The sequence below is a fragment of the Halopseudomonas oceani genome (genome assembly GCF_002903165.1).
Lineage (GTDB): Bacteria > Pseudomonadota > Gammaproteobacteria > Pseudomonadales > Pseudomonadaceae > Halopseudomonas > Halopseudomonas oceani.
On sequence record NZ_PPSK01000018.1, the window covers coordinates 1 to 89,084 of the forward strand.

78 protein-coding genes are annotated in these 89,084 nt (G+C 62.0%); 45 read left to right on the top strand and 33 right to left on the bottom strand.

What is annotated here, in order from left to right; translation table 11 throughout:
• Nucleotides 1-39 precede the first annotated feature (39 nt).
• Nucleotides 40-1,065 carry an alpha/beta fold hydrolase gene (locus C1949_RS15425; protein WP_104739366.1) on the bottom strand — a complete coding sequence of 342 codons (1,026 nt, stop codon included), beginning with the start codon at nt 1,063-1,065 and terminating at the stop codon, nt 40-42.
• 148 nt (nt 1,066-1,213) lie between these two features.
• Here C1949_RS15425 and glnT point away from each other — a divergent pair, with 148 nt between their 5' ends.
• From glnT to C1949_RS15440, 3 genes are all read left to right on the top strand, one after another.
• Nucleotides 1,214-2,575, top strand: coding sequence for a type III glutamate--ammonia ligase (gene glnT, locus C1949_RS15430; RefSeq protein WP_104739367.1), 1,362 nt, complete (start codon nt 1,214-1,216; stop codon nt 2,573-2,575).
• A 93-nt stretch (nt 2,576-2,668) separates the two neighbouring features.
• Nucleotides 2,669-3,763: a putative urea ABC transporter substrate-binding protein gene (locus tag C1949_RS15435; protein ID WP_104739368.1), complete on the top strand. Its 1,095-nt coding sequence runs from the start codon at nt 2,669-2,671 to the stop codon at nt 3,761-3,763.
• A 50-nt stretch (nt 3,764-3,813) separates the two neighbouring features.
• Nucleotides 3,814-4,425 carry a TetR family transcriptional regulator gene (locus tag C1949_RS15440; protein ID WP_104739369.1) on the top strand — a complete coding sequence of 204 codons (612 nt, stop codon included), beginning with the start codon at nt 3,814-3,816 and terminating at the stop codon, nt 4,423-4,425.
• A 42-nt stretch (nt 4,426-4,467) separates the two neighbouring features.
• Here C1949_RS15440 and C1949_RS15445 read toward each other — a convergent pair whose 3' ends face one another.
• A complete protein-coding gene (locus C1949_RS15445) occupies nt 4,468-6,432 on the bottom strand; it encodes an alkyl/aryl-sulfatase (protein WP_104739370.1) in 1,965 nt (654 codons plus the stop codon).
• Nucleotides 6,433-6,721: 289 nt separating this feature from the next.
• Here C1949_RS15445 and C1949_RS15450 point away from each other — a divergent pair, with 289 nt between their 5' ends.
• Together C1949_RS15450 and C1949_RS15455 are read left to right on the top strand one after the other, a co-directional pair.
• Entirely contained in the window at nt 6,722-7,819 is a 1,098-nt protein-coding gene (locus tag C1949_RS15450; protein WP_104739437.1) for a carboxynorspermidine decarboxylase, read from the top strand.
• A 47-nt stretch (nt 7,820-7,866) separates the two neighbouring features.
• Nucleotides 7,867-9,105, top strand: coding sequence for a saccharopine dehydrogenase family protein (locus tag C1949_RS15455; RefSeq protein WP_104739371.1), 1,239 nt, complete (start codon nt 7,867-7,869; stop codon nt 9,103-9,105).
• A 47-nt stretch (nt 9,106-9,152) separates the two neighbouring features.
• Here C1949_RS15455 and C1949_RS15460 read toward each other — a convergent pair whose 3' ends face one another.
• Nucleotides 9,153-10,841: a VOC family protein gene (locus C1949_RS15460; RefSeq protein WP_104739372.1), complete on the bottom strand. Its 1,689-nt coding sequence runs from the start codon at nt 10,839-10,841 to the stop codon at nt 9,153-9,155.
• A gap of 231 nt (nt 10,842-11,072) precedes the next feature.
• Here C1949_RS15460 and C1949_RS15465 point away from each other — a divergent pair, with 231 nt between their 5' ends.
• The 4 genes from C1949_RS15465 to recD all read left to right on the top strand — a co-directional run bounded on the left by C1949_RS15465 (nt 11,073) and on the right by recD (nt 21,926).
• Complete coding sequence (locus tag C1949_RS15465; protein WP_104739373.1) at nt 11,073-12,422, top strand: glutamine synthetase family protein; 1,350 nt, start codon at nt 11,073-11,075, stop codon at nt 12,420-12,422.
• A gap of 336 nt (nt 12,423-12,758) precedes the next feature.
• On the top strand, nt 12,759-16,241 hold the full coding sequence (gene recC / locus C1949_RS15470) for an exodeoxyribonuclease V subunit gamma (protein ID WP_104739374.1): 3,483 nt from the start codon (nt 12,759-12,761) through the stop codon (nt 16,239-16,241).
• Nucleotides 16,238-19,873 (top strand): exodeoxyribonuclease V subunit beta, encoded by a 3,636-nt coding sequence (recB, locus tag C1949_RS15475; RefSeq protein ID WP_104739375.1) that lies wholly within the window; start codon nt 16,238-16,240, stop codon nt 19,871-19,873. Before recC ends, recB begins: the two co-directional genes overlap by 4 nt.
• Nucleotides 19,863-21,926 (top strand): exodeoxyribonuclease V subunit alpha, encoded by a 2,064-nt coding sequence (recD, locus tag C1949_RS15480; protein WP_104739376.1) that lies wholly within the window; start codon nt 19,863-19,865, stop codon nt 21,924-21,926. Before recB ends, recD begins: the two co-directional genes overlap by 11 nt.
• Here the strand turns inward: recD and C1949_RS15485 are convergent, their stop codons facing one another.
• Together C1949_RS15485 and C1949_RS15490 are read right to left on the bottom strand one after the other, a co-directional pair.
• On the bottom strand, nt 21,927-22,517 hold the full coding sequence (locus C1949_RS15485) for an NADPH-dependent FMN reductase (RefSeq protein WP_104739377.1): 591 nt from the start codon (nt 22,515-22,517) through the stop codon (nt 21,927-21,929).
• Complete coding sequence (locus C1949_RS15490) at nt 22,514-23,368, bottom strand: sterol desaturase family protein (protein ID WP_104739378.1); 855 nt, start codon at nt 23,366-23,368, stop codon at nt 22,514-22,516. Before C1949_RS15490 ends, C1949_RS15485 begins: the two co-directional genes overlap by 4 nt.
• 69 nt (nt 23,369-23,437) lie before the next feature.
• On the opposite strand from C1949_RS15490, the gene C1949_RS15495 reads away from it, so the two are divergent.
• Entirely contained in the window at nt 23,438-24,421 is a 984-nt protein-coding gene (locus C1949_RS15495; RefSeq protein WP_104739379.1) for an AraC family transcriptional regulator ligand-binding domain-containing protein, read from the top strand.
• Here C1949_RS15495 and C1949_RS15500 read toward each other — a convergent pair.
• The gene (locus tag C1949_RS15500; protein WP_104739380.1) at nt 24,385-25,056 is read right to left on the bottom strand and encodes a gamma-glutamyl-gamma-aminobutyrate hydrolase family protein; all 672 of its coding nucleotides are present in this window, start codon (nt 25,054-25,056) and stop codon (nt 24,385-24,387) included. The two genes, C1949_RS15495 and C1949_RS15500, sit on opposite strands and share 37 nt — an antisense overlap.
• Complete coding sequence (locus C1949_RS15505) at nt 25,053-26,060, bottom strand: amidoligase family protein (RefSeq protein WP_104739381.1); 1,008 nt, start codon at nt 26,058-26,060, stop codon at nt 25,053-25,055. Before C1949_RS15505 ends, C1949_RS15500 begins: the two co-directional genes overlap by 4 nt.
• A 105-nt stretch (nt 26,061-26,165) precedes the next feature.
• Between C1949_RS15505 and C1949_RS15510 the strand changes: the two genes are divergently transcribed.
• From C1949_RS15510 to C1949_RS15550, 9 genes are all read left to right on the top strand, one after another.
• Nucleotides 26,166-26,360 carry a hypothetical protein gene (locus C1949_RS15510; RefSeq protein WP_088277286.1) on the top strand — a complete coding sequence of 65 codons (195 nt, stop codon included), beginning with the start codon at nt 26,166-26,168 and terminating at the stop codon, nt 26,358-26,360.
• Nucleotide 26,361: 1 nt separating this feature from the next.
• On the top strand, nt 26,362-27,039 hold the full coding sequence (locus C1949_RS15515) for a TetR family transcriptional regulator (protein WP_104739382.1): 678 nt from the start codon (nt 26,362-26,364) through the stop codon (nt 27,037-27,039).
• Nucleotides 27,040-27,283: 244 nt separating this feature from the next.
• Entirely contained in the window at nt 27,284-28,951 is a 1,668-nt protein-coding gene (locus tag C1949_RS15520) for a BCCT family transporter (protein WP_104739383.1), read from the top strand.
• 173 nt (nt 28,952-29,124) lie between these two features.
• Entirely contained in the window at nt 29,125-29,763 is a 639-nt protein-coding gene (locus C1949_RS15525; protein WP_211287180.1) for a TetR family transcriptional regulator C-terminal domain-containing protein, read from the top strand.
• A gap of 109 nt (nt 29,764-29,872) precedes the next feature.
• Nucleotides 29,873-30,808 (top strand): PDR/VanB family oxidoreductase, encoded by a 936-nt coding sequence (locus C1949_RS15530; RefSeq protein WP_104739385.1) that lies wholly within the window; start codon nt 29,873-29,875, stop codon nt 30,806-30,808.
• Nucleotides 30,809-30,833: 25 nt separating this feature from the next.
• Entirely contained in the window at nt 30,834-31,307 is a 474-nt protein-coding gene (locus C1949_RS15535) for a RidA family protein (protein ID WP_104739386.1), read from the top strand.
• Nucleotides 31,307-32,155 (top strand): creatininase family protein, encoded by an 849-nt coding sequence (locus C1949_RS15540; RefSeq protein ID WP_104739387.1) that lies wholly within the window; start codon nt 31,307-31,309, stop codon nt 32,153-32,155. The genes C1949_RS15535 and C1949_RS15540 overlap by 1 nt, the downstream gene beginning before the upstream one ends.
• A gap of 42 nt (nt 32,156-32,197) precedes the next feature.
• Nucleotides 32,198-33,199, top strand: coding sequence for an ABC transporter substrate-binding protein (locus C1949_RS15545; RefSeq protein WP_104739388.1), 1,002 nt, complete (start codon nt 32,198-32,200; stop codon nt 33,197-33,199).
• Nucleotides 33,200-33,257: 58 nt separating this feature from the next.
• Nucleotides 33,258-34,607, top strand: coding sequence for an FAD-binding oxidoreductase (locus C1949_RS15550; protein ID WP_104739389.1), 1,350 nt, complete (start codon nt 33,258-33,260; stop codon nt 34,605-34,607).
• Nucleotide 34,608: 1 nt separating this feature from the next.
• Here C1949_RS15550 and C1949_RS15555 read toward each other — a convergent pair whose 3' ends face one another.
• From C1949_RS15555 to C1949_RS15565, 3 genes are all read right to left on the bottom strand, one after another.
• Nucleotides 34,609-35,346, bottom strand: coding sequence for a 3'-5' exonuclease (locus C1949_RS15555; protein ID WP_104739390.1), 738 nt, complete (start codon nt 35,344-35,346; stop codon nt 34,609-34,611).
• Nucleotides 35,343-37,256 carry a DUF294 nucleotidyltransferase-like domain-containing protein gene (locus tag C1949_RS15560; RefSeq protein ID WP_104739391.1) on the bottom strand — a complete coding sequence of 638 codons (1,914 nt, stop codon included), beginning with the start codon at nt 37,254-37,256 and terminating at the stop codon, nt 35,343-35,345. Before C1949_RS15560 ends, C1949_RS15555 begins: the two co-directional genes overlap by 4 nt.
• A 64-nt stretch (nt 37,257-37,320) precedes the next feature.
• The gene (locus tag C1949_RS15565) at nt 37,321-38,253 is read right to left on the bottom strand and encodes a LysR family transcriptional regulator (RefSeq protein ID WP_104739392.1); all 933 of its coding nucleotides are present in this window, start codon (nt 38,251-38,253) and stop codon (nt 37,321-37,323) included.
• Between the two features lie 86 nt (nt 38,254-38,339).
• Between C1949_RS15565 and C1949_RS15570 the strand changes: the two genes are divergently transcribed.
• Genes C1949_RS15570 through C1949_RS15585 form a run of 4 tightly spaced genes read left to right on the top strand, consistent with a single transcriptional unit; the run spans nt 38,340 to nt 40,719 of the window.
• Nucleotides 38,340-38,795 carry a DoxX family protein gene (locus C1949_RS15570; protein ID WP_104739393.1) on the top strand — a complete coding sequence of 152 codons (456 nt, stop codon included), beginning with the start codon at nt 38,340-38,342 and terminating at the stop codon, nt 38,793-38,795.
• A 25-nt stretch (nt 38,796-38,820) separates the two neighbouring features.
• Nucleotides 38,821-39,630 carry a DODA-type extradiol aromatic ring-opening family dioxygenase gene (locus C1949_RS15575; RefSeq protein ID WP_104739394.1) on the top strand — a complete coding sequence of 270 codons (810 nt, stop codon included), beginning with the start codon at nt 38,821-38,823 and terminating at the stop codon, nt 39,628-39,630.
• A gap of 47 nt (nt 39,631-39,677) precedes the next feature.
• Nucleotides 39,678-40,439 carry an SIR2 family NAD-dependent protein deacylase gene (locus tag C1949_RS15580; protein WP_104739395.1) on the top strand — a complete coding sequence of 254 codons (762 nt, stop codon included), beginning with the start codon at nt 39,678-39,680 and terminating at the stop codon, nt 40,437-40,439.
• 13 nt (nt 40,440-40,452) lie between these two features.
• Nucleotides 40,453-40,719: a DksA/TraR family C4-type zinc finger protein gene (locus C1949_RS15585; RefSeq protein ID WP_104739396.1), complete on the top strand. Its 267-nt coding sequence runs from the start codon at nt 40,453-40,455 to the stop codon at nt 40,717-40,719.
• 42 nt (nt 40,720-40,761) lie between these two features.
• On the opposite strand, the gene C1949_RS15590 is transcribed toward C1949_RS15585, so the two are convergent.
• Together C1949_RS15590 and C1949_RS15595 are read right to left on the bottom strand one after the other, a co-directional pair.
• Nucleotides 40,762-41,652 (bottom strand): cache domain-containing protein, encoded by an 891-nt coding sequence (locus C1949_RS15590; RefSeq protein ID WP_104739397.1) that lies wholly within the window; start codon nt 41,650-41,652, stop codon nt 40,762-40,764.
• Between the two features lie 254 nt (nt 41,653-41,906).
• Nucleotides 41,907-42,701 carry an AraC family transcriptional regulator gene (locus C1949_RS15595; protein WP_104739398.1) on the bottom strand — a complete coding sequence of 265 codons (795 nt, stop codon included), beginning with the start codon at nt 42,699-42,701 and terminating at the stop codon, nt 41,907-41,909.
• 94 nt (nt 42,702-42,795) lie between these two features.
• Between C1949_RS15595 and C1949_RS15600 the strand changes: the two genes are divergently transcribed.
• A complete protein-coding gene (locus tag C1949_RS15600) occupies nt 42,796-43,782 on the top strand; it encodes a bile acid:sodium symporter family protein (RefSeq protein ID WP_104739399.1) in 987 nt (328 codons plus the stop codon).
• 9 nt (nt 43,783-43,791) lie between these two features.
• Here C1949_RS15600 and C1949_RS15605 read toward each other — a convergent pair whose 3' ends face one another.
• Nucleotides 43,792-44,277: an Lrp/AsnC family transcriptional regulator gene (locus tag C1949_RS15605; protein WP_104739400.1), complete on the bottom strand. Its 486-nt coding sequence runs from the start codon at nt 44,275-44,277 to the stop codon at nt 43,792-43,794.
• A gap of 141 nt (nt 44,278-44,418) precedes the next feature.
• Between C1949_RS15605 and C1949_RS15610 the strand changes: the two genes are divergently transcribed.
• From C1949_RS15610 to C1949_RS15625, 4 genes are all read left to right on the top strand, one after another.
• On the top strand, nt 44,419-45,030 hold the full coding sequence (locus C1949_RS15610; protein ID WP_104739401.1) for a LysE family translocator: 612 nt from the start codon (nt 44,419-44,421) through the stop codon (nt 45,028-45,030).
• Between the two features lie 128 nt (nt 45,031-45,158).
• A complete protein-coding gene (gene yghU, locus C1949_RS15615; RefSeq protein ID WP_104739402.1) occupies nt 45,159-46,004 on the top strand; it encodes a glutathione-dependent disulfide-bond oxidoreductase in 846 nt (281 codons plus the stop codon).
• Nucleotides 46,005-46,177: 173 nt separating this feature from the next.
• Nucleotides 46,178-47,083 (top strand): GTP cyclohydrolase FolE2, encoded by a 906-nt coding sequence (gene folE2, locus C1949_RS15620; protein WP_104739403.1) that lies wholly within the window; start codon nt 46,178-46,180, stop codon nt 47,081-47,083.
• Complete coding sequence (locus C1949_RS15625; RefSeq protein ID WP_104739404.1) at nt 47,080-47,721, top strand: DUF1826 domain-containing protein; 642 nt, start codon at nt 47,080-47,082, stop codon at nt 47,719-47,721. Before folE2 ends, C1949_RS15625 begins: the two co-directional genes overlap by 4 nt.
• A 56-nt stretch (nt 47,722-47,777) precedes the next feature.
• Here the strand turns inward: C1949_RS15625 and C1949_RS15630 are convergent, their stop codons facing one another.
• The 7 genes from C1949_RS15630 to ccoG all read right to left on the bottom strand — a co-directional run bounded on the left by C1949_RS15630 (nt 47,778) and on the right by ccoG (nt 56,336).
• Nucleotides 47,778-49,898 carry a TonB-dependent copper receptor gene (locus tag C1949_RS15630; protein WP_104739405.1) on the bottom strand — a complete coding sequence of 707 codons (2,121 nt, stop codon included), beginning with the start codon at nt 49,896-49,898 and terminating at the stop codon, nt 47,778-47,780.
• Nucleotides 49,899-49,997: 99 nt separating this feature from the next.
• The gene (locus C1949_RS15635; RefSeq protein WP_170063094.1) at nt 49,998-50,405 is read right to left on the bottom strand and encodes a DUF2946 domain-containing protein; all 408 of its coding nucleotides are present in this window, start codon (nt 50,403-50,405) and stop codon (nt 49,998-50,000) included.
• Nucleotides 50,406-50,470: 65 nt separating this feature from the next.
• Nucleotides 50,471-50,617 carry a hypothetical protein gene (locus tag C1949_RS19465; protein WP_170063095.1) on the bottom strand — a complete coding sequence of 49 codons (147 nt, stop codon included), beginning with the start codon at nt 50,615-50,617 and terminating at the stop codon, nt 50,471-50,473.
• 4 nt (nt 50,618-50,621) lie between these two features.
• Nucleotides 50,622-52,067 carry a cytochrome-c oxidase, cbb3-type subunit I gene (ccoN, locus tag C1949_RS15640; RefSeq protein WP_104739438.1) on the bottom strand — a complete coding sequence of 482 codons (1,446 nt, stop codon included), beginning with the start codon at nt 52,065-52,067 and terminating at the stop codon, nt 50,622-50,624.
• Between the two features lie 127 nt (nt 52,068-52,194).
• Nucleotides 52,195-53,367, bottom strand: a complete 1,173-nt coding sequence (ubiM, locus tag C1949_RS15645; RefSeq protein WP_104739407.1) for a 5-demethoxyubiquinol-8 5-hydroxylase UbiM — start codon at nt 53,365-53,367, stop codon at nt 52,195-52,197.
• Nucleotides 53,368-53,480: 113 nt separating this feature from the next.
• Complete coding sequence (gene mapR, locus C1949_RS15650) at nt 53,481-54,890, bottom strand: GntR family transcriptional regulator MpaR (protein WP_104739408.1); 1,410 nt, start codon at nt 54,888-54,890, stop codon at nt 53,481-53,483.
• A gap of 63 nt (nt 54,891-54,953) precedes the next feature.
• Nucleotides 54,954-56,336 carry a cytochrome c oxidase accessory protein CcoG gene (ccoG, locus tag C1949_RS15655; RefSeq protein WP_104739409.1) on the bottom strand — a complete coding sequence of 461 codons (1,383 nt, stop codon included), beginning with the start codon at nt 56,334-56,336 and terminating at the stop codon, nt 54,954-54,956.
• Between the two features lie 289 nt (nt 56,337-56,625).
• On the opposite strand from ccoG, the gene C1949_RS15660 reads away from it, so the two are divergent.
• The 5 genes from C1949_RS15660 to C1949_RS15680 are packed head-to-tail and all read left to right on the top strand — an operon-like array spanning nt 56,626 to nt 60,170.
• Nucleotides 56,626-58,296 carry a nitrite/sulfite reductase gene (locus C1949_RS15660; RefSeq protein WP_104739410.1) on the top strand — a complete coding sequence of 557 codons (1,671 nt, stop codon included), beginning with the start codon at nt 56,626-56,628 and terminating at the stop codon, nt 58,294-58,296.
• Entirely contained in the window at nt 58,293-58,811 is a 519-nt protein-coding gene (locus tag C1949_RS15665) for a DUF934 domain-containing protein (protein WP_104739411.1), read from the top strand. Before C1949_RS15660 ends, C1949_RS15665 begins: the two co-directional genes overlap by 4 nt.
• A complete protein-coding gene (locus C1949_RS15670; RefSeq protein WP_104739412.1) occupies nt 58,805-59,155 on the top strand; it encodes a CidA/LrgA family protein in 351 nt (116 codons plus the stop codon). The genes C1949_RS15665 and C1949_RS15670 overlap by 7 nt, the downstream gene beginning before the upstream one ends.
• A complete protein-coding gene (locus C1949_RS15675) occupies nt 59,148-59,870 on the top strand; it encodes an LrgB family protein (protein ID WP_104739413.1) in 723 nt (240 codons plus the stop codon). Before C1949_RS15670 ends, C1949_RS15675 begins: the two co-directional genes overlap by 8 nt.
• A gap of 51 nt (nt 59,871-59,921) precedes the next feature.
• On the top strand, nt 59,922-60,170 hold the full coding sequence (locus tag C1949_RS15680) for an HP1242/YdcH family protein (protein ID WP_104739414.1): 249 nt from the start codon (nt 59,922-59,924) through the stop codon (nt 60,168-60,170).
• Nucleotides 60,171-60,197: 27 nt separating this feature from the next.
• Here the strand turns inward: C1949_RS15680 and C1949_RS15685 are convergent, their stop codons facing one another.
• The gene (locus C1949_RS15685) at nt 60,198-60,926 is read right to left on the bottom strand and encodes a pirin family protein (protein WP_104739415.1); all 729 of its coding nucleotides are present in this window, start codon (nt 60,924-60,926) and stop codon (nt 60,198-60,200) included.
• 101 nt (nt 60,927-61,027) lie between these two features.
• Here C1949_RS15685 and C1949_RS15690 point away from each other — a divergent pair, with 101 nt between their 5' ends.
• Together C1949_RS15690 and C1949_RS15695 are read left to right on the top strand one after the other, a co-directional pair.
• Nucleotides 61,028-61,927, top strand: a complete 900-nt coding sequence (locus C1949_RS15690; RefSeq protein ID WP_104739416.1) for a LysR family transcriptional regulator — start codon at nt 61,028-61,030, stop codon at nt 61,925-61,927.
• Nucleotides 61,928-62,088: 161 nt separating this feature from the next.
• Nucleotides 62,089-62,727, top strand: a complete 639-nt coding sequence (locus C1949_RS15695) for an isochorismatase family protein (RefSeq protein WP_104739417.1) — start codon at nt 62,089-62,091, stop codon at nt 62,725-62,727.
• Here C1949_RS15695 and trhP read toward each other — a convergent pair.
• Together trhP and C1949_RS15705 are read right to left on the bottom strand one after the other, a co-directional pair.
• Entirely contained in the window at nt 62,724-64,007 is a 1,284-nt protein-coding gene (trhP, locus tag C1949_RS15700; protein ID WP_104739418.1) for a prephenate-dependent tRNA uridine(34) hydroxylase TrhP, read from the bottom strand. The genes C1949_RS15695 and trhP overlap by 4 nt on opposite strands.
• Nucleotides 64,008-64,154: 147 nt before the next feature.
• On the bottom strand, nt 64,155-64,607 hold the full coding sequence (locus C1949_RS15705; protein ID WP_104739419.1) for a hypothetical protein: 453 nt from the start codon (nt 64,605-64,607) through the stop codon (nt 64,155-64,157).
• A 183-nt stretch (nt 64,608-64,790) separates the two neighbouring features.
• Between C1949_RS15705 and C1949_RS15710 the strand changes: the two genes are divergently transcribed.
• Nucleotides 64,791-65,654 carry a LysR family transcriptional regulator gene (locus C1949_RS15710; protein ID WP_104739420.1) on the top strand — a complete coding sequence of 288 codons (864 nt, stop codon included), beginning with the start codon at nt 64,791-64,793 and terminating at the stop codon, nt 65,652-65,654.
• 1 nt (nt 65,655) lies between these two features.
• Here C1949_RS15710 and C1949_RS15715 read toward each other — a convergent pair whose 3' ends face one another.
• Nucleotides 65,656-66,798: an HPP family protein gene (locus C1949_RS15715; RefSeq protein ID WP_104739421.1), complete on the bottom strand. Its 1,143-nt coding sequence runs from the start codon at nt 66,796-66,798 to the stop codon at nt 65,656-65,658.
• A 175-nt stretch (nt 66,799-66,973) separates the two neighbouring features.
• Complete coding sequence (locus tag C1949_RS15720) at nt 66,974-67,603, bottom strand: TetR/AcrR family transcriptional regulator (protein ID WP_104739422.1); 630 nt, start codon at nt 67,601-67,603, stop codon at nt 66,974-66,976.
• 192 nt (nt 67,604-67,795) lie between these two features.
• Here C1949_RS15720 and C1949_RS15725 point away from each other — a divergent pair, with 192 nt between their 5' ends.
• Nucleotides 67,796-68,230, top strand: a complete 435-nt coding sequence (locus C1949_RS15725) for a nuclear transport factor 2 family protein (protein WP_104739423.1) — start codon at nt 67,796-67,798, stop codon at nt 68,228-68,230.
• A gap of 26 nt (nt 68,231-68,256) precedes the next feature.
• On the opposite strand, the gene C1949_RS15730 is transcribed toward C1949_RS15725, so the two are convergent.
• The 6 genes from C1949_RS15730 to C1949_RS15755 form a co-directional block, all read right to left on the bottom strand.
• Nucleotides 68,257-70,113 (bottom strand): Lnb N-terminal periplasmic domain-containing protein, encoded by a 1,857-nt coding sequence (locus C1949_RS15730; RefSeq protein ID WP_104739424.1) that lies wholly within the window; start codon nt 70,111-70,113, stop codon nt 68,257-68,259.
• An 89-nt stretch (nt 70,114-70,202) separates the two neighbouring features.
• The gene (locus C1949_RS15735) at nt 70,203-70,691 is read right to left on the bottom strand and encodes a DUF3015 domain-containing protein (protein ID WP_104739425.1); all 489 of its coding nucleotides are present in this window, start codon (nt 70,689-70,691) and stop codon (nt 70,203-70,205) included.
• Nucleotides 70,692-70,936: 245 nt separating this feature from the next.
• Nucleotides 70,937-72,484: an ArnT family glycosyltransferase gene (locus C1949_RS15740; protein WP_104739426.1), complete on the bottom strand. Its 1,548-nt coding sequence runs from the start codon at nt 72,482-72,484 to the stop codon at nt 70,937-70,939.
• 1 nt (nt 72,485) lies between these two features.
• Nucleotides 72,486-73,226 (bottom strand): glycosyltransferase family 2 protein, encoded by a 741-nt coding sequence (locus tag C1949_RS15745; RefSeq protein WP_104739439.1) that lies wholly within the window; start codon nt 73,224-73,226, stop codon nt 72,486-72,488.
• A 27-nt stretch (nt 73,227-73,253) separates the two neighbouring features.
• A complete protein-coding gene (locus tag C1949_RS15750; protein ID WP_104739427.1) occupies nt 73,254-73,988 on the bottom strand; it encodes a TVP38/TMEM64 family protein in 735 nt (244 codons plus the stop codon).
• Between the two features lie 4 nt (nt 73,989-73,992).
• A complete protein-coding gene (locus tag C1949_RS15755; protein ID WP_104739428.1) occupies nt 73,993-74,982 on the bottom strand; it encodes an NAD-dependent epimerase in 990 nt (329 codons plus the stop codon).
• A 284-nt stretch (nt 74,983-75,266) separates the two neighbouring features.
• Between C1949_RS15755 and C1949_RS15760 the strand changes: the two genes are divergently transcribed.
• The 8 genes from C1949_RS15760 (at nt 75,267) to C1949_RS15795 (ending at nt 87,919) form a co-directional block, all read left to right on the top strand.
• Nucleotides 75,267-75,761 carry a hypothetical protein gene (locus C1949_RS15760; RefSeq protein WP_104739429.1) on the top strand — a complete coding sequence of 165 codons (495 nt, stop codon included), beginning with the start codon at nt 75,267-75,269 and terminating at the stop codon, nt 75,759-75,761.
• Between the two features lie 8 nt (nt 75,762-75,769).
• Nucleotides 75,770-76,396, top strand: coding sequence for a response regulator (locus C1949_RS15765; RefSeq protein WP_211287182.1), 627 nt, complete (start codon nt 75,770-75,772; stop codon nt 76,394-76,396).
• Nucleotides 76,397-76,539: 143 nt separating this feature from the next.
• Entirely contained in the window at nt 76,540-78,324 is a 1,785-nt protein-coding gene (locus C1949_RS15770) for an ATP-binding response regulator (RefSeq protein WP_170063096.1), read from the top strand.
• A gap of 311 nt (nt 78,325-78,635) precedes the next feature.
• Entirely contained in the window at nt 78,636-80,618 is a 1,983-nt protein-coding gene (locus C1949_RS15775) for a type I restriction-modification system subunit M (protein WP_104739431.1), read from the top strand.
• A complete protein-coding gene (locus C1949_RS15780) occupies nt 80,615-82,066 on the top strand; it encodes a restriction endonuclease subunit S domain-containing protein (protein WP_211287184.1) in 1,452 nt (483 codons plus the stop codon). Before C1949_RS15775 ends, C1949_RS15780 begins: the two co-directional genes overlap by 4 nt.
• A gap of 23 nt (nt 82,067-82,089) precedes the next feature.
• On the top strand, nt 82,090-83,751 hold the full coding sequence (locus tag C1949_RS15785; protein ID WP_104739432.1) for a DUF262 domain-containing protein: 1,662 nt from the start codon (nt 82,090-82,092) through the stop codon (nt 83,749-83,751).
• Between the two features lie 35 nt (nt 83,752-83,786).
• Entirely contained in the window at nt 83,787-86,981 is a 3,195-nt protein-coding gene (locus tag C1949_RS15790) for a type I restriction endonuclease subunit R (protein WP_104739433.1), read from the top strand.
• Between the two features lie 26 nt (nt 86,982-87,007).
• Nucleotides 87,008-87,919 (top strand): restriction endonuclease, encoded by a 912-nt coding sequence (locus C1949_RS15795; protein WP_104739434.1) that lies wholly within the window; start codon nt 87,008-87,010, stop codon nt 87,917-87,919.
• Between the two features lie 57 nt (nt 87,920-87,976).
• Here the strand turns inward: C1949_RS15795 and C1949_RS15800 are convergent, their stop codons facing one another.
• Both C1949_RS15800 and C1949_RS15805 read right to left on the bottom strand, forming a co-directional pair.
• Nucleotides 87,977-88,795 carry a hypothetical protein gene (locus tag C1949_RS15800; protein ID WP_104739435.1) on the bottom strand — a complete coding sequence of 273 codons (819 nt, stop codon included), beginning with the start codon at nt 88,793-88,795 and terminating at the stop codon, nt 87,977-87,979.
• Nucleotides 88,796-88,837: 42 nt separating this feature from the next.
• Complete coding sequence (locus C1949_RS15805) at nt 88,838-89,062, bottom strand: helix-turn-helix transcriptional regulator (RefSeq protein ID WP_104739436.1); 225 nt, start codon at nt 89,060-89,062, stop codon at nt 88,838-88,840.
• Between the last annotated feature and the right edge of the window lie 22 nt (nt 89,063-89,084).

Genomic DNA, 89,084 nt, shown 5'->3' on the forward strand with positions numbered 1-89,084 from the left:
AGCTGTCGATGTACGGGGGATACACGCCGATGTTTCTACTTAATGATCACTAAGTAATACCCTTAGTACACCGAGAATACTTCTTGTATCTGGCGGATTGCGCCCAGGTGCTCCTGCACAATGCCCCCAGTCGGACTCAAGCGGCCGAAAAAATGCGTTTGGTACTTGCTGTGCTTCGCTTAAGGCGTCTTCGCTGGTGAAGTAGAGATCGGTGCTGCCTGGCATGATCAGGCAACTCGCTTGAATCCCCTTTAGCGCGGCGTCGAAATCGTTGTTCCAGACTGGGTTGGCGCTGATGTCTCCCTGTTGCCATGTGTGCAACACGGCAAGCAGATTGTTGGCGTCTTGCTTGAGGTGGTCCTCTTCCCAGTACCGTAACAGCGACTCTATCGAGTCGAAGCCCAGTTCTTTATATCGCTCTTCGCGAAAGAACGCCTGGCTGTAGGCCCAGCCGGCGTAAACTCGGCCAAAGGCCTTCAGGCCGGCCTTTGGCGGGGATTGGTAACGCCCTCCATCCCAGTCTTTGTCACATGTCAGTGCTGCCTTGACCCCCTCAAGAAACACCTGGTTGTGTGGCCAGCAACGGGCGGTCGCACAAATACTGGCCACGCGCTTTACCTGGTCCGGGTACAGGCAGCCCCACTGCAGAGCCTGCATGCCGCCCATTGACCAGCCGGCGACGAGTGCGACTTCAGCGCCTGCAAAGTGCTCCTCAACCAGTCTGTGCTGCAAAACGACGTTGTCGTACAGGCTGACCTTGGGGAAATTAGGACCGCGTTGACTGTGGTGTGCGTTGGAAGGCGAGCTGGATTGGCCGTTGCCAAGCAGATTTGGAATCAGAATGCAGTAGCGTTCCGGGTCTAAGGGGCTGCCTGCACCAATCAGGGGCAGATTTCCTTCGTGTGTTCCGCCGTAGTACGTCGGCAGGATGATCAGGTTGTCACACGCAGCGTTGAGCTGGCCTATCTGTAGATAACGTAAACGGGCATCGCGCAGTACCGTTCCGCTCTGGAGCGGCCAGTCTCCGGCATGGAATTCGTCTTCAACTGCTTGATATTCGTACATATGCGGCCTCTTGGTTGGCGCCATTGAATTGATCGCCAGCGACTCGGATTCTGTCTGCCAATTAAATATGCATGCTGGCATGTATGTTGAATGAAAGATTCGTACCAAGCGCCGCAGCGGTTGCGGACAGAATCAGCGGAGTATCAACATGAGTCAGCATGTGAGCAGTGAACAATTGAAAGAGTCCCTTGCAGAGAAGGGCGTGAAGTACGCTCTGAGTGGCTACGTCGATCTGCACGGGGTGATCAAGGGCAAGTTTGTTCCGCTCAATCATCTGGGGCGGATGATGAAAGGGTCGGAGCTCTACACTGGCGCTGCGCTGGACGGTGTTCCACAGGACATCAGCGATAATGAAGTCGCGACCATGCCTGATCCTGCGACTGCCACCATCTGTCCGTGGAATCCTGAACTGGCTTGGTTCGCCAGTGACCTGTATCTGGACGGCGCGCCGTTTGAGGCCTGCTCGCGCAATATCCTTAAGCGTCAGGTCGCGCAGGCGGCGGACATGGGACTGACCTTCAACCTGGGTATCGAGACCGAGTTTTTCCTGTTTCGCGATTCCGAGGACGGCGGCTTCGAACCTATCAGCGCCCGCGACACGCTGGCCAAACCCTGCTACGACCCCCGCGGCCTGATGGACAACATGCCCATCGTCGGTGAGCTGGTCGAAGCCATGAATGCCATGGGCTGGGATGTTTACTCCTTTGACCATGAAGATGCCAACGGCCAGTTTGAAACCGACTTTACCTATACCGATGCCCTCGGCATGGCTGACCGCTTGGTGTTCTTCCGTCTGATGGCGAACGAGATTGCGCGCAAGCATGGCGGCTTTGCCAGCTTTATGCCCAAGCCCTCGGCTAATCGCACTGGCAGCGGCGCGCACTACAACATGTCGCTGGCGGATCGTGAAACCGGGCGCAATCTGTTTGATGCGGCGAATGGTGAAGACTCCTACGGCTGCGGCGTGACTCAGATGGCGTATCACTTTATTGCCGGTGTGATGAAGCACGCCAAGGCGATCAGCGCGGTGATTGCGCCGACGGTCAACAGCTACAAGCGTCTGGTGCGCAAGGGCAGCATGTCTGGCTCTACCTGGGCGCCAGTATTCGTTTGCTACGGCAACAACAACCGCACCAACATGCTGCGTATCCCGTCGCAGGGTGGCCGGGTCGAGTGTCGTGCGGCCGATATTGCCTGCAATCCCTATCTCGGCGCCGCGATGATGCTGGCTGCTGGCCTGGAAGGTATCCGCGAGGGTATGGATCCGGGTACGCCGCATCGGGAGAACATGTACAACTACACCGATCAGCAGGTGCGAGAGATGGACATTGAGCTGTTGCCGCAAAACCTCGGCGAGGCTGTCGATGCCTTCGAAGCAGACCCGCTGTCGCGCGCGGTATTCGGCGATGCGATGTTCGACAGCTTTGTCAGCTTCAAGCGTCAGGAGTGGACCGAGTATCACACCCACGTCTCCGATTGGGAGCTACAGCGCTACCTGAAGTTCTTTTAAGTCGGTTCCGCGCCGGTGACGGCGCGGTTCTTGCTGCGGAGTTACTGCCAAGCCTTCACATCATTGCCAACTAGAACCATATGGAGTTGAACCATGAAAAAGTCCGTTCCATTTGCACGACGTTTCAAGCAGGTTGTTTCAGGCGCCGTGATTGCACTGGCGGCATCGGTTGCCGTCGTACCAGCCGCTCAGGCAGAGGAAAAGGACAGCTTCAAGCTGGCCTGGAGCATCTACGCTGGCTGGATTCCGTGGAAGTACATCGATGAGTCAGGGTTGATGAAAAAGTGGGCCGATAAATACGGCATCAGTGTCGAGATCGTGCAGATCAACGACTATATCGAGTCGATCAACCAGTACAGTGCTGGTCAGTTTGATGGTGTGGTAGCAACCAGTATGGATGCGCTGTCCATTCCCTCGGCGGGCGGTGTGGATACCACTGCGTTGATCGTCGGTGATTACTCCAACGGCAACGATGGCATCGTCATGAAGGACAGCACCAGTGTGGCGGATCTGAAGGGCCAGCAGGTCAATCTGGTTGAGCTTTCGGTATCCCACTATTTGCTCGCCCGAGCGCTGGATTCGGTTGGTCTGAGCGAGAGTGACGTTACCGTAGTCAATACCAGCGACGCGGACATGGTGGCCGCCTACAACACGGATGACGTGCGCAATGTGGTGACCTGGAACCCGTTGCTGGACGAAATCCTCAGCCAGCCGGGTGCCAATCGCGTATTTGATTCCAGCCAGATTCCGGGCCATATCAAGGACCTGACCATCGTCAACACCGAAACCCTGCGCGACAACCCCGCACTCGGCAAGGCGCTGGTTGGGGCCTGGTTTGAGCTGATGGCCGAGATGGGTACCGATAGTGAAGCCGGGCAGAAGGCACGTGCCTTCCTTGGCGAAGCGTCGGCGACCGATCAGGCTGGTTACGAGGCACAGTTGGCCGGTATGAAGATGTTCTGGCAACCGGCGGATGCGCTGACCTTTATTGCCAGCGACGAAGCCTATGACGCCATGGACAGTGTCCGCGATTTCTCGTTCGAGAAGGGGCTGCTGGGCGAAGGGGCTGACTCTGCGGATTTCGTCGGGATCGAGATGCCCAATGGCAAGACACTCGGCGATACCGCTAACATCAAGCTGCGGTTTGATACCGAGTACATGCAGATGGCGGCCGACGGCGCCCTCTGAGGAGTCTGACTGCTGCGGGAGCCTGCTCCCGCAGCACTTCTGGAACACCCATGCGCAGAACCAAAGAAGACGCGGAAAAAACCCGTTTAAAAATCATCGAAGCGGCACTGACGTTATTCAGCCGCAACGGATACTCCAACACCACGCTGGCGATGATCGGCAGCGAAGCCGGCTTCAGTCGTGGCCCGATCTACTGGCATTTCAAGAACAAGGATGACCTGTTCGAGGCAGTACTGGCCTACTCGCAGGAGCCACTGGAGAAGCTGGTGGCGCAGGCGCGCAGCGGTGGCCTGTCTCCGTTGGAGCGAATCGGCGGATTTGTCCGCAGTTGGTTTGTGCTACTGGTCGAGGACGCCTGGTTTCGCCAATCCTTCGAAATCCTGCTGAATAAAACGGAGCTGACCGAGGCGATGCAGAGCACGCTTGAGCGTGAGCGGCGACTGACCCAAAGCATGATAGAAACACTGGCGTCGCTGGCCTGCTCCGCGCAGGAGCAAGGGCAGATTCCACAGGGGCAATCGGCCGGACAGCTTGCCTTGATGATCTATACCCAGTTGATGGGCGTGACCCAAACCTGGCTGTTTGCGCCGGGTTTGTTTGACCTGAATGAGCAGCGGGGATTTTTTGCTGAGCGTTTGCTGCGTTCGCTGCAGCAGCCGTAAAAAAAGAGCCCCGTTCGTCAAGGTACGAACGGGGCTAAAAGGTCAGTTACTGACCGGAGTCACGATCGGGAAGTCACCGGAAGGCACTTCCAGCATTTGCAGCAGACCGAAGAAGGCATTCGGCTCACCGCTGATCCTGATTTGCCCAGCCTTGACCGCTTCCGGGAAGGTGGTGCGGCGCAGCAGGATCTGGTCCAGCGTATCGCGGGTCATGCTGACCGTTGCCTGCGCGTTGTCATCCTGAGTATCGGCGCGATAGGTCAGCGTCGAATGCTCCAAGTTTAGACGGTAGTTCTCGTTGGTGTCTGTCAGCTGCCAGTTGATTACCAGGTGTTTGCCCTCGGCCTTGGCTGCATCCAGGCGAACGCCCATCAGGTCGAAGAACATCCCGGTATCCAGTGCTTGCAGCACGTCCGGCGACAATGAGCCGACGGTCGGTGGCAGGGTGCCGTTACGCAGTTCCTGAGCGCCCATCAGGTAAGCTCCGCGCCAAGTGCCGGCTTCTGCTTGATAACCGAGTTGCTCTAGCGCATCTGCACCCAGTTCACGCGCGGCCTGGTTGCTTGGGTCAGCAAAGACGACCTGATTCATGACGCTGGCGACCCAGCGATACTCGCCGTTGTCGTAATCCTTGCGTGCCTGCTCGATCACTTTGTCGGCGCCGCCCATGTATTCAATGGTCTTCGCCGCGTTCTGCACCGGTGGCAGCGGGTTAAGGTTGGCTGGGTTAGCGTCGTACCAGCCCATGTAGCGCTGGTAGATGGCTTTGGCGTTGTGGCGCAGGGTGCCGTAGTAACCGCGTGCGTACCATTGCTGGTCAAGGCTGGCTGGCAGTTTCAGCTGTTCGGCGATATCGCCCGGCAGGTAGCCCTTGTTGATCATGCGCACAGACTGGTCATGCAGATACTTGTACATATCGCGCTGCACCGACAGGAAGCGCTTGGCATCCTCCTGGCTCCAGATTGGCCAGTGATGCTGACCAACGACGATATCGGCGCGGTCACCGAAACGCTCCAGCGCCAGGTCGATGTAGTGCGCCCATGCGCTGGCGTCACGCACCGCTGCGCCGCGAATGGTATAGACGTTATGCATGTGCTGGCTGGTGATCTCCGCGGTATCCAGTACCTTGAACGCGGGGAAGTACATCATCATTTCCGACTCGGCCTCGGTACCGTGAGCCATCAGAAACTCGATATCCACGCCGTCAATGGTCAGGGTGCTGTTGTCCGGCACGGTATCAGTCGGTGCAATCAGCGTGCGCTCGCCTTTGGACAGCGCCTTGCCCAGACCGGTGTCGACGTGACCACGTTCGCCCGGTGGCAGCATGGCGCCGAACTGGTAGATGGCCCGGCGGCTCATCGCCGGCCCGGCGATTACGTTCTCGGAGACCGCGTGTTCCATGAAGCCGACTGGCGCATAGATACGCGTCTTGCCAGAGGCGACATCCTCATTGCTGGTGACCCCCTTTACGCCGCCCCAGTGGTCGACGTGGTTGTGGGTGTAGAGCACCGCAACAACCGGCTTTTGCGGACGGTTCTGGTAGTACAGCTCCAGGCCGGCCTTGGCGGTGGAGGGAGACAGTAGCGGATCAATGATGATCAGGCCGGTGTCACCTTCAATGATCGTCATGTTGGCCAGATCCATGCCGCGGATCTGGTACATGCCGTCGGTCACCTTGAACAGGCCGTGAATCGCGTTTAGTCGTGCCTGGCGCCAAAGGCTGGGGTTGACGGTATCGGGTGCGGTCTCGTTGTTCAGGAACGCATATTCGCTCATGTCCCAGGCAACCGAACCGTCGTCGTTGGTGACCTTGCCGTCGGGTAATTGGGCAACAAAGCCGCGCTGGGCATCAGCAAAGGCCTGCTGGTCGGCAAAGGGAAGTTGCTCCAGGACCGCGTGATTACTGGCAGCGGTTAGCTCGGTGGCTGGGTTTGGGGTAGCACCGACAGCCAGGCTGATACTGGCGGCCACGGCGCCGAGGCCGAGGATGACATTGCGTGAACGCATGGGGTGTCTCCGTGTGTCGTCGCCGTGCATGCGGCGGAATTGTTCTTGATAGCCGGCGAAGCCAGCATTGAGACACTATAGGAGGGACTGGCGATATATGGCCAATGCATTTTTATTTTAAAATCTATGCGTTATCTGCATTTCTTGTTGTATTGAAGTGAAACTGCAGCAATCGGGGGCTAGGCTTAGTGGGGCGATTTTTCCTATCGACCGCTGGCGCGTTAATTTATAATTTTGCGCTTTCGCTTGCCCGGTTACCGGGCGCTGTTAGCTGGAGGGTATGAACGAATTGATCAAGACGCCGTACTATCTCATCGACAAGAGCAAGCTCGAACGCAATATGGAGAAGATCGCCTACGTGCGTGAGCACTCCGGAGCCAAGGCGCTGCTCGCACTCAAATGCTTTGCTACCTGGTCCGTGTTCGACTTTATGAGTCAGTACATGGATGGCACTACCTCCTCCTCCCTGAACGAAGTCAAGCTGGGGAAGCTCAAGTTCCCGGGGGAGACACATGCCTACAGCGTGGCCTATGCCGATGACGAGATCGACGAAGTCTTGGCCCATTCGGACAAGATCATCTTCAACTCCATCAGTCAGCTGAACCGTTTCAGTGACGCCTCGACCGACAAGGTACGCGGCCTGCGCCTGAACCCCGGAGTCAGTAGCTCAGACTTTCTGATCGCTGATCCTGCCCGTCCGTTCAGCCGTCTGGGCGAGTGGGACGCAGCCAAGATCGAGGCGGTGTTGCCTTTGATCTCCGGCTTTATGATTCACAACAACTGCGAGAACAGCGAATTCGACCTGTTTGACCAGATGCTCGGACAGATCGAAGAACGCTTCGGCCACCTGCTTGCGCAGGTGAGTTGGGTCAGTCTGGGCGGCGGTATTCACTTCACCGGCGAAGACTATCCGCTGGATCGTTTCTGCGCCCGCCTCAAGGCGTTCTCCGAGCGCTACGGGGTTCAGGTTTACCTGGAGCCCGGCGAGGCCGCGATTACCCTGAGCACTTCCCTCGAAGTGACAGTGCTCGACACCCTCTACAACGGCAAGCAGTTGGCCGTGGTCGACAGCTCGATCGAAGCGCACATGCTCGATCTGCTGATCTACCGTCAGGAGGCCAAGATGGAGCCCTGCGCTGGCCCGCATCAATACATGGTATGCGGCAAGTCTTGCCTGGCCGGCGACATCTTCGGCGAATTCAATTTTGACAGCGAGCTGAAGATTGGCGATCGCCTGTCCTTTATTGATGCGGCTGGTTACACCATGGTCAAGAAGAACTGGTTCAACGGCGTCAATATGCCCGCCATTGCGATCAGGGAGCTTGATGGTTCGGTGAAACTGGTGCGCGAGTTCGGATTCCAGGATTACCTGGACAGCCTCTCCTGAGGCATAACCTACCCAGCCTTTCCAAGGAGGCGTTTCGAGGAAGAGAAATGAAGAAAAACGTTCTGATTATTGGTGCCGGTGGTGTGGCCCAGGTGGTCGCACACAAATGCGCCCAGCACAATGACGTGCTGGGTAACGTCCATATCGCGTCGCGTACCGCTGAGAAGTGTCAGGCCATCGTCGACAGCGTGAAGGAAAAGGGCAGCCTCAAGGTTGCCGGTGAATTGCAAGCCCATGCCCTGAATGCCCTCGATATCGAGGCCACCAAGGCGTTGATTGACAAGACACAGTCGCAACTGGTGATCAATGTCGGATCGGCTTTCATCAATATGTCGGTACTGCAGGCCTGCATCGAGACCGGTGCTGCCTACCTGGATACCGCCATTCACGAAGAGCCGGACAAGATCTGTGAGACGCCGCCGTGGTACGCCAACTACGAGTGGAAGCGCAAGGAACTGTGCGCTGAGAAGGGCATTACTGCGGTGCTGGGCGTGGGGTTTGATCCGGGCGTGGTCAACGCTTACGCTGCTGTTGCGGTGAACGAGTACTTCGATAGCGTCGAGGAAATCGACATTATCGATATCAACGCCGGCAGCCACGGCAAGTACTTCGCAACCAACTTCGACCCGGAAATCAACTTCCGCGAGTTCACCGGGCAAGTGTGGTCCTGGCAGAACAGCCAGTGGACCAGCAACAAGATGTTCGAGGTCAAGCGTACCGATGATCTGCCGGTAGTGGGCTCGCAAACCAGCTATATGACTGGCCACGATGAAGTGCATTCGCTGTCGCAGAATCTGGGTGTGCCAAACGTGCGGTTCTGGATGGGCTTTGGCGAGCACTACATCAACGTGTTCACCGTGCTGAAGAACCTCGGCCTGCTGTCTGAGCAGCCGGTGACCACTGCTGAAGGCCTGGAAGTGATTCCGCTGAAAGTGGTCAAGGCCGTGCTGCCCGATCCGTCGTCACTGGCCCCCGACTATACTGGCAAGACCTGCATCGGTGATGTGGTCAAAGGCAAGAAGGATGGCAAGGACAAGGAAGTGTTCATCTACAACGTAGCGGATCACGCCGAAGCCTATGCTGAAGTCGGCAGTCAGGGGATTTCCTACACTGCCGGTGTACCGCCGGTTGCCGCTGCCATCCTGATCGCGCAGGGCACGTGGGATGCGGGCAAGATGGTTAACGTCGAAGAACTGGATCCCAAGCCGTTCATCAACCTGCTGAACGAAATGGGCCTGCCCACCCGCATTAAGGATGAGCAGGGCGATCGCGCACTGAGCTTCTGAGTCGGTGAGCTAGAAGAAAAGGCCAGCTGAAAAGCTGGCCTTTTTCGTCACGGCGCTGTTTGTCCCCAAGGCGCGAGCAGCACCTCCAGCACGGTGCCGTCGGCATCGCGGGCGTAGCCGACCAGCTCGTCGTTGCGGCTTGGGTCTTCGGTTACCTGCTGATCAACGCGCTGACCGGCGTCGCCGATAGTCTCCAGAAAACCCTCGGGCGACAGGCTGCCGATTTCGAGTTTCACCGGGTTGTTGGTGTAGTTGCGCGGCGTGCCGTTGGTCCAGTTCATCAGCACCAGTGCCGAGCCACCGTAGCCCTGCAGAATGTACTCGTTGTACTGGCCGGCAATTGGCAGGAACAGCGATACCTTGAAGCCCAATGTGTCTGCATAGAATGCCTTGGCGGAAGCCAGATCGCTGACGCCGATACCAAAGGCGCCAAACCAGGATTCGGTAGCGCTGTCGTCGCCGACGATCTCGATCAGGTTGTTGTCCAGATCACGGCCAAAACCGACTACCGCATTACCCAGCGCAGGTCCCTGATCTACCGGCTCAACCAGAATCACGCCGCCGGCATCGCGGATTGACTGGGCAAAGGCGTTCGGGTCTCGGGCGTAGAACACCAGTTTGCCTGGGTTGCGGCTGTAGTTGCGGGCCTCGCCGTCGGTAAAGCCCATCAGCACAATCTGCGAACCCTTGTTGTCGGCAGAGCGCAACACCACCTCGTCGCGGTTGTCGCGGGTGCGGCGTGTCACCTGCTGCATGCCCAGCGCCTCTTGGTAGAAGCTGACGGAGGCTTCCAGGTCTGCAACGCCGATGGCGGCGCCGGCCAGATAGGGGCGAATCGAGCGGCGAAGCTCAAGCATAGTGCCGTCGGCATCGGCCGCGTAGCCGACCAGTGCGCCGTTGAGGTCAGCATCGGTGCTGGGGGCAGGCGCCTGGTTTATCGGCAGGTTGGCTTTTTCAATGTCGTCGGCGAGCAGAGCGGGATCGGCGCTGGCTAGCTCGAGCTTGATCGGGTTGTCCTGGTAGTCGTAGGGCGCGCCGTTGGTCCAGTGCATCAGCACCAGCGCAGAGCTGCCGGGCACGGGTGAGGTCAGAATATATTCGTCATATTGACCGGGAATGGAAAGAAACTGGTCCTGTTCGAAGCCGAAGGTGTTGGCGTAGAAGTCGCGGGCCGCTTCCAGGTCAGAGACACCGATGCCGACGGCGCTGAGGTACGAGTGGGTGGCGTCGCTGGCACCGACGATTTCGATCAGGTTGTTGTCCTGGTCTCGCCCGAAACCAACGATTACACCGCCGACACTCGGCTGCGGAGCCGGCGGTACAACAATGCGCCCGCCTGCGGTGGCAAAGGCCGTAGCAAAAGTTGCTGGGTCCTTGACGTAGAACGCCAGCTTGCCCGGGTTTTGCTGCACGTTGCGGCCGACGCCGTCAGTGAACTCCATCAGTACGACCAGCGCGCCGCGCTTGTCGGCAGGCTCCATGACGACTTCGATGCGGTTGTCACGCGTCAGGCGCTCACGCTCGGTCATGCCCAACCCGTCTCGATAAAGAGCGACAGCGGCGTCGAGATCGGAAACGCCGAGGCCGACGGCCTGCAGATAGGCGGGAGTTGCTCGGGAGGCCGCGGGCCCTGCAGGCGGCGTCTCGTCACTGCTTCCGCCGCCGCCGGACAGGCAGCCGCTGACAAAGGCTAGAAACGCACAGATAGCTAAGGCGCGGAGATGCTGTTGGAACATGCCGAGCTCCTTCATTGTTGTTGTTTGGTCGGCTGAGTCAGGTTTTGTAAGTCGGCGCAGTGCGCGAGACGGCGTGACTGGTCGGCAGTCACAATAATGAATGAACGTTCGTTCTGTTTCAAGGGGTATTCACCAGCGCCATGCCTCTTCATCCGCTTCGCCTCGTTTTGCCGCGGATGGGGTATGATCCGGGCACGCCCTATTGGCCAGAGTAAACACAGGTAGCGCTCCATGAATGCCCCCGTATCCCTTGGTTCCCTTGCCGAACGCCTTGCCGGTGTTGGCGATGTCGAGTGTGTCACCCCGGACTTGAACGGTATTCCCCGTGGCAAGGTAATGACCGGCGAAGGCTTTCTTGCGGATCGTCGGCTGCAGCTGGCGCGTGGGGTGCTGCTGCAGTGCGTGATGGGTGGCTACCCGGAGGCGCAGTATTACGGCAGCGACGATGGCGATCTGGTGTTGCGCCCGCTGCTGGATCAGGTGCACGTGCTGCCGTGGATTGAGCGCCCTCGTGCAATGGCCATCTGTGAAGCCGTGGAGCTGGACGGCCAGCTGTCCGGCTTGTCGACTCGAGCGCTGCTGAGCCGTGTAGTCGAACGTTACGCCGAGCGCGGTTGGGCGCCGGTGGTAGCGACCGAGCTGGAGTTCTTTCTGTTCGAGCCCAATCGTGACGACACCCAGCCGTTCCAGCCGCCGGTGGGACTGGATGGCCGCCGCGAAGCCGGTTACGGCGCGTTCAGTGTCAGCACCAGCAGCGGCCTCAAGCCGTTCTTCGACGAGCTGGCCGACACCATGGCCGCGCTGGGCATTCCTCGCGATACCTTTATGCACGAGATGGGCGTCAGCCAGTACGAGATCAATTTTGTCCATGGTGATCCGCTGCTGATTGCCGACCAGACCTTCCTGTTCAAGCACGCGCTGCATGAAGTCGCGCTCAAGCACGGGCTGATTGCCGTGTGCATGGCCAAGCCGCTGGCGCGCGTGCCCGGCTGCTCGATGCACATCCACCAGAGCGTGGTGGAGCAGGGGAGCAGCAACAATATCTTTACCGATGCAGACACCGGCGAGGCCACGGCGCATTTCGGGCACTTCATTGGTGGCCTGCAGCAGTGCATGGGCGAGCTGACGTTGCTGATGGCGCCCTACATCAACTCCTACCAGCGTTTCTGCCACGCGTACGCATCGCCAAACAACCTGTGCTGGTCGCACGACAACCGCTCCGCCGGCCTGCGTATTCCGGCCAGCGGCCCGGAAGCGCGCCGTGTCGAAAACCGCCTGCCCGGCGCCGATGCCAACCCCTACCTGAGTGTGGCAGCCTCACTGGCTGCGGGCCTGTATGGCATCGACAACCAGTGCGAGCCATCTGCTCCGGCCCAAGGCGAGTTCGAGGCACCGGACGAGCTGACCCTGCCCGGCACGTTGCACGACGCCATCCTGCGGCTGGATCGCAGCACGCTGGCGCGTGAGCTGTTCGGCGCCGAGTTTGTTGACGGCTTCCTCGCCAGCAAGCGCATGGAGCTGCAGAGCTTTATGGATGAAATTACGCCGTGGGAGAGGCGCTTTCTCGGCAGCCAGGTTTAGGCGAGCAGCTGCGACCGCGCCTGTCGCAGCGCGGTGATAGACTGCGGTCTGTTAAGGGTCTGTTGCTGTTTCGTTCCCCCGTCTGCCGGAGGCTGTTTTTCGGCCAGGCAAGGCGGAAAGAGCGCAGTGTGGTCGCTCCACATAAGCGACTGACAACGCAGCATGGCCGAAAAATAGCCCCGGCCCTGCGGGTTGCGCCTGTAAAGCCGCCACTCGGCGTCGCTCGGCGCTTACGTGGAATGACCACGCTACGCTTCTCGCTCCTTGATTGACAGCTTTACAGGCTGCAACAGGCGGGGGAACGAAACAGCAACAGACCCTATTCAAGGAGCTTCCATGCAGGACGCCAACGGCCTCGCCCCCGGTTTGATGATCATCCACGGCAACCGCCTGGAGACCCTGCGTGAGCTGGCGGTGGACTGGATGCGGGCGCACCCGCTGGCGCCGCTGGAAAACGAAGTCATCCTGGTGCAGAGCAACGGCATTGCCCAGTGGCTGCAGATGGCGCTGGCTGCCGACCCTGCTCAGGGCGGCTGCGGCATCGCGGCGGCGCTGGATGTGCAGCTGCCGGCGCGGTTTCTATGGGACAGCTACCGCGGCGTTTTGGGGCGCGACAGCGTGCCCGAGCAATCGCCGCTCGACAAGCAGCCGCTGACCTGGCGGCTGATGCGGCTGCTGCCTGCATTGCAGGATCAGCCCGATTTCGCCCCGCTTAAACGCTTTCTCGCCGATGACCACGATTGCCGCAAGCGTTACCAACTGGCGGTGCGGCTGGCCGACCTGTTCGACCAGTATCAGGTTTACCGCGCCGACTGGCTGAATGACTGGGCCGCCGGGCGCGACCATATCGGCCTGGCGCGCGCTGGCGCGCGGCCGCTGGATGATGAGGAACGCTGGCAGCCGGCGCTCTGGCGTGCGGTGCTGGCCGACGTGGGTGCCGAACGTCTGAGCGACAGCCGGGCGGGCATCCATCCGCGTTTTGTCCAGCACCTGCTCGACTGTGACAGCCGGCCAGCCAGCCTGCCGCGCCGGGTTATCGTATTTGGTATCTCGTCGCTGCCGGCGCAGACGCTGGAGGCGCTGGCGGTGATCGGCCGCTTCTCGCAGGTGCTGCTTTGCGTGCTCAACCCCTGTGAGTATCACTGGGGCGATATCGTTGCCGATCAGGACCTGCTGCGCCACGAGTACCGCCGTCAGCAGCGGCGGCCGGGTACGCCTTTGCAACTGGACGAGAACACCTTGCACCAGCACGCCCATCCGCTGCTGGCCGCCTGGGGCAAGCAGGGCCGTGACTACATCAACCTGCTCGACCAGCACGACGAGCGCGCCAGTTACGAAGCGCGCTTCGCCAATATTGCCGGTGGCCGGGTTGACCTGTTTGAAGCACCCGCCGGCAACACGCTGCTGCAGCAACTGCAGCAGGACATCCTGCAGCTGCGGCCGCTGGCCGAGTCGCGCGACTTGTGGCCGGCGGTCGACACTGCACAGGATCAGTCCATCCGCTTTCATCTGGCGCACAGCCCGCAGCGCGAAGTCGAAGTGCTGCACGATCAGCTGCTGGCCGCCTTTGCTGCCGACCCGGACCTCAAACCACGCGACATCATCGTCATGGTGCCGGACGTTAACCTCTACGCACCGCATATTCAGGCGGTGTTTGGTCAGCACAGTGGCGACGACCCGCGGGCGATTCCCTTTACCCTGGCCGATCAGGGCCAGCGCGGCCAGGAGCCGCTGCTGATTGCACTGGAGCACCTGCTGCGTTTGCCTGACAGCCGGCTGCCGGTCAGTGAGGTGCTGGACCTGCTCGATGTGCCAGCGTTGCGCAGTCGCTTTGGTCTGAGTGAGGCCGACCTGCCGACCCTGCAACGCTGGATCGAGGGCGCAGGCATCCGCTGGGGGCTGGATCAGCAGCGCCGCGCCGCTCTGGGTTTGCCAGACGGGTTGGAAGCCAACAGCTGGCGTTTCGGCCTGCGCCGGATGCTGCTGGGTTACGCCAGCGGCGGTGCCGAGGCCTGGCAGCAGATCGAACCCTATGACGAGATTGGCGGGCTGGACGCGGCGCTGATCGGCCCGCTCAGCGGCCTGCTGGATGCGCTGGACCGCCACGAAACGCAGCTGGCCAGTGCGACCGTGCCGAGTGAATGGGGCGAACGCCTGCGTCAGCTGCTGGATGACTTCTTTATCGCCGAGAGTGATCGGGATCAACTGCTGCTGGCGCAGCTGCACGAGGGGCTGGCCGACTGGCTGGAGCTGTGTGACGGCGTCGCGCTGGACGTGGCGCTGCCGCTCAACGTGGTGGCCGAGGCCTGGCTCGATGGTGTCGGCCAGAGCCAGCTCAGTCAGCGTTTTCTCGCCGGGGCGGTCAACGTCTGCACGCTGATGCCGATGCGCGCCATTCCGTTCAAGCGCATCTGCCTGCTGGGCATGAACGACGGCGACTACCCGCGCGCGCAGCCACCGCTGGACTTCGACCTGATGGGCCGTGATTACCGGCCGGGCGACCGCTCGCGCCGCGAGGACGACCGTTATCTGCTGCTTGAGGCGCTGCTGTCGGCGCGCGACGCCCTGCATATCAGCTGGGTCGGGCGCAGTATCCGCAATAACAGCGAACGGCCGCCGTCGGTATTGATCGGGCAGCTGCGCGATCATCTGGCTGCTGGTTGGCGCGCGGCGGACGACTCTGATCTGTTGCACGCGCTGACCGTCGAGCATCCGTTGCAGCCGTTCAGTCGCGCCTATTTCAGCGCCGATTCCGCGCTGTTCAGTTACGCCAGCGAGTGGCGTCAGCTGCACGACCGGCGTGCCAGCGATGATGCAGACCAGCCGCTGGCGCCGGTCACGCTGGAAGCGCCCATCGAGCTGCTGGCGCTGCAGCGCTTTCTGCGTAACCCGGTTGAGCACTTTTTTGCCGCCCGGCTGAAGGTCTGGCTGCAGGAGCAGCACAGCACCAGCGAAGACGACGAACCCTTTGCACTCGACGGTCTGCAACGACACCAGCTCAGCCAGTGGCTGCTGGAACAGGTGCAGCAGGCCGATTTGCAGGATGACTGGCAGGCCCTGCTGCTTGAGCAGGCCAGCCGCCTGCAGCAGCGCGGCAGCCTGCCGCTGGCCGGGTTCGGTCAGCTGACCCTGGCGCAACTGGTTGCGCCCCTGGGCGGACAGCTTGAGCGCTTCCGTGAGCAACTGCTGTTGTGGGATCAGCCGCTGGAAAATCCGTTGCTGTTGCAGGCGGTGGCGAGCACAGCGAACGCCACTATCGAAGTGGTCAGCTGGCTTGCCGGCGTGCGCTGTTGTGCTCCGTTGGACGGCCTGATGCGGGTCCAGCTGGTCACCGGCAGCCTGCTCGGTAAAAAGGGCGCGTTGCGCTGGCGCAAGTTGCTGGGCGAGTTGTGCCAGCACGTGCTGGCTGCGGCCTCTGGTCACCGGCTCACGACCTGTCTGATCGGCGCTGATGCCAGCATTCAGCTGCTGCCGCTGGAGCAGGAACGCGCCGCCAGTATCGTGCGCGATTGGTTGCTGGGGTATCTGCACGGCCTGAGCCGACCGTTGCCGGTCGCCGTGGAAACCGCCTTCGCCTGGCTGACCGAGGGCAAGGACGAAAAGCGCCTCGGTGCCGCACGGCTCTGCTACGAGGGCAACGACTTCAGTCGCGGCGAGGTCGACGGCAGCCCGGCGCTGCAACGCAGCTATCCCGACTTTGCCAGCCTGCAGGCGAACGACGAGTTTATCGGTTGGGCACAGTCCCTCTATCAACCGCTGGCGCAGGCGATTGAGGATGAATGGTTGATGATTACCCCGGCCGGGGAGGACCAAGCATGAGCAACCAACGCCCCCTGGCCCTGCGTTGCCCGCTGCGTGGCAGCCGCCTGATTGAAGCCAGTGCCGGTACCGGCAAGACCTTCACCATCTCGGCGCTTTACCTGCGGCTGGTACTGGGGCATGGCGATGGCGACAGTGCCTTCAGCCGTGAACTGCTGCCGCCGGATGTGCTGGTGGTGACCTTTACCGAGGCCGCGACCCAGGAACTGCGTGACCGCATTCGCGCACGGCTGGTAGAGGGCGCGCAGGCGTTCCGTGTTGAACTGACTGAACCGGACCCGATTCTCGCTGGCCTGCTGGCGGATATCCCTGAAGCCGAGCACGCCAGCGCCGCGCGCAAGCTGGATATTGCCGCCCAGTGGATGGATCAGGCCGCGGTATCGACCATTCACAGCTGGTGTCAGCGCATGCTGCGCGAGCACGCCTTCGACAGCGGCAGCCTGTTTACCCAGACACTGGAAACCGACCAACGCGACCTGCTGGCCGAGGTCGCGCGTGATTACTGGCGGTTGCATTGCTATCACCTGCACGGCAGTGCGTTGGCCTGGGTGCAGTCCGGTTGGGGCCAGCCGGACGCGTTGCTGGCACAGGCGCGCCGGTTGTTCGATCCGACAGCCGCTGCGCCTGCTACCGAACTGCAGGCGTTGCTGGAGCAGGTACTCAACCAGCGTGATGCCGAACTGGCCGCGCTCAAGGTGCCCTGTGTGCAGTGGGCCGATGAGCTGGAAGCGTTGCTGGATCAGGCGGTCGAGCAGGGCGTGGTCGACAAGCGCAAGATTCAGAAGCGCTACTACGCGCCCTGGTTTGAGACCCTGCGCCAATGGGCGCTGACGCCGGAACAGATAAAGCTTGAACTGCCGCCGGCAGCCTGGGCCCGGCTCAGCGAAGACGGCCTCGGCGAAGCCTGGAAGAAGGGCGCCGTGCCCGATCACCCGGCGCTGCGCGGCTTGCCGCAACTGCGCGAGGCGCTGGCTGCGCTGCCGAATCCGGACAGCGATGCGCTGCGTCATGCGGCGGACTGGATGTCGGTGCGCTTTGAGGCGGAAAAGCGCCGCCGTGCGCAGATGGGCTTCGACGACATGCTGACCCGGCTCGACGCCGCGCTGCAGGGCCCCAATGGCGACCGGCTGGCCGAGGTTATCCGTCAGCAGTTTCCGGTCGCGCTGATCGACGAGTTTCAGGATACCGACCCGCTGCAGTACCGCATCTTCGATCGCATCTACCGGGTAGCGGAAAACGATCAGGACTGTGCGCTGTTGCTGATTGGCGACCCCAAGCAGGCGATCTACGCCTTCCGCGGGGCGGATATCCACACCTATCTTCGGGCCCGTGGTGACACCGCCGGGCGGCACGAGAATCTGGATACCAACTTCCGCTCCAGCCAGGCGATGGTCACGGCGGTCAATCGGGTCTTCGAGCACGCCGAGCAGAACTTCGCCGCTGGCGCCTTTCTGTTTCGCAAGGGTGATGACAACCCCATGCCGTTTCTGCCGGTGCAGGCGCGCGGGCGAAAGGAGGTCTGGCGTTGCAACGGTGTGCCCGCGCCGGCCTTGACCGCCTGGTTGCTGGAATCGGAAGAGCCATTGACTGGCGATGTCTACCGACGGGAGATGGCCGAGCGCTGTGCCAGCGAGATGACCGCGCTGCTGCAGGCCGGCCAGCAGGGCAGCGCCGGGTTTGCCCGCAGCGACCAGCCGCTTGCGCCGGTGCGTCCGGCAGACATGGCGGTGCTGGTGCGCACCGGTCGCGAGGCGCAGCTGATTCGTGATGCGCTGGCTGCCCGCGGCGTGCGCAGTGTGTATCTGTCCGACAAGGACTCGGTGCTGGCAACCCAACAGGCGCAGGATGTGCTGCGCTGGTTGCGCGCCTGTGCCGAGCCCGGCAACGACCGCCTGCTGCGTGCGGCGCTGGCCAGCCACAGCCTGCACCTCAACTGGCAGGCGCTGGATCAGTTGAATCAGGACGAGCGCCTGTGGGAGCTGCGGGTCGACCAGTTCCGTGATTACCGGCGTATCTGGCAGCGCCAGGGTGTGCTGCCGATGCTGCACCGTCTGCTGCACGACTTTGAACTGCCGGCACGGCTGCAACAGCAGGACGATGGCGAGCGCGCGCTGACCAATCTGCTGCATCTGGCCGAGCTGTTGCAGCGCGCCGCCCGTGAGCTGGATGGCGAGCAGGCGCTGATTCGCCACCTGGCAGAGCTGATTCGGCAGGCGGACGAGGGGGCTGCGGATGAGCAGGTACTGCGGCTGGAAAGCGACGCCGAACTGGTCAAGGTGGTGACCATCCATAAGTCCAAGGGCCTTGAGTACCCGCTGGTGTTCCTGCCCTTTATCTGCCTGAGCCGCCCGGTGCGGGCGGACCAGCCGCTGCGCCTGAGTGACGGCTGGGTATTGAAGCCAACCACCGATCAGGTGGCCGAGGCTGACCGCGAGCGGCTCGGTGAAGATCTGCGCTTGCTCTATGTGGCGCTGACCCGCGCGCAGCATGCCTGCTGGCTGGGCATGGCGGACCTCAAGAGCGGCAACAACAAGCAGTCGGTGCTGCACCGCAGTGCGATTGCCTGGCTGCTGGGCGGTGGCGCGGCGCTGGAATCATCTATTCAACTGAAAGACTGGCTGACCCGCTGGCAGCCGGACGGCGAGGTAATCGCGTTGCAGGGCGCGCCGGAGCCGCGTGATGATCGACTGCCACTGCTGGATGATGGCCCGGCATTGGTCGATGCCCGTAGCCCGGCGCACGGTCGCTTCGATTCTTGGTGGATCGGTTCCTACAGTGCGCTGGCGCTCAGCGGCGAGAGTGCCGACAGCGCGCTGGCCGAGTGGATTGCCGACGACGAGCGCCAGAGCCGCTTTGTGCCGCTGCGTCGTGGCGAGCAGCCGAGCATTCACCGCTTTCCGCGTGGCCCGCAGCCAGGCACCTTTTTGCACGGTCTGCTGGAGCTGGCGGCGCAGGAAGGCTTCTCGGCGTTGCAGGATACCGAGCGTTGCCGACGCTGGCTGGCGCCGCGCTGTCAGCGCCGTGGCTGGGGTGAGTGGAGTGATTGCCTGAGCGACTGGCTGGGGCAATTGCTGCAGCGCCCGGGGCTGGTGCCGGGTACCGAGCTGGCGCTGGGTGAGCTGCCGCCGTCGCGTTACCAGAGCGAAATGGCCTTTATGTTTGCCGCCAGCAAGGTCGACGTGCAGCAGATCGATCGGCTGGTCACGGCGATGACGCTGGACGGGCAGCCGCGTCCGGCGCTGCAGCGTGACCGCCTGAACGGCCTGTTCAAGGGCTATATCGACCTGGTGCTGGAGCACGAGGGGCGCTATTACGTGCTCGACTACAAGTCCAACTGGCTGGGTGCAACGGCGGCCGATTACAGCGAGGCGGCCATGAGCCGTGCGCTGCTGGAGCACCGTTACGACCTACAATACGTCTTCTACCTGCTGGCGCTGCACCGCCAGTTGCAGGCGCGTTTGCCTGATTACGATTACGACCGCCACATTGGCGGTGCGCTCTACTGGTTTGTCCGCGGCGTCGACGCAGAGAACGGCGGCATCTGCCATCAGCGCCCGCCGCGTGAGCTGATTGAAACGCTGGACCGCCTGTTCGCCGGCCAGCCGGTTGAGGAGATTGACCATGCAGGGTGATCAACTGGATCTGCTCGGCAGTCTCGACCGCTCCGCCGTGCAGCTGGATAGCGCAACCGCGCTGCTGCAATTGCTGGATGACTGGCTAGCCAACGGTTGGCTGCGGGCGCTGGACCGGGCCTTCGCCGGGTTTCTGCTGGAGCAGGCGCCGGAAACCAGCCCGGCAGTGCTGCTGGCGGCGGCGCTGGTCAGCCACCAGTTGGGCCATGGGCATGTTTGCCTCGATCTGGCGGCTACGCTGGCCGAGCCGGATTTTGCCCTGTCGCTGCCGCCGGAAGGGGAGAGCCTAATCGATACGCCGCTGCCGTCGGCGGTACTGGCGGGCGTTACGCTGGACAGCTGGCGTGCGGCGTTGCAGGCCAGCCGAGTGGTAGACAGCCAGCAACCGGAGCAGGGCAGTTGCCCGCTGGTACTGGTCGGCCAGCGTCTGTATCTGCGCCGCTACTGGCAGCACGAGCGGCACGTTGTTTCGACCCTGCATCAGCGCCTGCAGCACCCACTGCAGGTTGCCGGGGATCTGCCTGAGCGGCTGGATACCCTGTTTGCCGGCAGTCAGCAGAACCCGGACTGGCAGCGCATTGCCTGCGCACTGGCGGCGCGCGGGCGTTTCAGCATCATTACCGGCGGCCCCGGTACCGGCAAGACCACCACGGTGGTGCGGCTGCTGGCGTTGCTGCAGACGCCGGCAGTGGAAGCGGGCAAGCCGCTGCGTATCCGCCTGGCCGCACCGACCGGCAAGGCCGCCGCGCGGCTGACCGAGTCGATCGGGCGGCAGGTCGGCGCGCTGCCGGTTGATGACGCGGTGCGCGATGCCATCCCGACCGAGGTCAGCACGTTGCATCGCCTGCTCGGCAGCCTGCCGGACAGCCGCCACTTCCGCCATCACGCCGGTAACCCGCTGGCGCTGGATGTGCTGGTGGTGGACGAGGCCTCGATGATCGATCTGGAAATGATGGCCAACGTGCTGGACGCTCTGCCGCCGCAGGCGCGACTGGTATTGCTCGGTGACAAGGATCAGCTCGCCTCGGTGGAAGCCGGCGCGGTGCTGGGCGACCTGTGCAGACGCGCCGACGCCGGTTGCTACTCAGCGGCCACGCTCGAATGGCTGCAGCAGGTCAGCGGTCAGTCGCTGGCCGAAAGCGGTTTGCAGCCCGGTGACGAGACGACCCATCTGCTGGAGCAGCAGACCGCCATGTTGCGCCATTCCCACCGCTTTGGTGCTGACAGCGGCATCGGTGAGCTGGCCCGCGCGGTTAATCGCTGCGACGCCACCGCCGCGCGTGATCTGCTGCAGCGGGGGCAGTTCGCCGATATTCACAGCCGGCGCCTGCCAGACCTGCGCGACCCCGGGTTTGCCGCGCTGGTGCTGGGCAGCGAGGGTGGCCTGCCGGGCTATGGCGCCTATCTGAGCACGCTGCAGGCGCAGCGCCCGGGCGCGGATGCGATGGCCGATGATCCCTGCTGGCAGGCCTGGGCGGGCGATGTGCTGCGCGCCTTCGACCGTTTCCAGCTGCTGTGTGCGGTGCGCCGCGGCGACTGGGGCGTCGAAGGCATCAACCAGCGGGTGGCGGATCTGCTGAGCCGTCGCGGCCTGCTGCACGCCGACAAGCTCTGGTACGAGGGGCGCCCGGTGCTGGTCACTCGCAACGACTACAGTCTGGGCTTGATGAACGGCGACATTGGCATTGCCCTGCGCATCCGCGAACCGGCGCTGCACGCCGGTCAGCCGGAGACCGAGGCGCTGCGCGTCGCCTTCCCGCGCAACGATGGCAAGGGCGGCATTCGCTTCGTGTTGCCCAGCCGTCTGCCGGAGGTGGAAACGGTGTTTGCCATGACCGTGCACAAGTCGCAGGGCTCGGAGTTCGAGCACGCCGTGCTGGTGCTGCCGGAGGCGCGCAACCCGGTACTGACTAAGGAGCTGGTCTACACCGCGATTACCCGCGCGAGCAAACACTTCAGCCTGCTGGAAAGCCGTCCCGGCGTGTTTGAGCCAGCGGTGCAGACGCCGGTGCGGCGGATCAGTGGGCTGGACCTGGGCGCGACCGCCAACTGATCACATCCCGTTCATCCAGTCCGCTGGCGGGCTGCGGTGGCGCTCGTGCAGCGGGGCCATCGCTTCGGTGTAATCGAGCAGCAGTCCCATGGCCCAGTCGGCGCGAGCGCGGATACGCTGGTCGTCTTCGCTGGCGGGCTCGTCGGGGTTCATGACCTGTTCGACGTTGCGCACGATCAGGTGCTCGGGCAGGTAGCAAAGGCGGCAGTTCTTGTAGCTGGAAGCGCGCAGCTCGGCCAGCGGGTAGCTGCCGCCCTGTCCGCCTGACACACCCACCAGCAGCGCCGGCTTGTGTGCCAGCTCGGCGCGGCCGGCATACATGAACAGGTTCTTCAGCGCCGGACTGGCCATGCCGTGCCATTCCGGGCTGATGACGACCAAGGCGTCGGCGCTGCGCAGGATCGCAGAAATCTCCGGCCAAACGCCGTTGTTGTCAGCCTCGGGCCACAGCGGCAGCGGTTGTCGGGCGAGTTCTATTACGCTGGTTCTGCAGTTCCTGCCTTGCAGGTTGGTGGCCAGCCAGTTGGCGACCTTGGCGCTCTGGCTGTTCTGCTGGCTGGAGCCGGCGATCAGGGCAATATGACGACTCATTTGGCGACCTCGGGGTTGAACTCGGGGGTGGGTTTGGCTTTTGGTTTGCGCACCAGCGGCCAGAACAGCTCCTGAGTCCAGCTGACCGGCCCGAGGTTCTCGATGCCGTACTTGGGCGGACGGCGGCGGGTGATCTTGGCGGTGCCGAACAGAATGTCCCAGAAGAACAGCAGGTTGCCGAAGTTGCCCTTGTAGTTGGTGACGCCGTCCTCTGCGCTCAGGCCATGGTGAGCCGAGTGGGTAGACGGGGTGGAGATGGTGCGCTCGACTACCCACATGACCGGCTTGAGCCACTTGATCTGATACAGCTTGGCGTCCCACGGCACACTGCTGTGAGCGCCATAGATGACGCACATCTTCAGGATCAGATAAACGAAGTAGACGTGTGCCAGGCCCAGATAGATGAGGATGCCGGAGAACCAGATACCGGGCATCAGCAGGTAGTAGAAGCTGTTGTTGCGGTAGACGATGCGGATGCTCATGTACTGGGCGGAGTGATGGGCCCGATGCAGGTCGTAGAGGAACGGCACTTTATGTGCCAGACGATGCCACCAGTACTGGGTCATATCGTCAAACAACAGGAACAGGGTAAAGCCAGCCAGCCATGGCAACTGACTAAGGGCGCCCTGCCACTCGGGCGCCAGCTGCTGCATCAGGGCGCCACTGGCGAAGGTGATGAAGGGCACGGTAACCCCGAGTAACAGGGTCGAGCCGATGATCTCGATCAGCGCGTCACGGCGCTGACCAGCCGGCTGGAAGAAGCGGCCGACGATGAGCTCAAGCAGGATGAAGGAGAAAAAGATCCCGGCGACGATAACGGCGGGGTTCAGGCTTGTTGTGATTGTTTCCATGCTAACCTCTGCGGGCGTTTTGTTAACTCGACTGCCTGGCAATCAAAAGCCATATTGGATTTTCCCGACATGCGCGCAGAGGACAAAAACAGAGTTGAATCGGCCAAGGTGTCTATTCAGCGCTTCCATCACGGCCCGCTTGGCAAGGTGCTGCAACGCTTCCTGCACGAGCGTGGCGACCGCGAAGATTTCGATCTGGTGGCGCTGGAGCAGCTCTGGCACAGGGCTGCAGAGCACGATCCGGCAATTGGTCTGCATCTGTTCTCGTTGTTCACACCGCAGGACTGGCATGTGCTGGCCTGCCTCGGCCTCTATGCCGATACCCCGCAGCAGTCGCTGGATTGTTGGGTCCGTTATCAGTCGCTGGCTTCTTCCATGGATTCCGTCAGGCGGGTACAGGACGACGGTATGACCGGTGTCAGTATTCGGGTTCACGCGGCTGCCGGGCTGGAGCGGTATCTGGTTGAGCACTACATGAACATGGCGGTAACCCAGATGAGTGCCGCGGCGCGGACAGTGCTGATGCCTGCGCGGGTGTGTCTGCGTCACCGGAAACCGGACTATTACGAGGCCTACCGGCCGGTGCTGGGCGAGTGCGTGGAGTTTGCCGCTGCCGAGAATCAGTTGTGGTTTAGCGATGCGGACATGCAGCGCGCCCATCCCGGTGCCAACCGGGCGATGTTTGAGCTGGTGTGTTGTGAGCTGGACCGACGTCTGGCGCAGCAGCAACGGTTTGGCGGCACCGCCGGACAGGTCTCGGCGCAGGTCCGTCGTGGTCTGCTGGACGGGGTGCAGGTCTCGCTGGAGGATGTCGCATCCGCCTTGCACCTGACCACCCGGACGCTGCGCCGGCGCCTGCAGGATCAGGGCCTGAACTACCGCCACCTGCTGGATCTGGTACGCGCCGAACTCGATCAGTATCTGGCCCTGCAGGGGCTGACCCGGGCGCAGATTGCGGAGCGTCTGGGCTATGGCGACACCGCCGCCTACCTACATGCGCGCAAGCGCTGGCAGCCTCAGAGTGTCTCGCCGGCGGCCGATACCAGCGCCTGAAACAGGCGGCGTTGACGCGGCAGGAACAGCAGAAATTCCGGGTGCCATTGCACACCAATAACAAAGCGCCTCCCAGGTGCCTCCACGGCCTGCGGGATCTGGTCGAGATCTCTGGCGCTGATGACCAGACCGTCACCCACCCGATTGATCGCTTGGTTGTGCAGGCTGTTGATGCGTGCGCGCTGGCGGCCGAGCAGGCGCGCCAGGTGGCTGTCTGGCTCGACGCAGAGGGTTTTCAGTGGCAGTACGGTGCGGCGCTGGGAGGTCAGTTTGCGGCGTGATCTGAGGTCCTGAAACAGGTTGCCGCCGCAGCGTACGTTGAGTAGCTGTGCGCCGCGGCAGATGCCCAGCAGCGGCAGCTCCTGACTCAGCGCATGGTCGATGACCGCTGACTCGAGGCGGTCGCGGGCGCTGTCATAGCGTGGCTTGACCTCGGGCTCGGCGGCGTAGAGTACCGGGTCCACATCGTGTCCGCCGGTAATGACCACACCCTGATAGCGGTGGTTGCGTTCCTCATCGCCCGGCTTGAGTTGCAGCGGGATGCCGCCATAGTGGCGCACAGCGCTGGCGACCAGAAAGCGCGGTCCGGCGGCGCCGTGGGTTGGCCCGGTGATGGCAATCACGGGCTTTGTCATGCGGTGTCCTTTGGCAGCCAGTCACGTGCCAGCTCCTTTGGCCAGCTTTCCAGCAGGCGCCCCAGGCCCTGTTGTTGCCACTTTTGGTAGGCCTCGCAGCAGCCTTGCAGCCGTTCGTGATCTGAGGCCAGTTTCTCCACCTCCAGCCAGTCGTTCCAGGCCTCGGTCATATCCCAGTCAGGCTCGTCGATACGGCAGTCAGGCAGGCGGTAGTGAAAGGTCGGTCGAGCCTTAATCAGCGGGTCCTGGGTACAGGCGAGCACCCGTTCCTCGTCCAAGTGGCGAAACAGCGGCAGCATATCCAGCGCACGGTTACGGGTCGGGTTGTGCAACAGGTAGTCATCTATCAGCTGCGCCTGGTCGGGCCAGTATCCGGGGTCGGTGACCAGCCTGACGTAGTCGGCGGGGAACGGGTCGACGTAGGTTGTGATACGGCGAGCCAGGTTGACCTCGGCACGCTGGTTCATCCAGTCGTAGAGGCACAGAAAGGCTTTCAGGTAAGCGCACAGGGTGCTGCTGTCGGCGTCTGGGATCTCCGGGTTGAACTGCATGCCGAAAGCGTTGGTCAGGCGGTCGCTGGTACCCTTGGCACCGGCCTGGCGCAGCTGCCTGATCAGCTCGTTGATTTCGTCCAGGCGATCAAGCGGCAACGGTGGGCTCACCAGTTCGACCGGCACCAGCGATTCTGCCATCCAGATGAGAGCGTCCTCGGCCGACCCCATCAGCTCGGCCGAGCGCGGATCCTCCGGGCGGGGCGTGCGGCCGATCTTCTTGACCAGTTGAGAGTCCAGTTCGACAATCCAGTCACCGGCCGGATCCCCCGTCAGGCGTCGCTCGCAGCGTCCCGGTTGTTCGATCTGATAGCCACCGTGGGTGGCAACCAGTGCACTCAGTTGGTCCAGATCGATGCCGTTCATTTCCAGCTCGACACCGACTCGGCGTTGAGGGCCCTGCGCCGTCAGCTGACGGGGAGGCATCGCCAGCTTGCGGTTGCGTTCATCCATGGTGTGTTCCTTTTGCGCGGTTCAGCACTGTAACGCGGCGTTTGCGCTGAACTGGTGTAGTATCCTCGTCTTTGGTTCTCTTGTTCCCACTCACACAGGTATGACATGAGCAAGCTTTCCGAGTTTCGCGCCGCCGAACGTCAATTGGCTGCCCAATTGGCACAGTTGGAAAAAATGAAGCAGGATTCCGGGTTGCAGCAGGAGCTGGCCTTTAACGATGCCCTGCGGGCGCTCATGGATGAGTATGGACTGTCTAATCGTCAGGTGCTTGCGATCTTGAGGTCTGCACCGGGCAATTGAGGTGGTGGCCTCCGCAGAGCTGAAGAAAAACGCCGACCCGCCAGGTAAGCGTGCGTTGCTGGAGGCTGCCGAGCGCCTCGCCGCCAGCAGCCGCTGCGTTACCAGCCTGGGGCTGCGTGAGCTGGCGCGCGAGGCGGGTCTCAACCCCAACACTTTCTACCGTCACTTCCGCGATATGGAAGACCTCGGCCTGCAGTTGCTGAGGCAGTCCAAGCGCGAGTTGCGCATGGCGTTGCGGGCATTGCGTCGGCAGGCGGCGGCCGAGGTTGAGCAAGGCGTTGGCGAGCCCGGCGTAAGCAAAGGACGAGCAGTCTGCCGGCAGACACTGCGGCTGTATTTCGACTACGTGCATGAGCACCGCAATCGGGTGCTGATTGCCCTTCGCGAGCTGCATGGCCCTTCGGCCCTGCTGCGTGAGGAGCTGCAGCGGCAGATGGACGAGTTTGCCGACGATATGGCCGAGGATATCCGCGAGCTGCAGCTGATTCCCGAGCGGGTTAGCGCCGCACAGGTGCGGCGGGTTGCCGGTATGGTTAACCGCAATATGTTGTTCCAGTCGCTTGACTATCTGGGCGAGCCTGCGCGGCGCAGCGACATTCTGGCGCTGGCAGAAGAGCAGGTGATGATGCTGTTCCGCGGGGCTGTTTCCCTGCTTGATCAGGGCGAGTTGCGGCCCTGATTCTGTCTTTCATTGTTCCTCCGATTTCACTAATGCGGGTCAAATCGCTATCATTGGTTTGTTTTTCTTCGGAAAACGCTTCGCATTGACTCGGCCGCCAGGGCGGAATGGATGTTATTGCTGCGCACGCTGTGTGCACCTCGTTGCCCTTCTGGGCTGTCAATTGTTGCCGCTGTGCTGCTGATGCAGTGCGGCTGGTACGTCCTCGGGCATTTGCCCGCACTGAAGCATCGGAGCATATTAAATGGCAAAAGAACCATTGAGTGAGCAGGACCCCGCGGCCGATCCTATCGGCCATGACGGCATCCCGGCACCGACCGGCGACGCCAACCTGATCGATACTGATTACGTTATCGGGCAGGACAACATTTCCGGCAGTTTTGTTTTTAGCCTAGATATCCACGGCAAGGTGTTCACCATTTCGGCACTGGCTGTTGTGCTGTTCGTGGTGCTGACCCTCGCGCTACAGGCTGAAGTTGCACCGCTTTTTGCTGCGTTGCGTGACTGGCTGACTAGTAACCTGGCATGGTTTTTCCTTGGTGCCGCGAATATTTTTGTGATCCTGTGCCTGGGCTTGATTGTTTCGCCTCTGGGCAAGGTGCGTATCGGCGGAATGGATGCCAAGCCGGACTATGGCTACCTCGGCTGGTTCTCCATGCTGTTCGCAGCGGGGATGGGTATTGGTCTGATGTTCTATGGCGTATCCGAGCCGATGTCGCACTTCTCCTCGTCGCTTGGTGGTGTGACGGTCGGTGACGATGGCTTGCGTACCGACTGGGCACCGCTCGGCGCTGCTGCCGGCGATGCCGAAGCCGCTGCTCGTCTGGGCATGGCGGCGACGATCTTCCACTGGGGCCTGCACCCTTGGGCTATCTATGCTGTCGTAGCACTGGCACTGGCGTTGTTCTCCTTCAACAAGGGGCTGCCGCTGACCATTCGCTCGATTTTCTACCCGATTCTCGGTGAGCGGGTCTGGGGCTGGCCGGGGCATGTGATCGATACCCTGGCGGTATTCGCCACGCTGTTCGGTTTGGCGACGTCATTGGGCTTCGGCGCCGAGCAGGCGACTGCCGGTTTGCATTACCTGTTTGATATCGGCACCGGCAATGTCACCAAGGTGTTGCTGATCACCGGGATCACCGGTCTGGCGCTGCTCTCGGTGGTTGCTGGCCTGGACAAGGGGGTCAAGCGACTGTCCGAGATCAACATGGTGCTCGCCATTGTTCTGCTGCTGTTCGTTATCATTGTCGGGCCGACCCTGGCGATTACGACGGGCTTCTTTGACAACCTGCTGGCCTATGTCACCAATCTGCCGGCGCTCTCCAACCCGGTAGGCCGTGAAGACGCCAACTTTACCCAGGGCTGGACTGCCTTCTACTGGGCGTGGTGGATCAGCTGGTCGCCCTTTGTCGGCATGTTCATCGCCCGGGTCAGCCGTGGCCGCACCGTGCGTGAGTTCCTGATTGCCGTACTGCTGGTGCCGTCACTGGTATCGGTACTTTGGATGACTGCCTTTGGCGGCACTGCCATTGGCCAGTTTGTCACCGACGGTTTCACCGGTGTGCAGGATGCGGCGCTGGAACTCAAGCTGTTCGTCATGCTCGGTGAGCTGCCGTTGACCGCGATTACTTCGTTTGTCGGTATCGTGCTGGTGATCGTGTTCTTCGTAACCTCCTCCGACTCCGGCTCACTGGTGATCGACACCATCACCGCCGGTGGTAAGGTCAACGCGCCCGTGCCGCAGCGGGTGTTCTGGGTGATCGGTGAAGGGGTGGTTGCGATTGCGCTGTTGTTGGGCGGCGGTCTGGCGGCATTGCAGGCGATGGCCGTTTCAACCGGGTTGCCGTTTACCATCGTGCTGCTGGTTGGCTGTATCGCCATCATCAAGGGATTGATGAGCGAGCCTCGCTAGATACGGCTGCGTAGTAAAAGGGTCGCACCGCTTCGGCGTGCGGCCCTTTTTTGTTTCCGGTTATGCTCCGGTTGCTGGCAGGGTAGGATAGGCGCCTGCCTGCGTCCTTGAGGGCTCTACCTGGCCTGACAATGGTGCAAAGGGTATCGGTAATTCACTTAAATGGTGCAACTGTGGCAAAAGTAGACATGCGGACGGAGCGCTCCAAGCAGAGCCGGCAGGAAATCATGCGCAAGATTCTGGATGCGGCCATTGCCGAGTTCAGCCAGCACGGTTTCCAGGGGGCGTCGACCCAGGCGATCGCCGAACGGGCGCAGCTCAAAAAGTCGCAGCTGCACTATTACATCGAAGACAAGGAAGCGCTTTACGCGCAGGTGCTGGGCATGGTGCTGGACAGCTGGCGCAGTTTCTTCGTCTTCGACAGCGACGCCAAGCAGTCACCGCGCGAGGCGCTGAGCGAGTTCGTCCGGGTCAAGCTGGACTACGCGCTGGAGAATCCGGAGCTGTCGCGCATCTTTACCATGGAGGTGCTCAGTGGCGGAGCGCGGCTGGAGAACTACTGGCCGGGCGCAATGGAGGCGACCCATGCCAAGGTCGCCAAGATCAACAGTTGGGTAGCCGAGGGGGCGTTACGTCCGCTCGACGGTCGGCTGTTGATAATGCATATCTGGGCGCTGACGCAGTATTACTCTGACTACACCCTGCAGGCCGAAATGCTGCTGGAGTCGCCGTTGACGGCACCCGATGTGCGACAAAAAATCGAGCAGGAATTGATCCAGTTTGTCCTCTCTGGCGCCGGTCTGCGCGCCTGATTATCTCCGTTCACGCACCCTGATCTGCTGCTGAATTGGTGCCACAGCGTTCTGCTGGCATGTGTTATGCATTTAGTTTGACCAAGTGTACAGTCTATTTGGTCAATATATGTTTTCAGCCGAATTCAACCCGCTGCGCATTGCCGCCTCCGACATGCTTACGCCGGATGTCATGCGTCTGCGCCTGCAGCATCCACAAGGTGACCAGCTGCCGCCGTTCGAGGCGGGAGCCCACGTCCAGATTCAAATCAACGAGCAGTATTGCCGAGCCTACTCGCTGTGCAGCAACCCGGGTGATTTGAGCCACTACGACATTGCGGTCAAGCGCGAGATGCTGGGTCGCGGTGGTTCGCAGGCATTGCATGCGCTGGCTCGCCCCGGGGGAGAACTGGCTGTCAGCGCGCCGTGCAATCTGTTTGCGCTGGCGCCGCAGGCCGAGCATCACCTGCTGGTGGGAGGGGGCGTTGGCCTGACTCCGCTGATGGCGATGGCATACCGGCTCGCAGGGCAGGGGCTGCCGTTCAGCTTTGTGGTTGCTGTTGCCAGCTCAGGCGGCTCGCCCTTTGCTGCGCAGCTGGCGGGTTCCGGCTGGCCTGTTGAGCTGGTGCACAACCCGCGTGAAACGCTGGACATTTCTCGCACGCTTGCTGCGCTACCCGCCAACACTCACGTCTACTGTTGCGGCCCGCAAGGGCTGATGGAGCGGGTGCGCACGCAGTGTGCCGGTTTGCCCGCTGACCAGTGGCATGAAGAAGCCTTTGCGGGCAGCGAGACCACTGTGCGATCGGGCTTTCAGCTGCACCTGAGCAATAGCGGAGTAGACATCGAAGTGCCAGCCGGCAGTTCCATGCTAGCGGCCCTGCGCCAGGCCGGTGTTGCCCCTGAAACCAACTGTGAGCAGGGCATCTGCGGCAGCTGTGTGGTGGCCTGGTGCGACGGTGAGCCGGTACACGGCGACCAGTGCCTGGATGATGAGGATCGCAGTGAATACATCGCGATCTGCTGCGGCAGTTGTCGCTCACCGCGCCTGACGCTGGCGCTTTAAACCTTTGCTGCTTCAGGAGTGAATGATGAGTAACGATGTAACCAATGGCGCGCCGCTGGCGCGATACGCCGCCGCCAAGCGGGTGGGCGACTTCGTCTTTCTGTCAGGTGTGATTGCGGTAGACCCTGCCCGCCGACTGATTGTGCGCGGCTTCGAAGACATTCCGAACGATATTGCCGATAGCCTCGGCCGGACTGGCGAGTTCTCCAGTGATATCAAGCAGGGGCCGATCCTGGCGCAGAGCTGGTATGTGCTGGATGCCATCCGCCAAATCATTGAGCGCGAGGGTGGCCAGATGAGCGATGTGTTCAAGCTGGTGCAGTACTTCCGCAACCTGGACCATTTTCCGGCGTACAGCAGCGTGCGCCGGCGTTTCTTTCCCGGTGAGCCGCCGGTCTCTACGGTCGTCGAGGTCAGCGCGATGCTGCCGACCGACGACGTCCTGATCGAAGTGGAAGCCACCGCCTACCTGCCGCTGGGCGGCACCAAGGAGTCATGATGCTGCACGGATATACCCCCGCTGAACGCTTTCTGCCGTACCTGAGCTGGACCGATATCGACGCGCTGTCGGACAAGGCCAATACCGTCATTGTGTTGCCGGTTGGTGCTATCGAGCAGCATGGTCCGCATATGCCCTGCGCGGTGGATTCGATTGTCGCTGCCGGTGTTGTAGGCAAGGCGTTGGAACGTTTGCCTGCCGAGATTCCTGCCTTCGCGCTGCCTGCCATTACCTACGGCAAGTCTGACGAGCATCTGCATTTTCCCGGCACCATGACGCTGACCGGTGAGCTGTTGCTGCGCACCATTCAGGAAATCGGTGAGTCGGTTTACCGCGCCGGGTTTCGCAAGCTGATCATGGTTAACGCCCACGGTGGTCAGCCTCAGCCGCTGGAGATGGCGGCCCGTGAGCTGCGCTTGCGTCACGGCGATTTCATGGTGATCCCGCGCTCCGCCTGGAGTGTGACATTCGATAGCAGCTTCATGCCCGAGCAGGAGCGCCAGTTGGGCATGCATGCCGGTCACGGTGAGACCGCATTGCTCATGCAGCTGGCGCCCGAGACCCTGCGGATGGAACGTGCTGAAGCGAATTACCCGCCGCCATTTCCTTGCCCGACGTTGTCCAGTAGCCGCCCCGCAGCAGCCTGGACCGCACGCGATTTCGGGCCATCAGGCGTTATAGGTGATCCCACCGGGGCGACGCCGGAGCAGGGCGCGCAGCTGCTGGAGCAATTGAGCAGCCAATGGGCACAGGCGATCACCGAGGTTCATCAGGCGCGCTGGGTTGAGCGCGAGGTAAGCACCTGGGGCCGCAGTCAGTACAGCGGCCACATCGAGTCACGTAACTGAGTTTCGTCAGGTTCATATCGTTCAAGCGACAGGAGATGAGTCATGCAAGCAGCAGCAAACACGCGGCACCGGGTAAAACGGATGGCATCACTGACAGCGCTGCTGGCCGCAGCTGGCTGTGCCAGTGTGCAGGCGGCGACGCCGTTTACCTTCATCACCAACTGGTATGCCCAGGCGGAGCACGGCGGCTTCTATCAAGCCCTGGCCGATGGCCTGTATGCGGAAAAGGGGCTGGATGTCACCATCCGCATGGGTGGTCCGCAGGTCAATTCGGCACAGTTGCTTGCGGCCGGCCAGGCCCAGTGCATCATCAAGGATGACATTGGTACTGTGATGGCGCGGCAACAAGGTATTCCGCTAACCATGGTCGGCAGCAGCTTTCAGTATGATCCGACCGTGATCATTACGCACAAGGATGTGAATTCGCTGGCCGAGCTGGAAGGTCGCAAGGTGCTGATCTCGTCCAGCGCGCATTCATCTTGGTGGCCGTGGGCCAAGCGGCAGTTCGGTTTCACCGACGCGATGAGCCGTCCCTACACCTTCAACGTGCAACCCTTCATCGCCGACAACTCGCTGGCGCAGCAGGGTTATATGAGTTCTGAGCCCTTTGCCCTGCAGCGCGAGGGTATCGAGTTCAACGTATTTTCGCTCGGTCAGCAGGGGTATCCGCCCTATGGCAACTCGATTGCCTGCAGCGACGAGCTGATCAAGCAGCATCCGGAGCAGGTGCAGGCGTTTCTGGACGCGTCGCGTGAGGGCTGGAAGCGTTATATCACCGACCCGGATGCAGGCAATGCACGGATCCAGCAAGAAAACACCGATATGAGCAGTGAGCAGTTGGCCTTTGCACTGGAGCGCCTGCGTAGCAGCGGCATGGTGGCTGGCGGTGATGCGGCAACGCAGGGCATCGGCGTGATCACTGACGCGCGCATGCAGGTGACCTGGAACATGCTGGTGGAAAACCAGTTGGTCGATACCGACATGGTTTCGCTGCAAGACGTTTATACCACCGAGTTCGTCAATCAGAACCCGGTCATGCCCTAACCCAGACAGCGCGCATGCGCACTCCGGTGCGCGCGGGTCCAACAGGACGGATAACGAAATGGTTTCTACCGAAGCGCTGAACGCATTGCAGCAACAGCTCCCTGAGCTGGATTGGATCACCTCCAAGGTGCATATCAAGCGGTTGTCGCGAGACTTCTACTGGTTCAGCCCGATGCTGGTACCACAATTGGCGGACAAGTTGGCAGACCTGGTGGTAAAGCCTCGCAATGAGGCAGAGTTGGCGACGCTGGTAAGTCGTTGTGTCGAGTTCGGAATTCCCATGACGGTACGTGGTGGCGGCACCGGCAACTACGGGCAGGCGGTGCCGCTGGAAGGCGGGGTAGTGATCGACATGACTGCCTGCGCCGAATTGCAGTGGCTGGGCGATGGGCTGGTGCAGGTACAGGCCGGGATGAAAATTGCTGAGCTTGAACAGCGGGTTCGTGAGCGACGGTGGGAGCTGCGTTGTATGCCATCGACCTATCGGGCGGCGAGTATCGGTGGCCTGTTTGCCGGTGGCTTTGGTGGTATCGGCTCGATCAACTATGGGCCGATCTCGACCCCTGGCACCGTGCAGGCGATTCGTATCCTGACCATTGAAGCGACGCCGCGGGTGCTTGAGTTACGTGGCGATGAGCTGCTCACCTATCACCATACCTACGGCACCAACGGCATTTTGCTGGATCTGGAGTTGGCGCTGGCGCCGGCGCGGGATTGGGACGAGTACCTGTTCGACTTCACCAGCATCGAGGCGGCCTACGGTTTCTGTCGCACCCTGCTGGACGCGGCCGGTATCGAGAAGCGTGAGCTGTCGCTGTATGACAGCCAAGCTGCGTCCTACTTCCGCGATATTCCGTTTAGCCAGCCGGCCGGGCATTTTTTGGTGATGGCATTGGTGGCGCCGCACAGCCGCCAACCGCTGACACAGTTGCTGGCCCAGCACGGCGGTGCGCAGCTGTGGACGCAGACCTTTGCCGACGCGCAGGCGAGCGGGTTGACGCTGATGGAGCACTGCTGGAATCACGCGACGCTGCAGGCGCTTAAGCACGATAAGGGCTTTACCAATCTGCAAACCAACTACGCGGCGGATCGGGTGCTGGAGCAATTGGCGGAGCTCAAGGCTGTGGTGGGTGACGAGGTGCTAACGCACCTGGAGTTCATCCGTCTGGGCAATTTGCAGCCGTTGATCACCGGGTTGCCGCTGGTGCGCTATAGCTCGGATGCGCGTCTGGATGAGATCATGGCGCTGCACGAATCGCTCGGCATCAAGATCAACAACAGCCATACCTTCATGCTCGAAGATGGCAAGCACGGCGGCTCATTGAGTCCGGCGATTCTCGCCAGCAAGGCGGCCAATGATCCGCACTCGTTGCTCAACCCTGGCAAGATCCGCTCGCTGCAGGGCTGATTCAGTACCAGAGTTCGCGTAGCGGCGTGTCAGGTTGATAGTGGGTCAGCACTTGCGCCTGCAGCAACTCGGCGGTGGCGACCGCATCGGTCAGTGCATGGTGGGCGTGGTAGTGCGGCAGGCCATAACGCTGGCGGCTGTCGGCCAGCCGGATTGATTCGATCTTGCGGCCGAACAGCCGCGCCAGCCAGCTGGGTTGAGCGCTGCCGCGGTGCATCCGGGCTTCGAGCTGCATGGTATCGATGACCGGGAAAAACAGCGGCTCACCGAGATACTGGCGTGCGGCGCGGTCAAGAAAGGCGCGTTCCAGCGCCCGGTAATGCACCACCATGACGCGGCCAGCCATGGCCTTGAGCAGCAGGTTCAGGGTGCTGGCCGGGTCGGACGCCCGGCGGATATCCGAGTGAGTGATGCGATGGTAGGTAATCGATTCCTCACTCAATGGAATGTCTGGCTTGACCACCCGATAGAATGCCTCGCGGCAGCGGATACGTTGCAGGTTGAAGGGAATCAGTCCGATGCTGACGATGGCATCGCGGCGGGCATCCAGGCCGGTTGTTTCGATATCCAGCGCTGCCAGCGGTACTTGTTCCAGCGGCGTCTCGCCAGTGGGGCAGCCGGCATGGTAGTAGGCCTGCAAACCCGGTTGGCTGCTGCGTTCGGCCAGTCTAGCCAATTCGCTGGGCCAGTCAGGTGCGCTTGTTTCGATGCTGTTGCCGGCGGGGTTGAAACGAATCATAGGGTACGGGTTACCGGCAGGTGCGGGTAGCGGAAACGCAGGAACTTCTGGGCGTTGCTGAGAACCTGAAACGCTTCCTTGAGATTGTGCCGTTCCGCGGTCGGCACCTTTTCCGGCTCGATTTCGTTGTCCGGTTCGATGCCGTCTTCGATATCCAGCGCCTGATGGCGGATACGCACCAGCGAGAGAAATTCCAGTGCATAGCGCAGGCGCTCCAGCGATTCTGGCGGCATCAGCTTGGTGGCCGCGATGGCGTCGAGACGCTCAAACGAGTTCTGCGCCCGCGAGCCGCAGGCCAGCGCATGTACGCGGATCAGATCGGTCAGCGGCGCGGTACCTCGGCGCTTGAGGTTGATCACGTTCTTCTGGCGGCCGTCCTTTTCCATCACGAAGGTACGGAAAATTCCGAGCGGAGGCGTGCGGTTCAGGGCGTTGCGCGCCAGCGCTGCGAGGAACGGCTCGTTGCAGCTGGCGCGTTCGGCCAGCAGTTCCTGCAGCTCTTCCACCAGGGCCGACTCGCCATAGACCGAATCCAGATCGAAGAAGATGCAGCTGTTGAGCAATGATTCGGCTTTCGGTCGCTCGATCCAGTCGATGAAATACTTGCGCCAGACTGATAGCGGTTGCCGCCATTTCGGGTTGGTCGCCATGATTCCGCCCTTGCAGTAGCTATAGCCGCAGGCGGCCAGGCCGTCGCTGACAAAGGTCGCGAGCTTGAGGAAATAGTCGTCGTGCAGGGCCGGGTCGAAGCTGTCATCAAGCACCAGGGCGTTGTCCTGATCGGTAACAGCCAGCTGTTCGTCGCGTGCCATCGAGCCCAGGGCCATGAAGGCGTAGGGCACCGGCGGCGGGCCGAGTTCGTCTTCGGCCAGCTCCAGCAGGCGCTGGCTGAAACCGCGACCAATCCCCGACATGGCACTGCCGATCATGTGAGCACTGGCCTCATCTCGGGCCATGCGGACGAAGGTGGCGCGCACATCCGGCAGCAGCGACTGCAGCTCCTCGACCGATTGCTTGTTATAGATGGCGCTGACCAGATAGAGGCTGCTCTGTGACTCGTACTTGATGATGTCGCTCAGGTTGATCAGGCCGATCGGACGGCGGCGCTTGACCACCGGTAGGTGGTGAATGTTGTTGCGCAGCATGCTGAGCATGGCCTCGAACACAGTGTCGTCACCTTGCACGGTAATCGGGTTGGGGGACATGACTTCACTGATCGGCGTGTCCAGCGCCAACCCTTCAGCCAGCACGCGGGTGCGGAAGTCGCGGTCAGTGATGATGCCGACCATCACCCCATGCTGGGCGTCGGCCACCGGCACCCGATCCGGATTCGGCCAGTGGCTGTGGGGGTCAACCACCACCAGCGACGAGACACTCTGGCTGGTCATGATCTGCGCGGCTTCCTGCACACTGGTGGTTAGCGGTGCGGTTACCGGCAGGCGGGAAATCAGTTTGCGCACCTTGATTTTCATCAGTTCGCTGGCGCGGCCGTTTTCGACTGCGGCCTTGAGTCGTGACTGACCCTCGGCCTCAACAAAGTCGGCAAAGTGCTCGTGCTGTTCACAGAGCTGATCGAACAATGTGCCCGGGATGTAGTAAATCAACGTGTCTTCGATGGCGCGGGCGGGAAAGCGTACCCGGTTGCGCCGCAGCAGGCCGAAGTGGCCGAAGATGTCACCTTCGCCCAGCCGGTTGTAGAGATCGCCGCTGCGCCGAAAAATATCGACTGCGCCACTGCGAATGTAGTGCAGCTCGTGGATTTCCTGATTGAACGTCAGGATGTCGGTGCCCGCTTTGAAGTAGGCAATGTCGACCTGCCGGGCGATGTCGTCCAGCAGCTCCTCGGGCAGTTCGTCGAACGGCGGGAAGCGACTCAGGTGGTCACGAATCTCGATCAGCTCAATCTGCATGTGGCGTCCGGTTCGGGTGTTGGGAGTCCAGCTCTTGCCAGTGTAATGGCTATGACGCCAGCGGTCAGGTCGGTTGCTGCAGGGTTGCCAATTCTTTGCGCAAAAACTCGCGGAACAGCCGGACTCGGGCGGGCGCCTGAGCGCCGCTGAGAGTGATTGCGTAAAGGGTGCCGGTTGCCACCTGCCAGTCGGCAAGAACCGGCACCAGTTCGCCGCGTGCCAGACTCTGGCGGGCAATCAGGTCCGGTAGCGGGCCGATACCGACACCGTTGCAGAGCAGTTGTTGGCCACTGGCGTAGTCGCTGGTGCGCATGACCGGCTTGAGGGTCAGGCTGGTTTCCTTTCCGCGGCCGTCATTGAGCTTCAGGGTGGCGGCACCGACCATATCACGGCACGCGAGTAGCTGGTGATCGACCAGTTGGGCCGGCTGGCAGGGCGGTTCGCGCCCGACCAGATAGTCCGGTGAGCAATACAGCACGATGCGAAAGTTCACCAGTGCCGAGGCGCGGTAGCTCATGTCCGGCAGGTTACCGGGCGTGGCGCGCAGTGCCAGATCAATACGGTGGGCGCTGAGGTCGAGAGGGGTGTCAGTCAGCAGCAGCTCGATGTCGATCTGTGGATGCTGCGCGCGGAACCGTGTCAGCAACGGCGGTAGGACGCCGACGCCCAGGTCCAGTGGTGCGGTCAGCCGCAGATGGCCTGCTGGCACGTCCTGCGCGGCGCGGGCGCTGGCACTGGCGTCGGCCAGCAAGGTCAGGGCGTCGCGGGCTTTCAGATAGAACGCAGTGCCTTCCTCGGTCGCCGATACCGAACGCGGCGTGCGCGCCAGCAGGGCAACGCCCAGCCGTTGCTCCAGCCGCGACAGGCGACGACTGATGCTGCCCTTGGTTTCACCGCGCTCGCGGGCGGCGGCCGATAGTGTGCCGAACTCGATGACGGCGCAGAAGGCGTAAAGGTCTTCCAGTGAGCCGCCAAGGGTTTCCGATTCGTTAACCATGGGTTCCTTATTTGCAGTCTTATGTAAATTTGGAAACCAACATACTCTGCTCTCCATCAACTCAACGCAACATCTGGAGACGCATCATGAGCAACCAAAACACTGTTACCCCTGGCCTTGCCATCTTCGAGCGTCTGGCCCCGCTGGGCTATCCGCTGATTCGTATTACCGCCGGCCTGATGCTGATGCCGCACGGCGCGCAGAAACTGTTTGGCTGGTTTGGCGGCTACGGTCTGGAAGCAACCGGCCAGTTCTTTGAAGGTTCGCTGGGCATGTCCCCCGGGATCCTGTTTGCGCTGCTGGCCGGTCTGGTCGAGTTCTTTGGTGGTTTGGCACTGGTTCTTGGCCTGCTGACCCGTCCGGCGGCGCTGGCGGTCACCTTCATGCTCGGTGTAGCGCTGACTGTGCACACGGCCAATGGCTTCTTCTGGACCAATGGCGGCGTCGAATACCCGCTGCTGTGGGCGCTGACTGCCTTCGGTATCTTTCTGCGCGGTGGTGATCGCTTCTCGCTGGATGCCCGCTTGGGTCTGCGTATCTGATCATTGACTGAATGGAGGACGAATAATGTCTGCTAATCGACTGCCGACGGTCTTTCTTCCCCATGGCGCCGGCCCCTGCTTCTTCATGGAGTGGGAGCCGGCCGACACCTGGCAGGGCATGGAGGCCTGGTTGCGCAATCTGTTGCCGAGCCTGAATGTGGCCCCCCGCGCCCTGCTTGTGATCTCCGCCCATTGGGAGGAACCGGTCTTTACCCTGAATACCCAGGCCGCGCCCGGCCTGTTGTTTGACTACTACGGCTTTCCGCCGCACACCTACCAGCTGACGTGGCCCGCGCCGGGCGCGCCGGAGCTGGCTGGCGAGGTTGCTGAACTGCTGGGCAAAGCGGGTTTTGATACCGCGTTCAACCACCATCGCGGGTTTGATCATGGGGTCTTTATCCCGCTCAAGCTGGTGCGGCCCGAGGCGGACATTCCGGTGCTGCAGTTGTCACTGCGGGCCGATATGGATCCGCAGGCCCATCTGGAGTTGGGCCGCGTGCTGGCTCCGCTGCGTGAGGAGGGCGTACTTATCATCGGCAGCGGCATGAGCTTTCACAATATTCCGCTGATGCGCGCCAACCTGGCGACGCCGGCGCCGGCCATCGGCGCCTTTGATCGCTGGTTGCAGAAAGCAATTGTGCTGCCGCAGGCCGAGCGCGATGCGGCGCTGGCTGACTGGCAGCAGGTGCCGGGCGCATTGCTGGCGCATCCCGATGCCGAACATCTGCTGCCGCTGCATGTGGTGGCAGGCGCTGCTGCTGACAGCCCCGGTCGCACTGACTTTCATCAGGTTGCGATGGGCGTACCGCTGGCCGGCTTTGTATTTGCCGACTGAGCCCGCCCTGATGCACGATGAGAGAAACGGGTTGTGGAGGCGCGGTAATGGCGTTTGATCAGGGCTTGCTGGCGCGGGTGCGTGATGCGCAGCATGTGGTGGTGTTCACCGGTGCCGGGGTATCAGCGGAGAGTGGAATCGCCACCTTCCGCGATGCGCTGAGCGGGCTCTGGTCGCGGTTTGATCCCATGCGCCTGGCAACGCCCGAGGCCTTCGAGGATGACCCGGAGCTGGTCTGGGGCTGGTACGAGTGGCGGCGCATGCAGGTGCTGAGCACCCAGCCCAACCCGGGCCATCTGGCGATTGCCGAGCTGGCAAAGCGGGTGCCGAAGCTGACGCTGGTCACCCAAAATGTGGACGACCTGCACGAGCGCGCCGGCAGTACCGACGTACTCCATCTGCACGGCAGCCTGCATCAACCGCGGTGTAGCCAGTGCGCGGCGCCATTCAGCATGCCGCCCGAACCACCGGTAGAACCCGCCGCAGGGCGGCGTCTTGCGCCGCCGTGTTGCGAGCGCTGCGGCGGCGAAGTGCGGCCAGGCGTCGTCTGGTTTGGCGAGAGCCTGCCGGTCGATGCGCTGGAGGCCGCGTTTGCAGCCGCTGCCGAGTGTGATCTGCTGCTCTCGGTTGGCACCTCCGGCGTGGTCTATCCCGCGGCACAGGTGCCTGAGATCGCGTTGCGTGCCGGGGCGGCGGTGGTCCACGTCAACCCGCAGCCGCAGGCGTTGGGTGGTCGGCATGAATGGCTGTTGGCTGGCGCGGCAGGCGAAGTGCTGCCATCGTTGTTGCAAGCGGCTTTCGACGAGTAAAGCGGGAGGCATCATGGCCAGTGGTTGGGCTCAGGACGGAGCGGTACAGGAGCAGATCGACGCAACACTCGACTCCGCTGTCGAGCGGGCCCGGCAGGATTTGCCCAAGGGCGAAAGCCTGAGTCACTGTGAACACTGTGGGGAGCCGATTGCCGAGCGTCGTCGTCAGGCGTTGCCGGGTGTGCGCCTGTGTCTGGCCTGCCAGGCAGAGCAGGAGAAAGACGCCCGGTTTGACTCCGGCTATAACCGCAGCGCCAGTAAGGACAGTCAGCTGCGCTAGCTGCAAGCAGGCTGATGGCGGACGCCACCAGCCTGTTCAGGCTTACTCGGTTACCGGCTCCTGGTAGTAACCCACCGCAACCAGATAGTTGCCGACCTTGCGAATCAGGGTCTTCTTCTCTTCCGGCCGCTCGGTTACCGGGTTGGGCCAGGTGTAGGTGACGCTGTCTTCACCGGCCTCTACCGCATCCAGAATCTGTTGACCGACGCGCAGGCCATCGCGGTTTTTCAGATCCGGGAAATGAATGTTGAGCAAACGCCGGCTGTAGCCGTGCGCGACCATGCTCATGCTGTCCATATCGACCACGAATACATACAGGTCGTCCCGGTTGAACTCGGGGTCCAGTCGGTTGATTCGGGCGATGGTAGCCTCTGCATCGTCTTCGATCGCGGCAGCCGCGTCATCCAGCAGTGCCTTCGCCGCGGTTTCGCTGGAGCGTGGCAGGTAGTAACCGACGGCGAAGGTCTTGCCGTCGACCTTCTGATAGAACACGTGCTTGCGTTCCACCTTGCCGTCGTTCCAGTTCATCCAGCGGTATTCGGCGCTCGAAACCGTGTCTGATTCCGGCGCCTGCAGAGCCGAGTTGAAGGCTTCCTTCAGTTCCGGGTCCAGCAGCGGCGTAATATCACGACCGATCAGGGCCGCCGATGGGCCGCCACTGGCCAGCATGTAACCGTTCTCGTCGACGACGTAGACGTACTGGTCGCCATCAACGAATTCCCCTTGGCGGCTGAAGCGGGCAAAGGCCGCATTGCCTTCCTCGCGGTAGGCGTTAACTGCTTTGTGCAGCAGCTGGGCGGCGCTGGCAGCCTGTTGCTCATAACCAGGCTCAGCGGCGGGCTGTGGCGGGGTGGGTGATGTGGCGTGTCCGGTATTGGCGAACAGCGCTGCCATGGTCAGAGCAGCAATCATGACCGGATTCTTGAAGTTCATAAGCATTCCTCTGCGGGATGTTGTTTTCGCTTGGACGTGGTCGTCCCTCCTTAGCTTAGGAGGATACTGGCTGCTGTCTAGCGTGTTGGTATTGTCCGGGATCAACGCGGTGCCAATGGACTGGGACAGATCTTACGCTGATTCCCGGTGGCGCGCTCTAAACGGGCCGTTGGCGGCGCAGGATACGCGCTCAGTGAGCGCGGTATTCAGGACGCTGATAGTCTTAATCAGGTTGGCAGCGCCCGCCCTGATCCTTACTGACGACTGGCAAACTGGCTGGGTGTCATGCCGATCTGCGTGCGAAAGGCGGCGATAAAAGCTGAGGTGGAGTCGTAGCCACAGGCCAGTGCAATGTCGGTCACCCGCTCACCGCGTTCCAGCATCGGCAAGGCGCTGAGCAGTCTCAGGCGCTGGCGCCAAGCTCGGAAACTCAGGCCGGTATTGCGCTGGAAGAGGCGGGTCAGGGTCTTCTCGGAACAGCCGAGTTGTCCGCTCCAGTCGCCCAGCGTCAGGTTCAGCTCCGGGTTATCGAACAGTGCCTGACAGACCTGCTGCAGCCGCGCATCGTTCGGCCAGGGCAGATACAGGCCGGTATCGCGGGCGGCGGTCAACTGGTCGAGCAATACCGCGACCAGTCGCCCGTCAGCACCGCTCTCGTCGTACTCGACCGGAATGCGACCGAACTGGTTGATCAGCTCGCGGGTCAGCGGGTTGATCTCCAGCACCGCGCATTGACCTGCCTGCCACGGCATGGCGTCGCGCTCGATGTAGAGGCTGCGCATCTCCGTGTCGGGCGAGCTGATGACCGCGTGGGGCAGATCGGGCGGCACCAGAATCGCCCGCTGCGGCGGGGCGAGAAAGCGACCGTTGCGGGTGTGCACCGACAGCACGCCGGAAATAGCGTAGGACAGCTGCGCCCATGGATGGCTGTGCCAGTGGGTCGTGGTGCTGCGGGCAAGCGATTCGCTACGCGCATACAGCGGACGCGGCAGGCCGGGCAGGTCAGGTACCGCACGCAGATTCAGGCGCTTTTGTCCGATTGTCGACATTGTGCTTTCCAATCGCGTTAGTCGGTCGAAGGTTAAGACATTAGACTGCTGCCTTGCGCGTCGCAACATTGATAACGAAAAACGAGATACCGTCATGGCAAGACCACGCTTTCTACCCGACAACATGACCCTCTGCCTGATTGCGGTGGTGATTGCCGCCAGTCTGTTCCCTGTGCAGGGGCAGGCCGCCGTGGCCTTTGATGGACTGACCAACGCGGCCATCGCGCTGCTGTTCTTTATGCACGGCGCCAAGCTGTCGCGCGAGGCGATTATTTCCGGTATGACCCACTGGCGCCTGCATCTGCTGGTATTTTCCTGCACCTTCATCCTGTTTCCGCTGCTCGGCCTACTGCTCAAGCCGGCGCTGGTGCCGCTGGTCGGTGATGACTTGTACCTGGGTATCCTGTTCCTCTGCGCGCTGCCGGCGACCGTGCAGTCGGCGATTGCCTTTACCTCGATTGCCCGCGGCAACGTCGCCGCGGCGGTCTGCAGTGCGGCAACCTCCAGCCTACTGGGTATCTTTGTGACTCCGTTGCTGGTGCTGCTGCTGATGGGCGCGCAGGCCGGTGACTCCAACACCCTGGACGCCATCGGCAAGATTGTGGTGCAACTGCTGCTGCCGTTTATTGCCGGCCAGATCGCCCGGCGCTGGATCGGTGACTGGGTGGCGCGCAACAAGGGCTGGCTCAAGAGCGTGGATCAGGGCTCCATTCTGCTGGTGGTGTTTGGCGCCTTCAGCCACGCGGTGGTTGAGGGTATCTGGCAGCAGGTACCGCTGCACGACCTGCTGGGGCTGGTGGTCGCCTGTTGTCTGCTGCTGGCGCTGGTGCTGGGACTCACAGCCTGGCTGGGTCGCCGTCTGGGTTTCAACATCGAAGATCGGATCACCATCATCTTCGCTGGCTCCAAAAAGAGCCTGGCGACTGGCGTGCCGATGGCACAGGTGCTGTTTGCCGGCGGCGCGCTGGGTACGCTGATCCTGCCGCTGATGCTGTTCCACCAGATTCAGTTGATGGTCTGTGCGGTGCTGGCCGAGCGTTACGGCCGCCGCGAGGAGACTGGCATCGAAGACGTCGCCTGAGCGCGAGGGTCAGTTCAGGTTGCCCTGCGGCAGATGATCGAGGGGCAGCGCCGTCTGCGACTTGACGGTCGAGATGGCGAAGTTGCTGCGGATGTCGCTGACCCCGGGTAGCTTGAGCAGGGTGCTGAACAGGAAGCCTTCATAGGATGCCAGGTCCGGCAGTACCACCTGCAGCAGAAAGTCGGACTCGCCTGACACCACGTGGCAGGAAATGACCTCCGGCAGATCAATGACCGCCGCCCGGAAGGCGTTGGCCGACGCGTCATGGTGTCGCTCAACCTTGACCCCGACAAACACGGTCAGCCCCAAACCGCTTTTGCTGCGATCCAGCTCGGCGTGGTAACCGCGAATCACGCCGGCCTCTTCCAGCAGACGCACGCGCCGCAGGCACGGGGAGGGCGACAGTCCGACCTCTTCGGCCAGCTGCACGTTGCTCAGTCGGGCGTTGCGCTGCAGGGCTGCGAGGATGCGTCTGTCCAGGTTATCCAGCTGCATTGGCATATTCCCTATTTAATAGTCTATTTTCTGGCATTTTATGCCATAAAAAGGCGTTGCGTGGCATAAACTCGCAATGACCTGCAGGCGTCAACAGTCCTACCATTGTGTCGAGCAATGAGATGGCCGGAGCGCCCTGAAATGACGGACCTGTGGATCTTTGTTGGAGCGTTGGCGGTGGCCTATCTGGTACCGGGGCCAGACATGCTGCTGTTGTTGCAGACCGCAGCGAACCACTCGCGGCTACAGAGCGCTGCAACCATTGCCGGCCTGGCGCTGGCTCGTGCGGCCCACGTCGCGCTGGCCGGGCTGGGGCTGGCGGCACTGCTGCAGGCGGCGCCCTGGGCCTTCAACGCGGTACGGCTGTTTGGCGCCGGGTATCTGATCTGGCTTGGTATCTCGATCTGGAGGGCGTCATCGCTGGTACCGGAGAACGCTTGCGCCAAGCGTTCGCGGACCGCGCTCGCGGCGTTCCGGCGCGGGTTGCTGACCAACATCAGCAACCCCAAGGCGCTGCTGTTCTGTTCGGTGCTGCTGCCACAGTTCATTCACCCGCAGACCGGTAGCGTCGCGCTGCAGTTCACGCTGCTGGGGCTGATTGTGCTGCTGGTCGGCGTGTGCTTTGACCTGCTTTACGTCTCCGGCGGCAAGCTGATGGGGGGCATGTTGCGCGAGCGGCCGCGCCTGCAACAGCTGCAGCGCTGGACATTTGGTGCGCTGCTGGTGGGTTTTGGTGCCCGGCTGATGTTCTAGGTGGTGGAATGCGGCGGCAGTTCCGGGCATCGCTGCGCGAGAATTCGGCATTGACCTGCTGTGCGTGGCTCGACATGCTCTGTCGTCTACCCTTTGCTGTCTGGTTTCAGAACACAGGAAGACATCGCATGAGTGACAACAGCTATACACCGCCCAAGGTCTGGACCTGGGATAGCGAGAGCGGCGGCAAGTTTGCCAGCATCAATCGCCCGATTGCCGGGCCAACCCACGAGAAGACGCTGCCGGTCGGCAAGCACCCGTTCCAGCTGTATTCGCTGGCCACGCCCAATGGCGTCAAGGCGACCATCATGTTCGAAGAGCTGCTGGCCCTGGGCCATGCGGGTGCTGAGTACGATGCCTGGCTGATTCGCATCAACGAGGGTGACCAATTCGGCAGCGACTTTGTCGAGATCAACCCCAACTCGAAGATTCCGGCCTTGCTGGATCACAGCACCAACCCGCCGACGCGGGTGTTCGAGTCCGGCTCCATCCTGCTGTATCTGGCTGAAAAGTTTGGCGCGCTGCTGCCAACGGATCATGGCAAGCGCACCGAGGCGATGAACTGGCTGTTCTGGCAGATGGGCTCGGCGCCATATCTGGGCGGCGGCTTTGGCCATTTCTACGCCTATGCGCCCGAGAAGTTCGAATACCCGATCAATCGCTTCGCCATGGAAGTGAAACGCCAGCTGGACGTACTCAATCGCCATCTGGCCGACAACCGCTACATGGCGGGCGAAGAGTACAGCATCGCCGACATCGCGATTTATCCCTGGTACGGCGTGCTGGTTGAAGGCGCTCTGTACGACGCTGCCGAATTCCTCTCGGTGCACGAGTATGAACATGTGCTCCGCTGGGCGGCCGAGATCGCCGCACGGCCTGCCGTGCAGCGTGGTCGACGGGTCAACCGCGTGTGGGGCGACGAAGCCCTGCAGGTGGCCGAACGGCACGACGCCAGCGATATCAGCGACATCTGATCCCGCGCCCGGTGGGGCACACACCCGCGTTGGCATCCCAAGCCCGGCATCAGCCGGGCTTCTTTTTGCTTGCGTGCGGGCTGTGCACGGATTGTTAGGTGCATGCATTTGTTATAACGTAACAATAGTGCATTCTTAACATCCTTTTATGTGCCTGCTGATGGAATCCGCCGATGACTGCCGCGCTGCCCGATGTTTCCCTGAGTGACCTGTCTGCTGACCCTGCCGCGCTGGATTGGGTTGGTATGCAGGGGATTGATCTGCCGATTACCCTGAATGAGACCGGCCAGCGGCAGACGGTTCATGCCTGTGCCGATCTGCAGGTGGACTTGCCGCGGCCCGAGGTCAAGGGTATCCACATGTCGCGCCTCTACACCTTGCTGGACCGGTTGGGTCAGGATCGGGCGCTGGCGCCGACCGTGCTGCAGGCGCTGTTGCAGGCAATGGTCGAGAGCCATGCCGATTGCGGCAGTCGCAATGCACGGCTGGTACTGCAGTTCAGTCTGCTGTGTCGGCGACCAGCGCTGGTTACGCCGCAGCTGTCGGGTTGGAAAGCCTACCCGGTAAAGCTGGAGGCGACGCTGGTTGAGGGCCGTTTCAGGGCGCGTGTCGAGCTGACGGTCAGCTATTCCTCGACCTGTCCGTGCTCGGCCGCGCTCAGCCGGCAGCTGCTGGTCAGCGCTTATGATAAAGCCTTTGCCGGTCGGCAGCGGCTCGACCCGGTGGCGGTAAGCCAATGGCTTGGGCGCAACGGGAGTCTGGCAACGCCGCACAGCCAGCGCAGCGAAGCCAAGGTTGCCGTCGACCTGCAGGCAGCAGAGGAGAGCCTGGGCCTGCTGGCGCTGATCGATCAGATTGAGCAGGCGCTGGCGACCCCGGTACAGACTGCGGTCAAGCGCGCTGACGAGCAGGCCTTTGCCGCGCTTAATGGGGCCAATCTGATGTTCGTCGAGGATGCCGCTCGGCGGTTGGGAGCGGCTTTGAGTGCTGCCGGTGCACAGCATGCCGCGGTCCATGTTCGGCATATCGAAAGCCTGCATCCGCATGACGCGGTCGCGTCGGTAGGAGCGCACCCATGAATGCCGCGCTGATGACAGAGCCCGCGCACTGGGCGATGGGACGTGATCTCGGAGCACTGGCAGCGATCTTTGAGGAAGCGGTCAGTCTTGCGGTCATGCAGCGACGCCTCGGGCCGGCGCTGCGCAGCAGTGTACTGGCGCAAGGCGGTAGCGGTGGCTGGCAGGTGGCCTGGCTAGGTATTCCCGGCGAGACGCTGGCTAGTGAGCTGGCGGCGCAGTTGCCGGCGCCAGGCCAGGCAGGGCCACTGGTTGCGGATGTGCAGCTGCTGGCAGAAGCGACGGCCTGCCTGTTTGGCGTCGAACGGGTGGCGGTGCGTTTGCGCATGCTGGAGAAGGCGATGTGTCCGCGCTTTCACTGCGACAACCTGCCGGTGCGACTGGTGACCACCTACCTTGGCCCCGGCAGCGAGTGGTTGCCGGATTCGGCGGTTGAGCGTCGCGGTCTCGGGGTGCCGGATCTGGGCAAACCTGATCCTGTGCGCGAGCCTGGCGCTATCCGCCAGTTGGGCTGTGGGGATGTGGCGCTGCTCAAGGGCAGCGGTTGGGTGGGCAACGAAGAGCGCGGTATTGTGCACCGCAGTCCGGCCCTGAAGGACGGTCAGCAACGTCTGTTGCTGACCCTTGATCCCTGCTTCTGAGCGACTGAGGACGTCGTTCTGCGCGCGGTTTGGGCCGGGCGCAGAACGGGCGCGGGTCAGAAGTCGAAATCGACCTTGGCCCAGAGCGAGCGGCCTGGCTCGTTGATGGCAACCGGGTCGGCTGGGAAACCGAATGCCGAGTTGCCGGCCAGGTTCAGGTGCTCGGCGTAGGCCTTGTCGAACAGGTTGTCGACACCAACGCTCAGCTTCACCTGCTCGGTCATGCGCCAAGCGCCGTTGAGCGAGAACACGCCAAAGCCGGCGCTGCTGCCGATGTCCTGACCGACCACGTTGCCGGCGCCTTCATCCACCCGATTCTGCGCACGGACCAGTCGCCAGAGTGCGCCGGCACTCCAGTCGTTCTGCTCGTAGCTCAGACCCAGGCGGGCTTCCAGCGGCGGCATCTGGGGCAGCGGCTGGCCGTCGCTGCGGTTCTCACCCCAGGCGTAGGCCAGCGTGGCGTCGGTCTTCCAGTTGCTGGTCAGGTCATATGCCACGCCCAGCTCACCACCGGCAATGCGGGCGTCGACGTTGTAGGCCTGGCTGCGGCGCATGCCCATCATGGTCGAGTAGCGGAACAGGATGAAGTCGTCGACCTGACCGGCGTAGGCCGATGCCCATGCCTGCAGGCGTGCGTCCTGATACTGGATACCGACGTCCAGCTGGGTGGTTTTTTCCGGCTCGATGCCGTCAAAGGCGTTCAGTTCGCCGGTTGGCGCCAGGCTGGCCGAGAACAGCTCCCAGTAGTCGGGGAAGCGTTCAGCGTGGCCGAGGCCGGCGTAGACGGTTGCCGGCATGGCGGTCAGATCCTGTTCGTAACGGACGAAACCGCTGGGCAGGGTGTCGCTGCGGCTCTGGCCGGCGGTCGGGTTGGGCGTGGTCATGCCCATCATGTTGCGAATACCCACCCGGTAGTCCTTGACCGAGGCGCGGTCCAGCCGTGCGCCGCCGATCCAGCGGGTCAGGTCGCTCTGGTGCCAGGTGGCTTCGCTGAACAGTCCGTAGTTGTGCATGACTGCGTCTTTTTCCCAGGCGAACTCGTCCGCATCGGTATAGCCGGTCATCATGCTGTAACTGGACCTGCGGGCACGGTGCTCGCTGCGCTGGGCGTCAATACCGGATACTAGCTCGACCGCGTCCCAATCGAAGCTCAGCGCAAGGCGTCCGCCGAGGGTACGGCGATCCACCTGCGAGGCCATGGGCATCGGCATCATGCTGGTCGGATCGGGGCTGCGCAGGCGGAAGTTGTCCATGATGTGATCGGCGTAGTTGTAGTAGACCTGCGCCTCCAGTTTGCTGACCTGACCGAGATTGAGTTTCTCGAAGCGCAGGCCAAGGCTTTCGCGGGCGAACTGGGTGCCGTCCATGCCGCGCCCGGCGTAGCGCGCTTCACCGTCACCCTTGCCGGCGCTGAATTCCAGCAGGGTATCGGCATCGGGCGTCCAGCCGGCGGCGATATCACCGTTCCACTTGCTCCAGCGCGACGGCACGGTATCGCCGTTGCCATCTTCGTAATCGTCGGACTGGGCGTCGTTGCCGGCGAAACGCAGGTAGCCGTTCTGGTTGCCGATGGCGGCATCAAGCAGCTTGTCGAAGCGGCCATTGCTGCCACCCAGTACGCTGGCATGCACGCGGCTGCCCGGCTCCTCGAAACGCTCCGGTTCACGTTCGAACAGCACGGTGCCAGCCGAAGCCCCAGGCCCCCAGCGTACGCTCTGCGGGCCCTTGATGACGGTCAGGCGGTCGTAGGTTTCCGGTGCGATGTAGGAACTGGGCGCGTCCATCCGGTTGGGACAGGCGCCGATCATCTGGCCGCCGTTGGCCAGCAGGTTGATGCGCGAACCGAACATGCCGCGCAGGACCGGGTCGCCGTTGCTGCCGCCGCTGCGGATAGCGGAGAAGCCCGGAATGGTCTTCAGATAGTCGGTGGCATCGCTGGCGGGCACCGGCTGGCGGGCGTCCTTGGGGTCGGCAACGATGGTCAGTGGCGAGCTTTGTTGAACGGCGGTTACCACCACGGGCGCCAGTTGCAGCACATCGTTGCTGCTTTCATGGTCATGGCCTTCGTGGCTTTGGGCGGTAGCGCCGAGGCTGGTAAACAGCAGGGCGAAAGCGGTTTGCCAGCGCAGGCTGACAGGGGGTCGGGTAAAACGGTTGGCGTGTTGCATTGTTGTCATCCACACAGTGGCCAAAGCGGCGCAGTCGGCGCCGGGCCGAAATCAGGTCAGGGTGTTGTGGGGTGTGACGCAACGCACGGCCAGTGGCCGCAGGCGGGCTCAGGCGGCGCGGGGCGCAGCGTCGAGCGGGGAGGGTGAGGCGCGGGGATTGATTGAGGGCCAGATATAGCGCGGCGGCGGGCGAGCCCATTGGCCGCTGGAGGGCGCACTGGTCGGGCTGGCGGGCAGGTAGTCGAGCGACCAGCCATGCATGGCCACCGCGCTGCCGTGGCCGATGGAAGAGCACAGCGGGCAGCCTGACTGCAGGTCACTCATCTGGTGCTGCTTCTGATCGTCGAGATCGACACCCAGGCTGTCGCTGCCGAGGTTGCAGAACACCACCCCGGCACCGCTCAAATGCTGCCCGCTCATCTGACCCTGATGGAAACCACAGGTCAGCAGACTCACCAGGGTGCACAGATAGAGCACCAGGGTGAGTGAAAGGCGGTCGTCGCGGGTCAGATTCATGCGCGGAATTCTAGCACCCCCTGCGACCTTCTGCGCCATGTGGCTGGTTGCCGCATGGCGCGTGTTCAGGCGTCGAAACGGTCAGGCTCCTCGGCGAACGGTAGCTGGGATGCCTGCTCCAGCTCATCGCCTGGATGGTTGGCCAGACAGACCTGTACCGCGATGTACAGTCCGAGCAGGGTCAGTAGTCCCGAAATTTCAGCAATCAGCATCGGATTATCCTCCGTTACATTGACTGGCGACGGCCAGGTTGTTGCTTGCACGTTGCTCCGCTGTGGCCTGCCGTACGGTGCGCCAGGTGTTCCAGGCCATGCACAACATGCCGGTCAGGAAGAAGGCACCACCGATTACGCGGACCACATAGCCTGGATGGCTGGCCTCCAGCGCCTCGACGAAGCTGTAGGTCGCCGAGCCGTCGACGTTCACGGCACGCCACATCAGCCCCTGGGTAATGCCGTTGACCCACATTGACACGATGTACAGCACGGTACCGATGGTCGCCAGCCAGAAGTGCAGGTTGATCAGGCCGGTGCTGTACATCTTGTCGGTGCCGAACACCTTCGGAATCATGTGATAAAGCGAGCCGAAAGTGATCATCGCGACCCAGCCCAGGGCACCGGCGTGCACGTGGCCAATGGTCCAGTCAGTATAGTGCGATAACGCGTTGACGGTTTTGATCGCCATCATCGGCCCTTCAAAGGTGGACATGCCGTAGAAGGCGAGTGCGACCACCAGAAAGCGCAGGATCGGGTCGGTACGCAGCAGGTGCCAGGAGCCCGACAGGGTCATCATGCCGTTGATCATGCCGCCCCAGCTCGGGGCCAGCAGGATCAGCGACATCACCATGCCGAGCGACTGCGCCCAGTCGGGCAGTGCGGTGTAATGCAGGTGATGCGGGCCGGCCCAGATGTAGAGGCTGATCAGCGCCCAGAAGTGGATGATCGACAGGCGGTAGGAGTAGACCGGTCGATTGACCTGCTTGGGCACGAAGTAATACATCATGCCGAGAAAACCGGTGGTCAGGAAAAAGCCGACAGCGTTGTGCCCGTACCACCATTGCACCATGGCATCGGTAGCACCGGCGTAGACTGGGTAGGACTTGAACCAACTGATCGGAATGGCCGCGTGGTTGACGGTGTGCAGCACCGCAATCACCAGAATGAAGGCGCCGAAGAACCAGTTGCCAACGTAGATATGGTGGGTCTTGCGGCGCATCAGCGTGCCGAAGAAGACGATGGCGTAGGCGACCCAGACAATCGCCATGAGCACCGCCCCGGTAAACTCGATCTCGGCGTATTCCTTGGTGGTGGTCAAGCCCTGCGGCAGGGTCACCAGCATGGTGACGATGACCGCCTGCCAGCCCCAGAAGGTGAACGCGGTCAGGCGCGGTGCAATCAGTGGCGTCTGGCAGGTGCGCTGCACAGCGTAGTAGCTGGCGGCAAACTGGGCACTGCCGGCAAAGCCGAAGATCACCAGGCTGGTATGCAGTGGTCGCAGCCGGCCGAAAGTGGTCCACGGCAGGTCCATGTTGAGTGCCGGCCAGACCAGTTGGGAGGCAACCAGCAAGCCGACGGCCATGCCGACCACGCCCCATACCACGGTCATGATGGTGAACTGACGCACCACCCGATAGTTGTACCTCTGCGCAGCAGTGTTCTGCATCTTCAGGCCCTTCATAGCAGTGAGGCGACGCATGTCGCGATAACGCCTGCACTCTAGGGCTCAGTGGCAATACAAAACAGACTCAGAGGTTGCTGCAAAAAGCAGATCAGATGGCCGGCGGCTGACCTTAGTGGCCAGCCGTCAGATGCCGGGCGATACCGCGCTTGAGCGGTACCAGCTGCTGCGCCGCTCGCAGCGCCGCGCCGCGTAGCAGACGCATGGGTAGCTGGTCGCTGGTGTAGCATTCGACCAGCAGGTTGGTCGCCTGGTACAGCGGCCAGGTAGCCAGTCGCTGCTGGCGCTCGTAGCGGCCGAGCAGGGCGATTGAGCCAATGTCGCGGTTGCGCCGGTGAGCGTCGATTACCAAGCGGCTGAGTCGCTGCACGCTACCCAACCCGAAGTTGAAGCCGTGGGCGGTAACCGGGTGCATGCCGACCGCCGCATCGCCGATCAGCGCGCTGCGGTGCGCGGTCAGGCGGCGCGCGTAGGCGCCAACCAGCGGGTAAACGTTGCGGCCGCTGGCAAGCTCCATAGCACCGAGTCGGTGATCGAAGCGACTTTCGATCTCGCGGGCAAACGCTTGCGGGTCCAACTGATGGAGTAGCTCCATCTCCCGTGGTGGCAGGGTTACGACGACCGAGGACTGTTTGCCATTGAGTGGCAGCAGGGCCAGGGTTTGGCCGTAGCCGAACCATTCCCAGGCAATGTGTTGATGATCGACTTCGTGGTTCATGCGGCAGACCATCATCGTCTTGCCGAAGTCCTTCATCTGGGCGCCGATGCCCAGCATTCTGCGGGTTTCCGAGAAGCGGCTGTCGGCGGCGATCAGCAGGCGAGTCTCCAGACGAGTGCCGTCGTTCATGACCAGTTCGATGCCGCCGCTATGCTGATGTACCTGTCGCAGTCGAGTTTCGCACATCAGGTGGACGCCGCCTGCTGCCTGCAGGCTTTGCCAGGCGGCCAGGCGAATGGCCCGGTTGGCAACCAGGTGGCCGAGGTGGTCGCTGCCGGCGTGGCGCGCCTGAATCTGCAGGGCAAAGGGTGACGGGCCGTTCATGACCTTGGCATCGCGCAGCAAGGCAACGTCCTCAGCGGGCAGCCTGGACCAGATATCAAGCTGTTCCAGCAGCGCCTGGGAAGCGTGGGTCAAGGCAATCTCGCGGCCGTCGAAAACAGGGTCGGCCAAGCTGGCCTCGCTCTGGCGCTCGATTAATACGATGTTCAGGCCGCTTTCGGCCAGTGCGCGGGCCATGCACAGGCCGCTTGGGCCAGCCCCGATAATGGCAATGTCGCAGTTCATGCGCAGCGTCTCCCTGAGAACAAAGGCCCTCAGTCTGCGCCTGACGGATTGGCCGAATATTGCTCTGGGTCAGTGTGGCGACACGGTGCACTGCGGCCGGCTGTCGCAGCGGCTCAGAAGGCGGCGAGCAGTCGGCCGAGTGTGGCCATGGCCTGCTCGCTGGGCTCATCCCAGGGGTGGCCATAGTTCAGTCGCGCGCAGTTGCGGTAGTGCCGGTTGGCCGAGAAGATCGGCCCCGGTGCCAGGCTGATGCCCTGCGCCAGCGCGTGCTGGAACAGCTGCAGCGAGTCCACCCGCTCGGGAAATTCGAACCATAGAAAGTACCCGCCATTGGGGCGGCTGACCCGGGTCTCGCGCGGAAAGTGTCGCGCGGCAGAGGCCAGCATTGCCCGTTGCTGACTCTCCAGCGCATGGCGCAACTTGCGCAGGTGACGGTCGTAGCCGCCGTTTTGCAGGTAGTCGGCCAGCGCGGCCTGGGCGGGCACCGACGGAGAAATGGTGGTCATCAATTTGAGACGGCTGACCTGTTCGGCAAAGCGGCCGGCAGCCACCCAGCCCACCCGGTAGCCGGGCGCCAGGCACTTGGAGAACGAACCGCAGTGCATCACCAGCCCGTCGGTGTCGAAACTCTTGACCGGTCTGGGCGGTTTGGCGCTGAAGTACAGCTCGGCGTAGACATCGTCTTCGATCATCGGCACCTGATGTTGTTTGAGCAGGGCATAGAGCTGCTTTTTCTTGGTATCGCTCATGCTGGCACCGAGCGGATTCTGCAGGCTGCTCATGAACCAGCAGGCCTTGATCGGGAAGCGCTGCAGGCTGTCGGCGAGACTTTCGAGGTCGATCCCTTCGCGTGGATGCACCGGGATCTCGACTGCCTTGAGCTGCAATCGCTCCAGCACCTGCAAGGTGGCGTAGAAAGCAGGGCTTTCGATGGCGACCAGGTCGCCGGGCTGGGTGACCGACTGCAGGCACAGGTTGAGTGCTTCCATCGCACCATTGGTGATCACCAGTTCTTCCATCGGCAGCAGCATGCCGCTGACCATATAGCGCAGGGCGATCTGGCGGCGCAGGTCGGGGTTGCCGGCGGTCATGTCGGCAATCACCGAGTGGGGTTTCATGTCACGTGCGCTGCTGGCCAGCGACCGCGACAGCCGCGCCAGCGGAAACAGATCCGGGCTCGGGAAGGCCGAGCCGAAGGCGACCATCTCCGGGTCCTTGAGTGAGCCAAGGACCGAGAACACCAGTTCGCTGACGTCCACATCGACGCTGCTGGAGGCGTAGGGGCTGATGTTCGGCTCGCTCAACTGGCGCCGGGCCAGCGCGTGGACGAAATAGCCCGAACGGGGTCTGGCCTGAATCAGGCCGCGATCCTCCAGCAGGTAGTAGGCCTGGAACACGGTCGATGGACTGACCCCGTAGGTGCGGCTGGCGTGCCGTACTGAGGGGACCTTTTCGCCCGGGGCGATGACCCCGGTGCGGATCAGCTCGGCGATGTCATCGGCCAGCTTTTCGTAGCGTTTCATCCGGTCCTGTGGTTCTGAGGGTGATGTTCGCCACTGTAGGCCATCAAGCGCGCTCATGCGATATCAACGCACCGGCGGCGAGACGAAGGTGCTCTCGTCGCTGACCTTGCTCGTTGCATCGTTCAGGTCCTCCACCACAAATTCCAGCGGCTCGCTGCCGGCGGCAACGGGCGGGTCGCGACGACTGACTCGCACGGCAACCGTGCCGGTCTCGCCCGCAGCAACCTGCAGGCTACCGAGGCCCTGCGTCTTGAAGCGATCTGCGTCCGTCAGGCTCAGACGGTACTCGCGGTCCTGCTGGGTTTTGTTCAGCACCTTGAGGGTGTAGATGTTCTCGATGTCGCCATTGCTGTTGGCGCGGAACACGCTGCGGTCCCGGCTGATGTCCAGATCGACCACCGGGCGGGCCTGCAGGCCCCAGACCAGTCCGCCAATCATCAGTAGCAGGACACTGGCGTAGCCGACCAGACGCGGACGCAACCAGTGTGTTTTTCCGCCCGCCAGCGCGTGCTCTGAGGTGTAGCGAATCAGTCCGCGGGCATAACCCATCTGATCCATGACGCCGTTGCAGGCGTCGATGCAGGCGCCACAGCTGATGCAGTCGATTTGCAGACCGTTGCGGATGTCGATACCGGTCGGGCAGACCTGCACGCAGACGGTACAGTCGATGCAGTCGCCGAGACCTGCGGCGGCCGGGTCGCTGTTTTTCTTGCGCGGGCCGCGGGCTTCGCCGCGTGCGGCGTCGTAGGTCACCAGCTGGGTGTCCGCATCAAACATCGCGCTCTGGAACCGAGAATACGGGCACATGTGCACGCATACCTGCTCGCGCAGCCAGCCGGCGTTGAAGTAGGTGGCGGCGGTAAAGCACAGCAGCCAGAACGCGGTGGTTGCGCCAACCTGCCAGCTCAGCAGGTCGCCGACCAGATCGCGCACCGGGGTGAAGTAACCGATGAAGCCGATGGCGGTAGCCAGGCTGATCGCCAGCCAGAGACCATGCTTGGCTCCGCGGCGCAGCAGTTTGTTGAGCGACCAGGGCGCGGCGTCCAGGCGAATGCGCTGGTGTCGCTCGCCTTCGGTGACTTTCTCCACCCACATGAACATCCAGGTCCAGACGCTCTGCGGGCAGCTGTAACCGCACCAGACGCGGCCGGCTACCACGGTGATAAAGAACAGGCCAAAGGCGGCAATCATCAGAATGGCTGACAGCAGGATGAAGTCCTGCGGCCAGAAGGTCGCGCCGAAGATATGGAACTGCTTGCTGTCCAGGTCCCAGAGCACGGCTTGCTGGCCGTTCCAGTCGATCCAGGCGGTGCCGAAGAACAGCAGCATCAGGGCGCCGGCTCCCAGCAGGCGGAAGTTGCGGTACAGGCCCTTGAAGCTGCGGGTATGAATGGGTCCGCCCTGCTGGGCGGGCGTCAGGTCTTTCAGGGGAATATGGCTGGTCATGGCATCACGGCTCTTGGATTTTCAGGCTGTGGCGATGATGCGGGGACAGCTGATCTGGTAACAGATTCAGATTGGATGGAAAAAGCCAGATCAGATGGGGGCGTAAGGATGCTCTAGGCTACGTTAGGCAACGCTTTACGGAGCGTTTTCTGTGTCAACTGATACGGTTTTTTTAGCAGGATCTGAGGCTGGTATGGGTTCAGCTGCATCCGCATAGTAGCCGCCTACTAGATGATCCTGTGCGGGAGGCCTGCTGCTTGCGGGAACTGCCGCCTGCCGAGAGGTGAGCATGTACCACTACGATGAGTATGACCGGGCGCTGGTTGCCGAGCGGGTCGCCCAGTTTCGTGATCAGATCAGCCGGCGGCTGAGCGGCGAGCTGAGCGAGGAGGAGTTTTTGCCACTGCGCCTGCAGAATGGCCTGTATCTGCAACGGCATGCCTACATGCTGCGGGTGGCGATTCCCTACGGCACGCTGTCGGCCGATCAGCTGCGCGCCCTGGCGGGCGTCGCCCGCGACTTTGACCGCGGCTACGGCCACTTCACCACGCGTCAGAATATTCAGTTCAACTGGATCGAGCTGGAGCAGGTGGGCGACATTCTGGCCCGGCTGGCGGCGGTCGACATGCACGCGATTCAGACCTCCGGCAACTGTGTGCGCAATATCAGCACCGACGCCTTTGCCGGGGTGGCGGCCGATGAGGTGCTCGACCCGCGGCCGCTGGCCGAGATTCTGCGCCAGTGGTCGACGATCAATCCGGAGTTTCTCTACCTGCCGCGCAAGTTCAAGATTGCCCTGTGCTCGGCCAGCGAAGACCGTGCGGCGGTGATGATGCACGACATCGGGCTCTATCTGTACCGGGATGCCGCGGGTGAGATGCTGTTCGACGTCATGGTTGGCGGCGGCCTGGGGCGTACGCCGATTCTGTCGCAGCCGATCCGTCGGGCGCTGCCCTGGCAGCACCTGTTGTCCTACGTCGAGGCGGTGCTGCGGGTCTATAACCGCCACGGCCGCCGGGACAACAAGTACAAGGCGCGCATCAAGATTCTGGTCAAGGCGCTCGGCATCGACGCTTTTGCCCGCGAGGTCGAGGCGGAGTGGGAGCACATCAAGGATGGCCCCGCCGAGCTGACCCGCGACGAGTATGAGCGCGTCGCCGCCAGCTTTCAGCCGCCGAGCTACCCGCCGCAGCCAGCGGTGGACCTGGAATTTGGCAGCGCGCTGGCGCGCGACGCCGGGTTTGCCCGCTGGGTGCAGCGCAACACCCACGCACACAAGCAGCCGGGCTACGTGTCGGTCACGCTGTCGACCAAGCCCGGCGCCGACATGCCGCCCGGTGACGTGACTGCCGAGCAGATGGAGCAGGTGGCGCTGATGGCCGAACGCTTTGGCTTCGGTGAGATTCGGGTCGCCCACGAACAGAATCTGGTGCTGCCGGATGTCGCCAAGGCAGACCTGTACGCGCTCTGGCAGCAGGCCTGCGAGTTCGGCCTGGCGACACCCAATATCGGCCTGCTGACCGACGTGATTGCCTGCCCCGGCGGCGACTACTGTTCGCTGGCCAACGCCAAGTCCATTCCGGTGGCACAGGCGATTCAGCAGCGCTTTGCCGACCCCGAGCTGCTGCAGGATCTGGGCGAGATCAGCCTGAACATTTCCGGCTGTATGAACGCCTGTGGTCATCATCACATTGGCAATATCGGCATTCTTGGCGTCGATAAAAACGGCAGCGAGTGGTACCAGCTCACCATCGGTGGGGCGCAGGGCAAGCAGAGCGCGCTGGGCAAGGTGATCGGTCCAGCCTTCAGCGCCGAGGACGTGCCCGAGGTGATTGCCCAACTGGCCGATGTGTACCGCGAGCAGCGGGTTGGAACCGAGCGCTTTGTCGATACCGTCGCGCGTATCGGCCTCGCCCCGTTCAAGGCGCGGGTGTATCCGGCGCAGGAGGTGCGCGCATGAACAATCTGATACGGCTCACCGAGCATGGGCCTGAACGGGTGAATGAGGACCTATGGACGCTGGCGCTGACCGGTGAGGAGCCCGCCGATGGTCCTCGGATTCTCAGTCTGGACGGCTGGCTGCAATCCCAGTCCGAGGCGGTGCTGAGTGGCCTTGAACCCTGCGCGGACGCGGTCTGCCTGCAACCCGATGACGAGGCCGAGCGGCTGCAACCCTATCTGGCGGTGCTACCGCTGATTGCCGTGCTGTTCCCGAGCTTTCGCGACGGCCGTGGCTACAGCCAGGCTTACCTGCTGCGCACCCGCATCGGCTGGACCGGCGAACTACGCGCGGTGGGGGATGTGCTGCGTGATCAGCTCAGCCACATGCGCCAGTGCGGCTTTGATGCCTTTGCCGTGCGCGAAGACAAATCTGTCGAGGATGCCATCAAGGGGCTGAGCGGCATGAGCGTGCTCTATGGGCGCTCGGCGATTGAGCCGCGGCCGCTGTTTCGTCGGCGGACCAGCGAATGCTGAAGGGGTTGCTCTTGCTGGTGGTGATGCAGGCGGTTGGTGCGTTACTGCAGGCTGTCTGGTTGCCTATGCTGCCCGCGCCGGTCATCGGTTTGCTGCTGCTGTTGGCGTTGCTGGTGCTGCTGGGTCGGATTCCTGAGTGGCTGGAGCAGGCGAGCGCTGCGCTGCTGGGTTACCTGCCGCTGATGCTGGCGATTCCGGCAACCGGTATTCTGCTCGGCGGTGATGTGCTGCTGGCGCAACTGCCTGCGATTGGCGCGGGGTTGGTCGTGTCGCTGCTGCTGTGTATTCCGCTGTGCGGCGTGCTGATGCAGCGGCTGATGACCGGGAGGCGAGAGGATGAGTGACGCGCTGCTGCAGGTGGTCCATGCGCCACTGACCGCCATCGCGCTGACGCTGGCGGCTTTTGTGTTTGCGCTCTGGCTCTACCGACGCACCGGCTGGCTGGTGCTGCAGCCGGTATTGATCACCATGCTGCTGATTATTGCCGGTATCCGCCTGTTGCAGCTGGACTACGCCGCCTACCGTGAAGCTGTTGTGCCTATCGCCTGGCTGCTGGGGTCCACCACGGTCGCGCTGGCGGTGCCTTTGTATCGGAATTTGCGGCGTATTCGCGCCAATCTCTGGCCGGTGCTGGTGACACTGCTGGTCGGCGGTGGCGCCAGCGTGGCGTTGACCTTGCTGGCCGCCTGGTTACTGGGGGCAGACCTGCCGGTGCTGATGACCCTGGCGACCAAATCGGTAACCATGCCGATTGCCATGCCGCTGGCCGAGCAACTGGGCGGGCTGGCGGCGCTGGCCGCGGTGCTGGTGATGTTGACCGGTGTATTGGGCACCGTCATGTTGCCGCCGTTGCTGAAGCTCGCCGGGGTCAATCACCCGGCGGCGCGGGGCGTGGCCTACGGTATGAATGCGCATGCGGTGGGCACGGCTCGGGCGCTGGAAGAAGGCGATGAGTGCGCTGCGTTCTCCGCACTGGCGATGGGCTCACTCGGCGTGCTTACCGCGTTGCTGTTGCCTGTTGCGGTCCTTGGCTGGCGCTGGTTGGGCGCTTTAGGCTGAATCGGCTAGGCTCATCAGGAGTGTTCCGATCAATCAACGGAGGCGTAGGCGATGGGTATTGCGAACCACGAGTTGCATGGGGAGTTTCCCCAGTACAGCGATCTGATCGACCAACTGGCCGAGGCGGATGCCCACTTCAAAGAGCAATTGCATGAGTATGCCAGTCTGGATCGGGAGATCATGCGGCTGGAGAAACGTGAATCCCCGGTGGAAGACACCACCTTCCAGCAGATGAAAAAACAGCGTGCCCATCTCAAGGATCAGCTCTACAACACGTTGCTCAAGGCCGCACAGGACTGAATCCGTGCGCTTTGTCTGCCGGGTGCATCAGCCGCCCGGCAACGCCTCTGGGCGGAGGTCGAACACCAGCACCTCGGCCCCTTTGCCCTGATCGATGTCCAGCCGCTGAACCTTGCGCAGGGCCAGTCCGTCTCCCGCTTTCAGCCGCTGGCCGTTGACCCGCAGCTGGCCGCGGGCCAGATGCACGTAAGCGTAGCGCTCGGCCGACAGCTGCAGGCTGGCCTGTTCATCAGCGTCAAACAGGCCGGCGTAGACGCGCGCGTCCTGCTGAATTTTCAGGCTGTCCCTGGCGCCATCCGGGCTGAGGACCAGCCGCAGCGTACCGCGCTTTTCCGCCTCACTGACGTGGCGTTGCTGGTAGCGCGGGGCCAGACCGGTGCGCGCCGGCACGATCCAGATTTGCAGGAAGTGCACCGGATCGCGTTGACTGGCGTTGTACTCGCTGTGGGCTACGCCGGTGCCGGCGCTCATCAGTTGCACGTCGCCCGGACGGATCACCGAGCCGTTGTGCAGGGTATCGCGGTGTTCCAGCGCGCCACCCTGCACGTAGGAAAAGATCTCCATGTCGCGGTGCGGGTGAGTGCCAAAGCCGGCACCGGGTGCCACCCGATCGTCGTTGATCACACGTAGGTCGGAAAAGCCCATGTGGCGTGGATCGTAGTAGGACGCGAAAGAAAAGCTGTGGCGCGAGCTGAGCCAGCCGTGTTCGGCCGTGCCGCGCTCGTCTGCGCGACGCAGAGTTATTTGCGGGGTCATGGTCTGTCCTCCATCAGAGGGGTTGATGGGAAGATCATACTGTCCATAATTGAGCGGATTAAGTTGCTTTTCCGTGTTTGACTGTCAATGCAGGGTGGACAATGAGTCAGCTTGAAGACATGCAGATGTTTGCCTGTGTGATGGAGATGGGCAGCTTTACCGCCGCGGCTGACAGTCTGGGCCTGTCGAAGCAGCTGGTCAGTCGGCGCGTGGCGGCGCTGGAAGAGCGGCTTGGCGTGCGCCTGCTTAACCGCTCAACCCGCAGGCTCAGTGCCACGGCGCTTGGTCAGGCCTATCTGGAGCGAGTGCAGCGCATCCTGCAGGAGGTGGCTGAAGCCGAGCAACTGATTGGCACCCAGCGCAGCAGCCCGCGCGGGGCACTACGTCTGAGCGCGCCGGTGTCGTTCGGTATTCAGCACCTGAGTCCGCTGTTGCCGGGGTTTCTGCTGCGCTATCCGGAGGTTTCGGTCGAGCTGGATTTGAGTGACCGCACCATCGATCTACTGGCCGAGGGCTTCGACATGGCGGTGCGCATTGGTGCGCTGGCTGACTCCAGTCTGATTGCCAGCCCGTTGATGCCGCTGGGCATGGTGACCTGCGCCAGCCCCGCCTACCTGGCAGCACGCGGGGTGCCGCAGACACCTGCCGAGTTGTCTGGCCACGAGTGTGTACTGTACGGTCACAGCGCGGCGGTGGAGTGGCCGTTCCGGCTGGCCGGCCGATTGCAGCGGGTTGCGGTCAAGGGGCGCTATCGGATCAACAATGGGGAATTGGTGCGTGATGCCGCCATCGCCGGGCTGGGCATCGCGAGGCTGCCGACCTTCATTGTCGAGGATGCGCTGGCGAGCGGAAAGCTGGTCGCCGTGCTGGACGCCTTCCAGCTGCCGGGCAATACCGCTTGGGCGGTGTATCCGCAACACCGGCAGGCGTCATTGCTGGTACGCCTGTTGATCGATTATCTGCGTGAGGCGCTGTCCACCGAAGGTGCATCCGCGGTCTGATGCCCTGCCACAGTGCAGGTTGACGGCGCTGCCAGAAGAGCCAGAGTTTCCAGGGCCCAAGCTGGTTAGGGGCTGCAGGGGGCAGGCGCTTTAGCGCGGACCAGACGGTACGCTCCTTGCTGTGGTCGAGGCTCATGCATTTCCGTTAGCTGGAGCCTTCAATGAGCAAACCCTTGGTTCGCTGGAACCTCAATCCGCGCCGCGCTGCGGTCATCGTCGTCGACATGCAGAAGGTGTTCTGCGAACCGGACGGCGCTCTCTATGTGCCAAACACAGCCAATATCATTCAGCCGATTCAGGCGCTGCTCGATGCCGCTCGCAGCGTTGACGTGCCGGTAATCTACCTGCGTCATATCGTGCGTGGCGATGGCAGTGACACCGGCCGTATGCGCGATTTATACCCCAACGTGGACGAAATTCTGGCCCGTAGTGAGCCGAATGTAGAGGTGATCGAGGCGCTGGCGCCACAGCCGGGTGACGTGGTCATCGACAAGCTGTTCTACAGCGGCTTCCACGGTACCGACCTGGACACCGTGCTGCGCGCCCGCGACGTGGACACCATCATCATTTGCGGCACGGTGACCAACGTCTGCTGCGAAACCACCATCCGCGACGGGGTGCATCGGGAATACAAGGTGGTTGCCCTGAGCGACGCCAATGCGGCGATGGACTACCCGGATCTGGGCTTTGGCGCGATCAGTGCCGAGGAAATTCAACGTATCTCGCTCAGCACCATCGCCTACGAGTTTGGCGAGGTAACGACGACAGCGGATGCCATTAGCCGCCTGACAGCCGCTTAAGCCGCCAGCCAGCGCATCAGCAACGCGTACTGCAGATCGGCCAGCGGCGGGCGCGGAATACGCACCCGGTGGCCGTTGCCCGGCGCCACCTCAATGGCGTTGCCGTTACGATCCTGCAGGGTTTCCAGTACAAAGCTGTGGTTGCCCTGTGGGGTCATCAGCTCCAGCTGGTCGCCGGTGGCAAAGCGGTTTTTCACCTCGATCTCGATCCAGTCGCGATCTTCCCCGGCCAGTTCGCCGACGAACTGGTGACGGCTCATGCGCGAGGCGCCTTGCTCGTAGTTCTGGTACACGCCCGGTGGATGACGGCGGTAGAAGCCTTCGGTGTAGCCCCGGTTGGCCAGGCTCTCCAGGTCGTCCATCAAGCCGAGGTTGAACGGGCGTCCGGCGACCGCGTCATCGATCGCCTGGCGGTAAACCTGCACCGTACGGGCGACGTAGAAGTGCGATTTGGTGCGGCCCTCGATCTTCAGCGAATCCACGCCCATCTGCACGAAGCGTTCGACGTGCTGCACCGCGCGCAGATCCTTCGAGTTCATGATGTAGGTGCCGTGTTCATCTTCCTCAATGGCCATCGGCTCATCGGGTTTGTCGTGCTGGGTGATGATCTGCACCGGCTGTGCGACTGGCTCGATATTGCCTTCGGCAGTTTCGACCGCGGGTTTTACGTCGTACTGCCAGCGGCAGGCATTGGTGCAGGCACCCTGATTGGCGTCGCGGTGATTGAAGTAGCCGGACAGCAGGCAGCGCCCGGAGTAGGCGATGCACAGTGCGCCGTGCACAAACACTTCCAGGCCTACGTCCGGGCAGCGTTGACGGATTTCCTCAACCTCTTCCAGCGCCAGCTCGCGCGACAGAATGATGCGCTCCAGCCCCAGCTGTTGCCAGAATTTCACCGTCGCCCAGTTGACTGCGTTGGCCTGCACCGAGAGGTGCACCGGCAGCTCCGGCCAGCGCTCGCGCACCAGCATGATCAGCCCCGGGTCCGACATGATCAGCGCGTCCGGCCCCATTGCGACCACCGGTTCGAGGTCGCGCAGGTAGGTCGCCACCTTGCTGTTGTGTGCCGCGATATTGCTGGCCAGATAGAATTTTTTGCCCTGCCCGTGCGCTTCCTGGATGCCGGCAGCCATCACCTCTGGGTTGTGGAAGTCGTTCTCTCGCACGCGCAGGCTATAGCGCGGCTGGCCTGCGTAGACCGCGTCGGCGCCGTAGGCGAAGGCGTAGCGCATGGCTTTGAGGGTGCCGGCGGGGGCCAGCAGTTCGGGAGCGTGGGGCATGATCTAGTACCGCAAGGTCGACAGAAAGTCGGCGAGCTTAGCGGAGAGGCGAAGCGCGGTTATTGATCAGAGTCAGCATTCGTTGTGCTGAAGAGGAAGGGGACTGATGACCCAGAGGCCGCGACAGCGGCCTCTGGGCGTTGCCGGCTAACCGGGATTTTGGGGTTGTGGTGGCGGTGGCGGTGGTTCGCCATTGCCATTACCTGGTTCAGGTGGCAGTTGCGGCGAGCCAGGGGCGCTGGCATGGTTGCTTGACTGGTTATCGGCGTCAGACCAACCGGCGCCGACACCGAAGTCGAAGCGGCTGTTACCGAAGTTGTAGCCCACATTAGCGTCGCCATAGTAGCCGTTGCCGAGATAGGCGACCCCGACATTTGGCCGCAACCCGCCGTTGGCGAAGACGTAGTCCAGACCTAACACTGCCGCAGCCCGGTCAGCTTCATCGTCCGAAAACGCCTTGATACCGACGGCTGGTCCCTGGCCGAAGATATAGCTGATACCAACACCGAAACCAACATCGCTGGCGCTGGCTGTTAGTGGCAGCGCGCTCAAGGTTGCTGCCAGCGCAGTAGCACCAAGCTTGATCCGTAAGTGTTTCATATACTCCTCCTTGGTTACGGTGCACAGTGTCTTAGTTATAGCAGGAAGTGACAAGTAGTTGACGATAAAAAAATCATTTTTCGATTTCGGCATTTTAATGTCGGTCGCATTGATTGGCTGCGGCTCGCGCGACAGCGGACAATTCGGCACTATCGCAATACCCTCCCCTGAATGAGATGACCGATGGATATCAGCCTGGCCCGCACTTTTCTGGAAGTCGTTCGCAGTGGCAGTCTGGTTGCGGCCTCCGAGCAGTTGCATGTCACTCAGGCGGCGGTTACCGCGCGGATTCAAAGTCTGGAATCCCAGCTCAATTGCAGGTTGTTTGTACGCAATCGAGGCGGGGCACGGTTGACCCGTGACGGCGAGCTGTTTATTGCCTATGCCAATCGCATGGTGCAGGCCTGGGAGGCGGCCCAGCGTGATCTGCCGTTGCTCAGCGGCATCGACAATGTGCTGCACGTTGGCGGCGAGCCCAGCCTGTGCAACCCGCTGATGCTGCATTGGGTCAGCCTGCTGCGCAAACGTCTGGACAGCCACGCGGTGTACGCTGAGGTGGGCGACGGCACCCAGCTGCAGCGCAAGCTGGAGCAAGGGGCGCTGGACGCCGCGCTGGTGTTCCAGCCGACCTACTGGCCCGGTTTGCAGGTGGAAGAGTTACTGGAAGAAAAGCTGATTCAGGTCTGTTTGCCGAGTAACCCGGAGCCCTATATCTACGTCGATTGGGGTGACGCATTCCGCCAGCAGCACGACCGTGCACTACCCGAGCGGGCCAGTGCCGAACTCAGCTTCAATCTCGGTCCGCTGGCGCTGCAGTACCTGCTCAGCTGTGGCGGCAGCGGCTACTTCCGTACGCGGGTGGTGCAGAGCTACCTCGACAGTGGCGTGCTGGAGCGGGTCCCGCAGGCGCCGGAGTTCAGCTTTCCGACCTGGCTGGTGTATTCGCGCGAGCGTGACCGAGCGGGGTTGCAGCAAGCGCTGGGCCTGCTGCGCGAGGCCGCACGCGGCGACCACGACTGGTCGCAGCGCTGGAATCCGGTGTTCTAACTCAGTCGCGCTGGTTCAGTAGGCGGCGGTGCAAGGCACTGATCAGGTCGGTTTGGGTTACCAGACCAACCAGCGTTTCCCCTTCCAGCACTGGCAGCGCGTGCAGGCCGCGCTCGGACAGGAGCGGCACCAGGTCGGTGATCGGTGCCTGAGCTGGGACCGCCGTGACCTGCGCGGTCATGACTTCGCTGATAGGCGCGCGTTCACCGAGTCGACGGCGCAGCAGCCGAAAGCGGCCGCGATCCAGCACGCTGGCGAGGTCAACCAGCGTCACTATGCCGACCAGACGCTGCTCGCTGTCGACGACCGGCAGAACCCTCAGGCGCTGGGCGCCAAGCAGATCCAGCCCCTCGCGTACGGTTGCCTCCGGGCTGATCCAGTGCACCTCCCGGGTCATGATATCAGCGGCCCTGATTGCACCGGCCCGGCGCTGGAGTGAGGCACTTTCCGCTCTTTCAATCAGTTGGCCGAGGTCCTCTCGGGTCAGGTCGACGAAGCCACCGAAGCCCTCCAGCGCCGTGTCCAGGTCATCGCCGGTAATACCGCTGCGCAGCGTAGTGTGGCTGTTGCCTGAGCGATGCAGGTCGATCTTCGGCGCCGCACGCTTGGGATAGCGAACACCGGTAAGGTTGTTGTAAAGCACAGCCAGCGTCAGCAGCGATATCGCGTTGAGCATGACTGGAAGAATGGCCCTTTCTCCCAGCGCCTGCAGTGCCGGCCCTGCCAGCACCACGCATAGCGCCACTGCGCCGCCGGGTGGGTGCAGGCAGCGCAGCATAAACATCGCCAGCAGCGACAGGCAGACCGCGAGCGAGGCCATCGGCAGGCTGTGCCCGCCCAGTTGGGCGACGGCGGTGGCCACCACGGCCGAGGTCAGGTAGCCGCCGAGGATTGACCATGGCTGGGCCAGGGCGCCGGACGGTACGGCAAATAGCAGGATGGCTGAGGCGCCGACCGGGCCGATTAGCAGCGTCGCTACCGGCGTACCGAATACCTGCTGGCAGAGCCAGACGCTAAGGCTAAGGCCCAGCGCTGCGCCAACGGTTGCGCGCAGCAATTCGCGCGGACGGGTCGCGAGTTGGCCGCCGAGCAGCGGCGAGCCCTGCCGACTGGCGGGCAGGGAGAGTTGGGTATGGTCATTCATGGTCGTGGACTACAGGCAGCAGGGCAGTATGAAAGGCCGCCTGCCCAGCGCCGCAACCAGATCAGCCGGGGAGCAGCGGTGTGGTTTTGGGCGTTGGCAGGCAAGCGGGCATGAGTGTGCGGCGCGGCTTGCCTAAAGACAAATCAATAATAATTGAGTTTGAATTCGATAATTTTTATTTGATGGGCGGGGAGCAGCTGATTGCCAGCGCAGCAAAGCCTTCTAGTGTGCGATCGACAAAGTGCTCGTCGCTGTTGCCTGCAGCACCCGGTAGCAGGCCGTGAATGACCAGCGAGGTCAGTCCGTGGATGTAGGACCACGCGGCGACAGACGCCTTGCGTACGTCAGAGCTATCCAGCGCTTGCCCGAGGGTCTCGGCCACCATGCGCTTGAGCTCGCCAAAGGCCGCCAGACGTTCGCGCTGGAGTGCCGGAATCAGGGTTTCGTCGGTGAACTCCGGGCCAAACATCAATTGGTACAACGCCGGGTTGCTGCGGGCAAAGTGCAGGTAGGCGAGGCTGCCGCCGCGCACCTTGTCGAGCCCTGAGCCGCTGCTGTAAGCGCGTTGCAGCGCCGCTGCCAGCTCTGCAAAGCCCTGCGCGGCAAGGTGGCTTATCAGCTCGTTGCGGTTCTGGAAGTGGTGGTAGGCCGCCGTTGCGCTGACCCCGACTCGCTCTGATACCGCACGTAGCGACAACTTGGTCGGGCCGACCTCCTCCAGCAGCGTGCGGGCTGCAGCCAGCAGTTGCGGGGCCAGATTGCCGACGTGGTAGGCGTCGCGGGAGCGTTTTGCGGGTTTTGCCATGGAGCCTATGTCTCTGCTGCGGTGATGACGCTGTGGGCGCATCCTAGCATGGTGTTATCTTGACGTTGTTAAGATTGCGTCGTAACGTGCCCATTCACCGGTGCTTGCGCTAGCAGGTTGCCGGTTATTTTTTGGCTCAATCTTAACAATGATAAGTTTGCTGGTGTGGTACCAGCGCCAAAGGAGAATTCCATGTCTGAACTGCAACTCCACCCCGCAGCGGCGGCCAGCCTTGAGCATTGGCACCGGATGGTTGAGCGCAAGGATCTGAGCGACCTGCCCAGCCTGCTGGACGCCGGTGCGGTGTTTCGTTCGCCGATGGCGCACTCTCCGTACCCGGGGGCCGAGGTGGTGGCGACCATCCTCGGCACGGTGCTGCAGGTGTTCGAGAACTTTACCTATCACCGCCAGCTGGCGACGGCCGATGGCTTGAATGTGGTGCTGGAGTTCAGCGCCGAGGTGAACGGTCGTCAGCTCAAGGGCATCGATATGGTGCGCTTTAACGAGGCCGGCAAGATCGTCGAGTTTGAAGTGATGGTGCGGCCGCTGAGCGGCTTGCAGGCGCTGGGGCAGGAGATGGGCAGTCGTCTGGCCAGCTATCTGGCGGCAGCCAAGGTCAAGGCGTGAGTCGGCGGGGCCGTGTGGCCCCGCTGTCAGTAGTGATACCAGCGCAGCTGCAGGGTGAATTCGGTCTGCGGCGCGCTGAACTGGCTGAACTCGCGTGAGGCCTGCAGACGCAGCCCCAGATTGCGGCTCAGCTCCCATTGCTGGGCCAGAGCCAGGCTGCGGCGCACTTCACCGTTGTCAAAGTAGTCGCCGCGGCCTTCTGCCAGCAGGCTGCCCAGCGGATTGCGCCACAGTAGCCCCAGGTTGAAACCGGCAGCGGCATTCAGCGGTGCATCGAAGTCACGATGATGTTCCAGCCGCAGGGTGGCCAGGCTGTAGCCGAGCACGCTGTCCCACGGTTGCCAGGCAAAGCCGCCGCCGCCGTTGAGGTGCGGCGCCAGCCGGCGTTTGCCGTTCTCGCCCGCGATCCGCTCCCAGCCGGTGGCAACCTGCCAGGACCACGGCTTGAGCAGTGCGCTGCGGGGTGTCAGCGAGCGGATGTTGACCAGCTCCAGCTGTTCCAGCTGCCAGTGATTGCCCTCGTACTGGCGCAGTTTCAAGTCGCCAATTTCGATCTGCGCGCCAAGCGGAAAGCCTGCCAGATTGTCGGCCAGATCGTGGTAGGCCATACGCAATCCGTATTCGGCGAAGGCGCGGTCCTCGCGGCTGCCTGCGGCCAGCTGCCAGGTGCGGGACTCGTGCCCAAACTCGGGATAGGTCGGCGTCTCGATGTTCAGCGCCGGTGGCGGGTTGCGATTGATGGCCTGCAGCAGGGCGTAGCTGTTGGCGGCATCGGCCGAGTCTCGTGCCTTGCCGCTGGCCTCGTAGCGCGCCAGCCGGTAGGCGGCTTCCTGAATCAGTGCCTGACGTTCGCGCGGCAATGCCGCAAAGGTGCTGCTCTGCAGCTGGGTGCTGTCACCGGCCAGCACGGTCACCCACTGTGCTTCGTCAGCGGTCAGGGGCGCAGCGCGGGCCAGCAGCTCGCGTTCGCGTGAAGGGCGGTAGTTCACGTCGGTGATCAGCCCGGCCTCACGCACTGCGCGCACGGTATCGGCGGGGATGGCGGTCAGGGGGAACTGGTCGGTCAGGCGCAGCGACGGCCGGGCCACTTCCAGTAGCTCGAGCAGCCGGAAGGAGCAGTTTTCGTCAAAGAAGTAGTAGTCGAAGCGGACCTGACGCAGTTCCCACACGTGCTCGACCATGCGCGCGGTCTCTTCCGGGCTCAGATCAAGTTGGTACTCCCACAGGTCGCGGTTTTCCAGTCGGCTGTATTCGCTGATCTTGTCGCGGTAGGGCAGCAGCGAGAATTGTCCGGGGTAGCCGCCGGCCAGCCCTTTCCAGGCGTAGAGCACGCCGTTGTCCATGTTCTCGACCATGGCCCCGAAGTTGAGTGCATAGGTCAGCAGGCTGGTGCCGCTACCGGCGGTTTCCGGTGAGTCGATACGCAGCAGGGTATGACCGAACATCGATGACGGGCTGTTCAGATAGGCGTCTGGAAACACCAGCACGGTGGAGTACGGCGCGATGTCCTCGTACCACTCGTTGTACTCGCTGCAGTTCGGTGTCGGCAGGTCTTTCAGGTTCAGCTGTTCACGCAGCCAGCGGGTACGTGAGGGATAGCGGCATTGCACATGGTCGTTGCCCAGTGCAGCGCTGGCATACAGACCGTCGAGGGTCGCACTCAGCTCGGCTGCGGGTGATTCAGCGCCGTTGCTGGCGAGGAAAAAGGCGTTGTCGTCTACATAACTACGCCAGCCGCCCCAGCGAGCGGGCTGGTAGTGGCCCAGCGTCAGCCAGAAGCGATCACTGGCCAGGGCATCGCGTTGTTCTTGGGTGAGCTGTGGTTTGGCCTGCGCCTGCAGGCAGAGGCTGCCGAGCAGCAGTGGAACCAGACATCTGAGCATGGAGGCTCTCATCGGAGGGAGTCAGCACGGCACGCACAAAGACAGAAGGCCGGGCTTGCGCTCCGGCCTTCTGTTAGGTGTTGCCGCGATCAGGCTTGTTCGGCGTACTTGGACAGAACAGCATCCTGGCGCATAACGCTCAGGGTGGCGGCGTGAACCTGCTCGGCAGTGACATCAGCGCTGGGGAAAATCTCGCTGAAGTGGGCGTGGGTGACGGCGGCGAAGTGGTCGCGATCTTCCGGCTGAATGCCCAGAACGACGGCGTAGGTGGTCAGCGCTTCGCCTTCACCGCGAGCGACGTCTTCGGACAGCTCGTTCATGATGCTGCCCAGAACCAGCATCGGCTTGCCGTTGTAAGTCAGACGACCACTGGTGTCACAGCCGTTGGTACCAGAGGTCATGCCGAAGGTGGCGTTACCGGAGGTGCCATTGGTGATGGTGGCTACCAGATGGGAAGGCAGACCGCTCTGCCCTTCGAACAGCATGTTGCCCCAGCCGCAACCGGGGCCGCCCGGAGCAACTGCAAATGCGTTGAAAGAGGCGGCTGCGAAGAGCGTACCGATGAGAATCCGTTTCATATCTCAGGTTTCCGTGTTGTGGGTGATGAAGGGAATCTAGCAGCGCCGGGCGGGTGTTGCAATTTAGTGGCGAATTAACGTCTGTTTAATGACGACCGGTTGGCTTAATGGCGCTGTGAACGCGGCGCCAGAGGGGTTCAGGTTCGTTTGTGTGCCTGCCCGGAGGTCGTGCCGGGAGGGCTGAGCCGTAACGGCACCAGCTCGGTGTTGTGATAGCCAAAATGAGCTCTGCTTCAGGTGCCGACTCAGTTCAGCGGCTGGTCCCACTGGAACCGGTAGGGCGATCCTGCCTCGTCGCTGTGACATTGTCCGTTGTCGGCGTTGGCCTGCACCAGATACCACACTCGCTCGTCGGCGTCTTCGATCTGCCTGGCCTGCTGCGGGTTGAAACAGGCTGCCAGTTCCTGCGGGCTCACCAGCGCGTAGCTATCGGGGTGCTGGCGCAACCAGTCGACCACCGGTTCGATGGCGCCGTTGCCGAAACCGAAGTGCACCAGTGGTTGGCGGGCGAACAGCCAGTGGCCTTCGCGCCAGCGGTTGAGCACCAGTGGCGCGCCGCCGGTCTGCGCGGCAACGTCGCGCATCAGCAGGTCGCGGTGATTGGCGCCTGTGTGCAGGGGCTCGATAAAGCCGCGGGCGAACCAGGCGGCGAACCAGGCCAGCGTCAGCCAGAGCAGGACGCCGCGTGCCCGTGGGCGCTGGCGGAACCAGCGGCGCAGCAACCATGGCACCAGTGGGGCGATGGCCAGCACCAGCGCAGGCAATGCCGGGTAAATGTAGAGCTTGCGTTTGCCGGTGCTAAGGCTGAAGAACAGCAGCACCAGTGCTACCCAGCCGAGCAGCAGCAGATAGCGGCTGTCCTGCTTGCGCAGCTGGCGGCGCCAGGCGGGCAGCATCCACGGCAGGGTTAGCACCAGCGGCAGCCAGTACTTGGGGATTACTGCGGTGAAGAAGTACCAGACGGGTTCCCGGTGATGCCAGGCCGCGCTGTAGCGCTGGGCGGTCTGTTTGAACAGGATCTCGTGCAGGTAGGCACGGCTGGCGTCGTCGCCATGCAGCAGGACCTTGATCACCACCGGGACCAGCCAGGTGCTGACGGCGGCCAGCGCAACCAGCAGTCCGAGCACCCAATGCCATGACCGGCCCTGCATGCGGCTGACGCCGGGCCAGTTGCGGTAGCGAGCGTAGCCGTATGGAATCAGCAGTAGCGCGGGCAGGAAGCCGACGCCCTTGCTGATAATGCCGAACCCCATCGCAGCGCAGGCAACGTAGTACCAATGCCACGCGGGACCGAGCAGCAGGTGGCGGACCATGCCGTAGAAGCCGATGGCGGTCCACAGCAGCAGAAAGCCGTCGATCTGGCCGACGCGCTGAATGCTGAAGGTCTGGTAGGTTGCCAGAAACAGCAGGGCGGCGACCAGCCCGACGCGACGGTTCCACAGACGACAGCCGAGGTCGTGGATGCACAGGGTGGCGACCAGTGCCGCCAGCAGCGCGGGCAGAAACAGGGCAATCGCCGGGGCGATGCCGAGTGAGATCAGCCCGGCCAGTGACCACATGAACAGCGGCGGTTTGTCTGGATAGATTTCGCCAGCGCGATGGGGGATCAGCCAATCGCCGTTCTGCAGCATCTCTAGCGCCACACCGAGAAAGCGTTCCTCATCGACGATGGACGGGGTGCGCAGCCCAAGCCCGGCGCCTATCAGCAGCAAGGTCAGCAGCCCCAGGAACAGGCGCGCGCGTCCGGGATTGGCCGCCAGCAGGCTGAACTGGCGGGACAGGCTGGTGATCATCTCAACTCTCCAGCTCGACCGGTTCGGCGTCCAGGCGGGTGCGGCGGATCAGCCACCAGACGCCAATCAGGTCGAGAATGCCGACCAGCGCGCGGTCCAGGTTGCCGTAGTTGGATACTCCGGCGCTGCGCGGCCGGTGATTGACCGGCTGAATGCGAATCTGGCCGCCGTGGCGCTGAATCAGCGCCGGGATGAACCGATGCATGTGATCGAAATAGGGCAGGCTGAGAAACGCCTCGCGTTCGATCAGCTTCAGGCCGCAGCCGGTGTCGGGTGTCCGGTCCCTAAGCAGGCTGCTGCGCAGGCGATTGGCAAAACGCGAGGCCCAGCGCTTGCTGGGGCTGTCTCGGCGGTTGACCCGGTGGCCGGCAATCAGCTTCAAGCTAGCGGGCGCGTCAGCCGCACGGACCAGCCCAAGCATGGCCGGAATGTCTACCGGATCGTTTTGCCCGTCGCCGTCCAGTGTTGCCAGCCAGGGCGCGCGGGCTGCCTTTGCCGCGTGATGAATCGAGGTGCTTTGGCCGAGCGAGCGGGCATGACGGAGAATGCGCAGCTGGTGGTAGCCGCCGCGCTTGAGTTGTTGCAGCAGTTCGCCAGTGTGGTCGGTGCTGCCGTCGTCAACGACGATCACCTCGAACGACTCGGCCGCCAATGCCTGGCGAATCTCCGCCAGCAGCGTCGGCAGATTCTCCGCTTCGTTCTTGGCCGGAATCAGCACCGACAGAGCAGGTGTTTGGGTCATGTTGCGGGCCTCGGGTTGGGACATGGCTCAGGGTTTCTCACCAAGGGCGGCGTCAATGCGCGCGTCCAGGCTTAAACCGTGCCGATAGCGGTGATACAGCCAGGCGCCGAGGGCGCCGGACAGCAGAAACAGCAGCACGGCCAGTGCCATACGCAGGGCGGGGGCCACCGTTATCCCGCTGCCAACCAGGGCAAAGACCAGGCTTTGCGGCAGGTAACCGAGCAGGCTGGCGACCAGAAACGGCGTGGCGCGTGCGCTGGAGATGCCAGCGGCCAGGTTGGTCAGGATGTTGCTGCCAACCGGTAGCAGGCGAATCAGCAGCGTCATGCCAAACGGGTTGGCATGGATGAAACGGTCAAGCCGGACGGCGTGGGGCCCTAGCCTGCCCTGCAGCAACTGGCGGCCGACTAGGCGGGCGTAGCCGAACGACAACGCGCAACCGATCAGCGTCGCCAGTGCACCGAGCAATGTGCCGGGTAACAGGCCGAAGGCATAGCCGGCCAGGAAGGCGATGATCTGGCGCGGCAGTCCGACGGCGGTAAACAGCCCGCCCATCAGCAGAAAAAGCACTACCCCGGTCTGGCCCTGGCCACGCACGTGACTGTCGATCCAGCCTTCGTTGATGGCGCTGCCCAGATCACTCTGATCGAACAGATAGCCGATCAACGTCAGGCTGAGGATGAACAGCAGCCCTTTAGCGATGACCCGCAGGCGCGTCAGGGCGCGAGCAGGGCTGGTATCGGGACGGCCAGATGAACGCATTGGGTCAGGTCCGGTAGAAGGCGCGGTACCAGTGCACGAAGCGACTGACCCCGTCTTCCAGCTCGATGGTCGGGGTAAAACCGGTCTGCAGCGTCAGCGCGCTGACATCAGCCCAGGTCTGCGGCACATCGCCGGGTTGCATTGGCAACATGCGCTTGCGCGCCGCAATGCCGGTCGCCTGCTCGATGCAGTGCACAAAATCCAGCAGCCGAACCGGTGCGCCACGGCCAACGTTGAACAGCCGCGCCGGGGGAATCGGTCGGGGTGTAGCGGGGGGCTCGGCGCAGGGCGGGCAGTCCTGAATACGCAGGACTGCCTCGACAATGTCGTCGATGTAGGTGAAGTCCCGGGACATGTCGCCGTTGTTGTAGATATCGATCGGCTGGTCCTCGAGGATCGCCTTGGTGAACTTGAACGGCGCCATGTCCGGCCGTCCCCAAGGGCCGTAGACGGTGAAAAAGCGCAGGCCGGTGGTGGACAGCTGGTAGAGGTGCGAGTAGGTCTGCGCCATCAGTTCGTTCGAACGCTTGGTCGCCGCATACAGCGATACCGGATGCTCTACGGGATCGTCGGTAGAGAACGGCACCTTGGCGTTCATGCCGTAAACCGAACTGCTGGAGGCGTAGATCAGGTGGCGGGTCTGGTGCTGGCGGCAGGCCTCAAGCAAATTGACGAAGCCGCTCAGGTTGGCATCGGCATAGGCATGAGGGTTCTCCAGCGAGTAGCGTACCCCGGCTTGCGCAGCCAGGTGAATGACCCGCTCGAAGTGGCACTCGGCAAACAGGGCGGCGAGGGCCGGGCGGTCGCTGATATCCAGCAGGCGGAAGCGAAAGTTCTTTTGTTTGGCCAGCTCGCTGAGGCGCGCCTGCTTCAGTGCGACGCTGTAGTAGCTGTTGAGGTTGTCGATACCGACCACCTCATACCCCGCCTGACACAGCCGCAGCGCGGTGTGAAAGCCGATAAACCCGGCTGCCCCGGTTACCAGAATCTGCATGCGGACCGGCAGCTGGCAGCGACTGAGAGACGCACGGCAAGGCACCACAATGGGGTGTCGAGCGCGCTGGTGACAAAGCTGAGAGCCTTCATGTACCGCCCTTGGCAAGATGATCCTGCAGCCTAGCGAGCCGATGTGACGGTTTGATGGTCCTGCCCTGACGCGCAGGGCCTGCCGAGCGGGCTAGTCCATCTGAGTTATAGGTAGCGCCGGGAGCCAGCACGTACCCTTGCCCTGAGGACGTTCGAGGGCCACGGCTGGCACCTGATCGGGGGGGGGGATGTATGAGCGCGGGCGGCGTTTGCTGCGCCCGGCTGGCGGCGGCTTGTATTGCGATGGTATACCTCGGCGCTGCGCATGCCGGCTCAATTGAAGAGCAACTGACCGCGAGCTACTGGCACGTGGGTCGAGAGGTATCCGTGTACGGCCAGCAGGGGTTCGTCTATGCCGACATGAAATTTCACCGTGATGGCTACTGGACCCAGTTCTATCGTAGCTACGTGCCTAGCCTGTCTGGCTGCCACCAGGTCGGAGACGAAGTGGTCAGTGCCGGCCGCTGGCGTCTGGAGGATGAGCGTATTCTGATTACCGGCCTGCGTCCGGGCGCCGCTACCTGGACGCGCTCTGCAAGCCTGCGCTTTGGCGATGGTTATCTTGAAGTCGCAGGTGGTCTGGTACGCTTCGAGGCGGCCAGTTCGATTGCGGGTGGTTTCGGCTGCCAACCTCAGTATCAACCACGGTTTGAAGTGCATTCGGGATTCAGGTTTTCACAGGAGTGACACAGGTAGTGACGACGGGAGCGAGTGCCGCGCAGCAGTGCGCGTTGCTGATTGATGACCACGCCCTGTTCAGGGCTGGACTGGTCATGTTGCTGGCGCAGCATCCGCAGCTGGGCGAGCTGCTGGAAGCCGGTTCGGTTGCTGAGGCCAGACGTATCGAGCGCCCCGATGTGGCGTTGATCATTCTGGATGTGTGCATGCCGGGCCTGAATGGCCTGGAGGGGATCGCCCTGCTGCGACGGCAATTCCCGGTAGCCTCGGTGTTGGTTCTGTCCGGTAACGATGACTTCGGCTGGCGCACGCAGGCACGGGAAAAGGGGGCTGATGGCTTTCTCAGCAAGGCTGCCGACGCCGACCAGATCTCCGCTGCGATCGACGTGCTGCTCAGTGGGGAGCAAAGCTGGAGTGATCCGGGCAACGCCGAGGTGACCGCTGCCGTCCCGGCATTGACCGCGCGGCAGGTCGAGGTGCTCTGCTTGCTCGCCGAAGGGCGCTCGAACAAGGCCATTGCCCGCGAACTGGGCATGGCAGAGAACACGGTGCGCGTCCATGTCTCCGCGATATTGGCTGCTCTGGGCGTCAGCAGTCGTACGGAAGCGGCGGTAGTCGCGCGTGTCCGGGGCATTATTCGTTGAGCGCACCGCGCAGCTCACGCGTTATTGCAGGCGGCCCTGTTTCTGGTTGGTGATGGCACGATGATGCTCTATATTTCGGACAACTGCGTGCCGCCGCCTTGGTGATGCCGCGTGTCATCGTGACTTCGGGGAGGGGCGTGGCGGTGTCCGACGGATTGGCTGGGCAAGTGCTTGCCCCCTGGCGTTTGCCTGAAGCGCGCCTCTTCAATGAACAGGCCAAGCTCATTACCCAGCACCTGCTGGGCGTGGGCATTGTCGGTGCCAGCATGCTGGGCCTGTTCTGTGCGTTGACCCTCTACTGGCTGTTTGATGACCGTACCGGGTTTTACTGGCTGGCCTGCAGCTGGTTACTTAACGGTGCGACCTACGCGCTGCTGCGCAATGTTGTGCATCGACCGATGACCGCGCCCCGACGTTTCTGGCTGCTGGTCGGCGTGTTTGCCAGTACCGGTATCGTCTGGGGCGTGTTGCCTCTGCTGATTCTGGATGCCGACTCCCCGATTCCGTTGTTGCTGATCATGGTGGTGATCATTACCCACGGAGCGGGCACCTTCGCCATTAATGCCTCCAGCATGCCGCTCTACTGCGCCTACATTTACCCGGCGGTAGCGCCGCTGATGATTGTCAGCCTGTTCAGCTCTGATCCGCTGATGCTTGGTCTGGGCGGTCTGTGTTTTATCTACCTGCTCTGCATGACTATGTTCGCCAGCGGCGCGCAACAGGCCGCCCGCCACAGTCTGCAGTTGCAGTTCACCAACCTGGAATTGGTGGAACAGTTGCGTACGGAGTCCGAACAACGCGAGCTGGCCCGTGCTGAAGCGGTCGCTGCAAACCGCGCCAAGTCCAGCTTTCTTGCCGCAGCCAGTCATGACTTGCGTCAGCCGCTGCATGCGCTTGGGCTGTTTCTGGAGGCGTTGGGGCGTAGCGGCATCAATGGCCGTCAGCAGGAAATGCTCGACAACGCTGCCGCAGTGTCGGCGTCGGCCCGGCACATGCTAAATACCTTGCTGGATTACTCCCGGCTGGAAGCCGGCGTGATCGAACCGGCGCCCTGTGGCTTCCGGCTGCAGACGTTGTTCAGCAAACTGGAACGCGAGTTTGGCCCGCAGGCCGATGCACAAGGGCTGGTCTATCGCTGTCGGGATACCGTACTGGCTGTCGATACCGACCCCTCGCTGGTCGAACTGATCCTGCGTAACCTGATCAGCAACGCGTTGCGTTATACCGAACGGGGCGGTGTGCTGGTGGCGTGTCGCAGGCGCGGTGCCATGGCCCATATCGAAGTCTGGGATACCGGCATTGGCATCGCCGCAGAAAACCGCCAAGCAGTCTTTCAGGAGTTTTTTCAACTGGGCAACCCCGAGCGTGACCGGCGCAAAGGGCTCGGTCTGGGGTTGGCGATTGTTCAGGGGCTATGCAATACCCTGGGCGTCGAGCTGGAGCTGGCATCGGTGCTGGGCAAAGGCTCGGTATTTCGTCTGATTGTCCCGGTAGAGCTGGGCGGCGTCGTCAGCGACACCAGCGCGCCGGTCCGACAGCGGGCCAATTTCGACGGTGTCTCGGTGCTGGTGGTCGATGATGACGAAGCGGTCCGGGTGGCAATGAGTGAGCTGCTGTCCTCCTGGGGCTGCCGCTGTCTGGTTGCCGATTCCGCCGCCAGCGCCCTGCGGGTGTGCAGCGCCTTGCCTGATCTGCTGATTGTCGATTACCGGCTGCGTGACGGTCAGACCGGCGCTGATGTCATGACCGCCCTGGGTGAGCGCCTCGGCACCCTGCCGCCCACCTTTATCATCACCGGCGATACCGCCCCCGATCGCCTGCGCGAGGCGCAAAGCACAGGCGCCCTGTTGCTGCACAAACCGCTAGACACCGCACGCCTGCACGATGCGATCAGCCAGATGCTGAGCGCGCAATCAGCTGCCGGTTGAGGTGCGGCTGGGCGGCCAGTTCGGGGCAGACGCCTGCCGCTGCGCCGCTGTGAGTTTATGCGCAAGCACTGCGTCGATTAGAGTTAACGTCTCTGCCGTAAGCTGGAGATACTTCATCAACGATGCGCCTGGCTTACCCAGCTTGGCAGCATGCCCCGCGCTGTAACCGATAATGAGCAGAACTGATCTAGAGATGGGATTCTGCTCAGCACGGCCATCCGCTGCCGCGCGGCGTGTTGCCTACCCACCGGCTTTGCCCGCGACCATTTAAGTTACACTGCGATTTTGCGCGTATCCCAAGGAGCAGTTGCGTGAACACGGAAAACCATTCCCAGACCGCCGCCTTTCTCTGGTCGATTGCCGACCTGCTGCGCGGTGACTTCAAGCAGTCCCAATACGGTCGCATCATTCTGCCGTTTACGCTGCTGCGGCGGATGGAGTGTGTGCTGGAGCCGACCAAAGAGGCGGTGATCAGTGAGTCCCATGCGCAGGAAGGCCGGCCGGATCTGGTGCGTGAGCGGTTCCTGCTGCGTGCTTCTGGCCAACAGTTCTTCAATGCCTCCAAGCTGACCTTGGGCACGCTGTCTGACACCCAGACCGCTGCTGACCTGATGAGCTATGTGCAGTCCTTCAGCAAGGACGCCCGCGAGATCTTTGAGCACTTTCACTTCGAAGACTTTGTTCAGCAGCTCGACAACGCCAATTTGCTTTACCAAGTGGTGCAGCGCTTTGCCGCGACTGACCTGAGCCCCGAGCGCATCAGCAACTTCGGCATGGGCATCATCTTTGAAGAGCTGATCCGCAAGTTCGCCGAAAGCTCCAATGAAACCGCCGGGGAGCACTTCACCCCGCGCGATATCGTGCACCTGACCACCTCGCTGGTAATCACCGGACAAGACGACAAACTCAAGCCCAACAGCATCGTCACTATCTATGACCCGACTGCCGGCACTGGGGGCTTCCTGTCCGAGGGCGACGAGTACATCCAGTCCATCAGCCAGCAGGTCACCGTGTCGCTGCACGGCCAGGAGCTCAACCCTGAGTCCTACGCCATCTGCAAGGCAGACATGCTGATCAAGGGCCAGGACGTGACCAGCATCAAACTGGGCAATACCCTGTCCAACGATCAACTGGCCGGCCCCGAGCACCGCTTTGACTTTATGCTCAGCAACCCGCCGTTTGGCGTGGAATGGAAGAAGGTACAGAAGCAGATCACCGACGAGCACAGCGAAAAAGGCTTCAACGGCCGCTTCGGCCCCGGCCTGCCGCGTGTCTCTGATGGCTCGCTGCTGTTCCTGCTGCACCTGGTCAGCAAGATGCGTGACCCGCGTGAAGGCGGCTCGCGCATCGGCATCATCCTCAACGGCTCGCCACTGTTTACCGGCGGCGCCGGTTCGGGCGAGTCGGAGATTCGCCGCTACCTGCTGCAGAACGATCTGGTCGAGGCCATCATCGCCCTGCCCACCGATATGTTCTACAACACCGGCATCGCCACCTATGTGTGGGTGCTGAGCAACCACAAGGCCGCCAAGCGCCAGGGCAAGGTGCAGTTGATCGACGGCAGCCAGCACTTTGCCAAAATGCGCAAATCCCTTGGCAGCAAGCGCCAGTACATTACCTACGAGCAGATCAGTGATCTGGTGCGCCTGTATGGCCGCTTTGAGCAAACCCCGCAGAGCAAGATCTTCCCGGTCGAAGGCTTTGGCTACCGGCGCATCACTGTCGAACGCCCGCTACGTCTGAACTTTCAGGTTAACGCTGAGCGTATTGAAAAGGTGCTGGAAGAAAAGGCCATTCAGAAAATGGACGCGGCGGCACAGCAGCAACTGGTCGCCGCCCTGCAAGCCATGGACGCCAGCGTTCTGCACCGCAACCGCGAGCAGTTCAGCAAGTTGCTGAAGAAGTCTCTCGCTGCCCACGCCGTATCGCCCAGCACGCCCGAGCTGAAGGCCATCCTCAATGCCTTGAGCGAACGCGACCCCGAAGCGGATATCTGCATCACCAAGGGCAAACCTGAGCCAGACGCCGCCCTGCGCGATAACGAGAACGTGCCGTTGGGTGAGTCGGTGTATGACTACTTCGAGCGCGAAGTGAACCCCCATGTGCCGGATGCCTGGATCGACGAGAGCAAGACCGATGCGCAGGACGGCGAAGTGGGCGTGGTGGGGTTTGAGATTCCCTTCAACCGCCACTTCTATGTGTTCCAGCCGCCACGCCCTCTGGAAGAGATCGACCGCGACCTGAAAGCCTGTACCGACCGCATCAAGCAGATGATCGAGGGGCTGTCGGCATGACAAATTTGTCGGGAGCAAATTTGCACAATGGCGCAGCCGTTGGCCCGCAGGGCGAGGGCAGGGAAAGCCCGAGTAGGTTTCCGAAGTATTCGGTGTACAAGAATTCCGGGGTTGAGTGGCTGGGTGAGGTGCCGGAGCATTGGGCTGTGCATCCACTCAAACGGGCTATTGAACGAATCGAGTCTGGCACCAGTGTCAATGCGGCGGATTTTCCAGCAGAGCCTGGTTCCTTGGGTGTTCTGAAAACCAGTTGCGTTTACACAGGAAAATTCGACTGGGCCGAAAACAAGACGGTGGATCATGAAGACCTGAGCAGAGTCAGCTGTCCGCTTCGTAAAGACACGCTCATTGTTAGTCGGATGAACACTCCCGACCTGGTGGGAGCCACGGGCCTGGTTACCGAAGCTCCCAATGGAATTTTCCTACCAGACCGACTCTGGCAAGTTTATTTCCTAGTAAATCATTCTCCAGAGTTTCTTTTCTACTTCACCAAGTCTCGGGAATACCGGGAGCAGGTAAAGATGGCCTGTTCCGGAACCAGCGCAAGCATGCAGAATCTTGGCCAGGATGATTTCCGTGGCTTACTTTTCGCTGAGCCGCCAAAGCATGAACAAACCCAAATAGCCCGCTTCCTTGACCATGAAACCGCCCGCATCGACGCGCTGATTGAAGAGCAGCAGCGCCTGATCGAACTGCTCAAGGAAAAGCGCCAGGCCGTCATCTCCCACGCCGTCACCAAAGGCCTCGCCCCTATGGTGCCGATGAAAGACTCCGGCGTGGAGTGGCTGGGCGAGGTGCCGTCGCATTGGGATGTTTTGAACTTCAACCTCTTGGTTTATATCGCTGAAGGTCAAGTAAATCCAAAGCTTCAACCGTACTCGGACATGTTGTTGATCGCGCCGAACCACGTCGAGTCAGCTACAGGGCGGCTGCTCTATCTTGAAACTGCCGAAGAGCAAGGTGCTGATAGCGGAAAATACCTGTGCCAAGAGGGTGATGTTGTTTACAGCAAAATCCGACCAGCTCTGCGGAAGGTTTGTGTTGCGTCCAAGGCATGTCTTTGTAGTGCGGACATGTACCCCATGAGGGGGCACTCCGGTCTGGAGAACCAATATCTTTTTTGGTTTATTTTGTCTGAGCCTTTTTCCGCATTTGCTTTGCTGGAGTCTGATCGTGTGGCAATGCCAAAAATTAACAGAGAGTCTCTGGGAGGGTTGAAGCTAGCGAGACCGCCAGCGGAAGAACAAAGGAATATTGCAACGTTTCTCAATAAAGAAACGCAGAGGATTGATGCGCTAATTGATGAGGCCCTATCTGGCGTCAGTTTGTTAAATGAGCGCCGCTCAGTCCTAATATCCGCCGCCGTCACCGGCAAAATCGACGTACGCGGCTGGCAGCCTCCGGCGAGCGCTAAAGCCCCCGAACACACCACACAGATGACCGCCTGAGCACCAGGCCACAAGGACGTCGCATGATCATCAATGTCGATAAAACCAACCTGAACAAGCTGCTGGGCGTGCCCAATCGCCAGCTGACCATCCCGGCCTATCAGCGCCCCTATGCCTGGGAGGCGGAGCAGGTGGATGAGCTGTGGCACGACATTGTCGAAACGCTGGGCAGCAATCATTTCATGGGTTCGGTGGTGCTGTGTTCGCCCGATCAGGCCCGTCCCGAGGTCATCGACGGTCAGCAGCGCCTGACCACCATCATTCTGTTGCTGGCGCTGATCCGCGATGAGTATCAACTGCGCAAGCCCGATCTGGTCGGGCGCATTCAGCAGTTTTTGCAGAACGCCTATGCCGAGCCGGACTTGCGCTTCAAGTTCCGTCCCGGCAATGCCAATGCGCGGGTGTTTACCGATTTCATCCTGTGCGCCCCGGACGATGACTCACGGCGCGACTGGGCGACTGTACGGCAGCTCGCCAGCCATGAGCTGAACCGCAACCTGCGCATGATCGAAAATGTCGAACGTCTGAAAGGCTATCTCGTCCCCTGGCTGGCGGCTAGCGACAACCCCTTGCAGGCGCTGGAGCAGATCGAGCGCAAGATCATGACCGGGCTGGAGTTCGTGGTCATCGATGTGCCGGACATTGCCAATGCCTTCATCATCTTCGAGACTCTGAATGATCGCGGCCTGGCGCTGTCGGCCGGCGACCTGCTGAAGAACCACCTGCTCGCGGCGGCTGCCAAGTCCAGCGAGTCGGTCGAGGCCCTGGCCGCCGACTGGGACATGATCATTGACAGTCTGGAAGGCGGCGACATTACCCGCTTCCTGCGTCACTACTTGCTGACGCAGCATGCTCAGGTACAGAAAGATGATGTGTTTGCCTTATTCAAGAAGGAGGTAGGCAGCCGGGGCGTGAAGCCTCTGGTCAAGGACCTCAAGCTGATGGCGCGCTTCTACGGCCAGTTCATCAAACCCGAGCTGGTGGCGGACAAGGCCGTGCGTGAGGTCTACCAAAACCTCAATACCTTGCGTGCCACCATGTGCTATTCCGCGCTGCTGGCGGCCTCATCAGCGCTGGACAATGACGCTCTGCGCGATTTCGCGCGTCTGTGTGAAGTGCTGACCTTCCGCTACAGCACCATTTGTAGCAAGGACTCCAAGGAGCTGGAGCGCTTCTATCATCAGGCAGCCAAGGTGCTGGCAACCAAGGGCGTAGCGGGGCTGGAGGAGGCGCGCAAGATTCTCGAAGCGGCATCGCCGAGTAGTGAGGAGTTTGTGCTGGCCTTCCGTCAGCAGTCGATGGGGCGGCAGTACATCGTCAACTACATCTTCCGCGGCATCGAGAATCATCTTTCGCCTGAAGAAAAGACCCTGCTGAGCACCCAGCAGGTGCATATCGAACACATCATGCCGCAGACCCTGTCGCTCGCTTGGCGAGAGGCCTTGGGCGAGGATGCCGATCAGCATGAGCTGTTCGTCAATCGCTGGGGCAATCTGACACTGCTGGGCGGTAAGCTGAATATCACCGCCTCCAATCAGCCGTTTGCCGAGAAGCTGGCGCTCTATCGGCAGTCCAAGATTGCGTTGGCCCAGGCGCTAGCCGCCTATGAGGATTGGGGCCTGCCGCAAATCGAGGCGCGACAGGCGCAACTGGCGCAAATCGCGGAAGGCATCTGGCGCATCTAAGGTGCGGCGTTGACTAACGGAAGGTGAGTAGCAGCATGGCAGACAGCAAGGAATATCAGTTTCAGCAGGACATCATCACCGCCATGGTCGCCCAGGGTTGGCTCACCGGCCCGGCCAGCGGCTATGACCGGCGCACGGCGCTCTATACCGAGGACTTTCTCGACTACTTCAAAGAGGCCTGGCCAGAGCGTTGGGACAAGTTCGCCAAGGCTAACCCGAACAACCCGGAAGCGGTGCTGGTACAGAAACTGGTGCGCGAACTGGAGCAGGACGGCAGCCTGGATGTGCTGCGCCATGGCTTCAAGCTGCCGGGGGTGAAGATAGAGACGTGCAGCTTCAAGCCCGACCACGGTATGAACCCAGATACCCTCAAGCGCTACCAGTGCAACCGCCTGCGCGTGGTGCCGGAGGTGTCGTATTCGCCTCACTATCGCGAGGGCGAGTACAACCCGCGTCTGGATCTGGTGCTATTCGTCAACGGCATCCCCGTCGCCACGCTGGAGCTGAAAAGCGAGTTCAAGCAGAGCGTGGAAAACGCCAAGCGCCAGTACCGCTATGACCGCCCGGTAAAAGACCCGCTGACGCGCAAGCCCGAGCCGCTGCTGACCTTTAAGCGCGGCGCGCTGGTGCACTTTGCCGTGAGCCAGGACGAAGTGGCGATGACCACCCAGCTGGCCGGCAAGGACACCTTCTTCCTGCCGTTCAACCTCGGCAGCCTCGACGGCGGCGCCGGCAACCCGCCTGCGCCGGATGACAGCCACTACGCCACCGGCTACCTGTGGCAGCGCCTGTTCCAGCCGGATGCCTGGCTCAAGGTGCTGGGCCGTTTCCTGCACCTGCAGAAGAGCGTGAAGGAAGAGGTCGACGGCAGTCGCGTCACCAAGGAAACCCTGATCTTCCCGCGCTACCACCAGTGGGAAGTGGTCAACACGCTGATCGAGACCACCCGCAATGAGGGGCCGGGTAAGCGTTACCTGATCCAGCACAGCGCTGGTTCCGGCAAGTCCAACTCGATTGCCTGGACTGCGCATCAACTGGCCTCGCTCTACGACGCAGAAGGCCAGCGGCTGTTCAACTCGGTGATCGTGATTACCGACCGCACCGTGCTGGACAAGCAGCTGCAGGATACCATCTACCAGTTCGAGCACGCCCAGGGCGTGGTCAAGTGCATCACCCGCGATATCGGCAGCCAGAGCAAATCCGAGCAACTGGCCGAGGCGCTGGCTGGGCAGACGCGCATCATCATTGTCACCATCCAGACCTTCCCGGCGTTGTTCGATGCACTGGATAAATACCCCAAGCTGGCCAGCGGCCGCTATGCGGTGATCGCCGACGAGGCGCATTCCTCACAGACCGGCTCATCGGCCAGCAAGCTCAAGCAGATTCTCGGCAGCGATGCGCTGGATAAAGACGAGGGCGCAGAGATCAGCGCCGAAGAGCTGCTGGACGCCGCCGTGGCCGCCCGCGCACCGAACGAGCGCATCAGTTATTACGCCTTCACCGCCACGCCCAAGGCCAAGACCCTGGAGCTGTTCGGTCGCCCGGCCAACCCGGCATTGCCGGCAAGCGCCGACAACAAGCCGGAGGCCTTTCACCTGTACTCCATGCGTCAGGCCATTGAGGAAGGTTTCATCCTTGATGTGCTGCAGAACTACACCACCTACAGCACCGCCTGGAAGATTGCTCACCCGGACGGTGACGACGAGGAAGTGGACTCGAAAAAGGCGCGCATGAAGCTGGCGCGCTGGGTACGTCTGCACCCCTACAACATCAGCCAGAAGGTCGAGGTGATCGTCGAGCACTTCCGCGCCAATATCCGCCACCTGCTGGGCGGCCAGGCCAAGGCCATGGTGGTCACTAGCAGCCGGCAGGAGGCGGTGCGCTACCAGTTGGCGATGCAGGCCTATGTGCAGCAGATGGGCTACACCGATGTGCACCCGCTGGTGGCCTTCTCCGGCAGCGTGTTGCCTGACGGAGTGATCCCCGAAGAGGTGACGGAAAGCAGCAGCCTGCTCAATCCCGGCCTGAACGGGCGTGATCTGGCTGAAGCCTTCGACACCCAGGACTTCAACGTGATGATCGCCGCCAACAAGTATCAGACCGGCTTCGATCAGCCCAAACTGTGCGCCATGTACGTGGACAAGAAACTGCAGGGCGTGGACTGCGTGCAAACCCTGTCGCGGCTGAATCGTACCTTTGGCGACAGCAAACCGACCTTCATCCTCGACTTCTTCAACGACGCTCAGGACATTCTCGACGCCTTCCTGCCGTACTACACCAAGGCCGAGCTGACCGACGTGACCGACCCGCAGCTCATCTATGACCTGCAGAAGAAACTGGATGCAGAAGGGATCTATTACTGGCAGGAGGTCGAGGCGTTCGCCATGGCCTTCTTCGACCCGAAGGCTGCGGCCAGCAAACTCAGCTACTACTGCGCGCCGGCCAAGGAACGCTTTGCCAAGCGCTACAAGCTGGCCCTGGAATCCCGTCAGCACGCGCTGGACTTCAAGCGTACCGCCGAGAAGAACGGCGACAGCGCAGGCCTGAAAAAAGCCGAGGCGGCGCGCAAGGAGGCGGGCGAGCAGGTAGATCAGCTCGACCTGTTCAAGAAGAACCTGCAGAGCTTTGTGCGGTTGTATGAGTTTCTCTCGCAGATTATTCCCTATGAGGATCGTGAGCTGGAGCAGCTGTGCGTCTATGCCAAGCACCTGCACCCGCTGCTGCGCATAGACCGACTGGATCAGGAAGACGTGGACGTGGGCGAACTGCAACTGACCCACTACCGCCTGACCAAGCGCGCCGAGCACCAATTGCGCATGAGTGAAGAGCGCGGCGAATACAGTCTCGACCCGGCCACCGGCCTGGGCAGCGGTAAGCCCCATGACCCGGAGAAGAAGCGGCTGTCGGAAATCATCGAAGCGCTGAACGATATCTTTGGCGCCGAGGTGAGTGAAGAAGACCAGTTGCAGTTTCTCACCGGCATCGCCAATCGCATCAGCCGTCAGGAAGACGTAATGGCCCAGGTCAACAACCACTCGGTCGAGCAGGTGATGCACGGCCTTTTCCCCAAGCGGGTGTTGGATACAGTGCTGGATGCCATGACTGATCACGAGAAGCTTTCGCTGGAGGTGCTGGATAACGAAACCAAGAGCCGGGCGTTTGCGATGGTGATTCTGAAGATGCTGACGCAGCAGGCGAGGCGGGATCAGGGCGACGAATACCGCATCTGAAAGGCCAACCAAGTTAGGGAGTAACGATGGCGATTCCGGATTTTCAAAGTGTGATGCGTCCGGTGCTGGCGACTGTGCAGGATGGCGTACCGCTGGCGTTGAATGAGTTGCGCGAGCGCGTAGCGGATCAGTTTCAGCTGACCGAGGACGAGCGCAAAGAACGATTGCCCTCAGGCAATCAAACGGTGATCAATAACCGTGTGGGCTGGGCGCGCACCTACCTGAACAAGGCCGGCCTTTTGTGTATCCCAGCCAAGGGGATGGTGCAGATCACTGCCCGAGGGCAAGAGGCGTTGGTCAGCGGCCCGCAACGCATCACGGTGCGGTGGTTGAAGCAGTTTCCTGAGTTCGCTGACTTTCATACCTCCAAGCCGCAGGGCAGTGATGCGACCGTCGCGACAGAGCTGGACTTGATCGAGACGACGCCGGATGAGCAACTGGCAGAGGCGCATCAAGCGCTGCAGCAGTCGCTCGTTGATGAGCTGCTGGCGCAGGTGCGTGCAGCGACGCCGGGCTTCTTCGAGCAGTTGGTTGTCGATCTGATGCTGGCCATGGGGTACGGCGGGTCGCGCAAGGAAGCGGGCAAAGCAACGCAGGCCACCAATGACGATGGTATTGACGGCATCATCAATGAAGACAAGCTCGGTCTGGACGTGATCTACCTGCAGGCCAAGCGCTGGAGTAACACGGTGCACCGCCCGGAGATCGACAAGTTCATCGGTGCATTAACCCGGCAGCGGGCGCGCAAAGGTGTGTTCATCACCACCTCGGACTTCTCCGCAGGCGCACGCGAGGCGGCCTTGGGGCTGGACATCAAAGTGGTGCTGATCGATGGCGAAGAGCTGGCCCGGTTGATGGTGGAGAACAACCTGGGGGTGAGCGTCAAGCAGGTGTACGAGGTGAAGCAACTCGATAGTGATTACTTCTTGGAAGCGTAAGTGAGCAGGTCCCGCTTGCGGCTGGCTTGACCGGGTGTGCGGGCTGCCGGATGTAGCTTAGGCAGTCTCACCTTCGTAGTTGGCAAGCCACTCGTCGATGGACTGCATTCGAGGATCGTGGCTTGTGGTGGGGTGCATGATCATTCTCGTGTCTTCGTTGTTACTGATTACCTTGTTTTCGTAGTGATTCCGACACGTAGTTGAATTTCGCTGAAAGCCCCGATCTACATGGCTTTGCGGGGAATCCTTATCTGGATTTCTTATCTGGGAATTATCTGGAAATTGTCCGGCAGTTATCTGGAAATTATCTGGGGAAAACGCGGAGCGCAGTTGCTCCACTGAAAGAGATAACGGACGGATAGAGCCCGACTCAAGGCGCTGGTTTCGGTTCGGTGCCTTGTCGGCAACAAACAAGATATGGCGCAGTTTGCTCATGCAGTCGTGGAATGCTGTAAGGCTTTTCGGGACTGCGAGGTCGGTCTTCCTCCAGAAGCGATAAAAGTGGCTGTGCTCTCCTACGCGGAAGCGCCCGTCGGGTAGGGCTGCTCCTGCTTTACCTAATTTGGTTGAACGCACGCGAGTAAGGTAAACGTTGAAGATGCTGTACGCACTGGAGCCTGAGAGCGCGTCGCAAAAATACAAGTGCACGCCCGGCAGCTTGGCCTTACCGTTACCGAAGTGACCGGTTTTGTACCGGCGGTATCGGTAAGCCTCGATGCCCAGGGTGGCGAGAACTTCCTCAATGATGATTGGCGCATTCTCCTTGTACCAGTCCGGCGGAACGGCTTTGCCACTGGCGGGGCGAATGACGAGCCTTCCGTGCTCGATGCTCACCTCATCGCCCCGGCGAAGTAGTTTCTCGACAGTAGTAGCCATGCGCGGCCCCGTGCTGTTGTTCAGTGGGTTATCGGCTTGGGGTTACTCTGCGTCCCGCTCTTTGATCTTGGCTGCCAGCCAAGCATTCAGCTCGGCGATAACGTAGTAAACGGCAGCTTGGCGGCTGGCGCCGAACTTGATCGGCTTCGGGAAGGTCGGGTCTTTCTTGCGCAGCTTGTCGAGTCCTGAGCGGGTTTGGCCGATGACCTTGCGCACTTCGGTCTGGGGGATAAGAGCTTGGTCGATCTTTGAGTGAACTGGGTGCATCTGAGCGCCTCCGTATTGGGTA

What these genes read in the sequence shown, in the direction of transcription:
- C1949_RS15505 (WP_104739381.1), bottom strand. Translation starts at nt 26,060, where the DNA reads ATGGATGAACGCAACCGCAAGCTGGCGATGCCTCCCCGTCAGCTGACG.
- C1949_RS15460 (WP_104739372.1), bottom strand. Translation starts at nt 10,841, where the DNA reads ATGTTCCAACAGCATCTCCGCGCCTTAGCTATCTGTGCGTTTCTAGCC.
- C1949_RS15530 (WP_104739385.1), top strand. Translation starts at nt 29,873, where the DNA reads ATGTTTTCAGCCGAATTCAACCCGCTGCGCATTGCCGCCTCCGACATG.
- C1949_RS15785 (WP_104739432.1), top strand. Translation starts at nt 82,090, where the DNA reads ATGATCATCAATGTCGATAAAACCAACCTGAACAAGCTGCTGGGCGTG.
- C1949_RS15625 (WP_104739404.1), top strand. Translation starts at nt 47,080, where the DNA reads ATGAATGCCGCGCTGATGACAGAGCCCGCGCACTGGGCGATGGGACGT.
- C1949_RS15730 (WP_104739424.1), bottom strand. Translation starts at nt 70,113, where the DNA reads ATGCTCAGATGTCTGGTTCCACTGCTGCTCGGCAGCCTCTGCCTGCAG.
- C1949_RS15755 (WP_104739428.1), bottom strand. Translation starts at nt 74,982, where the DNA reads ATGCAGATTCTGGTAACCGGGGCAGCCGGGTTTATCGGCTTTCACACC.
- C1949_RS15790 (WP_104739433.1), top strand. Translation starts at nt 83,787, where the DNA reads ATGGCAGACAGCAAGGAATATCAGTTTCAGCAGGACATCATCACCGCC.
- C1949_RS15550 (WP_104739389.1), top strand. Translation starts at nt 33,258, where the DNA reads ATGGTTTCTACCGAAGCGCTGAACGCATTGCAGCAACAGCTCCCTGAG.
- folE2 (WP_104739403.1), top strand. Translation starts at nt 46,178, where the DNA reads ATGACTGCCGCGCTGCCCGATGTTTCCCTGAGTGACCTGTCTGCTGAC.
- ccoG (WP_104739409.1), bottom strand. Translation starts at nt 56,336, where the DNA reads ATGACCAGCCATATTCCCCTGAAAGACCTGACGCCCGCCCAGCAGGGC.
- C1949_RS15570 (WP_104739393.1), top strand. Translation starts at nt 38,340, where the DNA reads ATGAGCAACCAAAACACTGTTACCCCTGGCCTTGCCATCTTCGAGCGT.
- C1949_RS15495 (WP_104739379.1), top strand. Translation starts at nt 23,438, where the DNA reads ATGCGCGCAGAGGACAAAAACAGAGTTGAATCGGCCAAGGTGTCTATT.
- C1949_RS15745 (WP_104739439.1), bottom strand. Translation starts at nt 73,226, where the DNA reads ATGACCCAAACACCTGCTCTGTCGGTGCTGATTCCGGCCAAGAACGAA.
- C1949_RS15760 (WP_104739429.1), top strand. Translation starts at nt 75,267, where the DNA reads ATGAGCGCGGGCGGCGTTTGCTGCGCCCGGCTGGCGGCGGCTTGTATT.
- C1949_RS15725 (WP_104739423.1), top strand. Translation starts at nt 67,796, where the DNA reads ATGTCTGAACTGCAACTCCACCCCGCAGCGGCGGCCAGCCTTGAGCAT.
- C1949_RS15695 (WP_104739417.1), top strand. Translation starts at nt 62,089, where the DNA reads ATGAGCAAACCCTTGGTTCGCTGGAACCTCAATCCGCGCCGCGCTGCG.
- C1949_RS15795 (WP_104739434.1), top strand. Translation starts at nt 87,008, where the DNA reads ATGGCGATTCCGGATTTTCAAAGTGTGATGCGTCCGGTGCTGGCGACT.
- C1949_RS15485 (WP_104739377.1), bottom strand. Translation starts at nt 22,517, where the DNA reads ATGAGTCGTCATATTGCCCTGATCGCCGGCTCCAGCCAGCAGAACAGC.
- C1949_RS15535 (WP_104739386.1), top strand. Translation starts at nt 30,834, where the DNA reads ATGAGTAACGATGTAACCAATGGCGCGCCGCTGGCGCGATACGCCGCC.
- C1949_RS15630 (WP_104739405.1), bottom strand. Translation starts at nt 49,898, where the DNA reads ATGACAACAATGCAACACGCCAACCGTTTTACCCGACCCCCTGTCAGC.
- C1949_RS15575 (WP_104739394.1), top strand. Translation starts at nt 38,821, where the DNA reads ATGTCTGCTAATCGACTGCCGACGGTCTTTCTTCCCCATGGCGCCGGC.
- C1949_RS15610 (WP_104739401.1), top strand. Translation starts at nt 44,419, where the DNA reads ATGACGGACCTGTGGATCTTTGTTGGAGCGTTGGCGGTGGCCTATCTG.
- C1949_RS15665 (WP_104739411.1), top strand. Translation starts at nt 58,293, where the DNA reads ATGAACAATCTGATACGGCTCACCGAGCATGGGCCTGAACGGGTGAAT.
- C1949_RS15715 (WP_104739421.1), bottom strand. Translation starts at nt 66,798, where the DNA reads ATGAATGACCATACCCAACTCTCCCTGCCCGCCAGTCGGCAGGGCTCG.
- C1949_RS15720 (WP_104739422.1), bottom strand. Translation starts at nt 67,603, where the DNA reads ATGGCAAAACCCGCAAAACGCTCCCGCGACGCCTACCACGTCGGCAAT.
- C1949_RS15635 (WP_170063094.1), bottom strand. Translation starts at nt 50,405, where the DNA reads ATGAATCTGACCCGCGACGACCGCCTTTCACTCACCCTGGTGCTCTAT.
- recB (WP_104739375.1), top strand. Translation starts at nt 16,238, where the DNA reads ATGAGCAACCAACGCCCCCTGGCCCTGCGTTGCCCGCTGCGTGGCAGC.
- C1949_RS15490 (WP_104739378.1), bottom strand. Translation starts at nt 23,368, where the DNA reads ATGGAAACAATCACAACAAGCCTGAACCCCGCCGTTATCGTCGCCGGG.
- C1949_RS15510 (WP_088277286.1), top strand. Translation starts at nt 26,166, where the DNA reads ATGAGCAAGCTTTCCGAGTTTCGCGCCGCCGAACGTCAATTGGCTGCC.
- recC (WP_104739374.1), top strand. Translation starts at nt 12,759, where the DNA reads ATGCAGGACGCCAACGGCCTCGCCCCCGGTTTGATGATCATCCACGGC.
- C1949_RS15585 (WP_104739396.1), top strand. Translation starts at nt 40,453, where the DNA reads ATGGCCAGTGGTTGGGCTCAGGACGGAGCGGTACAGGAGCAGATCGAC.
- yghU (WP_104739402.1), top strand. Translation starts at nt 45,159, where the DNA reads ATGAGTGACAACAGCTATACACCGCCCAAGGTCTGGACCTGGGATAGC.
- C1949_RS15500 (WP_104739380.1), bottom strand. Translation starts at nt 25,056, where the DNA reads ATGACAAAGCCCGTGATTGCCATCACCGGGCCAACCCACGGCGCCGCC.
- C1949_RS15680 (WP_104739414.1), top strand. Translation starts at nt 59,922, where the DNA reads ATGGGTATTGCGAACCACGAGTTGCATGGGGAGTTTCCCCAGTACAGC.
- C1949_RS15780 (WP_211287184.1), top strand. Translation starts at nt 80,615, where the DNA reads ATGACAAATTTGTCGGGAGCAAATTTGCACAATGGCGCAGCCGTTGGC.
- C1949_RS15805 (WP_104739436.1), bottom strand. Translation starts at nt 89,062, where the DNA reads ATGCACCCAGTTCACTCAAAGATCGACCAAGCTCTTATCCCCCAGACC.
- C1949_RS15455 (WP_104739371.1), top strand. Translation starts at nt 7,867, where the DNA reads ATGAAGAAAAACGTTCTGATTATTGGTGCCGGTGGTGTGGCCCAGGTG.
- C1949_RS15750 (WP_104739427.1), bottom strand. Translation starts at nt 73,988, where the DNA reads ATGCGTTCATCTGGCCGTCCCGATACCAGCCCTGCTCGCGCCCTGACG.
- C1949_RS15580 (WP_104739395.1), top strand. Translation starts at nt 39,678, where the DNA reads ATGGCGTTTGATCAGGGCTTGCTGGCGCGGGTGCGTGATGCGCAGCAT.
- trhP (WP_104739418.1), bottom strand. Translation starts at nt 64,007, where the DNA reads ATGCCCCACGCTCCCGAACTGCTGGCCCCCGCCGGCACCCTCAAAGCC.
- C1949_RS15425 (WP_104739366.1), bottom strand. Translation starts at nt 1,065, where the DNA reads ATGTACGAATATCAAGCAGTTGAAGACGAATTCCATGCCGGAGACTGG.
- C1949_RS15675 (WP_104739413.1), top strand. Translation starts at nt 59,148, where the DNA reads ATGAGTGACGCGCTGCTGCAGGTGGTCCATGCGCCACTGACCGCCATC.
- C1949_RS15685 (WP_104739415.1), bottom strand. Translation starts at nt 60,926, where the DNA reads ATGACCCCGCAAATAACTCTGCGTCGCGCAGACGAGCGCGGCACGGCC.
- C1949_RS15660 (WP_104739410.1), top strand. Translation starts at nt 56,626, where the DNA reads ATGTACCACTACGATGAGTATGACCGGGCGCTGGTTGCCGAGCGGGTC.
- glnT (WP_104739367.1), top strand. Translation starts at nt 1,214, where the DNA reads ATGAGTCAGCATGTGAGCAGTGAACAATTGAAAGAGTCCCTTGCAGAG.
- C1949_RS15690 (WP_104739416.1), top strand. Translation starts at nt 61,028, where the DNA reads ATGAGTCAGCTTGAAGACATGCAGATGTTTGCCTGTGTGATGGAGATG.
- C1949_RS15595 (WP_104739398.1), bottom strand. Translation starts at nt 42,701, where the DNA reads ATGTCGACAATCGGACAAAAGCGCCTGAATCTGCGTGCGGTACCTGAC.
- C1949_RS15445 (WP_104739370.1), bottom strand. Translation starts at nt 6,432, where the DNA reads ATGCGTTCACGCAATGTCATCCTCGGCCTCGGCGCCGTGGCCGCCAGT.
- C1949_RS15560 (WP_104739391.1), bottom strand. Translation starts at nt 37,256, where the DNA reads ATGCAGATTGAGCTGATCGAGATTCGTGACCACCTGAGTCGCTTCCCG.
- ccoN (WP_104739438.1), bottom strand. Translation starts at nt 52,067, where the DNA reads ATGCAGAACACTGCTGCGCAGAGGTACAACTATCGGGTGGTGCGTCAG.
- C1949_RS19465 (WP_170063095.1), bottom strand. Translation starts at nt 50,617, where the DNA reads ATGCTGATTGCTGAAATTTCGGGACTACTGACCCTGCTCGGACTGTAC.
- C1949_RS15540 (WP_104739387.1), top strand. Translation starts at nt 31,307, where the DNA reads ATGCTGCACGGATATACCCCCGCTGAACGCTTTCTGCCGTACCTGAGC.
- C1949_RS15440 (WP_104739369.1), top strand. Translation starts at nt 3,814, where the DNA reads ATGCGCAGAACCAAAGAAGACGCGGAAAAAACCCGTTTAAAAATCATC.
- C1949_RS15565 (WP_104739392.1), bottom strand. Translation starts at nt 38,253, where the DNA reads ATGGTTAACGAATCGGAAACCCTTGGCGGCTCACTGGAAGACCTTTAC.
- C1949_RS15800 (WP_104739435.1), bottom strand. Translation starts at nt 88,795, where the DNA reads ATGGCTACTACTGTCGAGAAACTACTTCGCCGGGGCGATGAGGTGAGC.
- C1949_RS15670 (WP_104739412.1), top strand. Translation starts at nt 58,805, where the DNA reads ATGCTGAAGGGGTTGCTCTTGCTGGTGGTGATGCAGGCGGTTGGTGCG.
- recD (WP_104739376.1), top strand. Translation starts at nt 19,863, where the DNA reads ATGCAGGGTGATCAACTGGATCTGCTCGGCAGTCTCGACCGCTCCGCC.
- C1949_RS15465 (WP_104739373.1), top strand. Translation starts at nt 11,073, where the DNA reads ATGAATGCCCCCGTATCCCTTGGTTCCCTTGCCGAACGCCTTGCCGGT.
- C1949_RS15710 (WP_104739420.1), top strand. Translation starts at nt 64,791, where the DNA reads ATGGATATCAGCCTGGCCCGCACTTTTCTGGAAGTCGTTCGCAGTGGC.
- C1949_RS15600 (WP_104739399.1), top strand. Translation starts at nt 42,796, where the DNA reads ATGGCAAGACCACGCTTTCTACCCGACAACATGACCCTCTGCCTGATT.
- C1949_RS15520 (WP_104739383.1), top strand. Translation starts at nt 27,284, where the DNA reads ATGGCAAAAGAACCATTGAGTGAGCAGGACCCCGCGGCCGATCCTATC.
- C1949_RS15555 (WP_104739390.1), bottom strand. Translation starts at nt 35,346, where the DNA reads ATGATTCGTTTCAACCCCGCCGGCAACAGCATCGAAACAAGCGCACCT.
- C1949_RS15735 (WP_104739425.1), bottom strand. Translation starts at nt 70,691, where the DNA reads ATGAAACGGATTCTCATCGGTACGCTCTTCGCAGCCGCCTCTTTCAAC.
- C1949_RS15740 (WP_104739426.1), bottom strand. Translation starts at nt 72,484, where the DNA reads ATGATCACCAGCCTGTCCCGCCAGTTCAGCCTGCTGGCGGCCAATCCC.
- C1949_RS15605 (WP_104739400.1), bottom strand. Translation starts at nt 44,277, where the DNA reads ATGCAGCTGGATAACCTGGACAGACGCATCCTCGCAGCCCTGCAGCGC.
- C1949_RS15590 (WP_104739397.1), bottom strand. Translation starts at nt 41,652, where the DNA reads ATGAACTTCAAGAATCCGGTCATGATTGCTGCTCTGACCATGGCAGCG.
- mapR (WP_104739408.1), bottom strand. Translation starts at nt 54,890, where the DNA reads ATGAAACGCTACGAAAAGCTGGCCGATGACATCGCCGAGCTGATCCGC.
- C1949_RS15435 (WP_104739368.1), top strand. Translation starts at nt 2,669, where the DNA reads ATGAAAAAGTCCGTTCCATTTGCACGACGTTTCAAGCAGGTTGTTTCA.
- C1949_RS15705 (WP_104739419.1), bottom strand. Translation starts at nt 64,607, where the DNA reads ATGAAACACTTACGGATCAAGCTTGGTGCTACTGCGCTGGCAGCAACC.
- C1949_RS15545 (WP_104739388.1), top strand. Translation starts at nt 32,198, where the DNA reads ATGCAAGCAGCAGCAAACACGCGGCACCGGGTAAAACGGATGGCATCA.
- ubiM (WP_104739407.1), bottom strand. Translation starts at nt 53,367, where the DNA reads ATGAACTGCGACATTGCCATTATCGGGGCTGGCCCAAGCGGCCTGTGC.